Here is a 102,998-nt window from a genome sequence, read left to right as displayed (position 1 = left end):
GATACTATCATTCTTCCAGGAAAACGGGTTTCTTTATGCATTCATTTTTGGATATTTATGAGTTTTGCAACACCCTCCAATAGGTATAAACAATACATAAACTACTAATTTTCTAACTAGTTCTATTACTTTATTAGAACTCGAATTCATCCATATTAACAAAAATAAAGAGAGACTAATCAAGGCATTCATCTTAAGAGATATACCCCAAAAAATCATTTTCGTACAATAAGTCACGACAAAAAAGCTAATTAAAATTACTAACCAATAGCTAAACCGACTCTTGATAACCCTCGCTTTTTCTTCTGCTTTATTTAAATGATAAATGCGAATTGCACCACTTAAATACATAAAAAAATTAACATATTTTAAACTTCCTACACTTATATATCGTGTCATCCAAAAAAGAATTACTAGCCCAATTATTAATGCAAAAATCATATTTTCTTCAAGCATTATCAAATATACAAAAGACAACACACTTTGTACAATCAATCGAACTTTTATAGATTTAAATACCACTCTTATCACTTGACTAATTAACATAAAAATAAACACGCTAATTGTCCATTTTATGTACAGACTAAAATCGCTTATATATTCATTCGTAAATTTCATTAACTTATCTGTCATCATGATTAATTTGTTTTGCGTTTCGTAGCTAATATCCCCACGTAAAACCCCTTTAAGTATATCAAACAATTCAACAAAGTAATTTGATAATTCTATTATACCGACTTTTTTTAACAACATAGGAACCAACATTAATATACTAATAAAATATATTATATATAAAATCGCTATCAAATCTGATGTTTTTTTATTTTCTTCAGCTTTTTCTAATAAATGAATTCGAAATTTATCCATAAAAAATGCTATATCCCTCAAAACATTTGCTCCTTTCTAATACTGCCTTTCTATATTACAGCAATAAATTCACTAAAGAATAGCCTCTCTATATGAAATGTTTTATATATAGCGATATATGAATTTAAAAATTCTATACGCAATTCATATTAATTTAATATCAACCGGATATAAATAATTCTCCGGTTGATATTAAATAACTTTATCTCCTACTATAATGCGCAGTATCAATACCACGCTGCATTAACCAATGATATGTTTCACCTTTTACAACAAGAGGTACAGACTGCAACTCTTCTATCGTCTTCGCACCAAGAGCTGTCATAATAAATTTCAAATCTGTATGTAGAAGTTCAATTTCATCCACTAATTTCTCGATACCATCTTGCATTAAAATACGTAAAAAGTAACCAGCAAACGCAGTTGTATTCGCCCCTAATGCGATTGCTTTCGCTACGTCAAGCGCTGTCTGTATACCCCCTGATGCAATAAAAGAGAGGTTATTATTTGTAGAGGTTGCTTCAATAATCGAGGTTGCTGTTTGTATGCCCCAGTTATTAAAATAAGAAAGCATTCGCTGTCTTCTTTCATTTTCAACAGCAGCAAAATTCGTACCACCTTGCCCACCAATATCAATTGCCGTTACACCTACGTTCGCTAACTGTTGCATTGTTTCCTTGCTCATCCCAAATCCAACTTCTTTTACAATGACAGGAACTTTACTATTTAAAACAATTTTCTCTATGCGCTGAAGTACACCAGTAAAGTCACGGTCTCCTTCTGGCATCGTTAACTCTTGTATGACATTTAAATGAATTTGCAATGCATTCGCTTCAATCATATCAACGGCACGCTCTGCCTGCTCGATAGTTGCCTCACTACCTAAATTAGCAAAGAAAATACCATTCGGGTTTACCTTTCTAATCACCTTATAAGAAGCAGCCTCACTTTCATCTTTTAACGCCGCCATTTGCGACCCTACAGCCATAGCAAGGTTATGCTGTTTCGCTACATATGCTAATTGCTCATTAATATGTAACGTTTTCTCTCCTCCACCACCAGTCATCGCATTGATAAAAATCGGCGAACTTAGTGAAAGTTCGCCGATTTTTGTTTCACATGTTATTGTGTCATAATTTGAATTTGGCAAGCTTTGATGCACAAAATCAATATCATGAAAGCCATGCGTACGAGACTGACCAGTAGAAAGAGCGTATTCAATATGATCTAATTTACGTTTTGCCCTTACCACTTGTACCCCTCATTATTTCTTTAATTTTTTCAGTTGTTCACCAATAATATCACTTAATTGGAAAGTAGCAGAATCAGCATTTGGCTCATACTGACTATAATCTTCAATTACATTATTTTCCTCAAGCGCTTCTTTTATACTTAAAGAAATACGTTTCTCTGCTACGTGAACTTCAAGTACTTTCACTTTTACTTCTTGTCCCATTTCCAATACTTCATTCGGGTTTTTCACGTGACGATTTGCAATTTGAGATACGTGTACTAGTCCTTCAACGCCAGGTAAAATCTCAACGAATGCACCAAATGTAACAAGGCGTTTTACTACTCCCTCACGAATATCTCCAGCTTTTATTTCGCCAGCAACGTTTTCCCAAGGTCCTGGTTGAGCCGCTTTAATTGATAAAGAAATACGTTGTGTATCAGCATCAACAGATAACACCTTCACCTTAACCTTTTGACCTTGCTCTAATACTTCAGAAGGTTGCTCTACACGTTCGTGTGAAATTTGTGAAATGTGAACTAAACCGTCCACGCCACCAACGTTAACGAAAGCACCAAAGTCAGTTAATCGTTGCACTGTTCCTTCAACAACGTCACCTTCTTTTAATGAAGAAATTGCTTCTTTTTTCTTAGAATCTAGTTCTAATTCTACTACCGCTTTATGCGAAAGGATTACACGATTTTTTTCACGGTCTAATTCAACAATTTTCACCGCTAATGTTTTACCTTTATAGTCAGTAAAGTCTTCTACATAATGTACTTCTACAAGTGAAGCTGGAATAAAACCGCGAACACCAAGGTCCACAACTAATCCGCCATTCACAATATCTTTTACAGTAACATCAAATACATGACCAGAAGTAAATTTCTCTTGTAATTCTACCCATGCTTTTTCTGCATCAACAGCACGTTTAGATAAGACAAGATCATCTTCTTCTAATTTAATAATTTTCAACTCTAGTGTTTGATCTAATTCTACAACATCGCTTGCTTTTTCAATATGAACGTTAGCTAATTCACTAATTGGAATTACGCCATCTGTTTTGTATCCAACATTTACAAGCACTTGTTTCTCTTCAACTTTCGTTACAGAACCTGTAACAACGTCACCAACTTGTAATTCTTTTGAATCCATAACTTCTTCATTCATTTTCTCTACCATGGAAATACCTCCCTACAGAATTGACAAAGCATTTTTTTATGTATATACGAAATGAAAACAAAGTTTTCATTTGCATGTTTAAGAATCTCTCATCACATACTCTTTTTCAATACCATTCACAAGAAAATATATTAAACCTATATAAATAGTATACAGCAAAACCAGCTTGAAAAAAGTATGTTTTGAAATATAATAGCGAATATATTCTGACAGTTTTATTCCTCTTTAACTAACTTCTTACAAATTACCTCATTTGTCAAGGAAAGAGACTCACAATTCACGTATCCTTTACATTTCTATTTCAACAAAAAAAGAAAGAGGATTATCCCCTTTCTTTATTTCGCAAACACTCCTGAAACAATACTCATAATTTTTTGGACAACTTCTTCAATTGATAAAGAAGTCGTATCTAATTCCAATGCATCATCAGCCTTTTTTAGTGGAGAAACTTCGCGTTCTGAATCTAATTTATCACGCTGAGCAATTTCTTCTTTTAGCTGCTCTAAATTAGAATCGAAACCTTTATTTAAATTTTCTAAATGCCTTCTTTCCGCTCTTTCTTCAACAGAAGCAAGCATAAAGATTTTCACTTCAGCATCCGGTAATACATGTGTACCAATATCACGGCCGTCCATTACAACGCCGCCTTTTTTCGCTAACTCTTGCTGACGACGTACCATTTCTTCACGAACAAGGCGATGCTTCGCTACAATAGATACTCGATTCGTCACATCAGGTGTACGGATTACTTCAGAAACATCTTGTCCATTCAAAAATACAAGCTGCGTATTTTCTCCTTGTTGAAATTCAATATTTACATTCTTTACAACTTCCATTAACTGTTCTTCATTTTCAATATCTACTTTTTGTTCAAGGGCTGCATATGTAAGCGTACGGTACATCGCGCCTGTATCAATATAAACGTAAGAAAGTTCCTTCGCAACAACTTTTGCCACTGTACTTTTCCCAGCAGCTGCTGGACCATCTATAGCAATTGAAATTCGTTTATCCATTGTAACACCTCATTTTTTCACTTATAAAACAAAACGAAAAGCAGGTGTTCACCCTGCTTCTTTTCATTTGCTTCACGTCATTAAATCCTCAATTATTGTAGCATAATCCTTCATAGAAGAAAATGAAAACTACCTATTCACCTGCAAGATTTCTGCTTTATTTTTTACCATGACACCTTCGTAATAAACAATTTTAGATAAATATTTCACTGATGACTTATGTATAAATAACAATTGTACAACAGAAAGACAAATGAATTGTATTATTAATATACGAATAAAAATTCTCTCCATCTTTTTCAACATAATTGCCCCCTCCTATACTATATTTGCACATTTCGTTTCGTGATTTTATACATCGTACATATAGCAGTTAATTTTATTGTCATTTTCGAGGCATACTTTTATACATTTCCATTGTCGAATTTACTCAAAACATGTTATGTTCTAAATGTATTTTTTTACTTGAAAGGGGTATAAGCATTGAAAAGAATCCTAGTTTTACACACAGGTGGAACAATTGCAATGGAGGAAGATAAAGAAACTGGGGTCGTACAACCAGGTGAAAAAAATCCTCTTTTAAAATTCATTCCTGATTTAGAAGGCGATGTTGATTTAATCGTTGAAGATGTGTTCCATCTACCATCTCCTCATATGACACCGAGCGAAATGTTACAATTACAAGTCATCATTGATGAAAGAGTAAAACAAGACAACATTCATGGCGTAGTCATTACGCATGGTACGGATACATTAGAAGAAACAGCTTATTTCTTAGATTTAACAGTACAAGCAACCATTCCGATTGTTGTGACAGGTGCAATGCGCTCTAGCAATGAGTTAGGTGCTGATGGTCTATATAACTTCTTATCAGCTGTAAAAGTTGCTAGTTGTGATGAAGCTGCAGAAAAAGGTGTTTTAGTCGTATTAAACGACGAAATTCATTGTGCTACAAATGTAACGAAAACACATACAAGTAATGTCGCAACATTCCAAAGCCCACAATATGGACCAATTGGAATGGTAACAAAACGCGGTGTTGTCTTCCATCACGCTTTAGTACATCACGAAACATATACGATAAACAAAGTATCTAAAAATGTAGTTGTTCTAAAAGCATATGCCGGCATGGATGATACATTATTAGCAGCAATCGAAAATCTTCCTGTAGACGGTATTGTTATCGAAGCGCTTGGACAAGGTAATCTACCTCCAAGAACACTTCCTAGTCTAGAACGATTATTAAATAAAGGTATTCCTGTCGTATTAGTTTCTCGCTGTTTCAACGGTATCGTTCAAGACGTATATTCGTATGAAGGTGGCGGTAAACACTTAAAAGATATGGGCATTGTATTCACATACGGCTTAAATGCACAAAAAGCACGCATTAAATTACTTGTCGCATTAGAGAATACAAATTCTCATGAATCCATTCAAAATATGTTTATGCACGAATAAAAAGGAGCTGTCGAGGTTTTCCCGACAGCTCCTTTTTATTTTTCTCTTGATGCAATAGTTTGTGCAATCGCATCTCCATGAAATCTACCGTTCTCGATAAATATTTCATTTGCATTATTTCCAGCAGCTATGACACCTGCAATGAAAATATTTTCAGCATTCGTTTCCATTCTATCCTCTGTATAAATTGGACGTCCTGTTTCTTCATCAATCTTAACACCCATCTTTGTTAAGAAGCTATGATCAGGATGATAACCAGTCATCGCAAATACAAAATCATTTTGGATTGTAAAATCTTCACCATCAACTGTAAACGTTAATGTATGCTCAGTAATTTCTTTCACATGAGCCCCGAAATGCATTTGAATTGTGTCGTTTCGTACTAACGCCTCAAATTCCGGCAAAATCCAAGGCTTTATGCTTGGTGAATACTCACTTCCACGATACAGTACCGTTACACGCGCACCAGCTTTAACAAGTTCTAACGCGGCATCTACACTCGAGTTTTTCCCACCTATAACTACTACATCTCGATCAAAATAAGGATGCCCCTCTTTAAAATAGTGAGCTACTTTCTTCAATTCCTCACCTGGAACATTCATATAATTTGGATTATCATAATATCCAGTTGCTACAACAATATATTTCGCTATATATATTTCTTTACTTCCGTCACGCTTTGTCGTCTCAACCTGAAAAACTTCTCCATCGTTTTGAACTTTCTCCACTCGCTCAAAAGCATTTACACGTACAGATTTACGTTTTACTACTTCACGATAATACGCAAGCGCTTGATTTCGAACTGGCTTACGATTTTCTGTAATAAAAGCTACATCACCAATTTCTAATTTTTCACTAGAAGAGAAAAATGTTTGATGAGTTGGATAATTATAAATGGCATTTACAATGTTTCCTTTTTCAATTACTAACGGATTTATCCCTACCTTTTGCAACGAAATCGCTGCCGCTAATCCGCACGGACCGCCTCCGATTATAATAACTGTTTCTTTCTGCATACTCGTCCACTCCTAGTCTTCTACCAATACACTATTTATAAAAACAAGAAAAAACCTACTTACAGCAGTAGGCACCTATCTTTATTGTATTCATTTTTCATATATTTGTCATCTAAACGAAACGTACATCCGATAGACATCTGCTAAAAACTGCTGAAATTTAATACCTTGTTTCCCTAATACATTCTCAGGATCAATCTTTCTAGCTGGATCAAGCGTTTTATGTGACACGATATCTTTTTTCGGATTTAAGCCAAAATTTTGGCATAAATACGCATGATACCATGTAAAACGATTATATGCTTCCCAAAAGTTAACATCATCGCCATAACAAAGTTCCACTCCAATGGCCGCCTTATTCGCGTCATAGCCGTATAAGTCATTATCCGTCGGCACACCATATCGAACATGATATGCAACTTCATTTATAGGAATAATCTCCAATATTGTTTTATCATCTATAAATGTATGCGCAGAAGCTTTCGGTTGTAATTCATTAAAGTAATCTCGATTTCCTATCGCATTGCTTCCAGGATTCCCCGTATCATGGCTTACAATAAATCTCACTTTAGTTAGAGGAATCCCCGGTCGTGAACTTCCATATCCTATATAGTTGCGCTCTATAGGAAACATCGCCATTGCTACCAACTCCCGCTCTAGAAGATTACCTTACTTCCTTATATATGTATTCGGTAGCAATGTCCTTATCGCATATTTCTTACGCAAAGAGAAAATCGAAAATATTTGAAGTGAACACCATAAACAACAAGATACTTACAGCCACTCCATAAAAACCGTAAAACCAAACACAATCTTCTTTCGTATCTAAACCGAAAAATTTGTTTACCGATTGTAATAATGTGCCACGCTTGCTTTGTTTGTTTCGTAATACTTCCACTCGCTCTACAACATCTGCTGGCATCATAAATCTTTGGTCTACTGTCATTTTCATCATTTATCTCTCCTTAAAATCATTTCCGTTTTGTTTATCTAAGGAGAGTATAGCACGTTTGTTCGTACAGAACAAGCGTTCTTTTTATTTTTATTTTATTTTTATTTTATTTTTCAGCAAGCCAAGTAAAAATTGAGATTACAACGGCAATAATCGGCCCTACTACAACCATACCAAATATCAAAAACAGTAGCCCTTCCCCGAATATCCGAACAGTACTTATTTTTCGAGCTTTCACCGTTCTTGCAAGTTCTCCCTCTAACCTCTTAACCTTTTCTTCTAATTGTTCTACTCGTTCCAGCATTTCATTCTCCATATACAACACCTCATTTAATACTTCAACAAAAAAACGTGATTCCCTCGAAAGGAAATCACGTTTTCTCAAGATATAATATTTTATACCCAACCTCTGAAGCGGCTTGCTTCAGCCATTTTACGAACACCAATCATGTACGCCGCTAAGCGCATGTTCACTTTACGAACTTGTGCTGTTTCATAAATAGAATCAAATGATTTTACCATTACTTTTTCTAAACGTTGTTCTACTTCTTCTTCAGTCCAGTAGTAACCTTGGTTATTTTGTACCCACTCAAAGTAAGATACCGTTACACCACCAGCACTTGCTAATACGTCTGGAACAAGTAAAATTCCGCGATCTGTTAAAATTTTAGTCGCTTCTAATGTTGTTGGACCATTTGCAGCTTCAACAACGATTTTCGCTTTAATATCATTAGCATTTTCTTCTGTAATTTGGTTCTCAATTGCAGCTGGAACTAAAATATCGCAATCAAGCTCTAACAATTCTTTGTTTGAAATTGTATTGTTAAATAGCTTTGTTACTGTACCGAAGCTATCACGACGGTCTAATAAATAATCAATATCTAATCCGTTTGGATCATGTAAAGCGCCGTAAGCATCTGAGATTGCAATAACTTTCGCACCTGCATCATGCATAAATTTAGCTAAGAAGCTACCAGCATTACCGAACCCTTGAACAACAACGCGTGCACCCTTAATATCAATGCCACGTTTTTTCGCAGCTTCGCGAATACAAATTGTTACACCTTTCGCAGTTGCTGTTTCACGTCCATGTGATCCACCTAATACAAGCGGTTTACCTGTAATAAATCCTGGTGAATTAAATTCATCAATACGGCTATACTCATCCATCATCCATGCCATAATTTGAGAGTTTGTGAATACATCTGGAGCTGGAATATCTTTCGTCGGACCTACGATTTGGCTAATTGCTCGTACATAACCGCGGCTTAATCTTTCTAACTCACGGAATGACATTTCACGTGGATCACAGATAATTCCACCCTTACCTCCACCATATGGTAAATCAACAATACCACATTTTAAACTCATCCAGATTGAAAGTGCTTTCACTTCATTTTCTGTTACATTCGGATGGAAGCGAATTCCACCTTTCGTTGGACCAACAGCATCATTATGTTGTGCACGATATCCTGTAAATATTTTAACAGTCCCGTCATCCATACGAACTGGTATTTTCACTGTCATCATACGAATTGGTTCTTTTAATAATTCATATACTTCGTTTGGATAACCCAATTTTTCTAACGCTTCACTAATAACAATTTGTGTTGAATTCAATAGTTCAAAATGTTGTTCCCTTTGTTGTTGTGTTTTTGTTTGAGTTCCCTTTTCGGCTACCATAGTAAGTAAACCCCCTGTAATTTCACTTGTTTAGTAAACCTTCATTGCCTAGTATACACCCTTAAATTTGGAATGCAATAGAAAACGCTAACAAATATATATAAACTATTTTCTGTTGCAAGCGTTTTCACTATTATTATAGTCCTTTTATTACTTTTAGAAAAGTAAAATACTTAAATATTTAAATATTTTTTATTTTCCTCAGCGACGCTCCCATAAAACTGCATATTTTATTTTCAAAAAGTATGTTCGCGTATTTACTATCATCCCTTCCCTTATCCAAATAAAAACAAAACCTCAGCTATGTTGTATTAGCTGAGGTTTTGTTTTTTCACAAAGTAATTGTGTATTTGTTCTATCGCGTTAAAATCCATTAATTCTTTACCGTACTCCATGATGCGATAAATAGTTGCTGTAGACGGATTGCCGTATTCCGCTAAAATAGCTATAAAATCCGCTTTTAACAATTGAATTTGTTCCTCTTCTTCCACCCAAAGATAGAAGCGCTCATCCCACGTATATAGCTTTCCGCCAGTTACACCAAGGTTATATAAGCGATTCGACAGGTTAATTATGTCATCTAGCGTAGCAAACTCATATAATATATGTTCACTTTCATCTAGAGTCACTTGCATTTCAATAAACTCGTCACGGAACTCATCATCCGTATCCATTTCTTGATTTTCTTTCGTTACAATTACAACCATCCCTTGTGCTTGTAGAGAAAACACTTCAACTGCAATCGGACCATCTGCTTCAAATCCTAATTCCTTATTTGCTTCTTGCATCATATCACGAAATAATTGCTGTACTTTCGGCGCATTTCTCCATAAATCTTCTTTCGTTAATCCTCGTTCAGATAAATCATCAAATGTTAGAAAAATTTTTATCTTATTGTAATTTAATCGTTCCAGCCTCATCTCATACCCTCCCTACGTAACCAATGCATCTAATTTTTATTATATGAAATAGAAAATAGATGGTTCTTTTCGAACAACTATTCCGACATTTTTAACCATTCATCCCATTCTTCTTTCGTATCACCAATTAAGATTGTTTCAATGTCCAACTGGTTTAGAACGCCTAGCTTTCCGATAAATCCAACAGAAAGAGATTCCCTTTTTTCTTGTAATACATTTATAAAGTTCATCGTCTTTTTCATTTCTAGTTCGTCAGCAAAAGATACAAACACATATTTCGGCTGTATTTCCTCTACCGCTGACAACATACCATCTTCAGCTAAGCTTGTCCTAATATATATCGCCTCATATCCTTTTAAGCGTAAATAAGTTGAAAAAATAAATCCTTTCAATGCATTCTTCTCTAACACAATAACTTTGTGTAAAGAAGAAAACATTGAGGCATTGTGATACACCATCCCTAGACGCGTTTGTAAAAATGATAGTGCATATTGAAATTGCACCATTGAAATCTCATTATTATTTTTTGACGTTAATAATTTGTCTGTCACTCGAAGAACGATACTGGCAACAACCTTTTCTGTTGAATATATACTAAAAGCTTCGTTTAATAATGCAGCAATTGTAATTTCATCAAATTTTAACAAAGCTTGTAGCAAATCGTCCACTAAAACAACTTCTTTATCGCAATGTATCTCTTTTTGAACTGTACTCTGCAAACGATTCTCTTCTAATAACTGAACTGCTTGTCCAATCATCATACCGGAAGAAATTTTTTCCATTAACCATTTTAAAATTTGAATATGCTCTTCTGTATATAAACGATGTCCAGCTTGATTCCGCCTTGGGGCAATAATTTGATATCGTCTTTCCCATGCGCGAAGCGTACTCGGCTGAACTCCAATTATATTTGAAACAGCTTTTATATTATATTTCCCACTAAGAGTTGGCATCATTTCCCTCCGCACAATGTAATAATATGTGTTTGAGCAGGCGCTCGGAAACGAAGTGGTATCAATGTTGTTCCGTACCCATTACTAACAAAGAGAATCGTATTCAAATGGTTATATACGCCACCTTTTAAATATTTTTTAGATGGGAATAATCGGATTTGTCCTCCATGCGTATGTCCACTTAATACAAGTGAGATCTGTTCATTTCCAGACATCTTTTTTATTATATCAGGGTTGTGACTAACTAAGATACGAAAACCATCTTCTTTACAATCCGCCAATGCCAAATCTAAACGATCACGGTGCAATCCAACATCATCTATACCGAGCAAACAAATTTTCTCGCCTAATTCAGACTCAAATACCACTCTTGTATTATCTAAAACTTTTACGTTATTTTCTAATAATAAAGCATCTAATTCATGATATTCTATCTCATAATCATTGTTTCCCCACACAAAATATACAGGAGCTATCTCTCTTAACTTTTGAATATTGGCAGAGATTTTTGATAAAGAGACTCCTTTCTCTGCTAAATCTCCTCCGATAATTACGAGATCTACTTTTCCTTTTACTTGTTCAATTAACAAATTCGAAATGACTCTTCTATGAATATCAGAAATAAAAAACACATTTACTTTTTGAAAACTTTTCGGAAATTCTTTAAATACTAAAGTATGTTCCAACACTGTATTACGCATCGCTTCTTTATACATCACAAGAAGTAATAAAATCCCCATTCCTATGAGAGTACTGAATAATATAATCCATATCATATTTTTTACTCCCCTCATCATAAAGATAACCCTAGGCTTTTATAACAAACTGCGTTTGCCTAATTCACTAGCTCTCTTGCTTTGTGGACTTATCTTTTATCGGAATTTTTAATTCTTGACCTGCACTCACTTCATCTTCTTGCAAGTTATTATACTTTTTAATTACTTCAACCCCATTTTCATCTGAAAAATATTGCTTCGCTATACTTTCTAAAGTTTCTCCCTCTTTCACAGTATGCGTTATCGCTTTTTCAGACTGTTTCTGCGACTCAGATTTAGCTGAATCAAAGAAGATTACTTCAAACGCACTTTTCCCGGCATTATTACTATCGCCCTTCACCTGAATATATTTATCCGTATACCACAAAATACTAATCGGCAGCAGAATGAATAGAAATGTTAAAACCCGGACGAAAATATGATTTATTTTAAACTTTTGTTTTTTCTCTTTATTTCTATGAATTTCACTACGCGGCGGTAAACTTTCTTTTTCTTCTACTCGCTCAACTTCTAATTCCTCTTCAAAATCAGGAATTCGTTTCCTCATGTTGTTCACCACCACCTTCCATTTATTTTCTTAATTGGAGTCCCATTATAAAATCAACAAGAAAGTGTGCAAAGATTGTTATAAACAAATTCCCTGTCCATTCAAATACATAACCAAAGACAAAACTAATGAAACAGACGAAACAAAACAAAAATGGCTTTGTTATATAACGAATATGTAACACTGCAAATACGAAACTCGCAATTACAATTCCAAAATGAGTCTGCACTACACCTCTAAATAAAAATTCTTCTGCAAAACCGATTACGAACGTAATAATGAGTAAATGCAGAACCGACATTCCTCGAAACATCTTATCGTTAATACCACCATCATCAAACCAAGACTCTGGAAACACTCGCATTGCAACATAATCTAATAACACAATACCAATCGCTAACAAACCACCTATAATAAGTATAGATACTGGTTCCCATCTCCATAAATTAAACACTTCTTTTACATCTTGAAATAATATATATGCTAGTAAACAGCCAATACCGATAATAATTAACTGTGTTATATATAGATTCAGCCTTATTTCCTGCGGACTCATATCTTCAACATTATGCCTTTGAATGTTCATCATTCCCCCATCTTTTCTAGGCCGAAAAGCTTTTGTAACTCTGTTTCCCAATTATAGTCGAAATCCGATTGTTGCGCTCGTCTTTTTTTATAATCTTCTTTTGTAATACCACAATAATCACAGCAATTATTTAACTCTTTCTCTTTCCTATAACCGAACTGTTGCAGCACATATTCACGTCTACATCCTTTAACTCGTATCCATGACTTCATATTTTCTAGCTCACTATATTTATTACGCAACCTTATTTCTACTTCAGCTATTAATCGATTCATAATTTCATCTGACAAACCCTCTAATAATAATCTTCGTTGTTGTATAATTCCAACCTGTTCGAGATGATAACGAACGAAACGCCAATATTGCTCATTAAATCTTGCTGCATTATAACAAATTTCTTCTACATCTTCTATTGGTAATTCTTTCGTTTGAAACATTCTTTCTTGTAGTAAAGAAAATAAAAATTGTATTTGCGACTTACTTGGCAATTCATCCTCAATGATTGAAATTGGTAAATCATGATCCAACGGACTACACAATAAAATAGCTATACTCGGTTCGCCATCTCTTCCAGCTCTTCCGATTTCTTGTAAGTAAGAAGCTATATTAGTTGGATAATGAAAATGAATAATATATTGCGTATTCGCCTTATTTACCCCCATACCAAATGCACTTGTACATATTACAAGCTGCAATTGATCGTTCATAAACTGTTGTTGAATTAACATACGCTCTTCATGTTCCATACCACCATGATAAAAAGCTACACCAGTAACACCTTTTCCTCTCAAGTATTCCGTTAACCTTTCTGTCCACGCTCTACTTGAACAATATACAATTCCCGGCCCTTGTAAATACATCACCTGCTCCAAAAGCGCCTCTTTCTTTTCTTCTATCGTCTCTACAAATTGCACCTCCATTGCAATATTAGGACGGTCAATAGAGTATACATGTTCCGCGGCACCCTTTAAATTTAAACTGTCTGCGATATCTTGTAGTACCCCTTTTGTCGCTGTGGCTGTCAATGCTAATACTGTAGGAGAACCAATATTTTCAATAACTACATTTAGTTTCTTATAGTCCGGTCTAAAATCATAACCCCATTGAGAAATACAATGAGCCTCATCAACAACAAATAATGAAATATGAATTTTCTTCAATTCCCTAATTAATAACTCCGACTGTAACATCTCTGGTGAAACAAAAATAAATTTATATGAAGATAATTTTTTCATCGCTTCTCTTTTTTCATTTAATGTCCGAAAACTATTAAATGCTATCACTCGGTTTTTCACAACATACTTTAATTGTGTCACTTGATCTTCCATTAAAGATAATAACGGTGATACAACAAGCACTGTTCCTTCTCGCATAAGCCCCGGAAACTGATAGCACATAGATTTCCCTCTTCCAGTCGGAAGCATTGCTATCACATCTTTTCCTTCTAATAAATCTGTAATAACTCCTTTTTGACCTGGACGAAATTCAGAATATCCAAACCACTTATATAAATATTCTTCAAGTTTCATTTACACCCTCCATCCGCGCTAATACAAGACGAACTTCAAAATAAGAGATATCTTCTCCAACAGCTTGTTTCAAAACACGTAACTTCCGCGTTTGTAATGCTTCAATTACTTTTATTACTTTGTCTATCTTTTCTTTTTCCATAAACATTTCAATAGAAAAATCTTTTTCTCGCAAAGCAATTTCAACAAAATGATCTTCTATCGTTGCAACCTTTAAATTCCGAATCGTCGCTATTTCTTCTAAAGAACGCCCTTGTCTCCAAAAATTATATGTTTTTTTCGTGGATAAACTAAATAATTCAGCTCTCTCATTTGGATAAGATATAATTTCAGCTAATAGTGGAAATTCATTTTCTTTATCACGAACTTCTTGTATAAAGAAATGCATTGTACCCCAAAATAAAAAATACACCCTGAATATATCTTGTTTCGTAATTTCTGCTAATTGTTGCAATGTACAACCAATACGTTCATAGCCCGTTAGTCGATATGTTACAATCGTCGCTTCTATCGCATTACTCTTTTCCAAAAGATTATGTACTTCCGTCCATAGTTTCCTCGCCAACTCACTTCTTTTATATGGCCTTCCTGTTAGAAAACGTTTTACCCACATCATTATTTCTGTATCTTGTTGAATTGGGATAAACTTCGTATTATTCTGTTGTAAATTTGATATGGTTTGAATAATCAATGATAATCTTTTCCAAAATGTTTCACCTAATTCACCATAATGTAAACCATGCAAATGTGCTGGAAAAGCATAAACTTCCTCCCATTTATGTAACTGCATTTTACCCGTAGGTGTTAACACATATGTATTTTCATGTATTTCTTGAATAAAATCCGCTTGCAACAACTTTACAACTTCACCATCATAGTCATTTCTATTTAATGATTTATATATTCCGAATAAAAAAGAAATCCGGAACATATTTCCATCTTGTAAAGTTTGCGAAGAACGTTTGCCCTTTAGTAAATAATAAATAGAAGAAACGGTTCTTTCACCATTCAATTGTTTTAAACAATGCAACAAAGTATATTGTATTTGCATGACCGCTTCCACCTTCCAATCTTAACTTCATTCTTTTCAGTACAATTACACTATCTACTGTCGCTCATTAAACTTATCATATAAGAACTATATACTTGTATATATTCTATTGTATCAAACGAAATCACATTTACGTATTTTGAAAATCTTATGACATAATTCAAAAATAAGTTGACACTCTAATTGATAAGCATTATCATTATAATTTTATGTTGAAAAGTTTCACAAACCGTTTTACAATAAGGTTATAATTTTTATGGCGAGCTTTTCACATACATATTATCAGGAGGGAAAAAAGATGGCAAAATATACAATCGTTGATAAAGATACTTGTATTGCATGTGGTGCTTGTGGCGCTGCTGCACCAGACATTTATGACTATGATGATGAAGGTATTGCATTTGTAACATTAGACGATAACCAAGGTATCGTTGAAATTCCAGATGTATTAATTGAAGATATGATGGATGCATTCGAAGGCTGTCCAACTGACTCAATTAAAGTTGCTGACGAATCATTCGACGGAGACGCTTTAAAATTCGAATAGTCTTTTATTAACTTCAAAAAACGCCCCTCATATTGATGAGGGGCGTTTTTTGTATCTCAATTTTATTTTCCTTAATAAAAAACCATTAGTAGTTCCACACTACTAATGGTTTTAATATATATTATGCATTTTTCATTTTTGCAAACACCCATACTTTCAGGCGTGAGAATAATGCCACAAATACAATTGTTACAACAATTCCTTTAATTAAATTAAATGGTAAGATTGCCGTTACAACCGTTGTTCTGATAGCTTCGCTAGACATAGCCGGTGAATTTAAAAACCAAGTGTAAGCCGGGAATATGATGATGTAGTTTAATACACTCATAATAAGTGCCATTGTAATTGTCCCTAGCATTAATCCTGTCGTTAAACTCTTCACAGTACGATACTTTCTAAATAAGAAAGCTGCTGGTCCAATAAATAAACATCCTGCAATAAAGTTTGCAATTTCTCCAACTGGTACTCCTGTTAAACTTCCTTGAATCCCGTAATGTAAAATGTTCTTTATCGCCTCTACAATCACTCCTGCTACTGGTCCAAAGATAATTGCTGCAATTAGAGCTGGTACATCACTAAAATCAATTTTCAAAAATGGCGGAAGCCCTGGGAACGGGAAATCCAACATCATTAGTAAATATGCAATACTACTTAGCATCGCTACACTCACCATCTGCACTACACTGTTTTTTTGTTTCATCTTTCTCTCTCCTTTTCCATCGATCATCTCATGGAAAGTGGAAAGGTTCTGCTATGCCTATTTTTTCATAGAACGAAAAAACCCTTTGTGTTTTACACAAAGGGAGAATTTAAGGCACATCAAACAGACGTTCAAATCCATATCTTTTTTGAACGCTTGAACCTCCATCTTCTCCCATCCAGACTATACTGTCGGCTTTGGAATCACACCAAATCCTGCCTTAACGGCTCGCGGGCTTAGAACAAAATCATAAATAGTTCATCACCGCCGGTCGGGATTTTCACCCTGCCCCGAAGATAGACCGATATTCTATTTTCCCCTTCATTATACAACAACCTCATAACATTGTGAACTAAAAAATTGTAACTTATTTAAAATTAGTTATTTATTTTTCGTAACAACAAATGAATTGCGAAATATTTTACAATACAATCCATATTTTTTATTATTCGGCATTTCTCTTTTGAATTACCTAGTCATATATAATTAAAAGTGATAAGATATTGAATTGTTAAGATAAGAACATTTTCTGAGTTATGGAGGAAATGTCATGAAAAAAGAAAAGAGACATTCTATTCGAGAAGCAATGAAAAAAAACTTAAGAAAAGAATACTTTTACTTAAAAAAAGAATTACTTTTCTACTGCCCAATTGATTTAGGCACATTCTCAAACGAGACATACTATGCTACTTTCGATGAAGATGGCATCAGTATTTATCAGTATGATAAGAAAACAGAAAGTAAATTAAAATTGTGTGAGCGTCATCCGTGGAAGAGTTGGAGTAAAGTGAAGATTGATCACTATTTGACAACTTCTCAATTTATTTTTCAGGGTGAGCGAAATTGGATCTTATCTCTTTTTCAAAAAGGAAAAGAAGCTCAAAAAATTATTGAAGAGCATACATCTTTACAAACAGAAGTTGTTTCCCGCTCTTTCTTAAAAAAACTTCCTGGCTTTCGTTCTAATACACCACTGAATAAATACATCGGTAGCATTTGTTACACTGCACTTATTGCATTTTTATTAAAATGGATGATTCCATTTCAAGCACCACAAATCGCCCTGTATTCTATTTCGATTGGTTGTATGCTTCTTGGCCTACTTTGTTTGACAATCGGTTTAATTGAACCGACTATCGTACTGTTTCGAACAAAAGAGAAAACAAGAACAAAAGTTTTTTACTTATATAGCTATTTAGCTATTTCTGGATTTATATGTGTCTTTATTTTTTGGTAAAAGAAACCGTCCCAAAATAAATTTTGGGACGGTTTTCTTTTAAATATAGATACTCTAATTCACTCAATACTTCTAGGAGAAGCGCCCATATAATTTCATCTACATTGAACCTTATTTAAAAATATTCAAAGTTTAATTTTTGAGACGTTGCCTTTACTTAACGTATAATTGTTGATTAGGATAAATTAGCTCTTGCTGCAATCCATTTTTTTCTTTAATTTCCTTAAGTGTCATACTAAATTTCCGTGCAATACTAACTAAAGTATCCCCTTTTTGTACGACATATAATGATGAAGAAACAACTTCATTTCTTTGTTCACTTAAAACAAGCAATGGGTTCATCGCATTCTTTTTCGCCATCGTCCATCTTCCTTGATGAAGTTCTAGATGTAAGTGTGCACCTCGCGATTCTCCCGTGTTCCCTACTTCTCCAATTTTTTCTCCTTTTGAAATATAATCCCCTTGAACTACATATCTCTTATTTAAATGTGCATACACAGCCTCATATTCTCCATGTTTAATAAATATAACGTTTCCATAACTACTTGAATAATAAGACTTTGTTACCTTCCCTTCTTGAATAGCTGACACAGGTGTGCCGATCGGTGCCGCTATATCTATACCGTAGTGTTTTCCGTGTCTTGTCCCAAAATAATCACTTATCTGTCCTTCAACAGGCCATGCCCATTGATTTCCCTCTGCGTACACATGTAATTGAGATAAAAACAGTACTGTCAATAACATAACGCCGTATTTTAAAACTTTCATATACATCCTCCGTTTTCTAATTACCACCATACCTTCTCTATTTTGGTATATTACAGAAAAAAGTATACAAAAAAGAAAGTGAATCACTCCACTTCCTTCTCTTTCTTATCACGAAAAACGATTGCACTGCGATTATACTCTACATCTTTTACTTGTAATCGAGCGTTTATTACTCTAGCTACTGCAAATAAATAGTCAGATAATCTATTTACATACTTTAGAACAACTTCATTTATTTTTCCTTCTTTTTGTAAGGACACGATACATCGTTCTGCTCGCCTTACAACTGTACGTGCAATATGAATAGCAGCTGCCGACTCGCTTCCACCTGGTAAAATAAAGCGCTCTAGCGGCGGTGCTTCTTCTATATACGAATCAATCCTACTTTCTAAGTTTTCGACCATTTCAATTTTTACTTTATAAGGTATCTTCTCGCCTACTATCGCCAAGTCTCCCCCGCAATCAAATAGTTCATGTTGAATCGTTTCAAGTTCATTGTAAATATCTCCGAAAGGCCCGCCTTGTAGTTTAGTCATTGCATATCCGATATGAGAATTCGCCTCGTCTATTGTTCCATACGCTTCCACACGGATATCATCTTTATCAACCCTACCACCTATTACACTTGTCGTTCCTTTATCTCCTGTTTTTGTATATAATTTCATTTCTTCACAGCACCTCTCTTGTTATTCTTTATTCGAGCAACATAGAAAAAAGTTCTACCATTCTTTATTTAATTGAGTTTACAAAAAAATAAAAAACAGCAGAACTTTATTCATTATCAACTTTAAAAACGTATATCTAAATTATACGATTCGGTAAATAGACAGAGAATGTAGTTCCTTCTCCAACAACACTTGATACAGAAATTTTACCATCATGGCCTTGAACAATATTTTTCGCAATCGCAAGCCCGAGTCCTGTTCCACCTTTTTTCCCACGTGTTCTTGCTTTATCAGCTTTATAGAAACGATCAAATAAAAATGGAATATCTTCTTCTGGAATACCAACGCCCGAATCTTGTACTTCAAAAATGAGACCATTATTTTTCGTATCAATTACAAGTGTTACATGTCCGCCTGCGTTCGTATGACGTATTGCGTTATCAATTAAATTCGTCAATACTTGTTCCATACGATCTGCATCAAACGGGTATTGTTCAATTGGATTTTTGAAATCAACTGTTAGTTCAACTTCTTTATCCTTTGCGATCCCTTGGAATTTACGACCAATTTTTTCAACAAACGGATGTATGTCCACTTCACCTATATGTAACTCTACATTACCACTTTCCATGCGTGCTAAATCTAATAATTCATTTACAAGTTTACCTAAACGAACGGATTCATCATAAATGATTTGAACAAACTCATTAATTTCTTCTTTCGTTTGCACAATATCATCTAAAATTGCTTCACTATATCCTTGCAGCATGACCATCGGTGTACGAAGTTCATGCGATACATTCGCAATAAAGTCTTGACGCATCTTTTCAAGACGACGTTCTTCCGTCATATCTCGCAGTACTGCTACAGCCCCGCGAATTTTCGTTTGATTGTAGAGCGGCGTCATAAGAACTACATAGTTCCCTTTTTGTAAATTAATTTCAACAACTTGTTGTTGTTCGCTTTCTACAACGAGATGGAATAGTTCAACAAGTTCAGAAGGCAGTTTTTTACTGAGCTCTATCTCTTTTTCTTCTTGCCAAACTTGTAAGAAATGTTCAGCTGGCGGATTGATTACTACAACTTCACCTTCTTGATTTAATGTAATAACCCCATCTGCCATACTACTCAAAATACTTGCTAACTGTTCTTTCTCTTGCTGCAGGGCATTCATATTAAACTTCAACTGTTTCCCCATTTGATTTAAGGCCGTTGCAAGCTCACCAATCTCGTCCTGAGATACCATAGGAGCTTTCGCATCAAACTTCCCACGCGACACTTCAAAAGCAACCTCACGCATTTTACGAAGTGGTGCTGTAATTCGAGTAGATAAGAAGAATGCAAAGAAAGTTGTTAATATAATCGCAATCCCTGCTGATAAGAATATAAAATCAGTCGTTCTTTCCATACCTTGTATCGGCACTTGTAAAGATTCGTACACAAACACTGCACTTTGATTTTTTGATTGCACTGGTTTTCCGACAATCATAATATCATTTTCAGTATTTTTATTCTTTCTACTATTAGAGGCTTTTCTAATGTTATTCTTAATTTCTTTTTTGTCTGTAAACACAGCCGCTAATTCTTTATCTTCTTTTAAGTCATCCATTGTAAGAGTGACTAAGCCTTCTTGTTTCGGTGAAGAAGAGATTTCTTTACCATCTTCTACAATAATAATCCTTGAAAGTGGATCAGAGAATTTGTAAGCGATATTCTCAATCGTTTTTACATCGGCACCTTCTTCAATTAACTCTGAAACACTTGTTGCGACTTTTTGAAGCCTAGCTTCACTCATATCAACATAATACGTTCTAAAAAACTGTGAAAGTAAAATCGCAACAAATCCAAGAACAAACGAAACGAGAAGTAATATGGTCATCCATAACTTCCCTACTACACTTCTCCAAAGCATCAGTCGTTCACAACCTCAAATTTGTAACCTACACCCCAAACAGTAACAATCATTTTCGCTGCATCTGGTGATTTTTTGCTTAACTTCTCACGTAAACGCTTTACATGTGTATCAACTGTACGTAAATCTCCGAAGAATTCATATTGCCATACTTCTTTTAACAGTTGCTCACGATCGAATACTTTATCAGGAGCTTTCGCTAAAAATAATAGTAACTCATATTCTTTCGGCGTTAAGTTTACTTCATTGCCATCTGCAGTAACACGGTGTGCATCGTTGTCAATTGTTAAGTGCGGGAATACAGTAACATCTTTTGTCGTTGTATCTTGTGTAAAGAATGTTGTTGGTACAGCACGACGTAATACCGCTTTCACACGTAGCACGACCTCACGTGGACTAAATGGCTTTACAATATAATCATCTGTTCCAACTTCAAATCCTTGTACTCTATTTACTTCTTCACCTTTTGCTGTCAGCATAATAATTGGTGTCGCTTTCTTCTCACGAACCCCTTTACATACTTCAATGCCATCTTTACCAGGCATCATAAGATCTAATAAGATTAAATCGTAATCATTTTGTAACGCCATTTCTAAAGCTGTATCACCATTATCTGCTTCTTCAATTGTGTATTGTTCTCTTTCTAAGTACATTTTCAATAAACGACGAATACGATCCTCATCATCTACAATTAAAATTCTTGATTCATTTTCCATCTCTACCCGCTGCGTACTCTCACTTCAGCGGTTCACACCTACCCTTCTTTACTATTATGTTGCGCTATTCTCGTTTATTTAAGCAATCTTCTAAATGTTTCACTTCCCATATTATGCTTCACAAGAATAATAAATTTTGTTCAATTTTTTTCCAAAACTATGTATTTTTTTTGAACAGTATATAATGTCCTCGACATCATTTTACAAAATCAACCGCTACTTTGTCATGTTTTTCTCAAAAAAGAAGAAAAGTTGACAAAAATAAAATAGGAAAGTGACATGCACTCTCCTATTTTATTTCTCTATGCATATGAATGTAAACCGGCAATAATTAAGTTTACTACAATAAAGTTAAACATAATAATTGCAAAACCAATTACTGCAAGCCAAGCTGATTTCTCTCCATGCCACCCTTTAGATAATCGTAAATGTAGTACTGCAGCATAAAAAAGCCACGTTATAAGTGCCCAAACCTCTTTCGGATCCCAGCCCCAAAAACGCGTCCACGCTATTTGAGCCCAAATCATTGCAAAAATTAACGCTCCTAATGTGAAAACTGGGAATCCAATTGCAATAGATCGATATCCGATTTCATCTAGTAAATCACTATTCGTATTCTTTACTAACGGCTGAAGTGCTGCCGATACTCGCTTCCGTAAAACAAGTCTTAATACAATATAAAGTAATGTTCCAACTAATACTGACCAAATAACAGTATTTAATTTCTTCGCATTTACAATCGCTGGAACTTCAACTGCCGGTTCTAATTTATTTTCTGTCAGTAACTTCCCTTCATGCGGTCCAACTAAAGCCGGAAGATTGTACTTCATTTCCAGTTGCTGTTCATTTTTATCAACCCATTGAAACTTCGCTTCATATTTCATACTAGAAAATACCGTTGTTACTCCAATAAATCCAACTGTACAAACAAGTGTAAATACTACCGTCTCTAGCCAAAATGTCCGTTTACTTCTCGTTGATTGATCTACATTTTTTAATAAATACATAACGCCCGTAATAAAACTAATCGCTAAAATTGCTTGTCCTGCTGCTGCAGTCGTCACGTGAATATGTAACCAATTACTTTTTAAAGATGGAATAAGCGGAGATATTTCCCTCGGAAACATACTTGCATAGGCAATTAATAAAAGCGCAACTGGTAATGCAAATAGTCCAATTATACTTACACGGTACATAAAATACATTACAATAAATGCTCCTACAAGCATCATGCCGAAAAATGTACCGAATTCAAAAAAGTTACTAACTGGTGCATGCCCTGATGCGATCCACCTTGTAACAAAATATACTGTTTGTGCTATAAACCCTAAAATTGTAATTGTTATTCCTACATTTGCCCATTTATGACCCTTTTCTTTAATGGCTCCACCAAAAAATAGAGTCGCAATTAAATATAAAATAAATGCGGTAAAGAGAAAGTTACTACTTATTTGCACCATATCGTTTCCCCACCTTAACTAATTTTTTTATCGATTACTTTATCATTTGGCTGTGGAATTGCTGTACCTTCTATTACTCTTTCAATATCTTTCTTTAAACCGAACCAATTTTTATTCGTATGCCCTGCAATCCACCATTCATCATTAACACGTTGTATCCAAATACGGCGATGATTCCAATACATACCTTGAATGACACCAACCATAAATATAAACCCTCCAATACCGAGAATCCAAAGCGTTAAATCTTTTCTTACAGTAAGTGCTGTTGCATTTTGCATTTCAACACCTGCAAACGACATTTTATATTTGTTGTTTCCATCAGGTTCTATATTTTGCTGAATACCAACAAAACTCACTTCACCATCCGGTGTTCCAGGTGTAAACATTTTAAATACAAATGCAGGATTGTTCGGTAATTTCGTTTTTGTATTTGGTTTTCCATTCTCATCAAAATAAAAATCAGGAAAATAGCTTAATAGTTCTAGAGAATAACCATTTCCTAAATCATATTTTTCCTTAGGATTCGTTAAATCTACTTTAATCGGTCCCCATTTTTGATTATTTTCTTTATTTTGCAAGTTGAAGGACATACTTTTAAATTCACTTTCTTTATAATCCACTTGATACACTGCAAATTGATCAAATTTCAGTGGTTCATTTACTCGAATTTCCGCTTCTTTTACTTTTTCCAACTTTGGTTTTTGCCCTGCTATATTTTCGCCCACAGCTTTATATAATACAGCATTCGTTTGGAAGTTTTTCGCAATCATTTTATCGCCTACACGATCAATCGCTTCCTCAAAAACTTCCTTGTCCTTACTTTTATCATAAACTTCTTTTATAAATTTCTCGTTTTTTAAGTAGTATTGTCCATCCGTCCCTGGTATTTCTTTCGTTTCACCATCACGTAACCAAAGTGCTTCGTCTACGTACATACTCGGTAAAAAACGAAGCATCGCACCGAATAAAAAGATAATAAGACCGATATGATTTACATATGGACCCCAACGCGAGAAGCGTCCCTTTTCTGCTAAAACGTTTCCGTCTTCCACTTTCACGTTATAGTTTCTTTTCTTTAAATTCTTTTGCACTCTTTCCAGGTCACCATCTTTCGGTGTACCAGTCCCATATAATCTCTGTCTCTTTAAAAAGCTAGGATGTCTTTTTACGCCTTGCTTTTTTAAAGCTTTATAAAGTGGAATAACGCGGTCTAAACTACATATCACAAGTGAAATACCGATAGAAGCAATCAAAATCATATACCACCATGAACCGTATAAATTATTAAATCCTAATTGATAGTATAATTGCCCTAAAAATCCGTATTCTTGTTTATAATATTCAGCTGGTGCAATCCCTGGAGTTATGTACATTTCTTGCGGAAAAATAGTTCCTATCGCTGATGCAGCTAAAGTTATTACGATTAGCCATACACCCACTTTTACAGAAGAGAAAAAGCTCCAAATTTTATCGACTATCGTTTTTGTTTGCGTGAGAGATCTCCGTGCACTCCCCTCATAGCGCATATCCAATAGTTTTGCATTTTCATTGCTTTCAAATGGTTTCCCGCAAGCTTCACAAAAAACGGTTCCTATCGGATTAACATGTCCACATTCACATTTAATTTCTTTCAACACTCTCACCGCCCCTGTCTCTATATGTACTATTGTATATTCTAACCTTGAGTTACCGCAATACTCAGAATTTTTAAACCAGAGGCACTATAGACACGCACCTCTTATGTAAAGGCTTTCTTTATTACGGAGTAATTTTCTTTAAATACCCTTCTAACTGTTCTTTCGTTTGTTCACCTATAATTTGCTCCACTACTTTTCCATCTTTATCAATCAAAAAGCTTGTCGGTAATGGACCTACTCCATATGTTCCTATAATCTTTTGTCCTTTATCAATAGCAACTGGGAATTTCAAACCATATTGGTTCACAAAGTTCTTTACTGCAATATCCGTTTCATCCGCATCTAACGCTATGATTTCAACGCCTTTTTCTTTATACTTTGGATATAATTCATTCATATAAGGCATTTCTTTTTCACAAGGTTTACACCACGTACCCCAAAAGTTTAAAAATACACCTTTTCCCTTTAAATCTTTTAGTTCAATTTTCTTCCCTTCTAAATCCGTCACAACAAAGTTAGGTGCTTCTTTTCCGATTTGCATTTTCTCTTTATTAGCAAAGAATCCTTGATAAAGGGTAAATCCTACAGCACCACATAAAATGAGTAGAATAATAACGCGAAATAATAAGCGATTTTTCTTCATATTACCTCTCCTCTCCTCGGTAAATGTTATGTATTATCTTCTGTAAATGTTGTATTGAATAAATCACCAGCAGAGCACTCCACTGGTGAATTTTTAACTCTATAGCTTATCTTGGCTTTGTAGAAGCAAGCGCGCGTAATTGTTTCACCTCATGTGGTGTCAATTCTCTCGCATCACCAGGTCGCAGGCTTCCTACTTCTAAGAAAGCATAACGTTCACGTTTTAATTTCACTACTTTACAGTCTAACGCTTCAAACATACGACGTACTTGACGGTTACGTCCTTCATGAATTGTTAATTGTACAATAGCCATTTCTTTACGCTTGTCCCAAGAAATAATTTTCACATGTGCTCGTGCTGTTTTACCGTCTTCTAGTGCAACACCGCGTTCTAACATGCGAATTTTCTCACCTGTTAATGGGCCTTTTATTTTTGCAACATACGTTTTTTCAACTTTATATTTAGGATGCATTAATATATTTGCGAAGTCCCCGTCGTTTGTCATTAATAATACTCCTGACGTATCATAATCTAGACGTCCGATTGGGAATAAACGTTGTGTAATTTCAGGGAAAAAGTCTGTTACAACACTTCTACCTTTATCATCTGATACACTTGAAATTACACCAGTTGGTTTATATAGTAAAAAATAAACAGGTTCTTCTTTTTCAAGAGGGATGTTATTTACTTCTACTTTATCTTGAGGAGTTACTTTTGTTCCTAACTCTTTCACTATTTTTCCGTTAACTTTCACTTTTCCTTGCTGAATTAATTCCTCAGCCTTTCTTCTCGATGCAATACCTGCTTGCGCAATCACTTTTTGTAATCGTTCCATTTCTTTTTTTCACCTCGAATTTATCTTACCTTACATTAGAAAGACTTGGCAACCGCATACGCTTTACGGTTATTCGCTCCATCTCACTTAAACAACATAGCGATGATATTAAACATATAAAGGTCAAATCATGTTTTTATCCTTTATTATTGTCCATATTTTTCATATTTCTCACAATAAAAGTTCATCATTTTGTCAAAAATACCACATAAAAAAACCACTATTAAGCTACACCTTAATAGTGGTCGTATACGTATTATACGCGAAATAGCATAAAAAATGAATAGCTTTACTGAAACAATAGGGAAACAAAGACAATCGAGCAAATAATTCCGATTAAATCTGCAAAAAGACCTACTTTTAATGCATCTCCCATTTTTCTAATACCAACAGCTCCGAAGTATACTGTTAAAATATAAAAAGTCGTATCTGTACTCCCTTGCATCGTAGAAGCTAATCTCCCAATGAATGAGTCTGGCCCATATGTGGCAATTAAATCAGTCGTAATACTTAGACCAGCAGAACCTGAAATAGGGCGTATTAGTGCTAATGGAACGATTTCTGCTGGAACATGAATTAAATCTAGCATTGGCTTCATTACTGATATCATTGCATCTAGCGCACCTGAAGATCGGAATATAGAAATAGAAACAAGCATTCCAACCATAAACGGTAAAATGGAAATTGCAATTTGAATCCCTTCTTTTCCTCCCTCAACGAACGATTCATACGTCGGCACTTTCTTTATCGTGCCATATAAAAGGATAAAACCAATTACACAAGGGATTACCCATAAAGAAATTGTATTTACAATACTCATTTTTTCCGCCCCTTTCTACTCCTTCTTAGGTAAAAATAGCGGTCAATCCAAATCGCTCCAATCATAGAAAGTACTTGTGCAATAAATGTTACCCCAACAATTTCAGTAGGATTGGCTGATTCATACGTCATTCGAATTGAAATGACTGTCGTAGGAATTAATGTAATAGCTGATGTATTTAATGCTAGAAACGTCACCATAGAACGGCTCGCCGAATCCTTTCCTCCATTTAACTCTTTTAGTTGTTCCATCGCTTTAATACCAAGAGGGGTTGCTGCATTACCTAGACCAAAAAAGTTTGCCATCATATTTGATAGAATAAATCCCATGGACGGATGGTCCTTTGGTATTTCTGGAAACAACCTTTTTACTATCGGCATAAAAAGTGAAACTAATTTTTTTAACAATCCGGCTTCCTCTGCAATTTTCATTAAACCAAGCCAAAATACTAAAACACTAATAAGTCCTATACAAATCGTTACTGCATCTTTTGCTCCGTCAAATACAGCCTTATTCACTTCTTCCATCGTTCCATTTATCATGGCGTATACAATCCCAATGACAGCCATCGCTACCCATACGAGATTAACCATCGTTCCCAACACCTATCATGTAAGAAAAAATTTCTTTCACATTATTCCAGTAAAGTCCCGTTGTAGCTACTAACTTCCGTTTACTATAAAATAAATTCCGTTCTCCAACTTTCTCATTGCCAACATAAACATCTGTCTTTCCAACCTTTACTCCATCCTCAAGCGTTATACTTTTATCCAGTTCAACTTTTAATAACACGTTCTTTCTTTCCTCTTCAGTTAACGGCACGGAAAAACTATTTTTCGTATAAACATGGTTGGCATACTTCTTTTCATTTATTTCAGCAATTGCTCCTTGTCCTAAAACTTTCGTTTGCTTGAAACGTTCGAATCCTTTGTCAAATAGATTCATATGATCATCCCAATCACTAGAAGCACTCAAAGTTACGACAATTAAATCTAGTCCATCTTTTGATGCCGTTGTAACAAGCGTTCTTCCTGCTTTCTTCGTAAAGCCTGTTTTTCCTCCTGTTGCAAATTCATAATAAGACGTTACCAACTTATGTTTATTTTTCCACGGGTAATCCCAAGAATCGGATTTATACGTTTTTGTTCCAAAGATTTTTTTAAATGACTCGTTTCCCATTGCATACTTCGTTAATAACGCCATATCGTAAGCCGACGAATAATGTGATCCATCTCCATCTAAACCATGAGGGTTTGAAAAGTGAGTATCTTTCATTCCAATTTCTTTCGCCTTTTCATTCATTAAATATACGAATCCATCTATACTCCCACCCACACTTTCAGCAATTACTTGCGCTGCGTCATTACCAGATCTAAGCATGAGTCCGTATACTAAATCTTCTAACTTCACTTTTTGTCCAGGCTTTAAATAGATTGCTGATCCTTCCACCCTCACCGCTTCATTGCTAACTGACACCATTTCTTTCATCTTCCCTGATTCAGCAGCTAACAAGGCAGTCATAATTTTTGTTATACTAGCAATTTTTTGAGGTTCATGTTCTGCTTTTCCGTATAATACACGACCAGACTGTTGCTCCATTAATACAGCATTTCGAGCACTGACATTGCTGTTCATCTTTGCATATGTAGGAATTGGCATAACGCTTGCGTACATAATAAGAAGCGTAATGATTACACAAATTCGTCTCATATTTCCCCCCACGTCCTTTTGGCACTTTTTGTACAAGTGTATGCTTGGCCTTTTAAAATATGAACGAAATCTTCCTTCTGCTTCCATTAAAAAAGACGCAGAGAATTTGCGTCTAATATGGTGTCCATTCAATTTGTTTCGCAGTTTCAAACCTTTTTTCTACATCAGGCCAATTTACAACATTCCACCAGTTTTTAATATATTCATCTTTTCGATTTTGGTATTGTAAATAATACGCATGTTCCCAGACATCTAGTACAAGGAGTGGTATCGTATCCCATTGTGTAAATAATTGATGAAGTGTACTTTGCAAAATTTCTAACCTTCCAGACCGGGGCACCCAAACGAGAATTGCCCAGCCTGAACCTTCTACTTTAGAGGCCGCTTCTGTAAAATGTTTTTGGAAACGTAAAAAGCTCCCAAAATCTTGTTCGATTTGTTGTGAAAAAGCACCTCTTGGACTTCCACCACCGTCTTTTTTCATGTTATTCCAAAATATCGTGTGTAAGTAATGACCTGACCCATGAAAAGCCGCTTCTCTTTCCCAATGCTTAATTAAATCAAATTGATTTGTTTTTCTCGCTTCTTCCATCATCTTCTCTGCTTTATTTAACCCTTCCACGTAACTCCGATGATGTTTATCATGGTGTAACATCATAATTTCTTTAGAAATATACGGTTCTAACGCATTATACGGATAAGGTAATGGCGGGAGTGTATGTCCTCCAATTGGAACAGCTCGTTCGCTATCCCCTCTTTCATATAATTCATATTCCTCTTCTTCTTGCATAAATACTTCCTGCAAGTGATGCTGAATATGTTCTACATCATCACTTATTTCATACATAAACTCTGCATCTGTTTCATACTCATGCTCTTTCATACGCTCTAACAACGTCTGAATTTTATAAGCAAGCATATGGACATCATACACTTCCATTGCACGGCTATCTAATACGTGAAGAACACTTTCACACCAATTTTCTACTTCATGAAAGTAATCTGTAAATACACCTTGCTGATTCATGTTGCACCTCCCTAATGCTATCCACTTAACTATATTCAATGAAAATCCCTTATATAACTGTACAAAAGGAAAAGAAGCTAAGTCACCTTAGCTTCTTTTCCGCAATCAATATTTGTGTAACATCTTTGTCTGATAATCCGTCTCATAATATTCTAGTTCTTCACGCATCAATTGAAATTTACCTTCTAAACTCTTCATCACTTGCCCCAAAGATGCAGGTGGTGTTTGTTGAAAAACGATAGAATTTTTTCCTGTATATGCAGACCGACTATTTTCATACCAATAATCACTCTTCGGTGAAAAAAACTCTGCAATTACTTGATGGTAAATCTTATATAAAATTTTTTCAGCTGCTGTTTTTCGAAATGGCTGACTATTCAACAAAACAAAACATGCATCATGTCCTTCTTCGCAAAAAACGAGAAGTCGTCTCATTGATGCTAATAACCCTTTATAATATTGCTCGTTCCCTGCCGGTGTCTCCTCTAATAAAGAAGGCAACGTATGATAATTTACATAATTGGTTATTAAATGAATAGCATCTTCTAAAAATATAGAAACTTGCTCTGTTTGATTTTCAACCATCAAATTAGACATTTTTCTCTCTCCTTTGCCATTTTACGCTATTTCTACTCTTTTATTTTTATGTAATTCAGCCAATATTTCTTGTACTTTCAACACCGTTCCCTCATCAAAATATTGTTGAAATTCTTCCATATTATTTAAATACAAACGTTTTTGCGCACGAAGCTCCCTATCTTTCACTAAACAACATATCGCTACAATATCGCGCAAATATATGTGTTGTTCTTCTACTTTATACACTGGATTTCCTTCAAAAGGAGTAATTTCTTGTAAAACTTCTTCAAAATATCGAACGTATAAAACCGAAAAAGTTTTCTCTTTATCATTTAATATATATGTCACTTCAGATCTGTTAAAAAAATCCTCTGATGTATTAGGTTTCGCTTTTTCTAACTCATATCCTACATAACCTTTTATAATCATATACTCCCCCCTCCTCCTTCTTTTATCTTATTCTAACTTAATTTTCTGATAAACAAAATATTCTTTTAAATATACCTATATAAAAAATAGCTCCCCTATACAGGAATTTACCTTTTTATTTTTCTTGAAGTTTGTCATAATAATATTATTGTCTCAGTTTTCTTACACAAGGAGAGTTGTATTTATGTCGTTTTCATGGAAACGTTTCTTACAAATCGGGAAAATTATCTTCCCATTTGTTGTATTAACAATTGTATTCTTTCAAGCAAAAAAAGAATTAGCGGGCATTTCTTTTTTAGAAGCGATTGATACAATTAAAAACATTCCAACTGGAGGAGTCTTTTTAGCAATTACACTTGGTGCATTCGCTGTATCAACAATGTTCTTTTATGACTATGTTATGCTTCGTTACTTAAAAGCTGATATTCCTGTCCAAAAGATTTTCCGTATCTCGTGGATTGCTAATACTTTAAATGGATTTATCGGGTTTGGTGGTCTCGTTGGAGCCGGCGTACGCACAATGCTTTATCGTCCATACATAAAAGAAAATGGAAAACTTATTAAAAGTATCGCTTGGATGACAACTGCCTTTATTAATGGATTAGCCATTCTTTCATTTCTTGGTCTTATCGGAATATTAGACACGAGATTTATTTTGCATGAAAAACCATGGCTATGGCCTGTTCTTATCTTCTTTGCTCTTTTCGTTCCTATATATATCGGGTTTTCTAAATTAAAAAATAGAAAAGCGACGCAAACAGAGGGACAAGAAGAAGAGGAGAAAAACCCAACCGTTTTATACTCATTAGTTTCATTAGTCGAATGGGTATCTGCTGGTATTGTTATGTACGTCATATTATTATTATTTGGCATTGAAATCGAATTCCAAAAGTTTTTAGGCGTATATGTCATTGCTGCTTTAGCTGGTGTCGTTAGTCTTGTTCCTGGTGGCCTTGGATCATTTGATCTTGTCTTCTTAACTGGGCTTGGGCAATACGGCATCGATACAGGTGTTTTACTCCCTGCTATGTTATTATATCGTCTCGTCTATTACATCTTACCATTCTGCCTTGGTCTCATTTTTGCAGCTTTTGAAATGACAGGAGTAGCCATTAAAAAGTTTGAAGATAAACCTTTTATTGCGCCTGCATTAGAGACAACTGGTGTTATATGGACTTTGCAGCGTGACTTTCTAGGAAAGTTAGGTTCTTGGGCATCTGCTGCTTTAACAGTATTTGCTGGCTTAATGGTTATTTTATCAACCATTCTACCGACAAGTATAAATCGGGCACACGCCTTACATATTCTAGCTCCAAAACACCTTATTCAATTTTCTTTTAGCTTATCGCTAACATTCGGTATTCTCCTACTCATTCTTTCACGGGGGATATATTACGGAACAAAACGTTCTTATTATATGACGATTGTTTCTTTAATTGGAGCGGCTATTTTTAATACACTAAAAGGAATTGATGTTGAAGAAACGTTTATTTTATTAATCGTACTCGCTGTATTGTATATGCTTCGTAAAAGGTTTGTACGTGAGAAAATGGAAGTCTCACTTTCCGATATCGTAAAAGTTTTTATATTCCTACTTGTAACGTTATATTTATATAAAAACTTAGGTATTTTATTTGCAGGTGCAAAGGAAGCTTTCAAACCTGATTTTGTCGTTCGTAATATTACACAAGTGAAACGAAGTGCATTAGCAGCTGCCTTTTTTGTTCCTACTTTTTTACTAATTGGTTCACTCATTGCAAATCGTTATCGAAATGAATTTCCCGGGCAACCAGCTAATGATAAAAGATTACAAAACTTCTTAGATGAACATGGTGGAAACGTACTTAGTCATTTAGGTTTTTTAGGAGATAAGCAGTTCTTTTTCAGTAGTGATGGAAAAGCACTCATTCTCTTCTCAATAACTGGAAAACGACTTATTGTACTAGGTGATCCAATTGGGGACCCTTCCTCCTATCGTACTGTACTGCAAGAGTTTTTAGCTGAGGCTGATCGATTTGGATACATTTGTGTATTCTACCAAATTGAAAGTAAATGGATGAGTTTATATCACGATTTTGGTTATAACTTCTTTAAGCTCGGTGAAGAAGCTGTTGTTGATTTAAATACATTTACAATAACAGGAAAGAAACGCGCTGGCATGCGAGCTACTTTCAACCGTTTTGAAAGAGAAGGCTATACATTCTCTATTCACGAGCCACCTTTCTCAGACGAATTATATGAAGAGTTAAGAAAAGTTTCAGATGCATGGCTTGGTGGAAAAAAAGAGAAAGGTTTTTCACTCGGATACTTCGATCGTGAATATATTAGTCGTGCTCCTATTGCAACATTATCTGATGCAGATGGAAAAATTATTGCATTCACAACATTCATGCCCGTATATCAAAACGGATCATTATCTGTCGATTTAATGCGATATTATCCCGATGCGCCTAGCGGCATTATGGACGCAATTTTCATCCACTTATTCCAATGGGCAAAAGAAAATGAATACCACTCCTTTAATATTGGTATGGCACCACTTTCAAATGTTGGTTTATCCACACAGTCTTTCTGGTCTGAACGAGTGGCTGCTGCAATCTTTAATAACGTTCGTTATACGTATAGTTTCAGCGGATTACGACATTTTAAAGAAAAATATAAACCAGCATGGAGCGGTAAATATTTAGCATTTAGGAAGAATCATTCTTTACCAATTACAATGCTCTCTGTAACAAAATTAATAGGAAAAAGAAAAAACAGCTAAATTCTTAGCTGTTTTTTCTTTTTTGAACTTGTACAATAAATTCTTTTTCATACTTCTTACCATTTATATAGAAATTCCCCCACATTTTATACGTGCCCTCGGCAGGAAATGTAATCCGGTATTGTAATTGCTCATCCGTATCTACAGGCATAGCGTATAAAAAGTTCTCCTTCGTTTCATCCACGATATAGAGTGACTCTACTTCTCCTCTCTCTGAATGTAATTTCAATTTTTCACCCTTTTTCGCTTGAAACTGAAATGTTAACGTAACTGGTTCATTCGGATGTAATGCGCCAAATAAAAGAGAAACTTCATACTCTCCTATTTTTTTTGTAAGTACACTGTCGATTGGAAATTTCACTTTTTTCTTATTGTTCTCCTCTTTCGTTCTACCAAAATCTTTCCTAGCGAATGACTCTACGGACTTATTTTTATCTTCGTATAAAAATATTGTATATTCTTCGTCTTTCGCTATTTTGGAAGATAACTTATATGACCCGTTCCCTGCAAATGTAGGTTTAATTTGTTGTATGTGTTTTAACTGTCCATCTACAATCACTGCCCGAATTTGATCATTTAAACCACGAATTTCATTATTCTTTTTGTTTAACAACTGAAATACAATATCTACTTTCTCATTTCCCTTTCCATTTGACACATCCCACTTTACTTCCTGAACATCTCCTACAGTCTCTTCGTTTTCTTGATATTTTTTTATGTAAAATCCTCCTGCCACAATAAGTACTAACGCAATAAGCCCAATGACAAGATTTTTCAAAACATCACCTACCATTTTTATTGTCTCTGTTCATACAAAACTTCTTAAGGTATATATTCTAGATTATGATTTATGAAATCCTCCTATTTTGCACATATTACAAATAATAAAAAGATTTTAATTGAAAGGATTCGTAGTGTATAATGCAAATGATATTGATTTCTATCAATACATTATAAGGAGGACTTTTCATGAGTGTACATATCGAAGCAAAACAAGGCGAAATCGCTGAATCTATTCTATTACCTGGTGATCCATTACGTGCAAAATATATCGCTGAAACATTTCTAGAGGATGTTACTTGCTATAATAACGTACGTGGTATGTTAGGTTTCACTGGAACTTATAAAGGAAAACGTGTATCTGTTCAAGGTACAGGTATGGGTGTTCCTTCTATTTCTATTTATGCAAACGAATTAATCCAAAGCTACGGAGTTAAAAATTTAATTCGCGTTGGAACTTGCGGTGCAATTCAAAAAGATGTAAAAGTTCGTGATGTTATTATCGCAATGACGGCTTGTACTGATTCTAATATGAACCGTTTAACATTCCCAGGATTTGATTTTGCACCAGCTGCAAACTTTGATCTTTTAAAGAAAGCTTACGATGCTGGAACTGAAAAAGGATTACACGTTCGTGTCGGTAACGTTTTAACAGCAGATGTGTTTTATCGTGAAAGCATGGACATGGTTAAAAAACTTGGAGATTACGGTGTATTAGCAGTAGAAATGGAAACAACTGCTCTTTACACATTAGCAGCGAAATACGGTGTAAATGCATTATCTGTATTAACAGTTAGCGATCACATCTTCACTGGCGAAGAAACAACATCTGAAGAGCGTCAAACTACATTTAACGAAATGATTGAAATCGCTTTAGATGCAGCAATTCAACAATAATACACTAAAGAACTTGTCATACGTCTGGCGAGTTCTTTTTATGTGACTTTTTATAAATAACTATTTCATAAAGAGACAGATTTCTCCCCTCTACTTTCTTGTAACGTTTGTTATAATAAAGTGAAACTTTAATCAGTGGGGATTTTTCCCATTCCCCACTGATTATTAGTTGAACCAATCAGGATTTTACGGGCAGTTGATCTCCCGCCTAACTCCCTTGTATTTGCCGAATTTTGAAGTAGGAGTCTTATTACCCGTTAAAGCGGGATAAAGAAATCATTTACAGTATTTCTCATAAGAGGTGACGCAGTGAAAAACAGAAGTATCGTCTTTAAACTATTTTTATTAACATCAACTTTATTTACAATCATATTCCTACTTTTTTTCCTAGGACAATCTCTATTTTTAGAGAAATTTTATATTAATAAAAAAGTAAAAACAGTTCAAACTGCTTTTGAAAAATTCGTAGATAATTATGACAAAAGTGATAAAAGTTATGAGAAAATTAGAAAACTAAAACAAGAATTTCATGATAAAACAAATGCCGATATGCAGTTTTTGGATTCTAACGGTATTATTAAAAGTGATAACAATTACTATATCGATGTATTTAATCCCAACAATAATAAACAGTATTCCATTCCACTCAATAATCTTTTAACACCAGAAGAATATAATAAATTCGAAAATTTAGGTTTAAAAAAAGATGTAATAATTAATGTTGATGGAGTCGTACAAGAGAATAATATAATCACACCACAAAAATTAGGAACGAATTATAATCAATGGCAAAACGAACATTTCTATTCGGATTTTCAGTCGATTAATGGTAATCCTTCCAAGAATAGACTTGCAAGCCGATACAAATCTACAACTCGCATCGTCTTTACAGGTGTTATAACTAAGTTACAGCTCCCATCAAAAGCTGAGGTTCGTCTTGCAAATGATATTGAAACATTACAAGCCGTTCAATATTTTGCAGATATTATTAGAGATGGCACTTCTAACTCGAACCAATTAAACACGTTCATATTAGATGGTGGCGAAAATATAAAAAATAGTATCTTTGTAAAACCGATTATAGAAAACGGAAAGATTACAGAATATGCTTTTGCGATAGCATCTTTGCAGCCCGTTAATGAAGCGATGCTCGTTTTAAAAGACTATTATGTTTATGCCTTAATCATCGTGTTTCTCGTTATTATTTTGTTATCCTTCTACTACTCAAAAATCATTGTTAAGCCATTAATTAAAATAAATCGTGTTACAAAAAAAATGGCTAATTTTGATTTCAGCGAGAAATTACCTGTTACAGCTGACGATGAAATTGGCGGGCTTTCTGGCAGTATCAATACATTATCTGTAAATTTAAAAGATCGAATCGATCGATTAAATGTCGCTAATACAAAGTTACAACAAGATATTGAACGTGAACGTCAATTAGAAAAAACAAGAAAAGAATTCATTTCTGGCGTGTCACACGAATTAAAAACACCACTGAGTGTAATTAGAAGTTTTGCAGAAGGAATTAAAGATGGTGTTAGTAAGGATACTTCGTATTATACTGATGTTATTTTAGAAGAAACAGAAAATATGAACAGGCTGATTGTTGAAATGTTAGAATTAGCAAAGCTGGAATCTGGTACTTACAAACTAGATATGACGACGTTCTCAATTGGTGAATTAACGCAACAAGTCTACACAAAATTATTATTTAGCATGGAAGAAAAACATTTACAAGTGAATGTCGATGCAGACCCTTCTATACTTGTTAAAGCAAATCGCAGTCGCATTGAGCAAGTAGTTGTGAACTTACTAAGTAATGCAATCCGTTATACGCCAGATGGAGAAAAAATACAAGTCTCTATTATAGAAGCAGAAGATACCGTAAAAGTCGAAATCGAAAATACAGGAAACCCTATCCCTGAAGAAAGTCTTGAAAAAATTTGGGATCGCTTCTATCGTCTAGATGCATCACGTAGCCGTCACACTGGAGGTACCGGTCTTGGATTATCTATTGTAAAAAACATTTTAGACCTCCATCATGCCGAATACGGTGTGTATAATACGACTAACAGTGTTGTATTCTATTTCAATTTACAAAAAGTAAAAGAAGTCAAATAATTTGTCTTAATTTCACTAGGAGTTCACATGAAATTCACACTCTCCCTTTATAGTAAGAAACAAGTTAATCCTTTCCTTTACACATATAAAAGAGGAGAGTGCGTGAAATGAAACAAGCAGGACAACCTATTCAAAATGAAAAACAATTAGAAACTATCAAAAATATACTTTTACAATCTTCGAAACGTGATGGCTTATTATTCGTATTAGCTGTAAATTCTGGCTTAAAAGTAAGTGAAATCTTACAATTAAAAGTTAGTGATGTAATCGATGAAAATGAAAATGTTCGCCATTCCATTTTATTTTACAATGAAAAAGTGAAGAAACATAAATGGTTTGCTGTAAATGAAGACTTACAGCACGCAATCGAAGACTACATGAAAGAACGTAAAACTTGGAAACGTAATGAACCATTGTTAAAATCTCAAAAAGGAACAAAATCTATTACGAGACAACATGCATGGTACATTTTAAACAAAGCTGCAAAAGAAGTTGGATTAGAAGGGATTAGCTCACATACACTTCGAAAAACTTGGGGTTATTGTGCATACAAATCAGGTGTTGATATTGCATTTTTACAACACTTCTTTGATCACAGTACTCCATCAAAAACTTTAAAGTATATCGGTATTGCTTAATAACTCTTATACATAAAAAAGGTTACCATTTGAAAATTTGGTAACCTTTTTTATATTTCATATTCTCTTTTCTTGTCTCTCCTATACTGTAGTGGTACTCTAATAATAAGGGGGAGAAATTATGAACACACTTACAATTGAATTACCAAAAGAAACGGCTGAAAAACTTGATTTATTAAAACAAGCTTATGAAAAGAAAACAGGTGCTTCTATCTCTGAGAGCACTCTCGTTCAAACACTTATCTCAAAAGAATTTATCCAGGCGATAACTCCTTTTGATTTACAACAATTCGTCAACGGAAAAGAACAGCATTAATGCTGTTCTTTTTTTATCTCTATTTAAAATATACAAAGTTTTTTATATATTTTTAGAAAAACCATTGACAATGATAATGATAACCATTATCATTTATTATGAAGCCAACAATTGATGAATCAACCAAACGCTCAGTAACATTGTTACCCCTCTTTTTCATATAGAAAGGCACTGTACATTCCCCCTGTTTGTACAGTGCCTTTCTTGTTTATTATCATTCAAAAAAATTTAATTGCTCCGGCTTTGGCTCACCATATGTAATGTTCATCATTTTCATAAGCTGTTTCGCATTATCTGCTGCATCCCCACCTGAATTGTTGTTAAACAGTACGTATATATCCTTTGTTTTCTTTTTTAATTGCTCTAGTCGTTCAACCCATTCTTCCAGTTCTTTATTGTTGTAGCGATATAAACAGCGAACCGCTCTCCAATTCTCCCCTTTATCAAGCCAACCATGAACATTTCGACCGTGAAAACGTATTAATGCCATGTCTGAATTCGTAACCTCTAACACGAGTGGCACAGAACCTATCCCAGCCTGTGGTTCATCACAAATTGTATGAACCCATTTCTCCTGTTCTAGAAACTGTAACGTCTTATCTCTCATTTCTGGATAAAACCATGTTTGATTTCGAAATTCTATTGCACATGGTAAACCTTCCATTTTTTCTTTCGTATATCGAAGAAAATCTACATTTTTCTTTTTGCAATCAAACCATGGTGGATATTGAAATAAAATTGTTTTTAATTTATCAGCTTCTAATAAAGGAAGAATAGACTGTTTATACACATCAAACATCTCATCGAACGTAGAAAAAGGAATTTCACCTTTCATATGTCCTGTCATTCCTTGATACGCTTTTACGACAAAAGAAAAATCTTTCGGCGTTTCCATTGCCCATTTTATATAATTTCGTGCAGGTTGCATCGCGTAAAATGAACTATCCACTTCCACAATAGGAAAATACTCGCTATATGTTCGTAATTTATTTCTATTTTCATAGGAATCTATGTATAAAGAATTATGATCTCCCCATCCTGTCACTCCAATGAACAGCACATATATCCCTCCCTTTTTAACTTCATCTTCTATTCACTTTCCAAACACTTTGCATCATGTAGCCTTTTCTTTAAGAGTATCCTTATAAAAATATGATATACTATATGGAAGAATTTTTAAAATGAGGGGTTATTTATTTATGCTTCCAAACGATGTTACTGTATCTCATGAAAAACGAATTGAAGAACTAGAAAATAAAGTACGTTTTTATGAAGAACTTGTGAATCAATTACCACATCATTTCACATACAAAAATCCACATATTGGTTTACGAATAAAGAAAACCAGAACAACTCATTCCATTCAAGAAATACCAAAAGAAAATAAAGAAGCTAATTTTCAACTTACTTGTGATTCATTATTTTTATTTGAACAACTTGAAAAACACTTTGTTCATATTTTTGATGCCTTTTCACATCATGTAACCTTTGTCGATAGTAAAGGGAATATTACTTTATGTAATCAAGTTGCCGCGGATGATTTCGGTGTAATACGCAATGATATTATTGGAAAACCAATTCAACAATTACTAAACTTGCCGGAAGAAAAAATTAAAGCAATTGAAACATTAAGAACGGGAACAGAAATATATAATGAAGAAGTTTTAGACAAAAATTACGGTATTATAAATAACCGAATTATTCGTGATTATAACGGTGAGATTTTTAGAGTTATTAGTGTCTTTCATTATTTAAATACAGAACGTGATGCAGAGAAGTTTTCGTTAGCAGGGCGAATCGCAGCTGGAATTGCACACGAAGTACGAAATCCTCTTACAACAGTACGAGGATACTTACAATTTTTACAAGAAAGCGTTTCTACATCAAATCAAGAGTTATTTAAAAACTTGCTTATCCCTGAATTAGATCGTGCAAATAATATTATTACAAAATTTTTAGCTGTTTCAAAAACACGGGAATTTACAAGAGAACCGTTTCCGATCAATACATTTTTACGTGACTATATTCAACAGTTACTAGCTAGTGAAGTCTCCTTGCATAACATTTCAATTGATTATAACTTCTCTAATGAATTAGATGATATTTTAGTCAATATTGATCGACATGAACTTGTTCAAGTGTTTTTAAATCTATTTCAAAATGCCGTCGATGCTCAAGGCGACAAACCTCTTTCTATTCAAATTACTAGTTATCGCCTTGATAACTTCGTTCGGATTACTTTCACAGATAATGGAATTGGTATTCCTCCAGCTATTCAAGAATATATCTTTGATCCATTCTTCTCAACGAAGGATTCGGGAACAGGACTAGGCTTGTCAGTAACAAAAAAAATCATCCAAAATCATAACGGCACATTAAAAATGACTAGTAATGAAGATGGTACAACTTTCACTATTTCAATTCCAATCTTACCTAAAACAACCCTTGAAAAATTAAATCAATGTAAATAAAGGACTAATCCACGAACTACATGCCAATTGTTAAACACTCCCAACAATTAGCATGTAGTTTTTTATGTTGCACTTTTCTTCTTTACATTATATAAACCTTTCTCTATATCTTACTTATTTCTTTCTAGGTGGGCCAATTTCTTATTTTTTTAGAAATGGTAGTTTGTCCATCACGAATTTAGTATAAATTTCATTTTAATATATAGTAATGACTAATGATTCTATGAAAGAAAAGAATGAAAAGATGAACAATAAAAATAAAGGAAAAGTATTTTATGGTAATGATTGTTGCGAAGTAAGAGCATGTAGCCATATTAACATCCCTAAGTCAAAACTTACAGAATTTGTTAGACTTCTTCAAGCTCTTGGTCAAGCTATTCTAGTTCAATATGGATCTGGTTGCCTAGGTGGAGGAACTACGGGGACTACTGGTGCTCAAGGCGCTCAAGGGCCTCAAGGCGCTCAAGGACCTGCGGGCGATACAACTGCGACACTATCTGTCTTCCGAATTTACTAACCACAATTTCCGATAATATTTTGGGAGGACTAAGCACATTTATAAGTAATAGGTTTGCTTTTGATTGTCTATTAAATCTCTCTTTTAATAAAAAGGAGCACTTATTTGGGAGGATAAGTGCTCCTTCTTTACGTTTCTTTACCTCAAATTTACTCTATCTTAATCCTCATTTTGTATGATAAATAATGAAGTCAAAGATATGAAAGAGGGATGAAAAATGAGAGTTATGTCACTGATACGCATTTGGATTGCTCTTATGGTATGCATTATTTTATGTGTAGGATTTTTTTTAACTCTAAAATACTCCACTATTTCAAAAGCAGAGAGAAAAACAGTTCCATACAAACTTTTGTATACGAAACAAAACGACATCCCTTATTCCAATTCCACAAATAATGAAAAAAAAGTTATAAAAGGAATGCTTATTACGAAAGCTTCTAATTACGAAACTCTACTTCAAATTGCTGAAACGATTAAAGATCAGTATACAAATAAAAGAATTGATGAAATCACGCTGTCTATCCATAATGAAAATAATGGTAGTTATGAAGAAGAATTACCTTACGAACCGATTAGTAAAGGAACAATAATCGTCACATACGATTCTCAATCCTTTGGCAGTACGAACATTACTCTTAATGAATAGTAGCATTTATCTCACTCATTATGAGCTCACTTTATTTTTCACACGAGAAAGAGGCGAATAATGAAATTCGCCTCTTTTTTTACCATAATGATGGAATCCACTCTTTCACTTTATCAAACCACTCTTGCTGTTCTTTTTTCCTTTGTTGCTCTTCTTCTTGCCTTTTCTTTTCTTCTTCTTTTCTTCGCTTTTCTTCTTCAATTGTTTGCAATTGTTTTTTATAGTCCGCCTCAGATATTAACGACAATTGGAACGCTTTTTGGGCTGGGTTTGCATTTGCTTTTTTCATGATATCCCGGAACATCGTCGTTGTAATTTGGCTACCACCCGGAACATAATGCTCGCTATCTGTTTTGTCATATCCTACCCAAATCGCACCTACTAAATCTGGTGTGTATCCTACAAACCACGAGTCCTTTGCCCCTACGCTCGGGCCATTTACAAGTTGAGTCGTCCCTGTCTTTCCTGCTGTATCAACATTATTAACTTTCGCTTTTTCACCTGTTCCCTTTTCGACTACACCTTTTAATAAATACGTCATCTTTTGAGCAATTTTTTCACTCGTCACTCGTGTCTCTTTTTTATACCATTTTCCTATTATTTCCCCTTCAGCATTTTGAACTTCTCTAATTGCATGAGCCTCTACTTGAACCCCATCATTAGCGAATGTACTATATGCTTGGGCCATTACAAATGGAGATGTCCCTACATGCATCCCACCTAAAGCAATTGGATACGTACGGTCTTCTGGTACTAATGGAATACCAAATCGCTCTAAAGATTTCAATCCTTTATCTAATCCTATTTGCTCTAATAACCACACAGCAGAAACATTATACGACTTTGCTACCGCTTCATACATTGTCACATTACCATGAAAAGCCTGATCACTATTTTTCGGTTCATATTCTTTAATATGAAATGGTTCATCCTTTAATATATCGTATACCTCATACCCTTGTTCTAAAGCGGGTACATATACAGCTAGAGGCTTTAATGTTGAACCTGGCTGTCTTTTTAATTGCGTAGCATGATTAAATTGTAAAAACTGATATGGTCCTCTCCCCCCAACTAAAGCTGGAACACCGCCTGTTTTGGGATTTATAAGGACTACACCCGTTTGCATAAGTTGATCTGAGCCACTATCTTTAAAATAACTATCATTATTCACAACATCTTCTACAGCTTGTTGTTTTTTCGGATCCAACTCTGTATAAATACGATAACCACCTGCTAAAATTTCATTTTGTGTTAATTCATACTTATCCATCGCTTCCCTAACTATATAGTCTACATATTGGGAGTATTTACCTTTATATTTATCATCAACCCCACGTTTTAATACAAGTCCTGACTCTTTTTCTTTATTGTATTGCTCTTCAGAAATATATCCTTGTTCCTTCATTAAACTTAATACGACATTACGTCGTTCAATTGATTTATTAAAGTTTTTATAAGGCGAATACGCAGACGGCGCTTTAATTAAGCCCGCGATCGTTGCAGCTTCTGAAATTGATAAATCTTTTACCTCTTTATCAAAATAAGATTTAGCTGCCCTCTTTATCCCCCAAGCACCTTCCCCAAAATAAATTTGATTCATATACATTTCAATAATTTCATCTTTTGTATAAGTACGTTCTATTTTTTTCGTTAAAAAGTATTCCTTTATTTTACGAGAAAATGTACGATCTTGTGTCAGAAATACATTCTTCGCAAGCTGCTGTGTAATTGTACTTCCCCCTGCTACAACTTCTCCTGCTGTAATATTTTTAAAAACTGCACTTATAATTCCACTATAATAAATACCATGATGGTTAAAAAATTCCTTATCTTCTACTGCAACAATTGCCTGAACCATAATATCAGGAATATCTTTTCTTTTAACGCCTTCTGTTTTCGAAGAAGCTAATTTAGTTGCGACCTCATTATTTGCATCATAAATTAAAGTCGGTTGTGGAACAGCTTGTTTTAATTCAGATATGTCTTGAATGGAAATTATTATATTTACAGCAATAAATATAGTAACGAGTACACTTCCCAATACAATTAATGAATTACGAAGTTTCTTCCTCTTATTGAACCACTCAAGCATTTTTTTAAAATGAGTGTTCTTCAATTTCATTCGTTCACTTCCTTCATTTATTTACACTCTTCTTTTTAAAAGGAAGAATATACCGCCTTTTAAATTTATTATAATAACGTAGTCATTCCTATAGTGTAAAGCTTTTCTTTTACATTCATACTTTTTGCAAGAAAAGGACATTCTACAAGTAAGATATTCACTATTGGATATTAATATTATTAATAGAACAACGAGAGTTATGTTAAGTTTTTGTAAACTTTTCGATAAAATGTTTTAAAAAACGACAGTTTTTTGTTAGAATTGATTAGCCAATATATTTTACATATATTACTTTTGTGGGGGTAACAATAATGGTCTTTAAATCAAAAAAAGATAAATTTTCTGAAATGTTAATGAATGTTTCCGAAAATTTAAAAGAAGGCGCGCAATTTTTCGTGGAGTATAAAATTAAAAATGCTAGCGATTTAAAAGAGTTTTCTATGCGCATGAAAGAGTATGAGTCAAAAGGTGACTCATTTATTCACGAAATCATTATGGAGCTAAACAAAGCGTTTATTACTCCGATTGAACGTGAGGACATCCTACAACTTGCAATGAGTATGGATGATGTATTAGACGGATTAGATCACAGTGCTGGTCTGTTCGAAATGTATTCTATTACAGAACCTGATGAATACATGATTAAATTCGTAGAAGCAATTAATCAATGTGCAATTGAAATTGCAAATTCTGTTGAACTGCTGTCTAAAAAGAAGTTAGTCGACATTCGTACGAACGCAATCAAGATTAAGGATTACGAATCACAATGCGATGATATTCGTCGTCATGCGATTAAGCACTTATTCTCTCGTGAGAAAGATCCGATTAAGATTATTCAATTTAAAGAGATTTACGAAGAGCTTGAAGAAGTAGCTGATAGCTGTCAAAGCGTTGCAAACGTATTAGAAACAATTATTATGAAGAACGCGTAAGGAGTTTGATCATGGATACACTCTTGATACTGACCGTTTTAGTAGTCATTTGCGCTTTAGCTTTTGACTTTATCAATGGATTTCACGATACAGCAAACGCTATTGCAACGGCTGTTTCAACGAAAGCTCTAAAGCCTAGACATGCAATTATTATGGCAGCTATTATGAACTTTTTAGGTGCAATGACATTTACAGGTGTAGCAAAAACGATTACAAAAGATATCGTTGACCCATTTGCTTTACAAAATGGTTCTCTTGTAATTTTAGCTGCTTTACTTGCGGCGATAGCATGGAACTTAATTACTTGGTACTACGGTATCCCAAGTAGTTCTTCGCATGCAATTATTGGCTCAATCGCAGGTGCAGCCATTGCTGCTGCTGGTATTAGCTCATTAAACCTTAAAGGATTCATTAAAATTCTTGAAGCTTTAATCATTTCACCAATTATCGCTTTCGTTATTGGTTATATCGTATACAGTATTTTTAAAGTGGTCTTTAAAAACTTTAACTTAACGAAAACGAACAAAAACTTCCGTATATTCCAGATTTTCACTGCAGCATTACAAGCCTATACACACGGTACGAATGATGCACAAAAAGCAATGGGAATCATCACGATGGCTCTTATGGCTAATAACTATCATACTTCTAGCGATATTCCGTCCTGGGTACAATTATCTTGTGCTATCGCAATGGGGCTTGGTACTTCTGTCGGTGGATGGAAAATTATTAAAACTGTCGGTGGACAAATTATGAAAATTCGTCCTGTAAATGGTGTAGCTGCCGATTTATCATCATCACTTGTTATTTTCGGTGCAACATTCATTCACTTACCGGTTAGTACGACGCACGTTATCTCTTCTTCTATTTTAGGGGTTGGTGCTTCTCACCGTGTGAAAGGGGTAAAATGGGGAACTGCAAAACGTATGTTAATTACATGGGTTATTACACTTCCTATTTCAGCTTCTTTAGCTGCTCTGTTTTACTATCTATTACATTTTGTTTTCTAATCAAAAGTCGTCTTCCTTATTTTTCTAGGAAGACGACTTTTTTGTGAACAAGCCTATTTCTCATTAAAAAGCGTGTATAATAATTGGTGGATAAGTTATTTAGAGGAGTTGGCAATTTTGGAATACATCATGTTACTTTTCATCGGACTAATCGCCGGGACAGTCGGCAGCCTAGTTGGGCTTGGAGGCGGAATTATTATTGTTCCGTTATTAATTGGATTACACAGTTTATCACCACAACTTGCAGTAGGGACTTCTATGGTAACAGTCGTTTTTACAGGGCTATCTTCCACCCTTACTTACATGAAGCATAAACGAGTAGATTATAAAAGTGGACTTATTTTATTTATCGGAAGCGGCCCTGGTGGTATTATCGGATCATGGGCAAATAAATTTTTAAACCAAGACACATTTTCTTTATACTTTGGGATTTTCCTTATATTCGTCTCAATTCTACTTATGCTTCGAGACAAGTTAAAACCTCTTTCCCTCTCAAATACGTCTGTAATTAAGCGTTCTTTTACAGATAATGATGGAAATACTGTACACTATCAATTCCCACCGTTTCTTGCTATCTTTATTGCCTTTATAGTTGGGTTTATATCTGGGTTATTTGGAATTGGTGGCGGTGCCTTACTTGTTCCAGCAATGATGCTTCTTTTTGCATTCCCAGCACATATTGCAGTAGCAACTTCAATGTTCATCGTATTTCTATCAGCAATTGTAAGTTCTGCAACTCACATCTCACTTGGAAATGTCAGCTGGATTTATGCATTAATCCTTATTCCTGGTGCATGGATCGGCGGAAAAATCGGGGCTTATATTAATACAAAACTAAGTGGTAACGCCGTAATTAATTTATTACGTATTACGTTAATTATTCTTGGAACTAGATTAATCATTATTTCCCTTTTATAACGTATTCTTTTTAGAATGCGTTTTTCTTATACACATGAATATAAAAATCCTCCGAGGAGAACAAATAAAATTAAACAAACACATAATAACATATAATTTGAAATATGTACTTTCTTCAAGTTGACCACTCCTATAACTGCGACTATTATCTTTATGATAGCGAAAAAATAGTTCACTTGCAGTTACAGAGTGCTAACAATGCAAAATCAATTATTACAAATTTTATCCTTATATTTCATTTCTTTGTATATTCTATCGATTTAATAAAAAAAGATGTCATATTGACATCTTTTTTAGTGAAGAAGTGACCATCCCATAAAGTCTTCATGTACTTGGCACGCCCTCTTATCATTTCGATCATATAATTCAGCATAACTATCTGTTTCTTCATCATAAGCCATCGTATAAATAATTTGGCCGTCTACTTCAACGGATAAAACGACTCCACCTTTCATCTCTTCTACATGAATGATAGCATTCGCCGGAATTCTCATATCCGTCATTCTCATCGCATCTAACAATATACTAAACCCCCTACAGCGTATTCATTGCTAGTACTATTACACACTAAATAGTATACTACTGTAATAGCATACATTTCGTCAATGAAATTGCTGTTGAAATAGCATATTGTCTATATACATATACGCTAAAATAGAAGAAATAGAAACATATTAATGGGGGGCTAACATTGATTCTACACAAAGGAGATGTACTATTCCGTCAAGGTGAGGACGGTCCTTTATACTTTATAAAAACAGGCTTATTAAAAGTAGTTCGGTTAGAAGAAGACGGAACACCATTTTTATTCAACATTATCGTTCCAGGTGAAACGATACCTCATCATTCTTTAATTTCACCGAAAGAATATCACGGTACAGCTATCGCTTTAATAAAAACAGAAGTGGAACCAATTACTAGTAGTGAATGGTATGAGAGACTTCAAGCAAATCCTGAATCATATGCCAACATCGCTATGCAATTGCAATCGAAATTAAGAATGATGCAACAACGAATTGATCAATTGACAACCGTCTCACCAAAAGAACGTCTTCATCGTTTACAAGAATGGTTCACATTATATTTAGGTGACATTCCTATATATGAAATATTAACACAAACTGAAATTGGTCAACTGATAGGCATACGCCGTGAAACAGTTAACCGTTTATTACGAGAACAAATAAAAAACGAGGTAAAATAAATACCTCGTTTTTTTATTTATTCTCATCCGTCTTATTGTAAGCTTGTTGCTGGGCCGAAAAATTCATAATGAATATGCTCTTGTTTCACACCTAAATCAGTTAGTGCAGCATTTATATGCTTCATAAATGCTACTGGACCACAGAAATAAAATTCTGCTTCAGTTGTCGGAATAATAGTTTTTAACCATTCGCTTTCAACGAAACCTTCTTTATCAAAGTTCTTCATTTCTAAATCTTTTTCAGTCGGTGCAGAATAACAAGTATATGCTTTAACTTGTTCATATTCATTTTCTACTGCCTTAACGTGTTCTTTCATTGCATGTGTATTACTATTTATTGCTGCATGAACAAAATATACATTACGTTTTGAATCTTGTTCAATTAACGTATTTAACATACTCATCATCGGTGTAATCCCTACTCCACCACTAATTAGTACAACTGGTATTGTTGAATCCATATTTAACACGAAATCTCCCGCTGGTGCACTTACTGGTAAAACATCTCCTTCTTTTACATGTTCATGTAAGTAATTAGACACTTTACCGTCTGGTGTATCTACACCTTTTTCTTTCTTTACACTAATACGATAATATTCTTTCCCAGGTGCATCAGATAAACTGTATTGACGATTATGTGTATATGTCTCACCTTCAATATTGATTTGAACCGTTACATATTGACCTGGGATGAATGAAGAAACTTTCCCTCCATCTTCAGGTTTCAAATAAAATGACGTAATAACATCGCTTTCCTTCACTTTTTTAACAATCACAAAGTTGCGGAAGTCTTTCCATCCACCTTCTTTATGTACAGCTTCTTCATACATCTCTGCTTCAATGCTAATAAATGCATCAGCAATGACACCATATGCTTCTCCCCATGCATTTAAAACTTCATCAGGTGCACCTGCGACTTCTTTAATGGCACGTAGTAAACATGTACCTACAATCGGATAATGCTCAGCTTTAATACCTAAACTTCTATGCTTATGACCAATTTGTTTTACAACTGGAATAATTGCTTCTAAATTATCAATGTACGTTGCAGCTGCATAAACAGCATTCGCTAACGCTTGTTGTTGTCTTCCCTTTTTCTGATTCGTATGGTTAAAAATATTCAATAACTCCGGATGTTCTGAAAATAAAATTTGATAAAATCTCGTTGTAATTTCAACGCCTTTTTCTTGTAATAATGGTACTGTTGACTTTACGATTTCAATTGTTTTTGCACTTAACATTGTATCCCACTCCTCTATTTCCTTAACTGTTTTTAGTTTAACTGAATCTTATAATGCAGATTGTGATTTTAATCACTATTAACACGTTGTTTTTGTGAATAATATATGAACATTGCATTTACAAAAGAAAATAAGCTAACTAGAATTCTAGCTAGCTTATTATTTTGTTTGTATAGCTTGTTCAATTACCTTTCTATCTTTCCCATCACCAAACTCCGTATACCCCCAGATATTCGTTTCACCTCTATATTTATTTACGATAATATCCAAGTCATGATATACACGGTGGGCATACACTACATACTCAATATTTTGAAGTTCCACACCTTTTTTTACAATTTCATAGCTTCTATTTACATCGCGTTTTATTTTTTCATTCTTTATTTCCGTATGTATATTTTTTAAAGATGGTTCTTGTTGTTGAAACCATTGCTTAAATTGCTTCCAATCCCCGTCTGTATAATTCTCTGCTTTACCGTAATTTAAGAAATTATTATAGCTTTCATGTGTCATTCGAATAAAATCTAGCACTTTTGTCTCTTCTTGCACATCTTCTACTCGAGCTATTGTATTTACCTCAGCAGGCTTATTCGCATAATGTAACAGCACTTTCATAAGACTATAACTCGCAATGATCATTACGATAATAATCCCGAATACACTTAACAATTTCTTCATATACAGAACTCCTTCTCTACTAAAGATATTACAATGTATGACTATACTTGTAACATTCTCTCGTAGAAATATAATTCCTGTATAAATTCTTCCTATCATTTCGACAATATTTTTCTACACATTTCGTCTTGGCAAATGCTCCTGTAAAACAATATAACCTTCATAAGCTGTATAACCAAGTATAGCTATTAATCCGATATAACAAGCAAATACTGTCCATTTCGTTTTCGTATCCACTTTATAATAGTTTTCTTGTTGTTCCTTTTCTGTTTTCCATTCATTTAATTTTCTTTCTGACGCTTCAAATGCTTCTCTTATGTGAATAGTATACTCATCTTTTTCATCTTCATATGGAACATAATCTAACGGTTCAAACTTCGGTAAAAGATACTCTAACACTTCCATTTTTTGAAGTTCACCTATTTGTAACTCTTTTTCCCTTTCTCTTTGTCTTAATGCATTCATTTCATGATGCATCATGTATATAGTCCGATGTACAGCTCCAGTTTCTTTTAATTCCTCTTCAAGCCTAGCAACATATTCTTTCATTCCATCAATTTTATGCCCTAATTCCTTAATCGGCTCATCTCTCTTTATCACTCTGTATAATTCCATACAACCGATAATAACAATAAATCCTCCCAAAATACTTTTAAAGTAAATTGAATAGCCAAGTAATAAAATAAGGCCTGCTCCCCAAATTTTAGTACTGACAACTGAAATAATTCGCCCACCATCTAGCGGCGAAACAGGAATTAAATTAAAGAAATTAATCATACTTCCAAGCAAAATAACAAGCGCCCAAAACGGCTCTTGCGTCATTATATAAAGTGGAATCGCTGGTAAAAATGAAAGAAGTCCGAAAAGCGGCCCCATATAAGCGATGTAAGCTTCATCTTTCGCATTTTTCGGCATCTCTTTCATTCCAATAAGGGCCCCCATAAACGGAATAAAGATTGCTGGCGATGTTGGGATCCCCTTTCTTTTCGCAGCCCATAAATGGCCCATTTCATGAACAAACAACAAATAAATGAGCGCCACTCCAAATTTCCAACCATATAGAACTGCGTATGCGCCAAGCGATAGAAACATACTAAATACCGTTGAAAACTTTGCTAATTTAAAAATTGCAAATACCCACTTTAACTTAGACAGTAAAAATAGACCTATCGCAACAATAATTCCCCATAATCCTTTTTTATTATTTTTCATATTCCTCTCCTTTATCTCTCATTAATGAATCATATTCATTCATCAAAGCTTGTTCTTTTCTCTATTATGCCATATTTTTTTCTATTGTTAGAAATAATGTTTATTTAATCCATTTTTAGCCAAAAATATAAATAAAGGAGGTATATACGAATGAATTTACAATCTCTCATAATAAGTGTTTTATCATTTTTAGCTTCAACTCTTATTTTTTATACAGTGAGCTATGTATTATTATTAGATTGGTTGCCAAATCACTTACTTATCACTCTTATCATTCTTTCCGCTCTTATGATTTCATTTCTTATTACACGAAAATCAATGAATGAGCCATCTGCAAAAGCAAAATAATAGAGAGGGTGTTCTTCTCCCCTCTCTATTATCATTTCCTAGGAAAGGCTACATAGAATTTCAATTCAGTTACAGCCAATAAGGATCTTATCTCAAAATTCAGTTGGAACAAAGAAGTTAAGCGGGAATCAATGCCGAATTGGCAAAGACTATTAATCAATGAAAAATGAGCATCCTCTGCCGATTAAAGTCTCACTTTATCTTTGAAAATTCATTTTTTCACCATACTCTTTAACGATTTGAATTATATTTTGAAACACGCCTATTTTTTCTTTTTCACTGTTTAATATTTTCAAATCATACTTTTCGTAATATGTTTCTAATGATTTTAATTGCGATTCTGAAGCACCTTTTATCGGAACAGTAGCATGCAATTCATATTGCTTATACCCTTCCTTTACTTTTTCACCTAAAATCATTTCACTCTCTTTTGCTCCAATTAATTTTTGAACTTTTTCTGGGAAAGTGAGTTGCAAATAATACTCTCGTTCCTTCACTAACTTGTTGTATAGTGATTGTGAAATCGTATACCGTACCATATAATTCACGTTTTGATCGCCCGCTTTAATATGAAACGCAGTAATCTGCAAATCTTTTTTTGTTACTTCCGTTAAAGGACCTACCTGCATCTCATCTTCTTTTTGTTCTGAAACATTTGGAAATATAGCCAAAAGCTTTTCCGTATCTTTTTCATTCAACATATACATAGCTTTCTTATATTGCACCCATCCTCGTCTATCTTCTCCCCTTAACCATGCATAATAAGTTTCTTTTTTCCCATCTCTACTAATTTGTATTTCATATTCAGGTTCACCGAAGCTTCCGGTTATTTCTTGTTTCTCAGCTTTATCCAAAATGTCTATTACTAACTTCGCTTCTGATTCCTGCAACTTTTTCTCTTTATGTTTTTTTTGTATAACGGTTACCCCTATTGTTTCTTTCACTTCATTCACCGTCTCTTCTACTTTTTTTGTTTCTTTTTTTTGCTCAGCTTGACCACAAGCTGCTAGTAACATAACAAATAACAACAATACATATTTCCCTTTCAAATTAATCCTCCTTTTACGATAAGAAATTCTTATAATCTTCATACATAAAACAAAAACGTGACATCCTATTAAATAAGTTATACTAATCATTGAAAGGAGGTCTTTATCATGTCCATTAATTTTCATGATCCAAATAATAAATACACATACGCAACAAGAAACGCTCATATTTCTTGGGCTGAAATGGTAAAAAACATTACAGACATACAAAACAAGCAAATAATTGATATTGGCTGCGGTGGCGGGATTTATACGAAAGAACTTGCTCTTATGGGAGCCAAAAATGTTGTGGGACTTGATTTTTCAAAAGAAATATTACAAGCTGCAAAAGAAAATTGCAGCAACTTTCCAAATATTCCCTTCACCCACGGTGATGCACATAATATCCCATACCCTAATGAAACATTCGACATAGTTATTTCTCGTGCAGTTATTCATCATTTACAAGACATTCCTACATTTTTATGTGAAGCTTCTCGTATATTAAATAAAAACGGTGTACTTATTTTACAAGATCGAACGATTGAAGATTGTACAGTTCCAGGAAGTCCCGAACACATTCGTGGATATTTTTTCTCTATATTTCCAAAACTCATTGAAATAGAGTCAAAAAGACGTCCAAAAACCAACACGATACAGAAAGAATTACAAAAACATTCTCTTCACGTGCTTCCCACACAAACACAATGGGAAGTACGAAAAATACATGATTCTGTAGAAGCATTGCTACAAGATTTATCTCCTCGAACAGGTCGATCCATTCTATATGAGTTAACAGATGATGAACTTTCTCAACTTCTACAACATATACAGACCGCATTACAAAACGTCTCTCCTATTATTGAAAGAGATCGATGGACAATTTGGAGCGCCATGAAGTTGTAAGGAAGGAAGCCTCACAAAGTAATGTGAGGCTTCCTTTCTTTCATAATCTAATTTTGCAACACTCTTGATATCCTCCACTTATGACCTGTGCACTTCCACACTTCGGACATACTAAATATCTAGACTGATTTGTCAACAAACTACCTTTTTGAAAGAGTAAAACTTCTGCTTGTTTAAACGAACGCGAATAATATAACCACATAAAACCAATTATAGCAATAATGCCAAATAATACTCCCATCGCAAGCATTTCAGTCACCTCTTTTGGTTTGTTCTTTCCAGCAAGTGGATTGTTGTAATATTCTCTGTAAATTCAAATAATCCCTTCTTTACTCCTATAAATATCAACTTTCTCTATAAATTTTACAATTCTCCACAAATTTTTACTTCCATTTTACAATTCATTATTCCTTTTGCAACAACGAATATTACTTTCGATATTTCCGTATATAAATATATCTTTCAAAAAACATATTGACTTTCTAAAAAAAACATGCAACAATACTGTCAGAATACTTGAATAAAAATTCATTGACGAGAACGAGTACGTTATAGAACTGTTCCCCAGAGAGTTGGCGATTTGCTGAAAGCCAACGTTCAGTGCGTAACCGAAAATCATCTCCGAGAAGTAGAACCGAATGTTACAGTAAGTTCTTACCGGCCGTCCCCCGTTACAAGGAACACGTATCATGTTGTACGTTGCAAAGCCGTATACATATAGATTTATTTCTACATGTGTAAATTAGGGTGGTATCGCGGGTAAATATAACTCGTCCCTTTCTTTAGGTACGAGTTTTTTGTGTTCTTACAAATGAATTTAAAAAAGGAGGAAAAACAATGAACACTGTATCAAAAAAACATATTTTTTTCACGGGTCTTATGCTATTTTCTTTATTTTTTGGGGCAGGTAATTTAATTTTCCCTCCCATGCTTGGACAAAACGCAGGTGAAAACTTTTGGCCAGCAATGATTGGATTTTTACTAACAGGCGTTGGCTTACCACTACTAACTGTTATCGCAATTTCTCTATCAGGAAATGGGATGCAGCAACTTGCAAGTCATGTTCACCCATTATTCGGAATTTTCTTTACAGTAGTTGTATACATTGCCATCGGTCCATCCATGGGCATCCCACGTGTTGCAAATGTTGCTTATGAAATGGGTGTTAGTTCTTTCTTACCAGAAACAATCCGCTCTAGCAGCCTAGTGCTATTTGTATATACAATCATATTCTTTACTATCGTATTTTGGCTGAGTTTAAATCCATCTAAACTTGTCGATCGTATTGGAAATATATTAACACCTATTTTATTACTCTCAATTTTCTTATTGTTTGTTAAAAGTGTCTTTACACCACTTGGGCAATCAGGACCAGCTATGCAAGAGTATCAAACTTCTCCAATCTTCAAAGGCTTTATGGAAGGGTACTTAACAATGGACACCATTTCAGCACTTGCATTTGGAATTATCGTTGTAAATGCAATTCGCTCTAAAGGTGTGAATGATCGTAAGTCCATTGCCATCGCCACAGCAAAAGCAGGGCTTATTGCCGCTACAGGACTCGTACTTGTATATGGTGCACTCGGCTGGCTTGGGGCAACTAGTGTCTCTCTCGGATATGCAAAAAATGGCGGACAGCTACTTACTGTTATCGTACAACAATTATTCGGTCCGTACGGTTTGCTCCTATTATCTCTTATCGTTACACTCGCTTGTTTAACGACATGCGTTGGACTCGTATCTGCGTGCAGCCAATATTTTTCAACATTATTGACTACATTTTCATACAAAACATTCGCGAGTATCATTTGCGCATTAGGATTATTAGTTGCCAACTTAGGTTTAACAAAAATTATCGCAATCTCTGTTCCAATTCTACTTGTTGTGTATCCAATTGCGATTGTACTCGTACTACTATCATTACTTCATAAATACTTCGGTGGATATCGCTCTGTTTATGTAGGTGCTTTAATCGGAGCAGCTGTAGTGAGCGTATTTGATGGATTAAAACAAGGTGGTATTTCAGTTTCATTCATCACACCATATTTTGAATTTATCCCTTTATATAATGAAGGAATCGGTTGGCTAATACCAGCATTAGCAGGAGCTCTTCTTGGCCTTACAATCGCTAAGTTAAGCGGTACGAAAAAAGTTCCATTACTAATCGAATCTAACGAAGTAAAAGCCTCCTAAAAAAACTCCCAAAAGGGAGTTTTTTTACATTTGATAAGCAGTATGATTAAAACTGCTTATTTTATAAGCTTTCGTATAATATTCAATATTTGTATCAACTGTTTCTACCTTGACAACATCATAGCGCTCTTCTTGCTTTACTAAAAATAAATAGTATTCCTCTGTTGCCTCAATAATCGCAATTTTATCTGTTTCAACATTATATTGTTCACAAAGTGCTTGTAATGCGTTCACATACTCCCCTAATTTTTTAGACTTATCCATTCCGAATATAGTTTGAACTAACATATACATTCTCCCCTTTATATGTACTGTTAACACCTTAATGATAACGCTTACATTATTTATCGTCAATAAAAACATTCGATGGTTTTAACGCTAAATCTATATTGTAGCGAGCCAATAATCAGCGAGGAATTCCCCGCCAATTAAAGCTTCACTTTATCACTTCGTTAATTGATGCCTAAATGCATAAATAACTGCCTGAGTACGATCACTTACATTCAATTTATTTAATATGTTACTCACATGTGTCTTTACCGTTTTCAGTGCAATAAATAACTCGTCCGCAATCTCTTGATTACTTTTTCCCTCTGCAATTAATAACAAAATCTCAAACTCTCTTTCCGTTAAGTCATCATGCAAAGGTTGCTCTTTCTTTTGACGCATACGGGACATCATTTTCCCGGTAACTTTCGGCTCTAATACTGTTTCTCCATCATAAGTAGCTCGTACAGCATCAGCAATATCACTTGCTCTTGATGTTTTTAATAAGTAACTGGTCGCACCAGCCTCAATAACAGGGTACAATTTTTCGTCATCTAAAAAGCTCGTTACAACTACAATTTTTGCTTCTGGCCATTCTTGAATAATAGCACGTGTTGCTTCGACACCATCCATCTCATCCATAACAAGGTCCATTAAAATAATATCCGGTCTTAATTGCAATGCTAATTCTGATCCTTTTCGTCCATTCTCAGCTTCCCCTACTACTTCAATATCTGGCTGTGTAGATAAATATGCCGATACACCCATACGAACCATTTCATGATCATCGACAAGCAATACTTTTATCATACTTCTCCCCCTCTCTCAATCATAATCGGTACTTTTACTTCTATTTGTGTACCTTTGGCCGGGAAACTAAGCACCTTGAGTGTCCCACCAATTTCATGAACACGCTCTTGCATCGATCTTAGGCCATATGAACCTGCCTTATTAACGCCTACTTCAAACCCAACGCCGTCATCAATAATTTTTAAAATCGCATATTGATCAATTTTTCGAAGGCGCACTTCTGTTTTCTTTGCCTTTGCGTGTCGCAACGTATTTGATAGCGCTTCTTGCACAATACGGAATAAATGATCTTCTACACCTTTTTTTAATTCTATTGGCTCAATAAGCCATTCAATTTTCATATGTTGTTTTCGCGATAATTCCGTTAATAATTCCTCTATACCTTCTGTCAGTTTCTTACCTTCCAATTGTACAGGACGTAAATGAAGGAGCAATGCTCTCATTTCTGATTGAGCATTTACAACCATATTTTCAACAAGTTGTAATTGTTTTTTTGTCACATCTGGAAATTCAGTTATTTGTTCATTAATCGCTGACATCATCATCGACATTGCGAAAAGCTGCTGACTTACTGAATCATGCAACTCCCTTGCTAAACGATGCCTTTCTTGAGAAATCGCTTCTTGTCTCATCTCTTCATTCCAATGAGCTCGTTCATTCGTTACTTTTTGAAAGAGTCCAGCTTGCTCCTCTAATCGACGAGCCAAAACGATTACTTTTCGTTCCACTTCATGAAATTCATCATCTGCAGTAAACGAAACATCGCTCGGAAAATTCCCTCGCTCTACTTCAAATAGAAACGTATTTAATCCTTGTATACGCTGCTCTATATAGTAACCGATTGCATATCCTACAATTCCCCCGATAAGTAAACTTGTAGTCATAATAAACAAGCCAATTGGAACAGAAGCGATGGATTCCTTCCATAATAAATCATACACTTGTTGCTCGCTTTTCCATACATATACAATTGTACAAATGAGTGCGATACTAACTGAGGACAACATAGAATAACGAATATACATCCACGAAATATTTTTTTGTTTCTTCATTATACTTTCCTCACTTCCGTGTCGCCTACGACAAGCGAAGAAATAATTTTAATACGACGAGGAGCCTCTTTATACTGCTCTGTTCTAAATGTAACATTGCGGTTAAACCCTGTCTCTTCATGACCTGGCAAGAGCACACGTCCGACGATAACAGAATGATTTAAAGAAAGTTCAATATCATATGGCACATATAAACGAATATTACCAACGACACCCCGAATAACAATTACCGTTTCTCCTTCTGGAATCATAGCAGTAGTTAAATCTATTTCCACATCACAAGCACCGTATTGAACATTAATATCCTCAAGTTCATAAATATGATCCATCATTCGTACATTGCCTACAAACATATTTTTCAAATATGGTTCTGTACGATATATTTGCTTCTCTTCGTCTATAATCCCTTTTTCTTTAATTTCAACCTTCATTGCTTTTTGCTGATGCCCTTGTTGAATCAATTGATAACCAATTAAAGCTAAACAAGCAAATACGACAAGAACAAATGCTGCTGATGAAAATAAGAAGAATAAAAATACGATACCACCAACAAATAAAAATACATTTCCCCGTACATAACGATTCTTTTTACGATAATGCCTTCCAAACATAAGCATAATAAATGCAAAAATGAGACCACCTGGTTCAAAATGTCCAAGTATCATATCAAGAAAAAGACCGAATCCAAATATGATGAGGAGCATCCCCATTAATTGTGTCTTTGAAAAATGTTTCTTCATTTCAGCTCCCCCCTTCTTGTCACATATACATAGAAGAAAAGGCATTGCTTTCCAACACCTTTTCTCCTATCACTATATCATAAGCCTGTTTTATAATATACTACTATTATTTTGTTAACTCTTTCGTTAACGATACATCATTCTTTTCTTTCATTTCACGCTCAAGTTTTGCAATTTTCATATCAAATGTGTCACGCTCATGTTCTTCATTCATACGAGTTTCTAAGTCACGAATGTGATCTTCAATTTCTTCAAATCGTAAGAACGGATTATTTTCATCCATTTTATGCATCGCAGTATTCATACGACGATTTGCATGTGCCATATTTTCACGTGCCATTAGTTCCATACGCTTTGCGTGCATTTCTTTTAATTTATTTTTCATTTCAGAAAGACGACGCTCTAACTCATCAATTTGCTCTACAACACCTGCATACATTTCTTCTAATCGAGTTACTTGCCCTTCATAATAAGCTACCTCTTCTAACGCACGTTCGTGCAATTGTAATTCGCCTGCTTCTTGAGCAATGATAGCTTGCTTTGATCTTTTGTTAACGAAATAACGTGCTTGCTCAAGCTCACGAGCAAAGTTAGATTTTAATGTTTTATGACGTTCAATTAACTTCTCAATTTTTGTTATTTCACGCTCACTATCACGTAAATATTGGTTTAACATCGCAATTGGATTTTTTCTTTCCTTCTCATCTAACACGTTATGAAAATCAGCTAAAATTGCATCGCGTACACGTCCGAATAAAGATTGTTTCATTATAAATCTTCCTCTCTTCTACTTTATTTATAATTTGATTTATTGTTTTAGTTTTTCATTAATTTGTTCCACTCATCTTCAAAGTTGCTATATGGTTTAGAACTTTCTGGAGCAGATTCAACAACTACATCTTTTTCTTTTTTCCACTCACGGTATCCGTAGTATAAAACCACTAAAGCAGCGATACCGATTAATGCTGGTGAATGAGAAAGCGCAATGGATAAACCGATTAAACCAACAATACCCCAAGCTAACTTTCCAAAAAATGACTTAGCTTGCACAAATGATTTATAGCTCCAATATACAACTCCTGCTCCGATTGCGAATCCTACAATACCAGCAAGACTACCAAGAGCAATTAAAGCCAAAATACCGGCTGCGATAAACGCTAGAAATTGTTTCATCTTGTGCTTGCCTCCCTTCGATTTGATACTCTTATCTTAACTATTTTTTCATCTTTCCATAACGAGCTTAAGAACCGTTTTTAACTCAGACTTAAGACCGAGTCATATTCAGCCCTTTACGCAAAAAAACGTGCAGAGTTTATTCTCTGCACGTTTTTTTAATTACTAACATTCATATTAAATTAAGCTGTTTTATGATACTCTTTTTTCTCAGCTACTTTCGAAAATCTTGGAAATCCAATTAAAATAGAAAGAATCCCACATACTCCAACTAAGATTGGATAAAATGCATATGGCAACAATTCAACCGGAGATAACGCTGCAAATCCTGCTGCCGTTAACATTTGGGCACCGTACGGAATTAATCCTTGTACACAACATGAGAAAAGATCTAATACACTCGCTGATTTACGAGGGTCTATTTCATATTGATCTGCAATATTTTTTGCAAGCGGGCCTGTAAAGATAATCGAAATCGTATTATTCGCTGTACACATATTAGTCATACTTACTAAACCAGCAATACCAAATTCTGCACCTTTTTTCGAACGAATATTACGTGTTAATACATTCATTAAATATTGAATACCACCATTATATTGGATTAATTCAACCATACCGCCAATTAATATAGCAAGTAATACTAACTCCATCATACCGCCCATTCCAGTCGTTACACTTTTAAAGAAACTTTCTAACGTGTAACTTCCATCTATAAGACCGATAACACCAGATAATACAGTTCCACCAGTTAATACAATAAGTACATTCCAGCCAAGTAGCGCTGTAATAAGTACTCCTGCGTACGGTAAAATCTTTATCCAATCAAAGCTATGTGCTTTAATTTGCGTGTCACTTCCTGAAGTAACTATTACTAATAGTACAATTGTAATAATAGCCGCTGGTAACACAATTAAAAAATTCGTTTTAAACTTATCTTTCATTTCTGTTCCTTGTGAACGAACAGCTGCGATTGTTGTATCTGAAATAAATGATAAATTATCACCAAACATCGCTCCCCCAACAACAGTAGCCATTGCAAGCGCAATTGAGATATCAGTTTGACCACTAATACCCACAGCAATCGGCGCTAATGCTGCAATTGTTCCCATTGAAGTTCCCATTGCTAATGAAATAAATGCACCAATAACAAAGATTCCAGCTACGATAAATCCTGGCGGTAAAATAGTTAACGCTAAATTAACAGTTGAGTCTACTCCACCCATTCCTTTAGCAGTTTCAGAAAATGCACCTGCAAGCACAAAAATTAATACCATAATCATAATATCCGGATTTCCTGCACCTTTAGCGAACCGCTCTACTTTCACATTAAAACTTTCTTTACGATTCATCACTAAAGCGACTCCTACAGCAATTGAAATCGCTACAAGTATTGGCAATTTATAGAAATCACCTGTAATAATTCCAGAACCAATAAATAGCGCCAAAAATATCCCAAGTGGTAATAAAGCTAAACCATTTCCTCTCGTTTCTTTCAAAGTACCATCTCTCCCTAGTTTCAACCTTTTTCTAATGAATAACAAAAGACCTCTTCCGGTGAGAAGAGGTCTTATACATCTATAAGAAACGCTCTTCTCATCTTTCAAGCACATGCTTGCTGGATTTGGCACAGCACTCTGAAATCGAGTCCGCTGCCGAGGCATCGTAGGGCCAGTCCCTCCGCCTCTCTTTATAAGAAGGTTTCATATTTATTTTTTAATAATAATTTCTTCCCTAACTTTACTCGCTTACAAAACAAAAGTCAATTATTTTTTGTATAGATTTTTTTGGTAATTATACAAAAACTTGAATACAATAATCATTTTAACTTTTCGATTTCTTCTTCCAATATTGAAATCCAATAAAATTCACTATTTTTTATTGCTGCTAATATCCATTTCGTAGTGTACCAAGCTAACTCATACTCTTCCTTCGTGACATCGCCACTTTTATAAGCATCCTCTAGCTCCTCTTCATCTAATACATACACCTTACCGCTAGGTAATAATACTACATCTAAATATAAATCATCAAAATACGGTAAACCACGATCGTCTATTTCATATTCTTTCGTCACATCAATATAATATTGCACTAAATTGTGCCTATCATCTAACATAGCTGTAATCGCAAAGTTCTTTCCATTAATGAAATATTGAACCCACGTATACCCATCACTTGCAATACAAATTTCTTTACCATCATATTCTTTACAACTAGGCTCTCTCACCTTTTTTATATCCAGTATTCCGAGCATTCCCTCTTCCACTTGCTTAAGCCTATAACTCTTTTCTATTAGTCTTTTCCACGAAGAACCGTCACCATATTTACGTTTCATTATGTATACTCCTCTTCTATATACAGAAAAGCTCCCACATATTATGTGAGAGCTTGTTCATATTATAATTAAGCAGCTTGACCCTTTTCAGAAATCTCTTTTAAATAAGCTTGTCCTTTTTCAGCGTCATATTGACCTTCCCACTTAGACATAACTACAGCTGCTAAAGAGTTTCCTACAACGTTAACTGCTGTACGAGCCATATCTAAAATACGGTCAATACCAGCAATGAACGCTAAACCTTCAGGTGGAATACCTACTGTACCAAGTGTCGCTAATAATACAACGAATGATACGCCCGGTACACCTGCGATACCTTTTGATGTAACCATTAATACAAGTAATAATGTAATTTGTTGTGTAATAGATAAATCAATACCGTACATTTGCGCCAAGAAAATAGCCGCAATTGCTTGATATAAAGTTGATCCATCTAAGTTAAATGAATAACCTGTCGGAATAACGAAAGATGTAATTGCTTTCGGACAACCGAATTTCTCCATTTTCTCCATGATTTTTGGTAAAACTGTTTCTGAGCTTGCTGTAGAATACGCTAAGATCAGCTCGTCTTTTAAAATCTTAAAGAATTGGAAAATGTTAATTCCAAATATTTTCGCTGTAAGTCCTAAGACAACTACAACGAAGAAGATCATTGCCCCATATACGACAATTAGCAATTTCCCTAATGGAATTAATGAAGCAAGACCAAATGTAGAAACTGTAACACCAATTAGCGCAAACACACCAAATGGTGCAAATTTCATAACTTGGTTTGTTACATAAAACATTGCGTCAGCTACACCTTGGAAAAATTGAAGAACTGGTCTTCCTCTTTCACCAATTGCTGCTACACCTAAACCAAATAGTACAGAGAAGAAGATAATAGCAAGCATATCTCCGTCAGCCAATGACTTCATAATGTTTGTTGGAACAATATTTACAAACGTATCTGCAAATGAATGACTTTGTACTTGCTCTGTCGTATGTGTATATTTCGAAATATCTGTCTTTGTTAACTGCTCCATATTTACGCCTTTTCCTGGTTGGAAAATATTCGCTATTAATAGACCAACAATAATTGCAATTGTTGTAATAATTTCAAAGTAAAGAATTGTTTTTCCGCCTAGTCGACCTAGTTTTTTAACATCGCCAACACCAGCAACCCCAACAACAATACTTGCTACAACAATCGGTACAACGATCATTTTAATTAATCGGATGAAAATATCACCAATTGGTTGTAAGTACTTCACAACAGCTGGATTATCAAAGAAAATCGCCCCAACCGCAATACCAAGCGCAAGCCCTATTAATATTTGCCATGCAAGTCCTATTCTTTTCATATTTGTTGTAACCCCCTCTTCGATGTGTCACTCTATCTCTCATTCTATCTCTATAAAACTAAGAAATTAAGAGTATTACATATTATTCGACAATTCACTACATTTTGTCCCTGTTAAAAATCATAAATCAAAATTTAAAATCTGACAACAAAATAACTTTGCCCGAATGCAAATAATTTTCTTGACAAAAAATAAACCCATGTTAGAAAACCTCACATGAGAACGATTCCTCACTAGTGTTTTATTAGCTTTCTAAGTACTATTTCACCCTATAAAAACTATTACTTTCCTCCTGTATTTTACAGATAAATCCCAAAATATACCTTTATTACAGCCATAAATAAAATGTAAGTACTATGACAATTAAAGTTGAAAAATGATAAATTCCGACAAAACTTAGCAATTTTATAAAGTTTTCTTTACATTATGATTACAACGATAGACACTCTTCTTCTTATGATATATAACATTCATAGGGAAAGGAGTCAGACAACTATGAAAAAGAAATTTGCAGCGTTTAGTGTTTTAGCAGCAGGAACGATTTTTGCTTCCCCGTTACTTTCACCCGTATACGCTGAAACAAATCAAGATAAATTATCTAACATTCAATCTGAATTAGAAGGCAAACAAAGTGACTTACAAAATAAATCAGTCGAGAAAGAACAAATAGAAAAAGAAATTCAAGAATTACAGAAGAAAATCGATGAATTAACTACTTCTATTAATAAAAACGAGGCTGAATTAAACGATACAAAAAAAGAAATTAGCAAAACACAACAAGTAATTACTGACAAAAAGAAACATATAGAACAATTACAAACAAACATAGATACACGTCAGGAAGTTATTAAACAACGATTACAATCTATGCAAGAAAAACCGCGTACAAATATCATTACAGAAGTATTAACAAACTCTACAAACATTGCTGATCTTGTTGATAATATGTACTCCGTAAGTTTAATATTAAACAACGATACAGATATTGTAAAAAAACAAACATCTGATCAAAATGCTGTAACTACAGAAAAAGAAGCTGTTGAGAAAAAAGAACAACAACTGAAAGAATCTGAGCAAAAACTAGAACAAAAACAACAAGAATTACAAAATAACCAACAGCAGCAACAGACTCTTATTAACGATCTACATACGAAAGTAGCAAAAGTAGATTCAGAGATTGAAGGATTAGAAGAATCCAAAGGCATTTTAGAAAATCAACGTCAAGCTGTGCAAAAAGCAATTGAAGAAGAAAAACGGGCCGAAGAAGCTCGTAAAGCGGAAGAAGCTCGCCAGGCAGAAGAGGCTCGCAAACAACAAGCTACTAAATCTGCTCAAGCAACTCAAGCAGCTCCAACACCACATGATACAAACATCGGTGGCTTTATCAAACCAGCAGCTGGATCAAAAACTTCCGGATTTGGTGTACGTTCTTTAGATAACCATAAAGGAATTGACATCGCCGCTTCGGGAACGGTTCCAATTATCGCTGCTGCAGATGGCGTTGTTATTCGCTCAGAATTATCATCTAGTTACGGAAACGTAGTGTATTTATCTCACCGTATAAACGGAAAAACATATACGACAGTATATGCTCATATGAATAGCCGTTCTGTATCGAATGGACAAACTGTAAAACAAGGCGATCAGCTTGGATTTATGGGGAACACTGGCCAATCATACGGACAACATTTACACTTCGAACTTCATCTTGGAGAATGGAATGTCGGCAAGACAAACGCAGTCGACCCATCTCCTTATATCGGATTATAAAAAACCTCGGTACCTACCGAGGTTTTTTATTTACACTTCACACAATATAGGCATTCTACATAGACTATAACTAAATGCCTATAGTTTACGAGGTGATCAATATGAATACGCAATTACAACAAAAAATAGAAGAAGCTAGAGCGACATTTATCGGCCGGATATTTACATTTGGCGGATCAGTTTTATTTTTAATCGGTTCATTCCTCGCAGTCACCACAACCTATAAAGCGTATAATCGTCTATTACATTCAACAACATAAAAAAAGACGGGAGATCCCCGCCTTTTTTTATGCAAACATTTTAAATACACCTATCACATTTAAAAATACAATTATTACAGTTACCGGAATGACATAACGAAGTAAGAAGAACCAAATGTTAAATAACGTTTTCCCCTTCGTTTCCGTCACTTCTAATTCTTTCATCAACAACTCTTTACTCATTTTATTTGGTACAAATAATGAAATAGCTAGTACTCCTAACGGCAGCAATACGTTACTTACCGAAAAGTCGACTAAATCAAAGAATGTTTTCCCAAATATTTTCACGTCACTCATAATCCCAAAGGATAACGCTGATGGAATACCGACTGCAAAAATAAGAATACCAATTAATAATGATGCTGACGGACGCTTCTTCTCATTACCTTTCGCAACAGATGCTACTACAATTTCAAGCATTGAAATTGCTGATGTTAAAGTCGCAAAGAAGAATAAAATTAAAAACATAATAAAGAAAAATTGACCAAATGGTATTTTTGCAAATACTGCTGGAAGGACGATAAACAGTAATCCCGGTCCTTCAGTCGGTTTAACTCCTAATGCGAAAATCGCTGGGAAAATTGCTAATCCTGCAAGTACTGTAACAAAAACAGTTAAACTTACAATAGATGTTGCCGATTTCGCTAAATGTTCCTCTTTCTTTAAATACGAACTATACGTTACCATTACCGAGGCACCTACAGTTAGCGAGAAGAAAGATTGTCCCATCGCATATAAAATTGTATCTGCTGTCAGCTTTGAAAAATCTGGTTTTAAGAAGAACTCTACTCCAGCAAAAGCACCATCGAGTGTTAACGCACGAACAATAATCGCAATAAATAAAATAAATAATAGCGGCATCATGTACTTACTTGCCTTTTCTATACCTTTCTCTACACCTTTACTTACAACAAAAATCGTACAAAGCATAAAGATAAATTGCGCTCCAATCGCACTTAACGGATTTGAAATCGTTTCACCGAACAATTGTCCATAATCAGCTACTCCATTCCAGAAACTTCCTGTCACACTATAATATAAATAAAGTAAAATCCATCCACCTACAACACTATAAAAAGATAGTACACTAAAACAAGTAGCAACTCCCATACGACCAATCCAAGGATATAATTTGCTATTTGGCACTAGTACTTTATAAGCTGTAACCGCCTCTTTTTGCGTGCTACGTCCAATAACAAACTCCGCTATTAGAAGAGGCATACCTATAAATAAAGTTAATAGTAAAAATACAAGGAAGAATGCGCCTCCCCCGCCATTACCTGCAACATATGGAAATTTCCATATCGCACCAAGACCTACTGCGGCTCCGGCTGCTGCGAGTACAAAGCCTATTTTCGACGTCCATTGCTGTGTTTCTTTCATCATAAATTCCCCTTTTCTGAATATTTAAAATTTTGTTAATTATACACTTTCATTTCATACTCGCACACCTCCTTTAGAAAATAAAAAAGTCCCCTACACGCAAATATGCATGTAGAGGACGATATATGTAATGTAAATACCGTGGTACCACCTCAATTGGATTGATAAATCCCACTTGTTCAAGTACAGGAATAATTCCGATACTCTATCCTTTTAACGGCGGAACCCGGGTTGCCTACTACAATGTTCAACATACCTCTCGCAAGCCCATTCTGTATAATTTATCGTACCGGGCTCCCACCTAACCCCAGCTCTCTGAACGCATCAAATATACGTACTCTTCTTGCTCATCGATTTCATCTATTGAAGTTACTTGTGATTATAAATTATATTTTTATATTTGTAAAGCGCACTTTATCTTTTATTATTTTAAAACCTTTCCCTCTAATTCTCGCAAAAAACTTTCTCTTTCTCTCTCGTTTTGCACATATACTGATTTCAACACTTCTTGGAGTAATATATTTCGTTCTCTCTTTTCTAACTGTAAATCTTTTAACTTCACCCTTACTTCATATAAAAAATCTAAATACGATTCATATGTCTCATCATATTTATTTGCAATCTCATCTCGAATTTTTTTTGCGAGCTTTGGGCTCGCTCCCCCAGTAGAAACTGCTATATTAAGCAAACCACGATGAATCGCTGCTGGAAAGTGAACATTACCACTTTCCGGATTTGTAATAACATTTACTAATTGATTCTCTGCGGCATCTTCAGCAACTTGTTCATTTAATATTGAATCACTACTCGCTGCAACAACTAAAAAAGCATTTTTAATATCACTTTTTTCATATTCTCTTTGATACCAACGAATTTTCTTTTCTTCCACAAGTTTTACTAAATTCGCATCTAATTCTGGACTGATCACAACTATATCCGCACCTTGTTTGAGTAAAGGAATAATTTTAAATCCTGCAACTTTTCCCCCACCAATAACAACAACGCGTTTCTCATTAACTCGCACTGTAAGTGGATACATACTGATCTCCTTTCAATAACTCCGTCGTTTTCTGAATTAACATATCTTGTAACGCTTCATTCTTCCCTAAATATGGACTGATTTTTATCTCTTCCAATGCATATTGGCGCACTTCTTTCTCAATATGTTTCATAAGTAAACCTGTAAATAACAAATAAGGTAGCACAACGATGTTCTCCACTTCCCGTTCTACAACTTCCTTCAATTTCCTCTCAAATTTCGGCTCCGCAGCCGCTAAATAACAAACCTCAACTTTTTTAATTTTCTCCTCAGCTTGAAATAAAGAGGCGATCCATTTTATATCTTGTAATACTTCAGGATCACTACTTCCTCTTGCAACGAGCAGAAGGGTCACTTCAGCCTTCCCTTCCTTTTCAATACCACTTCCGTTATATACTGATTTGATAAGTGTTTCTGATACACCAAACGGATTACCATAAGTCACTTTAACATTCGGATATTGATTCTTGAGCTTTACCAATTCAAATGGAATATCTTTCTTCACATGACCTGCCGCTAATAAAAAAACAGGGATGGCAATAATCTCCGTGGCCCCACGCTTCACACATGTACGAAAACCATCTTCAATAGAAGGATTCGCTAACTCTAAAAAACAAACTTCTTGAATATTCGCTTCTATACGACTCATACACGATGTAATAAATTGAATCGCCTCTTCTTTCGCTGTCTTCAAACGACTTCCATGACATATATATAAGACGGCTTTCATTTTACAACACTCCACTTACTTGATAAGCATTTTCCGTTTGCTTCTCAAACCAATGGATTTTTTCTCTAAAACGGACAACTTCTCCAATTACAATCATGCTCGGATTTTGAATTTGCTCTTTTTTCGCAACATCTACAATTGTTCCTAATGTCCCAACAACTGTACGTTGCATAGACGTCGTCCCCTGCTCAATAATAGCAGCTGGCGTACTTTTATCTTTTCCATGCTTCATAAGTTGCTCACATATGTAGGGCAAATTAATAACCCCCATATATATGGCTAAAGTCTCTACACCTTTCGCTAAACTTTCCCATTTCACTTCTTCTTCAGCACCTTCTTTCCTATGCCCAGTCACAATAGCAAAACTTGCACTTGCATCACGGTGCGTCACTGGAATACCAGCATAAGCAGGTGCAGCTATTCCAGACGAAATACCTGGGACGATTTCAAATGGTACACCTTGCTTTGCTAATGCTTCCGCTTCTTCTCCCCCTCTACCAAATACAAATGGATCGCCGCCCTTAAGCCTCGTTACAACTTTCCCTTTTTTCGCATACTTAATAAGAAATGTATTAATTGTTTCTTGCTTCATCGTGTGATAATTCGGGAGTTTCCCGCAATAAATTAAATCCGCGTCAGGCTTTGCGTGTGAAAGCAGCTCTTTATTCACAAGGCGATCGTATAAAATAACATCTGCCTTCTCAATACATTTCAACCCTTTAACAGTAATTAAATCTGGATCGCCAGGACCCGCTCCAACAATATAAACCTTCCCCATCATCTCTCCTCATTTCTACTATTAAAATGAAACTTCCATTCGTATATAAGAATGGAAGTTTTTATTTTTTCGTATTACTAATCTCTACTCATGAATAACAAATGCTGCACCTTTTCGAATCTTCTTTTTTTCAAACAAAGAAATCTCTTTTACCTCTGGCAACGGTAAGAAATGTTTTTCAAGCTCAATCTCCGCAAGCTTAAATGCCTGTTCTTCACTTTGAGCAACAACAACAATCGGAACAATATCACTCACTAATACAGCTTCAAATCGATATAAATCCATATTGTCCCCCCTAAGACGCTATGACTTCTTCTAACACGTTATTTAACGCTATTTGTAATGTGTCTACACCAACACGCCCTACAAAATCATAAAATGTTTCGGCTGGTAATTTATTCTCTTTGAAATAACTTATAAATGATGCGAGTACATCAGGTAAATCCTCGCCATCTATTTTTCCTTTTAACTTTTGATTGTAGGCACCGCCATCTAACAACGTTCCACCTACATATATCTCAAATGCTTCAACAATTCCCTTTTCCTTCGTTTTCATTTTCACCCCTTGTAACCCAATGTCAGCAATTTGACGTTGACCACATGAATTCGGGCAGCCTACCATATGAATTCGAACTGGAACATCGAGTGCAATTTGTGTATCTAAGTATTCTGCAATTTTTCGTAATCTTTCTTTCGTTTCTACTAGTGCAAGATTACAATATTCAATACCGGTACATGAAACCGCATGACCAATAAATGATTTTGGGCTTGCAGATATCGCTTCAAACAACGGTTCACTAAGTAATCCTTTTACATTTTCCGGAGGAACGTTCGGAATAATGAAATTTTGTGAATTACATGTACGAATTTGTCCATTTCCATATTGCTTTGCGATTCTTGCAATCTCAAACATTTCTTCTGCATGTAAACGACCTACCGGTACATTAAAACCTACATATTTTAATCCCTCTTGTTTTTGGTCTTGAACACCATAAAAATAGCCTGCATTCCATCCTTTGAGTGCACTTTCCCCTTTACTTTGTAAAGGCCCTGTATACTCTATTAGTTTCTCTTTAAATTTCTCTGCTCCCCAGTCCGCAACAAGAAATTTCAAACGGGCTAAATGACGTTTCTCACGATATCCAAAATCACGGAATATAGTAGCAATCGCAATTGCCACGGCCTTCACTTCTTCTGGTAAAACGAACACATCTAATTCATCAGCTAAATATGGACGGGCTGATAATCCTCCGCCTACTTTTATATGAAAACCAACTTTTTTCTCACCATCTATTTCTTTCGTAGCAGGTGTAAATGCAACACAGTTAATCTCTGCGTTTGCTGAGTTATAAATATTAGAACTAATAGACATTTTAAATTTACGTGGCAAATTAGAAAACTCTTCATTATGTTGGAAATAGTCATATACCTCTTTCACAATATGTGTCGTATCAAATAGTTCATTTGCATCAATTCCAGCAAGCGGATTACCTGTAATATTCCGCGTTATATCACCACAAGCCCCCGCTGAAGATAATCCAACTCTTGCTAATCTTTTAAAAATATCTGGAATTTGCTGAATTTCTAACCAGTGAAACTGAATCGCCTGTCTCGTAGTAATATCTATTACATCACGTCCATAATCCTCAGCGATAGAAGCAAGTACTTCTGCCTGCGCATTTGTAATAATCCCTGACGGAATATTTACCCGCATCATAAAATAACCAGCTTCTTTTGGACGTTGTAAATACAATCCTGCCCATTTAAAGGCATCCCACTCTTCTTTCGGAATAGATTCAAATCCATTTTCCGCATAGTAAGGAATATCATTAAAAATTTCTAATCCATCTTTTTCTAATTTATTTTTCTCCGTTTGATTTAGTTTTTCATTGTTAGCCCATACTTTTTCATAACTCATTTTTAAATCCCCCTATATAAAGTGAAACTTTAATCAGTAGAGTTTTGTTCATCCCACGCTGATTATTAGCCTTAACCAATCGGGTATTTACGGGCAGCCCGATCCCAACCGAACTTTGAGGTAGGAATTTTACTTCCCGGCAAATAGCGGGATAAAACTACGCTCTTGTAAGTACTGCACGATTTGTTCTGCACATTCTTCAATAGAATATTTGTGCGTTTCTACAATTAATTCTGCTTGCTCTGGCTCTTCATAAGGCGAATCAATACCTGTGAAATCCTTAATATCACCTTTTCTTGCCTTTTTATAAAGCCCTTTCGGATCACGTTTCTCACACTCTTCAATCGGACACTTCACAAAAATTTCAATAAATTCATCTGCCGCTAATAAATCTCTTACTTGTTTGCGGTCTACTCGAAATGGTGAAATAAATGCTGTAAGGACAACTGTTCCTTGATCTACAAATAACTTTGCCACTTCGCCAATACGTCTTATATTTTCCATGCGATCACTTTCAGAAAATCCTAAGTCTTTATTTAAACCGTGGCGAATGTTATCCCCATCCAGCACATAATTTCCAATATTCTTTTCAAACAATTTACGAGCGACCGCATTCGCTACTGTAGATTTACCCGAAGCTGATAAACCAGTAAACCAAATTACAAAACTGTGATGTCCATTCTTCACTCTTCTCTCATCTTTTGAAACCGAAGCTGTATGCCAAGTAATATTCGTATCCATCTCGTTCTCTCCCTATTCTGTTACTACTTCTTTTTTTAAACCTTTAATTAGCACTTCTACTACTTCTTTACGACTAAATGTACTTGGCGGAATCTCACCGTTTCTTAATAATTCTCTTACTTTCGTACCTGATAAAATAACATGATTTTCTTTTCCGTGCGGGCATGTTTTCGTTGAAGCCATCGCTTCACATTTCGTGCAGTAAAAACTATGTTCAAAGAATAGTGGTGTAATGCCTAACTCTTCTATCGTAAAATTCGTGAAGATTTCTTGCGCTTCGTATGTTCCGTAATAATCTCCTACTCCGGCATGATCACGTCCTACAATAAAGTGGGTACATCCAAAATTCTTTCTTACTAACGCATGAAATATCGCTTCCCTTGGTCCTGCGTAACGCATTGCAGCAGGAAATACACTTAAAAAGACACGATTTTTCGGATAATAGTTTTGAAGGAGTACTTCATAGCTTTCCATTCTTACATCAGCAGGAATATCGTCCGATTTCGTTTCTCCAACGAGTGGATTTAAAAAGAGACCATCTACAATTTCAAGAGCAGATTTTTGAATATACTCATGGGCACGATGTACCGGGTTTCTCGTTTGAAATCCGACTACTGTTTTCCACCCACGTTTTTTAAATTCTTCTCTCGTTTCAATTGGGTCTAAATGATAAGAAGGAAATTGATTATTTTCAAAGCGTTTTGTTAGAATAATAGTTCCTCCAACGTAAACGTTTGGTCGTTCATATAATTTTTTCACTCCTGGATGAGCCTCATCCGTTGTTTTATATACAAGTAACGCTTCTTTTTCTTTATCTGGTACGAAAATATCTTCTATTTGAATAGCACCATATATATTTCCATTGTTGACAAGCTTTACTTCCTCTCCGGTCTTCAGGCTTTCTGCGACTTCTTCTGTTACCGGTAATGTAATTGGTATACTCCACACACTACCATTTGCTAAACGAAGCGTTTCTACGACTGAATCATAATCTTCCTTCCCCAAAAAACCAGTAAGCGGGCTATATCCACCTGTCGCCAATAGTTCTAAATCACTTAAAGCAATGTTGTCTAATTTAATTTCTTTTTCAATTTGTGATATATTATATGTCTCATCTATACGGTTTACTAATTCGTTTACTGTGCTCATTTTCTATATCCCCTCTTAGCTTTATTTCAAGATTCATCTTATTGATAATGAAGACCACATTCGGTTTTCACTTTCCCAGCCCATCTACCATCTCTTGAATCGCCACCATCCCCTACAGGTAAAGTACATTTCTCACACCCAATACTTGGATAGCCAACATCATGCAACGGGTTATACGGCAAGCTATGTTTGTATACATATCGCCAAACTTCTTTCCACGTCCAATGAATGAGTGGACAAACTTTAATAGATTGAAAACGATGATCTTGATTTATAAACTTTGTATGCTTACGTGTTTCTGATTGTTCCCTTCTTAAGCCCGATATCCATGCTTTTTCCACGACTAATGATTTTTCTAAAGGTAAAATTTTTCTAATCTTACAACAAAGATTCGGATTGCTCTCCCACAGTTTTTCACCATGCAACTTCGCCTGTTCATCAAGTGTAAGTTCTGGCTGCTTTTCTATAATATTCAATGAAGGAAATCGTTCCCTCACTCTTTGAATTAATTCATATGTTTCTTGAAAATGAACATTTGTATCCAAAAATACAACTTTAGCAGATGGATTTACTTGGTTTATAAGGTGCAGTAATACCATACCTTCCACCCCAAAGCTACATGCGTAGACGATTTCATCTTTATACTCTTCATAAGCCCAATTTAATACTGATAACGCGCCTTTTGTTTCATCTTCTTCCGAAAACGAAACAACATTTTCTTCCCACGTTTCATACGTCAACATGTTTTTTCCCCCTGTAAAAGCAAAAAGACGGTTTTAACCTAATGAAAATAGGTTAAAACCGCCTCTAGTTTTTCTAGTCAGCGCTTTTCACTTTAAGCGTACTTTTTCACTTTTCTCTAACTGAATTACTTTTCCATCTTGCACAACAATTGTAATTGAGCCATATTTCATATCAGCAAGCATCGCTTCAATCTTCTCGGATACTTCATCAAAATGTTCCCGTACACCCACGCGAACAGCCCCCCTTTTTATTCATAAAAAAAATCTTTCCCATTTCGAAAAGACTGTTCGGTAATATATTTTACCTTATCTTTCAAAATGGATTCCATTTTGCTGGATTTAGCACCTTGCTTTCTATAAGCAGGTTGCCGAGCTTCTTCGGGCCAGTTCCCTCCGCTTCTCTTGATAAGCTTTGTATTTGTATTTTATCACAATTCTGATTTTTTTCAATCCTAGTTTTCCGATATATTTTAATTATTTTATTTTACAAAAAAGGAATTGCCCATCCGAACAACTCCTTTTTCTATTTAAACAAGCTCTTTAATACGTATGCGATCGTTCCCAATAATATTTTCATATGTTTCGCGTTCCACAACTACTTGCGATGTTCCGCCTTTTGCAAAGACAACGGCTGGTCTTCGAATCCGATTGTAATTATTCGCCATCGAGTACCCGTAGGCTCCTGTACAGGAAACTGCTAGTAAATCAGCAGAAGCGACTTTCGGTAAATGAATATCCCAAATCAACATATCTCCGCTCTCACAACATTTCCCCGCAATCGAAACGAGTTCCTCATTCTCATCATTCCCTCGATTCGCTAACATTGCTTCATAACGCGCACTATATAAAGCAGGTCTTAAATTATCTGTCATTCCACCATCGACTGATACATATTTCCGAATACCAGGAATATCTTTCACAGATCCAACTGTATAAATTGTTGTCCCAGCATCACCTACAATGCTACGGCCTGGTTCAATCCATATTTCTGGCAATGGATATTCACATACAGTAAATTGTTCTCTCACTGCACTTGTTACAGCTCGCACATATGTCTCAAGAGTTAACGGTGTATCCGACTCTGTGTAGCGTATTCCAAATCCCCCGCCTACATTTAACACTTTTACTACATAGTTTGTTTGCTCTCTCACTTCTTCTAAAAATTGGCGAAGAACTTCAATCGCTCGAACAAAGCCAGCTGTTTCAAATATTTGCGATCCGATATGTGAATGAATCCCTAGCACATTATAATTGGATTTTTGTAAAGCAAATCCAATTGCCTGCATCGCTTGACCGTTTGAAACGCCAAATCCAAATTTCGAATCATCTTGGCCTGTTGTAATATATTCATGTGTGTGCGCCTCTACTCCAGGCGTTACACGAATTAATATGTTCACAAACTTTCCATGTTGCATCGCTAAATCGTGTAAAACTTCTAATTCAAAGAAATTATCTACGACAAAACAACCGATATTCGCCTGAAGAGCCATCACTATCTCTTCTTCTGTTTTATTATTTCCATGAAAATGAATACGTGATGCTGGAAATCCTGCTTGGAGCGCAGTATATAATTCTCCTCCAGAAACAACGTCTAATGACATATTCTCTTCACGAGCTACTCGGCACATCTCCATGCACAAGAACGCCTTGCTTGCATATGCTACTTGATAAGAGAAACCACTTTCTTTAAAAGCACGATGAAATGCTCGGCATTTTCCTCGAATAGACTCTTCATCGTATACATAAAGTGGTGTTCCGTATTGCTTTGCTAGCTGCGTCGTATCGCACCCTCCAATTTCTAAGTGTCCTTGCCCATTAATTCGGCTTGTGCCGTGTAAATACATTTAAATTCCTCCCTTATTTCCTCTAAAACTCATAACCCCAATCTTCTATTCATTGCAGCACGCTTTTAGATAGACAAAAAACGCGCGGAACAATGTTCACACGCGTTTCTTATTAGGAAAAATATATATTGAAAAAATAAACGAGTTGTTATCTCCTCAAAATAAGAAACCGCATCAACATCTCCAAATAGCTCTCCATAAAATAAATCTTATGACAGTACTACATTTATTCAATGTAGTCCCAATATATGAATAAGATGGTTATTCTTATATTTCGGCAATAGTCCCTTTCAGCCTATGATCACAGATTCCATGAAATCTCCCATAGCTTACTCTTTCCTATCGCGGCCTCTACCTTTGAGAGTAGATGAGGTAAGTCTATTTAATTTTCAAACATCTAATTGTTGCTATTAACAATACCAAAGGACCATTTTATTTGTCAAACAATTTTTTATATTGTTTTTTTACAGTTTAATTTTGTATCATTTGGTAAGCGCTTTACTGAAATCTTTGTCACTTCCCATTCGCCTTCTTCGTTATTAAATGTAATCGTTACCTTCTCAAATGGGGGAGCAATTTTCCCAGCAACACGTTCATACTTTGTCACTTCAATACTTGCTTGAAATAAATATGTACCGCTATACACTTTTTTTAAACTAATAATTTTAGGACATTGATACGGTTTCAAACTTCCATATTGTTTTTCAATTGCTTTATTTATTTTTGGAAATAAAACAGAATAAAGTGCATCTTCCATAAGAGGTGCATCATATTGAGCTATTGACACACTCGGTGAGGTAAAAAGTATAACACTACTGCATGCTATAAAATATAATAATTTTCGCATTATAACCTCCGTATTATCACGCGATTCTTTCTGCGTACGATAATTATCATACATAGAAATTCTGTTTTATTGTCTCCCACCACTCTTTTTCTACTCGATTATTATAAAAAAGCCCACAACTCTCTTTTATTTTCGTATAATGATACTCATAGTATAATAATCATAATAACAAAGGACTGTTCGTATATATAAAATGAGTCGTTAAGCAAACTGACTCACAAGAACTGTCATGCTTTTTAGGAGAGGAGTATATTATGCTACAACATCTGTTTCCAAAACTGCGATTTGCACTCGTTGCAGTCGTTTTACTATGGATTAAAACATATATTGTGTACAAGCTAGCATTTGATATTAAAATTGATAATTTCTTTGAAGAATTCATGCTTTTTATTAATCCACTAGCTGCGTTACTTTTATTTTTCGGCTTAGCTTTACTTGCATCTAAGCACCGAAACCGAATTATAATTGGAATCAGTTTTATACTGTCATTTATTTTATTTGGAAACGCAATGTTTTATGGGTTCTATAACGATTTCGTTACTTTCCCGGTTTTATTCCAAACAAACAATATGGCTGATTTAGGGACAAGTATAAAAGAACTCTTTACGTACAAAACATTACTTTTATTTGCAGATGCAATTATTTTAATGTTTATTTCGCGTAAATTCCCATCATTTGGCGACAAAACACCACTTTCCCGCTCAGAGAAGCGAACTTTCTTTAGCGGTGTAACAGCTTTATTAGCACTACAAATTGTTGTATCAGTTATTTATAAACCACAAATGTTCTCGCGCTCATTTGACCGTCAAACTGTCGTAAAGAATTTAGGTTTATACACATATCATCTATTTGATATTACACTTCAATCCAAGTCTTCAGCTGAGCGTGTATTTGCAAGTGGGGATGGATTTTCTGAAATCAAAAACTATACAGACTCAAAAGACAAACAAGTTGATAAAAACTTATTTGGAGCTGCAAAAGGTAAAAATGTAATTTTAATTTCAATGGAATCTACACAAAGCTTTGTTATTAATAAAAAAATAAATGGAAAAGAAATTACCCCATTTTTAAATGAATTTATTAAGGATAGTTTCTATTTCGATAACTTCTATCATCAAACTGGACAAGGCAAAACTTCTGATGCTGAATTTATCGTTGAAAACTCACTTTATCCGCTAGATCGTGGTTCTGTATTCTTTACTCATGCAACAAACGAATACACAGCGACACCAGAACAATTAAAGAAATACGGATATTCTTCTGCCGTCTTCCATTCAAATGATAAAACGTTTTGGAATCGGGATGTAATGTATCCTGCGCTTGGATATGATCGTTACTTTAATTTAAATGATTACGCAGGAACGGAACAAATGTCTGTCGGTTGGGGATTAAAAGATAAACAGTTCTTTGAACAATCTATTCCAAAGTTAAAATCTTTACCGCAACCGTTCTATACAAAATTTATTACATTAACAAATCATTTTCCGTTTCTTCTAAATCCGGAAGACCAATATGTTGATGAATTCAACTCAGAAAGTGGTGTTGTAAACCGCTACTTCCCAACTGTTCGTTACACAGATGAAGCTCTTAAATTATTTATTAAACAATTAAAAGAAGAAGGACTGTATGATAATTCCGTTATTGTCATTTATGGTGATCATTATGGTATTTCCGAAAACCATAACGCAGCTATGGCACAGTTCCTAGGAAAAGATACTATTACACCATTCGATTCTATGCAATTACAACGAGTTCCTCTTATTATTCATGTGCCTGGTCAAGAAGGAAAAGTTGTTTCTAAAGTATCTGGTCAAATTGATATTAAACCAACGCTCCTTCATTTACTTGGTATTAAAACAAATAAATCCGTTGAATTTGGAACTGACTTATTTATTAAAGAAAAAGACCCGCTTATGGTAATGCGTGATGGTAGCTTTGTTTCTGAAGAGTATGTTTATACAAAAAATATGTGCTACAAAAGAAGTACGGGTGAAGAAGCTGATATGACGCTATGTCAGCCGTATATTGAAAAAGCAAAAACAGAATTAAAACTCTCCGATAAATTAATTTATGGAGATTTATTACGTTTCGATCCTAATAATCAATATAAAACTGGAACGATGACAACGAAATTTGAATAGTAAAGGAAGCAACTTTATACAAGTTGCTTCCTCTTTTTATTTTCACTTAATTTTTAAATCATCCTTCTATGAAATCTTTCACAAATTGGTAATTTCTTTCGTATGAGGAATAAATTTATGGTATGATAAAATAAGTAAACTTTCATACACTAATTAAGAATTTATTACAGAAAGCAAGGGATCAGATTTTGTATAGAGCAGCTATTCCAAACTTATTTACGCTCGGAAATTTATATAGCGGATTTTTATCAATCGGCTATGCATCTTTAGGATATTATAAATCAGCTGCTATTTTAGTACTTATCGGGATGATGTTAGATAGTCTTGATGGTCGTGTTGCTCGTTTATTACGTGTTGATTCACAAATGGGAAAAGAGCTCGACTCGCTTGCAGATGTCGTAACATTTGGTGCAGCACCTGCTGTTTTAATGTATTACACATCTTTCTCAAACTACGGAATCATCGGATTATACATAGCGGGATTATTCCCTCTTTTCGGAGCATATCGTTTAGCACGATTTAATGTAACACCATCTTCTACTTCAATGAAATATTTCACTGGAGTACCGATTACAGCAGCGGGAGGGCTTGTTGCTTTCTTAACATTATTTTCACATACCATTCCAAAAATCGTTCTTATTACCGTATTTGTAACGTTCGCATTTTTAATGGTGAGCCGCATTCGTATCCCGAGTTTAAAAGATGTACCAATTCCACGATATAGCATCATTATTACACTATTTTTAGTTGGAATCATTATTACAATGTATCAAACAGGATTTGGCAATTTTTCTGTTTTCTTATTCATTGCCATTCCACTATATATTTTGTACATGTTATCTCAATTCATTAGACAAAGACCGTCTAAAAAAGCGAATAAAGAAAAATAAGAAAACCTTCCGAGTCCGGAAGGTTTCTTTTTATTTTGTGACTAATACCTTTTGATTTACAGGTGTTACTGGCTCTTCGCCGTTTAATACAGCTAAAATATTTCTGACAGCCATTTCAGCCATCGCATCACGAGTTTCAAACGTTGCATTCCCTACGTGTGGAGCAAGTACTACATTCTTTAACTCTTTTAGCTCTTCTGTAATTTTCGGTTCAAATTCAAACACATCAAGAGCTGCCCCTTCAATTTCATTCGTTTTTAATGCATGAGCAAGTGCTGCTTCATTCATAATTGGTCCACGTGAAGCATTTACAATATACGCTGTTTTCTTCATCATTTTAAACTGCTCTTCATCAATCATATGATGTAATTTCGGATTATAAGCACAGTTAATTGTAATAAAATCTGCTGTTTGTAATAATTTTTCCAACGTCACATACGTTGCTCCCAGTTCACTTTCAGCTTCAAACTTACGATTTGGCCCTGTATATAAAACATCCCTTCCAAATGCTTTCGCACGTTTTGCAACAGCCTTCCCGATTTCTCCAAGACCAATAATTCCGATTGTCTTACCGTGGACTTCTCGTCCTAAGAAAAATAACGGTGCCCATCCGTTAAATCCAGTCGTACGACATAACGTATCCCCTTCAGGAATTCTACGCGCCGCTGCTAAAAGAAGTGCAAATGTTAATTCTGCAGTCGCTTCCGTTGATACTTTCGGTGTATTCGTTACTGCAATTCCTTTTTCACCCGCATACGTGTAATCAATATTGTCGTAACCAGCACCATAGTTTGCAACAATCTTTAAATGAGGCGCTGCATCAATAACTTCTTTTGGCACCTTTGTCGAAAGTAAACTTAACAATGCATCTTTATCTTTTACACGCTCTGTTAATTCATCTATAGAAATTAATTCCTCTTTATCGTACATTTCTACATCATGATCTTTTAATAGTTCTAATCCAATTTCCGGAATTTTTCCCGCTACTAATATTTTTGCCACTACTAACACCTCTTCTATAGAAAATAAGATATCTCTTATATTTCATTGTAAGAAATCCACATATAAAAACCAAGGAATTTGATTATAGTTTTGAAAATCGACACTTTTCCATGAAAAAAGAGGAGATGCAACTCTCCCCTCTTCTTACGCTTTTTCCTGCGATTCTTTTCCGAGCTTCACATCAATAGTTCCTTCTGCAACCGTATCGCTAATTTGCTCCTCAATAACCGATTGAGATGCAGCATTCGTTTCAGAAGTATAAGCTTGTTGCTGTGCAACTTGTACATTTTGTTTATTTTGTTGTTTCGCCATTTCTTACCCTCCTTTTCATTCTTTCTTATTTTGAACAAAAAGGGTGGTTTTCATCAAAAAATTGCGTTTCATTTTGAATTTGTTACTTCTTCTTCAAGCGACCTCATTACTCTTGCTCGCTTCGTAAATGTTGCAACCTGAGTAACACCGTGCGCTCGTAATGTTTGTACATTCTCTTGTACATAGTTTCCTAAATCATTTGGATAATGGGCATCCGAAGAAATCGTAATTGGAACACCATACTTAGCTAATACTTGTAAATATAGTGGACTTGGGCACATTTCACGAACAGGATAACGATAGTACAATCCTGCATTTATTTCTGTTGCCGTATTCGTTTCTACTAACGCACAGGCAATTTCCTTATAATAAGAAAGCTGTTCATTCTCATCCAATCGATAATTAAATACCTTGATATTATCTAGATGAGCGATAATATCAAATAACTCGGTACGAATCGCACTCTCAACTGTTTTAAAAAACGTATCGTATAATGCGCGTAGGTCATGCACCTCAAAATATTCTTTCGTATCTGGATTATCAAATCCCCAGCCATTTAGAAAATGAACGGAACCAATTACATAATCAAAGTCTCCTAGCGCTAATAATTCTTTTAACTCTCCTTCACAACCAATAAAATAATCCGCTTCAATTCCAAGTTTAAGTTTGACACCTCTTTTACTCCATCGTTCTTTCGCCTCTTCAATTGCCTTTGTAAAATCATACAGTGAAACTACCCTTACTTGATCTAACCATTCTTTTTGTATACGACCGAGCTTAGAATCACTAATATCTACATATTTTTCATAATATCCTTTTGCTTCATGAAAACGATATAGATGATCAACAATTCCCACTTCTTTTATTCCTTTTCGCACAGCTTCTTCTAAATATAGATCTATCCATTCTGTTGTAAATGGCCCTTCCTTCACACGTTTTTGCAAACGCTCTTGTGTTTTCATAAGCCAATCCATAGAATGCCTTTCTTGAAGCGGTTCATAACATTCCAACGCTTCATTTATTTTAGCAAGCCACCCTATTGAATACGGTCCTTCTTCTAAGTGAAGATGATAATCTACTTTCATATACATTCCCCCTTATAATGTATCTATTTCCCTTCTATCCCCAATTCTCGAAAGCTTTCCATTTCGTTCTTTCACCTCTCGCATGACATCTTCCAATGCGATATTTTTTTCAGCTAATAAAACGAAACAGTGATAAAATACATCAACCATTTCTTTCACTACTTCTTCTTTATCATTGTTTTTACATGCGATAATTACTTCAGCACACTCTTCACCAATTTTCTTTAAAATTTTATCTTCTCCTTTTGAAAATAAATAATTTGTATACGATTCAGGAAGTGGGCTTTCCTTTCGTTCTTCAATTGTTTTATACAGCAACTTAAAGGCATTTTCCATATGTATCCCCCTATATAATTTGATAGTGAAAACATGTCTTCTCCCCCGTATGACAAGCAGGTCCTACTTGTTTCACATTCACAACAATTGAATCTTGATCACAATCTAAGTATAGAGATTGCACATATTGAACATTCCCTGATGTTTCTCCCTTATTCCATAACGACTGCCTCGAACGAGAGTAAAACCATGTTCTTTTCGTCTCTAACGTTTTTTCATATGCTTCTTCATTCATATAAGCTAGCATTAAAACTTCTTTCGTACCTTCTTCGATGACAATTGCCGGTATTAATCCTTTTGAAAAATTAGGTTTCATAACCGCACCTCAACATTTGCATCTCTTAATTTTCGCTTTACACTCTGCACTGTCGCCTCACCATAATGAAAGATGGATGCCGCTAATGCTGCATCAACTGTTGTCTTTTGAAAAACTTCTATAATGTGATCCGTATGACCACAGCCTCCTGATGCGATGACTGGAATGGAAACACTTTTTGAAATTTCTTCTGTTAAACGAAGATCATATCCACTTTTCGTTCCATCTGCATCCATACTCGTTAACAAAATTTCACCCGCCCCGAGCTTAACAACACGCTTCGCCCATTCTATGGCATCTATTCCTGTGTCAACTCTTCCGCCGTTGACGTATACGTTCCATTTATCTTCTGCTACTTTTCTAGCGTCAATTGCCACGACAATACATTGTGATCCAAAGTGTTCTGCGCCCTCTTCGATTAGCTTCGGATTTCGCACTGCCGCTGAGTTTATTGAAACTTTGTCTGCTCCAGCTCTTAGTAAATTGTACATATCTTTCACACTTGAAATCCCCCCGCCAACCGTAAGAGGAATAAATACTTTAGCTGCTGTTTTTTCTACAACATCTATAATCGTTTTTCTTCCTTCATGAGTCGCTGTAATATCTAAAAATACGATTTCATCTGCCCCTGCCACGTTATATGCTTCAGCTATTTCAACCGGATCACCGACATCTTGTAATCCTATAAAATTTACCCCCTTTACGACTCGCCCTTCTTTCACATCTAGACATGGAATAATTCGTTTCGCTAACATAACTTCGTTACCTGTAACACTTCTTCTAAATCAATCGTTTTCTCGTAAAGCGCCTTTCCAATTATGACACCATATATATTCATATCATTTAACTTTTTCACATCTTGAATAGATGCCACTCCTCCAGAGGCAATGAGACGAATGCCCACACTTTTTTGAAGTAACGCCAATTGTTCAAAATTTGGCCCTGCAAGCGTCCCGTCTTTCGAAATGTCTGTAAACACAATCGTTTGAACATCTAAACTTTCCATTTGTTTCGCTAAACTAATATAAGAAATTTCAGACAGATCAAGCCAACCTCTCGTTGCTACGAAACCATTTTTCGCATCAATTCCAACAATGATTTTCTCTTTATATAGACGAACTGCTTCCTCTAAAAATGACTTATCATAAAGAGCTGCTGTTCCTAAAATCACTTTTTCTACACCTACTGACAATAACTTCTCCACCGCTACAAGTGAACGAATTCCTCCTCCCACTTGCACAGGAATACGTACCGCCTTACAGATTTTTTCAATGACGGGCAAATTTAACGACTCGCCAGCAATTGCACCGTCTAAATCAACAATGTGTAGTATTTCCGCTCCAAGCTTTTCAAATATGATTGCCTGCGCTACCGGATCTTCATTCATCACCGTTTCTTTACTAAACTCTCCTTGATAAAGTCTAACGCATCGTCCTTCTTTTAAATCGATAGCTGGGAAGATTTCCATGCTTCTACCACCCCTTGAAAATTTTTTAATATTTGCATGCCAATTTCACCACTTTTTTCTGGATGAAACTGTGCACCAAATACATTTCCTTTCGCTACAAACCCTGGTACTTGCATTCCATAATCACTTACTCCGCATACAATTTCATCTGGACAATCCGCGTAATATGAGTGAACATAATAAACGAAAGAACCATCCACTAATCCATTCCAAAGCGGAAATTCTCTTTCCTTCCTTAGTTCATTCCATCCCATATGAGGAATTTTATACGAAACTTTTAACTTACGAATTTCCCCTGGTAGTAAACCTAACCCGCTACAATCTTTTAGTTCCTCACTTCGTTCAAATAAAAGCTGCATGCCCAAACATATACCGAGGAGAGGTTTTCCTATATCACAAACCTCTTTTAGTACACACACTAAATCTCTTTCTTCTAATACGTCCATCGCTTTCGGAAATACACCTACTCCCGGTAAAATCACGCCATCGCTTCTCAATATCTCTTCTTTATCACTCGTTACAATGTACTCTACCCCAATATATTTTAATGCTTGCTCTACACTGCGAATATTCCCCATTCCATAATCTATAATGGCAATCAATTACAACATCCCTTTCGTTGAATTTACACCAGTAATGTTGGCATTTTTTTCGACCGCTTCTCTAAGCGCTCTACCAAAAGCTTTAAATAATGCTTCAATTTTGTGATGCGTATTACTTCCGTATAGAACGCGCGCATGTAATGTAATATTGGCAGCATGTGCAACTGCTCTAAAAAATTCTTCCGTCAATTCTGTATCAAAATCCCCAAGCTTCGGATTTGTTAATTCCCCTTGAAATACACAATATGAGCGTCCACTTATATCAATTGCGACAAATCCTAAAGATTCATCCATCGGTACATACGCAGAACCGTAACGATTAATTCCCTCTTTGTTTTGCAATGCTTCTTTCAAGCAATTTCCGAGTACAATTCCAACATCTTCAACGGTGTGATGTGCATCGACAAATGCATCCCCTTCTGCTTCAACTTGCAATCCAAATCTTCCATGTCTAGCAAATAAAGTAAGCATATGATCGAAAAAACCAACCCCTGTTTGAATAGATACATTTGTACTTTCATCAAGCTGCAAATTTAATTTAATTTTTGTTTCTGTCGTCTCACGTACTTGACTGGACTGACGCATTATTTTTCCTCCTCAAACCTTATTTGGATTGCTCTCGCATGTGCATGTAACCCTTCTTTATTTGCAAGCTCTACAATGTGATGCTGTACATTTTTTAATGCTTCCTCCGTATAAGAAATAAAACTTGATTTTTTCACGAAATCATCGACTGATAACGGAGAAAAAAATCTTGCCGTTCCGCTCGTTGGTAATACATGATTCGGTCCCGCTAAATAATCCCCGAGCGGTTCAGGTGCATATGACCCAAGGAAAATAGAACCTGCATGTTTCACATAATCTAGAGCATTCATCGGTTCTTTTATATGTAACTCTAAATGTTCTGGAGCAATTTCATTTGATAACTTTAGTGCCTCCTCTAAAGAAGGAACGATAAAGATGGCTCCATTTCTATTTATTGATTCACGTGCAATTTCACTTCTTGGTAACATTTCTAACTGTCTTTCTATCTCTTTTTCTACTTCTTTAGCTAGTTCCATATTCGTTGTAATACAAATCGCCGTTGCTCTCTCATCATGCTCTGCTTGCGATAATAAATCCGCTGCGATATATTTTGCATTACCTGTTTCATCCGCGACAACTACAATTTCTGATGGACCAGCAATCATATCGATATTTACTATTCCGTATACTTCTCGCTTCGCTAGAGCGACATACAAATTTCCCGGTCCAACTATTTTATCCACTTTCGGAATCGATTCCGTCCCGTATGCTAAAGCAGCAATTGCTTGCGCGCCACCTATCGTATAAATTTCATCTACTCCCGCAAGATTTGCAGCAGCTAATATATGCGGATCAATTCCTCCTTTCCTCGGCGGTGTTACCATTACAATCTTTTTCACACCTGCGAGTTTCGCCGGCAATACATTCATTAATACTGAAGAAGGATATGAGGCTGTCCCACCCGGTACATATACACCTACATTTTCTAACGGCCGAATGAGTTGCCCTCTAATTACGCCTTTACTTTCACAATCGAATATTGAGTGCTTCTTTTGCTTTTCGTGATACGAAACAATGTTTTTCTTCGCCTCTTTTAAAGCTTCTAAAAATGAATTCGTTACAAACATACTCGCTTGCTGTATTTCTTCTTCACTTACACGAAAATCTTTCATCTCTACACCATCAAACTTTTTTGTATAGAAAGATAAAGCTTCACCTTTCCCTTCCCTTACATTTCTAATGATTTCTCTTACACTTCTTTGAACAGTTTCTTCTATTATATTAGCGTTTTCTCTTAGCACTTTTACTTTAGATAATGCCTCCTTAAAGTCTTCATAAATGATTTTCATTTTAAGTCCTCCTATTTCCCTGATAAGATTTCTTGCTCCATCATATTTACGATACTGAATATTTCGTCTTTTTTAGTTTTTAAGGCTGCCTTATTTACAATCATCCGAGCCGATATAGAGTGCATTTCCTCAAATACAATAAGTCCATTCTCTTGTAATGTTTTTCCTGTTTCAACAATATCTACAATCGCATCTGCCAATCCAAGAAGAGGAGCGATTTCTACAGAACCTTCTATTTTAATAATTTCTACATCCTCTCCCTTATCATGAAAATAAGTAGAAGTAATATGCGGGTATTTCGTAGCAATTCTTTTCTTCCGGTAACTCTTCGGATTATACGTAGGAATAGAAGCAACACAAAACTTACAAATCCCCACTCCTAAATCCAGCATTTCATAAATATCTTTCTCGTTTTCCATTAAAATATCTTTTCCAACGATCCCAATATCAGCTACCCCATGTTCTACATAAGTAGCAACATCAACCGCTTTTACTAAAATAAATGAAACATTTGTATTTTTACTTTGAAATACAAGCTTCCGACCTTTATTTTTGAGATCGGAACAATCAATTCCAATCTGCTCAAAAAGTGGAATGACATGTTTTTCTAACCTTCCTTTCGTTAACGCAATTTGAATGTTACGCATGAAGCCTCTCCTTCTTTCTGGACTACCCATTTCTCATTCCATACATATTCCACTAAATATTCATTCTTTGCCTCAACGACCGTTCCTATTTTATTTTTTCTTGCAAATTGAAAGGTATCGCTTAAATTAGAGAATAGAGATAACCAAGCATTTTTCCCATCCTTTCGAAGTAAATTTCGTAACCTTTCTGCTTCCGCTAATCTATTTAACTCATAATAAATCACAATATCAATTTGATTTCGTTCATATGGTTCTTGCTGCTCTTGCAGCGCCTTCACAATTTGATTTACTTGTACCGCGAGTCCAACAGCTGGCAGCATTTCTCCAAAATTCCCAATTAGCTCATCGTATCTTCCGCCACTAACGATTTCTTCTCCAATTTCATATATATATCCTTTGAAAATAACACCCGTATAGTAATCTAAGTGTTGAATCATGCCCAAATCAATTGATATGTAAGAACCATATCCTAACGTTTCAATTGTTTCATACATTTCTTTTACTCTTGCAATTGCCATTTTCATTTCATTACTTGAAGCAAGCTTTTCTGCCTCCTCAATAACTTCTAAATTTCCAAATAGCCTTGGTAATTTCTCAAGTAATCTTACTGTCTCATCGCATCGATCTAATTTCTTTTCTCCGATAAAATTTGAGAGGGCAGCATAATTTTTACTTTCTATATACGTTCTAAGTACCCTTTCTTCTTCATCATGGATGGAGAGCTTTTTTACAATACATTTATATAACTGTACTTGCCCAATCTCAATTGTAAAAGATTGCACCTTCAACTTTTGAAGTGCTTGAATGACACTTATTACACATTCAATTTCAGCTCTTACATTATCAATCCCGATAACTTCAATACCACTTTGTACGATTTCATTATATTTTCCAGAATGGGATTCATTGGCTCGAAATACATTCCCGCTATACGTCACTTTAAGTGGCGTATCCCATCTCTGTGTTCCAATCACTCTTGCTAAAGGAATTGTCATATCTGGACGTAAAACGATAATCCTTCCCTTTTCATCAAAAAATTTATACATTTTCTCTTCATCTATCGGTCTATTTTGAAATGCAAAAACATCATAAAATTCAATTGTAGGTGTTCTTATTTCCTCATAACCTCTCTCTAAAAAAGTAAGCCTTAATTTTTGCTCCACTTCTTCAATTAACGTACATTCTTCGAATAAATAATCTCTCGTTCCATTCGGGTTCGCCCGTTTCCATTTTGTCATCTAAATTTTCACACCTTTCCCCTTCTAATGTATGCCTATTCCATTCACCTAAGCCGAAAATAAAAAGAGCCTTGTAGACAAAATACCTACAAGGCTCTTCAGTAGAGTGTAGGTACAACGGGAATAACCCTTGTACCTACACGTTTTCACGCTAGGTTCAAGGGTTTCATGTATGATGATGTAGTTGTGTAAGCATTGTAATAGATTTTATTGTATTCATAATACTTACTCCCTTTCTCCTCTGATTTTCACATAGTATATAACAGTTAATTTTGAATGTAAATACATTTTTAATATTCCGTCACTTTTTTAATGTAAAGCCACTTTTCTTTCATACTCTTTTATTTCTTGTTCATATTGCATTGTAATACTAATTTCATCTAAACCATTCAATAACTTCTCTTTCCACATTTTCTCGATTGTAAAATGGAATCTGTGCATATTCGTTATAATTATTTCATTTTCTAAATCAACTGTGATTTGTTCCCTCGCATCTGTTTTTGCAAGTTGTTCACGCATATCTTTGTCCATTACAATCGGTAACATGCCATTCTTCATACAATTCATATAAAAGATATCGGCAAATCCTCCAGCGATAATAACGCGGAAACCATAATCAGCAAGCGCCCATGGAGCATGTTCTCTAGACGAGCCACATCCAAAATTATCACCTGTAATTAATATGCTGGCTCCTTTTCTTTCTTGCGCATTAAGCGGGAAATTAGGGTTTTCTTGGCGATTATTATCATATCGCCACTCATCAAATAAAAACTTCCCAAACCCAGTTCTTTCAATTCTCTTTAAATATTGCTTCGGAATAATTTGATCTGTATCAATGTTATCATTCATCAGTACTGCGGCAGTACCTTTATGAATACGAAATGGCTCCATCATAACTCTCCTTTCTAATATCAACAAAATGACCATGTAACGCAGCCGCTGCCGCCATTGCCGGGCTAACTAAATGCGTTCGTGCTCCCTTTCCTTGTCTTCCTTCAAAATTGCGATTTGACGTAGAGGCACAATGTTCTCCTTCAGGCACTTGATCTGGATTCATACCTAGACACATTGAGCATCCGGGCTCTCTCCATTCAAATCCAGCTTCTTCAAATATGCGATGTAATCCTTTATGCATCGCTGCTTCTCTTACCCTTTGGGATCCAGGTACAACAAGTGCTCGCACACCTTCTTTTACTTTTTTACCTTTCACGACAGATGCAGCAATTTCTAAATCAGAAAGCCTAGAATTTGTACAAGATCCAATGAAAACATGTTGAACTGGAATGTCATACGTACTTTGTCCGGGACTCAATCCCATATAAGAAAACGCTCTTTCGTCATTTGCATCATGCTTTTCTGGCAATTTCTCATCAATCCGAACACCCATACTAGGATTTGTTCCCCACGTAACGTACGGCGCTAAATCCGTAACATCTACTATAATATGTAAATCATAAACTGCATCTAAATCTGTATAAAGTTCCGACCATTTTTCCTTAATAGATTCATAGTCTTTCGGTGCATATTTACGTCCTTTTACGTAAGCAACCGTTTTTTCATCTGGTGCAATAATGCCAGCCTTCGCTCCCCCTTCAATTGCCATATTGCAAAGCGTCATCCTCTCTTCCATATCCATAGCATGAATGGCCTCTCCGTAAAACTCCATTACGTAACCTGTTCCAACTGCTACTCCGTACTTTGAAAGGAGATGTAAAATAATATCTTTCGCATAAACACCTTGCGGTAACTTTCCTTTTAACTCAATGCCCATCGCTTTCGGCTTTCGTTGCCATAACGTTTGCGTTGCCAATACATGTTCCACTTCACTCGTACCAATACCAAACGCTAGTGCGCCAAAAGCACCGTGTGTTGCTGTATGACTATCACCACAAACAATCGTTTTCCCTGGCTGTGTGAGTCCAAGTTCTGGTCCTATAACATGAACGATCCCTTGCTCTTCATCTCCGATATCCGCTAATGGCACCTGAAATTGTTTACAGTTTTCCCGAAGTGTATCTAGTTGCTGCTTCGCAATGCGATCGGTAATATTCCAAACATCTTTCGTTGGAATATTATGATCCATCGTTGCAAATGTTAAATCTGGTCTGCGGACTGTTCGATTTGTAAGCCGCAAGCCTTCAAAGGCTTGCGGTGACGTTACTTCATGAACAAGATGTAGATCGATATATAATAAATCCAATCCATTTTCATTTGTCGCAACTACATGTCTTTCCCAAAGCTTATCTAGTAACCTTTTCCCCATTATCTTCCTCTCCCTACTAACGCTTGCTCTTCCATTTCTTGAATAACTGCCTTTGTAAACGAAGTTGTCGTTTCAGCCCCCCCGATATCTGCTGTACATTTTCCAGATTTAAGGACTGCAGAAACTGCTTCTTCAATTGCATATCCTTCTCTCGTTAATCCGAACGATTGCCCAAGCATCATTGCAACAGAACGCATCATCGCAATTGGATTCGCCTTATTTTTCCCCGCAATATCCGGTGCTGATCCGTGAATAGGCTCGTATAATGAAGGCCCCTTTTCAGCGTGACTTGCTGATGGAAGCATTCCTAATGATCCAGCTAATACTGAAGCCTCATCACTTAAAATATCACCAAATAAATTTTCCGTTACAATAACGTCAAATCTTCCTGGATTCCGAATTAATTCCATAGCCGCTGCATCTACTAAAATGTGTTCTACTTCCACATTTGGGTAGCGAAGTGCTACTTCTTCTGTCACATTTCTCCATAGTTTACTAGACTCTAAAACATTCGCTTTATCAATAGATGTTACTTTTTTCTTCCGCTTATTTGCTAATTGAAAGGCATACGAAACGATACGTTCAATTTCATGTCGATGATACGTAAGTGTATCTGTCGCCACTTCTTCCGTTCGCTCTTTCGGATAAGAAAAATAAATTCCGCCTGTTAATTCACGAACGACAACGAAATCAATTTCATCAGCATTTTTTAATGGTGATAAATGTGCAGTTGCACTTTCTACCGTTACAGGGCGAACATTCGCAAATACACCGAGTCCTTTTCTTAATGCTAATAATCCTTTCTCAGGCCTTTCTTTCGCACTATCCCACCTTGGTCCACCTACTGCTCCAAGTAAAACCGCATCACTCGCTAAACAGGCGGCAAGTGTTCGCTGTGGTAATGGTTGCCCAGTTAAATCGATAGCAACACCACCAAAGTACTCATCTTGCAAATGAAAATGATGTCCATATAGCCTTTCTACCATATGCAATACTTCCTTCGCACTTTCCATAACTTCTGGACCAACACCATCACCAGCTAAACAAACGATACGTTTTTCCATTTTTAACACTCCTTTTAACTGAATTTTCAGAACTTTGATTTGATAGATGAGGAAAGCTTCTCTCACCTATCAAATATTTATTTCACAAGCGCTATAAGAGATTTTAATTTCCCTGCTGCATGGACATAAGCTCTCGCCGACGCTTCCAATACGTCTTGCGCAACTCCAAAACCTGATATTTGGTGACTACCTTCTTTTAATTCAACATGAACGTGAGCAAGTGCATCTTGACCTTGTGTAATAGATTGTATGCGATAATCTGCCAATTCACATTCTAATCCTAAAATTCTTTGAATCGCATTGTATATCGCTTCAATACTACCAGAACCAGTGGCTGCATCTTCATATACATTTCCTTCCTCATCCTTCAGCACAACTGTTGCGCATTGTGTACTATTTGATACGAAATGCACTTGTAATTGCGTAATGTTATATTGCTGGGCTGCAAATGCTGCTTCACCAAGCATAATTGCGCGTAAATCTTCCTCAGTAATTTCCTTTTTACGATCCGCCAATTTTTTAAATGCTTCGAATGCCGCATCTCGCTCTTCATTTGTAAATTCATAACCAAGCTCTTTCATTTTTTCCGTAAACGCATGACGGCCAGAATGTTTCCCAAGTACAAAGAGATTTTGAGATTCTCCTATAAGCGCTGGTTCGATAATTTCATAAGTTGTTACTTCTTTTAGAACCCCATCTTGGTGGATGCCTGATTCATGAGCAAATGCATTCGCTCCAACGATTGCTTTATTTTTCGGTACAACCATACCCGTTAACCTGCTTACTAATGTACTCGTTGCCTTAATCTCTTTTAAAGTCATCGAAGGTTCTGCTTTATAAAAATCTTTTCTAATATGAAGAGCAACCGCAACTTCTTCTAACGCTGCATTCCCTGCTCTTTCTCCAATGCCATTAATCGTTCCTTCTACTTGCACTGCTCCGCCTTCAACCGCAGCTAACGAATTTGCTACTGCCATACCAAGATCGTCGTGACAATGACAAGAAAAAATCGCTTTTTCATATGATGGAACGGATTCTTGTAAGTATCTAAAAAGAGAATAATATTCTTCCGGATTCGTATATCCAACTGTATCCGGAATATTAATTACATTCGCTCCTGCGCGAATCGCAGTTTCTACTGCTTCAGCTAAAAATGCTCTCGATGTTCTTGTCGCATCTTCTGCAGAAAATTGTACTGTCGGAAATAATGATTTTCCAAGCGTAACCGAACGATGAATACTATTTAACACATCTTCTTTTGACATACAAAGTTTATATTTCATATGAATATCACTCGTAGCTAGAAATACGTGTAGACGAGGAGATACAGCACCTTTCACAGCTTCATATGCTCTTCGAATGTCACTTTCTTTCGCTCTAGCTAAACTCATAACCGTAGCATTTTGAATTGTATTCGCGATGCGTTTTACCGATTGGAAGTCACCTTCGGAAGCTGCCGCGAATCCAGCTTCCATTACATGAATACCAAGCCTCTCTAATTGCCTAGCAATTTGTAACTTCTCTTGTTCATTTAAATTTACTCCTGGTGATTGTTCGCCATCACGAAGCGTTGTATCCATGAACAAAATCTGCTTCATATTATTTAATCCCTACCTTTACTCGTGGCTGTACGAAAGGCATCATTTCACGTAATTTACGTCCTACCACTTCGATTTCATGTTCATTCTCTTTCTCATTTGTCGCGTGGAAATTTGGTCTTCCTGCTTTATGCTCTGCAATCCAGCCTCTTGCAAATGTCCCATCTTGAATTTCTGCTAATACTGCCCCCATCGCTTTCTTCGTATCTTCAGTAACAACGCGTGGTCCTGATACGAAGTCTCCCCACTGCGCTGTATCTGAAACTGAATATCTCATATTTTCAAGTCCACCTTCATACATAAGGTCAACGATTAGCTTCAGTTCATGTAAACATTCAAAATATGCAAGTTCAGGCTGGTATCCCGCATCAACTAACGTTTCAAATCCTGCTTTTACAAGTGCAGTCACTCCGCCGCAGAGTACAGCTTGCTCTCCAAATAAATCTGTTTCTGTTTCTTCTTTAAATGTCGTTTCTAATACACCAGCTCTCGTTGCTCCAATTCCGTCAGCATAAGAAAGTGCTTTTTCAGTCGCAACTCCTGTTGCATCTTGATATACTGCAAATAATGCAGGAACAGCCCCTCCCTCGGCGAACGTACGGCGTACGAGATGCCCCGGTCCTTTGGGCGCTACTAGAAATACATCTACATTAGCTGGTGGTTTTACTTGATCAAAGTGAACATTAAATCCATGTGCGAACACGAGAGAGTTTCCAGCCTGTAAATTTGGTGCAATTTCAGCTTCATATACTTCTGGTTGTAATTCATCAGGTAATAGAATCATTACTACATCAGCTTTTTCCGCTGCTTCTGCTACTGTATATACAGAAAACCCATCTTCATTCGCTTTATCCCAAGACTTACCTTTTCTTAAACCTACTACTACATCAAATCCGTTATCACGTAAATTTTGCGCATGCGCATGACCTTGCGAGCCATATCCGATGATTGCTACTTTCTTTTCCTTTAATACATTTACTGTTACATCTTTCTCATAATAAACTTTTGCCATTTTCATTTCCCCCTATATTTAAATGATTATTGAATTAACATAACTTGCTTATCTTGTTTTTTCATACTACGTGTAAATGCTGTTACACCTGTTCTAGCAATTTCTTTTAAACCGTATGGACGAAGTAATTCAATTAACGCTTCTACTTTATCTTGCGTACCTGTTACTTGCACAACTATGGAATCCTTCCCAACATCTATTACAGCGGCCCGAAATGGTTCAATTAAACTATATAATTCTGCCCTCGCTACAGAAGTTGCTACTTTAATAAGAGCAAGCTCTCTAGCAATCATTGCTTCTTCTGTAATATCTGATACTTTCAGAACATCGATTTGCTTATGAAGTTGTTTAATTAACTGCTCAACTTGCTGTTCACTTTCAACGTGTACAACAATCGTCATTCGCGATATATCTGATGATTCTGTATGACCTACTGAAATACTTTCAATATTAAAATGTCTTCGTGTCATAACCCCTGTAATTCTGTTTAACACACCACTTTGATTTCGAACTGTCGCTGTAACAATTCTCTTCACCCTTTTTCCACTCCCTCCATTTGGTGAACACCTTTTCCTGGTGCAACCATCGGCATAACCTTCTCTGATTGAAGTACACGACAATCGATTACGACTGGCTCTTGTAATTCGATCGCATGCTTCAATTGCTTCTTTGCAAGAAGTGGATCGTCAATACGAACACCTTTTATACCATACGCATTCGCAAGAGCGACGAAATCTGGTTGGCATGGCAATAAAGAATGTGAATATCTTTGATTATAAAATTCATCTTGCCATTGTCTTACCATTCCTAAAGCTTCATTATTTAAAATAAATACTTTAACGGGTAAAGCGTGTTCTTTTAATACACTTAATTCTTGCAGAGTCATTTGAAACCCAGCATCACCAACAATTGCAATAACTAATTCTTCAGGCTTTGCAATTTGCGCACCGATTGCTGCTGGAAATCCGAACCCCATCGTTCCTAATCCGCCAGAAGTTACCCATTTATCTGGATTTTTCAGCGGATAATATTGCGCTGCCCACATTTGGTGTTGCCCAACGTCTGTTGTTACAATCGCTTCTCCCTTCGTAATTTCATATAGCATATCAATCGCATATTGAGGTTTAATACTTTCAGAATTTCGTTTATAAGAGAATGGATATTTTTCTTTTCTACTCTTTAATAAAGAGAGCCATTCATGATGATTTTCTTTCTTTCCTTCTGATTGAAGCAATACTTCTAACGCCTGCTTAGCACTTGCAACAATAGGAATCTCTGTTGGCACATTTTTCCCGATTTCTGCTGGATCAATATCGATATGTGCAACAGTCGCCCCTTTAGCAAAAAAAGCTAAATTCCCAGTAAGACGATCGTCAAATCTCGCACCTATATTAATGAGTAAGTCGCATTCATATAACGCCATATTGGCTGTGTAAGAACCGTGCATTCCCCCCATCCCTAGAAATAGTTCATCATCTGGTGGAAAACCACCAAGTCCAAGTAATGTATGCACAACAGGGATTTCATATTTACGAGCAAAACTTGTCAATTCTTTCGAAGCTTTCGCATGCAGTATACCCGCTCCAGCTAAAATTAACGGTTTTTTTGCGGTTTCAATTGCTTGTAGTAATTTGTTTATTTGAAGTAGATTCGGTTCATAATTAGGGTTATATCCTGGTAAATCCATTTGTACATTGCTACATCGCTCACCTTTCTCGACTACCATATCTTTCGGAAGGTCAATAACGACTGGTCCTGGTCTTCCTGTTTTAGCAATATGAAATGCTTCTTTAATAATTCGAGGTAAATCTGAGGCCTTTCGCACTTGATAGTTATGTTTTGTCACTGGCATCGTAAGTCCCATAATATCCGCCTCTTGAAAAGCATCGCTCCCAATTAACGTTGTTGCTACTTGGCCTGTAAATACTACAAGTGGCAATGAATCAATCATCGCATCAGCTAGACCCGTAATTACATTTGTAGCACCTGGTCCACTCGTTGCAATTACAACCCCTGGGTTCCCTGTAATTCTGGCATACCCTTCAGCAGCGTGAATTGCCCCTTGCTCATGCCTTGTTAAAATATGCGGAATTTCACAATCATACAATGCATCATATAGAGGTAAAACAGCACCACCCGGATAACCGAAAATCACTTCTACGCCTTCCTTTTCTAGCGCTTCTAACAATAGCTGTGCACCAGTTGCAAGTTTCTCTTCCGTTTTTGAAGACATTGTTCTTATAAGCCCCCTTTTTCAACCTTTTATACAATAAAAAAATCCTACGTCCACACTCCAGCTATGTGCTGAAGGGACGAAAGATTTCGCGGTACCACCCTTCTTTGCAAGAATACTCTTGCCTCAGTGATCCATAAATGGATCTAGCTAATAACGGAGCTACCGTCTAAGCCTAGACAAATGCTTTAGCTTAGCACTCAAGGGCGATGTTCGTCGACATGAACCATCGGTTTTCAGCAACCACCGACTCTCTGTGAGGCTTCACAATCAACTACTCCTCCCTATCAACGCTTTCTTATGTTAAAAAAGTTGTTATCCAACTTTATTTTCTTCGTAAATTTTCTCTCCATCTTCTACAACTAACTTACGAAACTCTTCTAATAAACGGTTCGTATGTGGACCTGTTTGCCCTAAGCCAATCGTTCTACCATCTACTGTCGTAACAGCAATAACTTCAGCAGCTGTTCCTGTTAAAAACACTTCATCAGCTACATATACATCATGTCTTGTAAATAACTCTTCTCTTACGTCATATCCAAGTTTTTCGCCGATTTCTAAAATGGCGTTTCGTGTAATACCTTCTAACGCTCCAGCAGAACTTGGTGGTGTAATTAATTTATTTCCTTTAACAATAAACACGTTATCTCCTGAGCCTTCAGCTACATATCCTTGATCATTTAACATAAGTGCTTCTTGTACTCCAGCTAATTTCGCTTCAATACGAACTAAAATATTGTTTAAGTAATTTAAAGATTTTACTTGAGGGGATAAAACATCGGGACGATTTCGGCGCGTTGCAACTGTTACAACTGGAATCCCTTTCTCATAATATTCTTGTGGGAATAAAGATAATTGTTCTGCAATTACTACTACATTCGGCTTCTTACATGAATCGGGATCCAATCCAAGATTTCCTGCTCCTCTTGATACAACAAGGCGAATGTATCCATTAGATAATTTATTTTGTCGAATCGTCTCAACAACAATATTTGTTACTTCATCTAATGAATATGGAATTTCTAAAAGGATTGATTTTGCTGATTCATACAACCGGACAAGATGCTCTCTCAAACGGAAAACATTACCGCTATAAACTCTAATTCCTTCAAACACTCCATCGCCATATAAATAGCCATGATCATATACTGAAACTTTTGCCTCATCTTTTGGAACAAATTCTCCATTTAAGAAAATCCATTGCTCATTCACTAGAAGCGCCTCCTATGTTCTATGAATTTTTTATTGTTTCCTAGTTTACTCTCCTTTCTAAATAAATCAAGTTAATTTTTAGAAAATTTATAATTTTTAATCGTACGTACTTCTTTACTTATATTGATTTAACAACATTGTTAACGTTTACAAAAAGTCAAAAAATTTTTTTCGCCAATTTCCACTAAAAAAATATTTGTTTAAAAGAAGGATTTTCATCAATTGATACGAATCTATTGTATTCAATAAACGGACGTCCGATTTTATAAATCCGGGAATATATAACGACTTTTGCTGAAAAAGGGGGAAAATAACAAAAATAGCGCTGTCTAAAAATAACATTCATATTTTTCATTTCGTAATCATAATCCTATTTTTAAAAAACAATTTGTCAAAATGAAGGAGGAAATAAATATGGCGTGTGTACAAATTAAAGGAACGAGACAAGAGGTAGTAGAAATGCTGCAATTATTTGATCTAATGGATACGAAAGGTTTTTGTAAATTCGATAATTACGTAGAGGTAGAACCAAATACGCAAGAACATAATCATTTTATTGCTTCAATCGACATCCATTCAAATACTTCTTCTGCCCAAGATACATTAAACGATCAATTCGTTAGTCAAATGCTTACTGGCGTATATAACGACTAAACAAAGATTTACTTCCTACCGTCTTTTCATAAATGCAGTGAACTTGAGCATACTAGCAATTAGATGGTAGGAGGTGAGAATTATGGCTAGAATTGGCGTTGAAAACTCATTAACAGACGTTCAACAAGCTCTTCAGCAACAAGGTCATGAAGTTGTTACACTTAACTCAGAACAGGATGCACAAGGGTGTGATTGTTGCGTTGTAACTGGGCAAGATTCTAATGTGATGGGCATTGCAGATACATCAATTAAAGGATCAGTCATTACAGCTCATGGTTTAACAACGGATGAAATTTGTCAACAAGTTGAAAGTCGCACTTAAAAAATGAAAGAGGACTCCTTTTAAAAGGAGTCCTCTTTTTTATATTCACCTAACGGGAAAGTAACATATACTGGATGAAAGCCCTACCTCTCTCTCATCATTACGGTTCCACTGACCGCTCCTTGATTCACTAGTATACATATATAGCTTACAAATACAATTTATAGGGTTTGTTCACAAAAGTTGTTGATAAAATTACCCGATCTTTCGCAAACTTTTCGTATTGCATTCATAAGAGATATTTACTTTATACTAGCTGTAACCGAGACACGAATTAAAATTCTAACACCAATACAATAACTTGTCAACTTTTTTCCGCAAATTAAAAACAGACATTAACGGTTTGTCTGTTTTAGAATGGAGCTTTTTCTTTTATTACATATACAACAAAGCCGCTTACTAACATAAATAAGCCAACTACTAAGTTTTTGATATTAATCATAAATTCCTCTCCCTTATTCCACACATCATATATATTTACATTTCAATTATTCCGATCATCCTAAAGCGCACTTTTTCTAATATATCATAATTCCTAAAAAATGCAAGTTCACTTTTGACGACCATTCACAAATTTATCTACAGTGCTTGGTACAGTATTTAAAGCCTTTTCAATTAAATGTGTACTGCTGTTGAGATGTAATACTTGCACCCCATTAGAACCAACTACTAAAAAGGCTACTGGACTAATAGAAACCCCAGCCCCGCTTCCTCCTCCAAATGGATGCCCTTGCTTGTTCTCTTTATGCTGATTTTGTCCACCTTTATGTTTTTCAGTAATAAAATCCCCTTTAAAATCACTTCCACCAGCTCCAAAACCAAAAGCCACTTGAGATACTGTTAATACTACATTTCCGTCAGCTGTTGAAACCGGGCTCCCAACAATTGTATTTACATCTACCATCTCTTTTAAATTTGTCATTGCCGTTTTCATTAAATTTTCAATTGGATGTTCCATTATGTATTGCACCCTTTCCTCATTATTCCTTTTTATACTTTCCAAAATAGAGGAAGTCATACTAACTTTTCCTATTTCAAGAAAACATTTTTCTCCTTTTAAAAGATACTACTCCCTGTACATGCTCTGGTATAGTGAAACTTTAATCAATGGGATGTGTACGTAGCTCGACTCCCACAAATAGCAGGATAAAAAAGAAAAAGAGATACATACTACTATTGAACCTTGTTATGAAAGGAGTCATGACTTTGACTGAGAAATTTGATGATTATAAAAGAAGAGATAGAATAGATAGTGATTATAGTGACTATAAAGAAGAGTACGCCGCTGAGGTTGCACCACAACGCATTGATTATGATTACGATGATAAAGACGATAAAGATGTTGTAAAATCGTCCGCTGCTGGATCAACTGCTGGTTTTATCGCTCTTGCGCTATCTATCTTATCGCTATTTACATTTCCAACACTATTTGGTCTTGTTTCTGTTTTACTCGGTATTTACGCTTATAATCGCGGAGCTACTGTAACTGGCGGTATCGCTGCAGTTGTCGGTGGAATTGCTGCACTTATCGCAATTTTATTCCGAGTAGCACTTATTGGTCTATTGTTCTCCCTGTTCTAAAAAAGAAAAAGGTATCTCGCTTAACGCGGGATACCTTATCCTGTAAACACATCTTCCGATGGATATTTTATTTTTTGTTTTGCTGGTCGCGCTAAAGAGAACACAAGTGTTAATGGTCCAATTAATCCGCAGAACATAACAAACATAATAATACATTTTCCGAATGCCGATAGCTTTGCAGTAACTCCCATCGTTAATCCGACTGTGCCAAACGCTGATATTGTCTCAAATAATAATTGAATAAAGCTGAAGTTTTCTGTAAGCATTAATATGAATACCGCCGCTAAAATAAGTATTTGACTGGCAACAGCAATCGCTAAGGCCCTCGTTACTGTCGACATTTTAATTGTACGCTGAAATAAAACAATTTCCTCCTTTTTTCTAAAGAAAGAAAGGACAGATGTAATTAAGATAACAAACGTTGTTAATTTAATTCCTCCACCTGTTGATACACTTCCTGCACCAATAAACATTAAAATCATCGTAAATAATATAGATGATTCTTCCATACCTCCATAGTCAACCGTATTAAATCCAGCTGTCCGCGGGGTAATACCTTGAAAGAAGGAAGCCCATAATTTTTCATTTAAAGATAAATTCCCTAACGTCTTCACATTATTATATTCCAATACAAAAATCACAATCATTGCTATAACATTTAGCACTACTGTTCCAATAATCATTATTTTTGAGTGAAGTGATAATTTTCGAAAACTGCGACTATACCATATATCAATTAATACGGTAAAACCGAGTCCACCTATTACAATTAAAGAGCAAATCCCAATATTAATAATGGGATCTCCTACATATCTTGTTAAATTATCTGGCCATAAAGCAAAGCCTGCATTATTATAAGATGCAATTACATGAAAAATACTATAGTATAAACCTTTTCCAAAACCAAACTCTGGAATAAAGCGAAACGATAAAAAGATGACCCCAATAAGTTCAATACAAATCGAAAATATAAAGACACGCTTTACTAATTTTACAAGACCACCTATATTTGTTTGATTAAATGCTTCTCCAATTAATAAACGATGGCGTAATCCGATTTTTTTGCCTAATACCCAAACAATTAAAATGGCAATTGTCATAAGACCTAGACCACCTGTTTGAATTAAAAACATAATAACAATTTCGCCAAACATCGTAAATGTACTTGCTGTATCCACTACTCCCAAACCAGTTACGGTCGCTGCTGACGTTGCTGTAAAGAAAGCATCTACCCAACTAATATGTGCTTTCGTTGCGAATGGTAACTTTAATAACAAACCGCCAACCACAATTAAGCAGAAAAAACCTAAAGCTAATATTTGTGGTGGGTTTAATCGTATAAGACGATTATACAGCCCTTGTTTTTTTGTTACTTCCATATCACTAACTCCCTTATTAAAGTGAAGCTTTCCCCTCATAAATAAAAAGCTTTTTAAAAGCCCTTAAACAATTGGGACAAACCTTATATTCTTATAATATAGTTGAGCATAATCCTTTTTTTCATAGATTACAACTTTTATTTATATTCAGATTCCTTTTCGTTTTATGCTGGAAAACTCTATATCCTAACTCAATATTGCTAGCAATAACAATTTCATATGTACTATTTTTCAAATCCCCATATCTTTCACTCTATGTTCACATAGAGGTCACATCCACCTTTTATAGTATACGTATCGAAGCTGTTCCTCCCTAATTTATAAGACATTCCCCAGTGTCTTTGAACAGCTTCCATCCCTAATTAAATTGACATAAATTGTCCCCTTCCTTGACCATCTTATATATGATGGTCTTATTTTTTTGTCTTTCTATCTTTTATTTAAAAC

General features: G+C 35.3%; 110 protein-coding genes, 4 riboswitches and 3 other annotated features. Of the genes, 25 read left to right on the top strand and 85 right to left on the bottom strand.

The features are described 5' to 3' along the window. Positions 1 to 33 precede the first annotated feature (33 nt). The 5 genes from ACQRBL_RS07260 to ACQRBL_RS07240 form a co-directional block, all read right to left on the bottom strand. Complete coding sequence (locus ACQRBL_RS07260; protein WP_411995782.1) at positions 34 to 888, bottom strand: hypothetical protein; 855 nt, start codon at positions 886 to 888, stop codon at positions 34 to 36. A 181-nt stretch (positions 889 to 1,069) separates the two neighbouring features. After that, positions 1,070 to 2,119, bottom strand: coding sequence for a type 2 isopentenyl-diphosphate Delta-isomerase (locus tag ACQRBL_RS07255; RefSeq protein ID WP_000251041.1), 1,050 nt, complete (start codon positions 2,117 to 2,119; stop codon positions 1,070 to 1,072). A gap of 12 nt (positions 2,120 to 2,131) precedes the next feature. Further along, positions 2,132 to 3,280 (bottom strand): 30S ribosomal protein S1, encoded by a 1,149-nt coding sequence (gene rpsA, locus ACQRBL_RS07250; RefSeq protein WP_000229558.1) that lies wholly within the window; start codon positions 3,278 to 3,280, stop codon positions 2,132 to 2,134. Positions 3,281 to 3,615: 335 nt separating this feature from the next. Next, positions 3,616 to 4,293 (bottom strand): (d)CMP kinase, encoded by a 678-nt coding sequence (cmk, locus tag ACQRBL_RS07245; RefSeq protein ID WP_000361252.1) that lies wholly within the window; start codon positions 4,291 to 4,293, stop codon positions 3,616 to 3,618. Positions 4,294 to 4,422: 129 nt separating this feature from the next. Beyond that, entirely contained in the window at positions 4,423 to 4,596 is a 174-nt protein-coding gene (locus ACQRBL_RS07240; protein ID WP_023521499.1) for a YpfB family protein, read from the bottom strand. 180 nt (positions 4,597 to 4,776) lie between these two features. Here ACQRBL_RS07240 and ansA point away from each other — a divergent pair, with 180 nt between their 5' ends. After that, entirely contained in the window at positions 4,777 to 5,751 is a 975-nt protein-coding gene (gene ansA / locus ACQRBL_RS07235; RefSeq protein WP_000822009.1) for an asparaginase, read from the top strand. Between the two features lie 35 nt (positions 5,752 to 5,786). Here the strand turns inward: ansA and ACQRBL_RS07230 are convergent, their stop codons facing one another. The 12 genes from ACQRBL_RS07230 to ACQRBL_RS07175 form a co-directional block, all read right to left on the bottom strand. Continuing rightward, on the bottom strand, positions 5,787 to 6,767 hold the full coding sequence (locus ACQRBL_RS07230) for a YpdA family putative bacillithiol disulfide reductase (RefSeq protein WP_001168518.1): 981 nt from the start codon (positions 6,765 to 6,767) through the stop codon (positions 5,787 to 5,789). A gap of 108 nt (positions 6,768 to 6,875) precedes the next feature. After that, the gene (locus tag ACQRBL_RS07225) at positions 6,876 to 7,406 is read right to left on the bottom strand and encodes a peptidoglycan recognition protein family protein (protein WP_097987169.1); all 531 of its coding nucleotides are present in this window, start codon (positions 7,404 to 7,406) and stop codon (positions 6,876 to 6,878) included. 79 nt (positions 7,407 to 7,485) lie between these two features. Beyond that, a complete protein-coding gene (locus ACQRBL_RS07220; RefSeq protein WP_001983018.1) occupies positions 7,486 to 7,722 on the bottom strand; it encodes a DUF3961 domain-containing protein in 237 nt (78 codons plus the stop codon). A 103-nt stretch (positions 7,723 to 7,825) separates the two neighbouring features. Further along, entirely contained in the window at positions 7,826 to 8,035 is a 210-nt protein-coding gene (locus ACQRBL_RS07215; RefSeq protein WP_000426766.1) for a hypothetical protein, read from the bottom strand. Between the two features lie 80 nt (positions 8,036 to 8,115). Next, the gene (gudB, locus tag ACQRBL_RS07210; RefSeq protein WP_000225172.1) at positions 8,116 to 9,402 is read right to left on the bottom strand and encodes an NAD-specific glutamate dehydrogenase; all 1,287 of its coding nucleotides are present in this window, start codon (positions 9,400 to 9,402) and stop codon (positions 8,116 to 8,118) included. A 311-nt stretch (positions 9,403 to 9,713) separates the two neighbouring features. Further along, positions 9,714 to 10,322 (bottom strand): genetic competence negative regulator, encoded by a 609-nt coding sequence (locus ACQRBL_RS07205; protein ID WP_001235398.1) that lies wholly within the window; start codon positions 10,320 to 10,322, stop codon positions 9,714 to 9,716. 77 nt (positions 10,323 to 10,399) lie between these two features. Continuing rightward, complete coding sequence (locus ACQRBL_RS07200) at positions 10,400 to 11,275, bottom strand: MerR family transcriptional regulator (protein ID WP_411995783.1); 876 nt, start codon at positions 11,273 to 11,275, stop codon at positions 10,400 to 10,402. After that, on the bottom strand, positions 11,275 to 12,051 hold the full coding sequence (locus ACQRBL_RS07195) for a metallophosphoesterase (protein ID WP_000637796.1): 777 nt from the start codon (positions 12,049 to 12,051) through the stop codon (positions 11,275 to 11,277). The genes ACQRBL_RS07200 and ACQRBL_RS07195 overlap by 1 nt, the downstream gene beginning before the upstream one ends. A 67-nt stretch (positions 12,052 to 12,118) precedes the next feature. Next, positions 12,119 to 12,598: a LysM peptidoglycan-binding domain-containing protein gene (locus tag ACQRBL_RS07190; protein ID WP_001231555.1), complete on the bottom strand. Its 480-nt coding sequence runs from the start codon at positions 12,596 to 12,598 to the stop codon at positions 12,119 to 12,121. Between the two features lie 22 nt (positions 12,599 to 12,620). Further along, on the bottom strand, positions 12,621 to 13,184 hold the full coding sequence (locus tag ACQRBL_RS07185; protein ID WP_001025783.1) for a CPBP family intramembrane glutamic endopeptidase: 564 nt from the start codon (positions 13,182 to 13,184) through the stop codon (positions 12,621 to 12,623). Next, a complete protein-coding gene (gene recQ / locus ACQRBL_RS07180) occupies positions 13,184 to 14,713 on the bottom strand; it encodes an ATP-dependent DNA helicase RecQ (protein WP_016082279.1) in 1,530 nt (509 codons plus the stop codon). The genes ACQRBL_RS07185 and recQ overlap by 1 nt, the downstream gene beginning before the upstream one ends. Beyond that, a complete protein-coding gene (locus ACQRBL_RS07175; protein WP_001167017.1) occupies positions 14,703 to 15,764 on the bottom strand; it encodes a helix-turn-helix domain-containing protein in 1,062 nt (353 codons plus the stop codon). The genes recQ and ACQRBL_RS07175 overlap by 11 nt, the downstream gene beginning before the upstream one ends. 298 nt (positions 15,765 to 16,062) lie before the next feature. Here ACQRBL_RS07175 and ACQRBL_RS07170 point away from each other — a divergent pair, with 298 nt between their 5' ends. Then, positions 16,063 to 16,311, top strand: a complete 249-nt coding sequence (locus tag ACQRBL_RS07170; protein ID WP_001151993.1) for a ferredoxin — start codon at positions 16,063 to 16,065, stop codon at positions 16,309 to 16,311. A gap of 121 nt (positions 16,312 to 16,432) precedes the next feature. Here the strand turns inward: ACQRBL_RS07170 and ACQRBL_RS07165 are convergent, their stop codons facing one another. Further along, positions 16,433 to 17,011: an ECF transporter S component gene (locus tag ACQRBL_RS07165; RefSeq protein WP_000810856.1), complete on the bottom strand. Its 579-nt coding sequence runs from the start codon at positions 17,009 to 17,011 to the stop codon at positions 16,433 to 16,435. Positions 17,012 to 17,173: 162 nt separating this feature from the next. Continuing rightward, positions 17,174 to 17,313, bottom strand: a riboswitch (FMN riboswitch). 248 nt (positions 17,314 to 17,561) lie between these two features. On the opposite strand from ACQRBL_RS07165, the gene ACQRBL_RS07160 reads away from it, so the two are divergent. Next, entirely contained in the window at positions 17,562 to 18,248 is a 687-nt protein-coding gene (locus ACQRBL_RS07160) for a hypothetical protein (RefSeq protein ID WP_000711798.1), read from the top strand. Between the two features lie 153 nt (positions 18,249 to 18,401). Here ACQRBL_RS07160 and ACQRBL_RS07155 read toward each other — a convergent pair whose 3' ends face one another. The 14 genes from ACQRBL_RS07155 to ACQRBL_RS07090 all read right to left on the bottom strand — a co-directional run bounded on the left by ACQRBL_RS07155 (position 18,402) and on the right by ACQRBL_RS07090 (position 31,452). Then, positions 18,402 to 19,016 (bottom strand): peptidoglycan DD-metalloendopeptidase family protein, encoded by a 615-nt coding sequence (locus ACQRBL_RS07155; RefSeq protein ID WP_000866228.1) that lies wholly within the window; start codon positions 19,014 to 19,016, stop codon positions 18,402 to 18,404. Between the two features lie 83 nt (positions 19,017 to 19,099). Continuing rightward, on the bottom strand, positions 19,100 to 19,681 hold the full coding sequence (locus ACQRBL_RS07150) for a cob(I)yrinic acid a,c-diamide adenosyltransferase (RefSeq protein ID WP_000781271.1): 582 nt from the start codon (positions 19,679 to 19,681) through the stop codon (positions 19,100 to 19,102). A 136-nt stretch (positions 19,682 to 19,817) separates the two neighbouring features. Then, complete coding sequence (resE, locus tag ACQRBL_RS07145; RefSeq protein ID WP_000964683.1) at positions 19,818 to 21,593, bottom strand: sensor histidine kinase ResE; 1,776 nt, start codon at positions 21,591 to 21,593, stop codon at positions 19,818 to 19,820. Further along, entirely contained in the window at positions 21,593 to 22,309 is a 717-nt protein-coding gene (gene resD / locus ACQRBL_RS07140; RefSeq protein WP_000426861.1) for a DNA-binding response regulator ResD, read from the bottom strand. Before resD ends, resE begins: the two co-directional genes overlap by 1 nt. A gap of 302 nt (positions 22,310 to 22,611) precedes the next feature. Then, complete coding sequence (gene resC / locus ACQRBL_RS07135; protein WP_000250087.1) at positions 22,612 to 23,769, bottom strand: cytochrome c biogenesis protein ResC; 1,158 nt, start codon at positions 23,767 to 23,769, stop codon at positions 22,612 to 22,614. Between the two features lie 14 nt (positions 23,770 to 23,783). Next, entirely contained in the window at positions 23,784 to 25,409 is a 1,626-nt protein-coding gene (resB, locus tag ACQRBL_RS07130; RefSeq protein ID WP_411995784.1) for a cytochrome c biogenesis protein ResB, read from the bottom strand. A gap of 121 nt (positions 25,410 to 25,530) precedes the next feature. Beyond that, complete coding sequence (resA, locus tag ACQRBL_RS07125; RefSeq protein WP_000742194.1) at positions 25,531 to 26,052, bottom strand: thiol-disulfide oxidoreductase ResA; 522 nt, start codon at positions 26,050 to 26,052, stop codon at positions 25,531 to 25,533. 106 nt (positions 26,053 to 26,158) lie between these two features. Beyond that, positions 26,159 to 26,887, bottom strand: a complete 729-nt coding sequence (rluB, locus tag ACQRBL_RS07120; RefSeq protein ID WP_411995785.1) for a 23S rRNA pseudouridine(2605) synthase RluB — start codon at positions 26,885 to 26,887, stop codon at positions 26,159 to 26,161. 289 nt (positions 26,888 to 27,176) lie between these two features. Next, entirely contained in the window at positions 27,177 to 27,707 is a 531-nt protein-coding gene (gene spmB / locus ACQRBL_RS07115) for a spore maturation protein SpmB (protein WP_000029514.1), read from the bottom strand. After that, entirely contained in the window at positions 27,704 to 28,300 is a 597-nt protein-coding gene (gene spmA, locus ACQRBL_RS07110; protein WP_065482895.1) for a spore maturation protein SpmA, read from the bottom strand. Before spmA ends, spmB begins: the two co-directional genes overlap by 4 nt. Beyond that, positions 28,293 to 29,417 (bottom strand): D-alanyl-D-alanine carboxypeptidase family protein, encoded by a 1,125-nt coding sequence (locus tag ACQRBL_RS07105; RefSeq protein ID WP_001252626.1) that lies wholly within the window; start codon positions 29,415 to 29,417, stop codon positions 28,293 to 28,295. Before ACQRBL_RS07105 ends, spmA begins: the two co-directional genes overlap by 8 nt. Before the next feature lie 112 nt (positions 29,418 to 29,529). Beyond that, complete coding sequence (locus ACQRBL_RS07100) at positions 29,530 to 30,444, bottom strand: superoxide dismutase (RefSeq protein WP_001075742.1); 915 nt, start codon at positions 30,442 to 30,444, stop codon at positions 29,530 to 29,532. Between the two features lie 105 nt (positions 30,445 to 30,549). Beyond that, the gene (locus ACQRBL_RS07095) at positions 30,550 to 31,041 is read right to left on the bottom strand and encodes a YpuI family protein (protein WP_000067551.1); all 492 of its coding nucleotides are present in this window, start codon (positions 31,039 to 31,041) and stop codon (positions 30,550 to 30,552) included. A gap of 21 nt (positions 31,042 to 31,062) precedes the next feature. Continuing rightward, entirely contained in the window at positions 31,063 to 31,452 is a 390-nt protein-coding gene (locus tag ACQRBL_RS07090) for a hypothetical protein (protein WP_000584358.1), read from the bottom strand. A gap of 184 nt (positions 31,453 to 31,636) precedes the next feature. On the opposite strand from ACQRBL_RS07090, the gene mprF reads away from it, so the two are divergent. Then, positions 31,637 to 34,216, top strand: coding sequence for a bifunctional lysylphosphatidylglycerol flippase/synthetase MprF (gene mprF, locus ACQRBL_RS07085; protein ID WP_000010853.1), 2,580 nt, complete (start codon positions 31,637 to 31,639; stop codon positions 34,214 to 34,216). A 4-nt stretch (positions 34,217 to 34,220) separates the two neighbouring features. On the opposite strand, the gene ACQRBL_RS07080 is transcribed toward mprF, so the two are convergent. Further along, positions 34,221 to 35,009, bottom strand: a complete 789-nt coding sequence (locus tag ACQRBL_RS07080; RefSeq protein ID WP_000232601.1) for a hypothetical protein — start codon at positions 35,007 to 35,009, stop codon at positions 34,221 to 34,223. 176 nt (positions 35,010 to 35,185) lie between these two features. Here ACQRBL_RS07080 and deoD point away from each other — a divergent pair, with 176 nt between their 5' ends. From deoD to ACQRBL_RS07060, 4 genes are all read left to right on the top strand, one after another. Beyond that, positions 35,186 to 35,893 (top strand): purine-nucleoside phosphorylase, encoded by a 708-nt coding sequence (gene deoD, locus ACQRBL_RS07075; protein WP_000110700.1) that lies wholly within the window; start codon positions 35,186 to 35,188, stop codon positions 35,891 to 35,893. A gap of 309 nt (positions 35,894 to 36,202) precedes the next feature. Beyond that, entirely contained in the window at positions 36,203 to 38,017 is a 1,815-nt protein-coding gene (locus ACQRBL_RS07070) for a sensor histidine kinase (RefSeq protein ID WP_023521492.1), read from the top strand. Between the two features lie 107 nt (positions 38,018 to 38,124). Then, on the top strand, positions 38,125 to 38,655 hold the full coding sequence (locus ACQRBL_RS07065) for a tyrosine-type recombinase/integrase (protein ID WP_000806236.1): 531 nt from the start codon (positions 38,125 to 38,127) through the stop codon (positions 38,653 to 38,655). A gap of 121 nt (positions 38,656 to 38,776) precedes the next feature. Then, positions 38,777 to 38,971: a DUF3924 domain-containing protein gene (locus tag ACQRBL_RS07060; protein ID WP_001094860.1), complete on the top strand. Its 195-nt coding sequence runs from the start codon at positions 38,777 to 38,779 to the stop codon at positions 38,969 to 38,971. A gap of 214 nt (positions 38,972 to 39,185) precedes the next feature. On the opposite strand, the gene ACQRBL_RS07055 is transcribed toward ACQRBL_RS07060, so the two are convergent. Continuing rightward, positions 39,186 to 40,031, bottom strand: a complete 846-nt coding sequence (locus ACQRBL_RS07055; protein WP_000897364.1) for a DUF72 domain-containing protein — start codon at positions 40,029 to 40,031, stop codon at positions 39,186 to 39,188. A gap of 139 nt (positions 40,032 to 40,170) precedes the next feature. Between ACQRBL_RS07055 and ACQRBL_RS07050 the strand changes: the two genes are divergently transcribed. The 3 genes from ACQRBL_RS07050 to ACQRBL_RS07040 all read left to right on the top strand — a co-directional run bounded on the left by ACQRBL_RS07050 (position 40,171) and on the right by ACQRBL_RS07040 (position 42,605). Beyond that, the gene (locus tag ACQRBL_RS07050; RefSeq protein WP_000937268.1) at positions 40,171 to 41,442 is read left to right on the top strand and encodes an ATP-binding protein; all 1,272 of its coding nucleotides are present in this window, start codon (positions 40,171 to 40,173) and stop codon (positions 41,440 to 41,442) included. A gap of 223 nt (positions 41,443 to 41,665) precedes the next feature. After that, positions 41,666 to 41,959: a hypothetical protein gene (locus tag ACQRBL_RS07045; protein WP_411995826.1), complete on the top strand. Its 294-nt coding sequence runs from the start codon at positions 41,666 to 41,668 to the stop codon at positions 41,957 to 41,959. A 217-nt stretch (positions 41,960 to 42,176) separates the two neighbouring features. Beyond that, positions 42,177 to 42,605, top strand: a complete 429-nt coding sequence (locus ACQRBL_RS07040; RefSeq protein ID WP_065482885.1) for a hypothetical protein — start codon at positions 42,177 to 42,179, stop codon at positions 42,603 to 42,605. A 79-nt stretch (positions 42,606 to 42,684) separates the two neighbouring features. Here ACQRBL_RS07040 and ACQRBL_RS07035 read toward each other — a convergent pair whose 3' ends face one another. Continuing rightward, a complete protein-coding gene (locus tag ACQRBL_RS07035) occupies positions 42,685 to 44,727 on the bottom strand; it encodes a transglycosylase domain-containing protein (protein ID WP_053564901.1) in 2,043 nt (680 codons plus the stop codon). Positions 44,728 to 45,038: 311 nt separating this feature from the next. On the opposite strand from ACQRBL_RS07035, the gene ACQRBL_RS07030 reads away from it, so the two are divergent. The 3 genes from ACQRBL_RS07030 (at position 45,039) to ACQRBL_RS07020 (ending at position 47,587) form a co-directional block, all read left to right on the top strand. Further along, positions 45,039 to 45,659: a DUF47 domain-containing protein gene (locus ACQRBL_RS07030; protein ID WP_411995786.1), complete on the top strand. Its 621-nt coding sequence runs from the start codon at positions 45,039 to 45,041 to the stop codon at positions 45,657 to 45,659. Positions 45,660 to 45,670: 11 nt separating this feature from the next. After that, a complete protein-coding gene (locus tag ACQRBL_RS07025; RefSeq protein WP_411995787.1) occupies positions 45,671 to 46,669 on the top strand; it encodes an inorganic phosphate transporter in 999 nt (332 codons plus the stop codon). Between the two features lie 117 nt (positions 46,670 to 46,786). Beyond that, positions 46,787 to 47,587 (top strand): sulfite exporter TauE/SafE family protein, encoded by an 801-nt coding sequence (locus ACQRBL_RS07020; RefSeq protein WP_000455762.1) that lies wholly within the window; start codon positions 46,787 to 46,789, stop codon positions 47,585 to 47,587. 293 nt (positions 47,588 to 47,880) lie between these two features. On the opposite strand, the gene ACQRBL_RS07015 is transcribed toward ACQRBL_RS07020, so the two are convergent. Then, on the bottom strand, positions 47,881 to 48,108 hold the full coding sequence (locus tag ACQRBL_RS07015; RefSeq protein WP_000883009.1) for a hypothetical protein: 228 nt from the start codon (positions 48,106 to 48,108) through the stop codon (positions 47,881 to 47,883). A gap of 170 nt (positions 48,109 to 48,278) precedes the next feature. On the opposite strand from ACQRBL_RS07015, the gene ACQRBL_RS07010 reads away from it, so the two are divergent. Further along, positions 48,279 to 48,791, top strand: a complete 513-nt coding sequence (locus ACQRBL_RS07010; protein WP_000600585.1) for a Crp/Fnr family transcriptional regulator — start codon at positions 48,279 to 48,281, stop codon at positions 48,789 to 48,791. 32 nt (positions 48,792 to 48,823) lie between these two features. Here ACQRBL_RS07010 and hmpA read toward each other — a convergent pair whose 3' ends face one another. The 3 genes from hmpA to ACQRBL_RS06995 form a co-directional block, all read right to left on the bottom strand. Next, positions 48,824 to 50,032 (bottom strand): NO-inducible flavohemoprotein, encoded by a 1,209-nt coding sequence (hmpA, locus tag ACQRBL_RS07005; protein WP_411995788.1) that lies wholly within the window; start codon positions 50,030 to 50,032, stop codon positions 48,824 to 48,826. Positions 50,033 to 50,191: 159 nt separating this feature from the next. Beyond that, positions 50,192 to 50,710, bottom strand: coding sequence for a hypothetical protein (locus tag ACQRBL_RS07000; RefSeq protein ID WP_000735529.1), 519 nt, complete (start codon positions 50,708 to 50,710; stop codon positions 50,192 to 50,194). A gap of 114 nt (positions 50,711 to 50,824) precedes the next feature. Then, positions 50,825 to 51,922 (bottom strand): site-2 protease family protein, encoded by a 1,098-nt coding sequence (locus ACQRBL_RS06995; RefSeq protein WP_023521488.1) that lies wholly within the window; start codon positions 51,920 to 51,922, stop codon positions 50,825 to 50,827. Positions 51,923 to 52,072: 150 nt separating this feature from the next. On the opposite strand from ACQRBL_RS06995, the gene ACQRBL_RS06990 reads away from it, so the two are divergent. Beyond that, positions 52,073 to 52,270 carry a hypothetical protein gene (locus ACQRBL_RS06990; RefSeq protein ID WP_001053359.1) on the top strand — a complete coding sequence of 66 codons (198 nt, stop codon included), beginning with the start codon at positions 52,073 to 52,075 and terminating at the stop codon, positions 52,268 to 52,270. Positions 52,271 to 52,467: 197 nt separating this feature from the next. On the opposite strand, the gene ACQRBL_RS06985 is transcribed toward ACQRBL_RS06990, so the two are convergent. Continuing rightward, complete coding sequence (locus ACQRBL_RS06985) at positions 52,468 to 53,319, bottom strand: hypothetical protein (RefSeq protein WP_053564905.1); 852 nt, start codon at positions 53,317 to 53,319, stop codon at positions 52,468 to 52,470. A gap of 108 nt (positions 53,320 to 53,427) precedes the next feature. Between ACQRBL_RS06985 and ACQRBL_RS06980 the strand changes: the two genes are divergently transcribed. Next, entirely contained in the window at positions 53,428 to 54,204 is a 777-nt protein-coding gene (locus ACQRBL_RS06980) for a class I SAM-dependent methyltransferase (protein ID WP_411995789.1), read from the top strand. A 40-nt stretch (positions 54,205 to 54,244) separates the two neighbouring features. On the opposite strand, the gene ACQRBL_RS06975 is transcribed toward ACQRBL_RS06980, so the two are convergent. Then, the gene (locus tag ACQRBL_RS06975; protein WP_097987165.1) at positions 54,245 to 54,454 is read right to left on the bottom strand and encodes a hypothetical protein; all 210 of its coding nucleotides are present in this window, start codon (positions 54,452 to 54,454) and stop codon (positions 54,245 to 54,247) included. 272 nt (positions 54,455 to 54,726) lie between these two features. Further along, positions 54,727 to 54,985, top strand: a binding site (T-box leader). Between the two features lie 56 nt (positions 54,986 to 55,041). On the opposite strand from ACQRBL_RS06975, the gene brnQ3 reads away from it, so the two are divergent. Next, positions 55,042 to 56,397, top strand: coding sequence for a branched-chain amino acid transport system II carrier protein BrnQ3 (gene brnQ3, locus ACQRBL_RS06970; protein ID WP_001099168.1), 1,356 nt, complete (start codon positions 55,042 to 55,044; stop codon positions 56,395 to 56,397). 24 nt (positions 56,398 to 56,421) lie between these two features. Here the strand turns inward: brnQ3 and ACQRBL_RS06965 are convergent, their stop codons facing one another. The 9 genes from ACQRBL_RS06965 to gltP form a co-directional block, all read right to left on the bottom strand. Beyond that, entirely contained in the window at positions 56,422 to 56,760 is a 339-nt protein-coding gene (locus tag ACQRBL_RS06965) for a DUF3922 domain-containing protein (protein WP_072939635.1), read from the bottom strand. Between the two features lie 81 nt (positions 56,761 to 56,841). Continuing rightward, a complete protein-coding gene (locus ACQRBL_RS06960; RefSeq protein ID WP_000598707.1) occupies positions 56,842 to 57,474 on the bottom strand; it encodes a response regulator in 633 nt (210 codons plus the stop codon). Beyond that, the gene (locus ACQRBL_RS06955) at positions 57,471 to 58,526 is read right to left on the bottom strand and encodes a sensor histidine kinase (protein ID WP_000744326.1); all 1,056 of its coding nucleotides are present in this window, start codon (positions 58,524 to 58,526) and stop codon (positions 57,471 to 57,473) included. The genes ACQRBL_RS06960 and ACQRBL_RS06955 overlap by 4 nt, the downstream gene beginning before the upstream one ends. After that, positions 58,526 to 59,266: a cell wall-active antibiotics response protein LiaF gene (liaF, locus tag ACQRBL_RS06950; RefSeq protein ID WP_000716094.1), complete on the bottom strand. Its 741-nt coding sequence runs from the start codon at positions 59,264 to 59,266 to the stop codon at positions 58,526 to 58,528. Before liaF ends, ACQRBL_RS06955 begins: the two co-directional genes overlap by 1 nt. A 106-nt stretch (positions 59,267 to 59,372) precedes the next feature. Further along, positions 59,373 to 60,035, bottom strand: coding sequence for a PspA/IM30 family protein (locus tag ACQRBL_RS06945; RefSeq protein WP_000814127.1), 663 nt, complete (start codon positions 60,033 to 60,035; stop codon positions 59,373 to 59,375). Positions 60,036 to 60,082: 47 nt separating this feature from the next. After that, positions 60,083 to 60,439 carry a protein LiaI gene (locus ACQRBL_RS06940; protein WP_023521485.1) on the bottom strand — a complete coding sequence of 119 codons (357 nt, stop codon included), beginning with the start codon at positions 60,437 to 60,439 and terminating at the stop codon, positions 60,083 to 60,085. 182 nt (positions 60,440 to 60,621) lie between these two features. Further along, on the bottom strand, positions 60,622 to 61,938 hold the full coding sequence (locus ACQRBL_RS06935; protein ID WP_000665495.1) for a Na+/H+ antiporter NhaC family protein: 1,317 nt from the start codon (positions 61,936 to 61,938) through the stop codon (positions 60,622 to 60,624). Positions 61,939 to 62,032: 94 nt separating this feature from the next. Continuing rightward, positions 62,033 to 62,138: riboswitch (SAM riboswitch) on the bottom strand. 120 nt (positions 62,139 to 62,258) lie between these two features. Further along, on the bottom strand, positions 62,259 to 62,777 hold the full coding sequence (locus ACQRBL_RS06930; protein WP_000824654.1) for a DUF402 domain-containing protein: 519 nt from the start codon (positions 62,775 to 62,777) through the stop codon (positions 62,259 to 62,261). 68 nt (positions 62,778 to 62,845) lie between these two features. After that, positions 62,846 to 64,120, bottom strand: a complete 1,275-nt coding sequence (gltP, locus tag ACQRBL_RS06925) for a glutamate/aspartate:proton symporter GltP (RefSeq protein WP_000821130.1) — start codon at positions 64,118 to 64,120, stop codon at positions 62,846 to 62,848. 495 nt (positions 64,121 to 64,615) lie between these two features. Here gltP and ACQRBL_RS06920 point away from each other — a divergent pair, with 495 nt between their 5' ends. Next, a complete protein-coding gene (locus ACQRBL_RS06920) occupies positions 64,616 to 65,890 on the top strand; it encodes a murein hydrolase activator EnvC family protein (RefSeq protein WP_000726083.1) in 1,275 nt (424 codons plus the stop codon). Positions 65,891 to 65,991: 101 nt separating this feature from the next. Further along, a complete protein-coding gene (locus ACQRBL_RS06915; RefSeq protein ID WP_411995790.1) occupies positions 65,992 to 66,150 on the top strand; it encodes a hypothetical protein in 159 nt (52 codons plus the stop codon). Between the two features lie 27 nt (positions 66,151 to 66,177). Here ACQRBL_RS06915 and ACQRBL_RS06910 read toward each other — a convergent pair whose 3' ends face one another. The 12 genes from ACQRBL_RS06910 to ACQRBL_RS06855 form a co-directional block, all read right to left on the bottom strand. Further along, positions 66,178 to 67,533, bottom strand: a complete 1,356-nt coding sequence (locus tag ACQRBL_RS06910; protein WP_043924636.1) for a sodium-dependent transporter — start codon at positions 67,531 to 67,533, stop codon at positions 66,178 to 66,180. Between the two features lie 111 nt (positions 67,534 to 67,644). Next, positions 67,645 to 67,893: a binding site (T-box leader), on the bottom strand. Between the two features lie 64 nt (positions 67,894 to 67,957). Next, positions 67,958 to 68,572 (bottom strand): NAD(P)-binding protein, encoded by a 615-nt coding sequence (locus ACQRBL_RS06905; protein ID WP_000283352.1) that lies wholly within the window; start codon positions 68,570 to 68,572, stop codon positions 67,958 to 67,960. After that, on the bottom strand, positions 68,547 to 69,302 hold the full coding sequence (locus tag ACQRBL_RS06900; RefSeq protein ID WP_000648881.1) for a sirohydrochlorin chelatase: 756 nt from the start codon (positions 69,300 to 69,302) through the stop codon (positions 68,547 to 68,549). The genes ACQRBL_RS06905 and ACQRBL_RS06900 overlap by 26 nt, the downstream gene beginning before the upstream one ends. A gap of 1 nt (position 69,303) precedes the next feature. Continuing rightward, the gene (gene cobA, locus ACQRBL_RS06895) at positions 69,304 to 70,080 is read right to left on the bottom strand and encodes a uroporphyrinogen-III C-methyltransferase (protein ID WP_098256721.1); all 777 of its coding nucleotides are present in this window, start codon (positions 70,078 to 70,080) and stop codon (positions 69,304 to 69,306) included. 84 nt (positions 70,081 to 70,164) lie between these two features. After that, positions 70,165 to 70,365, bottom strand: coding sequence for a DUF3906 family protein (locus ACQRBL_RS06890; protein ID WP_000366918.1), 201 nt, complete (start codon positions 70,363 to 70,365; stop codon positions 70,165 to 70,167). Between the two features lie 10 nt (positions 70,366 to 70,375). Further along, positions 70,376 to 71,998, bottom strand: a complete 1,623-nt coding sequence (locus ACQRBL_RS06885) for a nitrite/sulfite reductase (RefSeq protein ID WP_000119611.1) — start codon at positions 71,996 to 71,998, stop codon at positions 70,376 to 70,378. 129 nt (positions 71,999 to 72,127) lie between these two features. Then, positions 72,128 to 72,739, bottom strand: a complete 612-nt coding sequence (gene cysC / locus ACQRBL_RS06880) for an adenylyl-sulfate kinase (RefSeq protein ID WP_000380507.1) — start codon at positions 72,737 to 72,739, stop codon at positions 72,128 to 72,130. 12 nt (positions 72,740 to 72,751) lie between these two features. Further along, positions 72,752 to 73,888 (bottom strand): sulfate adenylyltransferase, encoded by a 1,137-nt coding sequence (sat, locus tag ACQRBL_RS06875; RefSeq protein WP_411995791.1) that lies wholly within the window; start codon positions 73,886 to 73,888, stop codon positions 72,752 to 72,754. A gap of 38 nt (positions 73,889 to 73,926) precedes the next feature. Next, positions 73,927 to 74,631 (bottom strand): phosphoadenylyl-sulfate reductase, encoded by a 705-nt coding sequence (locus tag ACQRBL_RS06870; RefSeq protein WP_000959018.1) that lies wholly within the window; start codon positions 74,629 to 74,631, stop codon positions 73,927 to 73,929. An 87-nt stretch (positions 74,632 to 74,718) separates the two neighbouring features. Continuing rightward, entirely contained in the window at positions 74,719 to 74,862 is a 144-nt protein-coding gene (locus ACQRBL_RS06865; RefSeq protein WP_000538896.1) for a YezD family protein, read from the bottom strand. Between the two features lie 72 nt (positions 74,863 to 74,934). Beyond that, positions 74,935 to 75,043, bottom strand: a riboswitch (SAM riboswitch). A gap of 115 nt (positions 75,044 to 75,158) precedes the next feature. Further along, entirely contained in the window at positions 75,159 to 76,475 is a 1,317-nt protein-coding gene (gene lysA, locus ACQRBL_RS06860) for a diaminopimelate decarboxylase (protein ID WP_000280643.1), read from the bottom strand. A 180-nt stretch (positions 76,476 to 76,655) separates the two neighbouring features. After that, positions 76,656 to 76,837: riboswitch (Lysine riboswitch) on the bottom strand. Between the two features lie 89 nt (positions 76,838 to 76,926). Beyond that, positions 76,927 to 77,322: a DUF3888 domain-containing protein gene (locus tag ACQRBL_RS06855; protein WP_001228820.1), complete on the bottom strand. Its 396-nt coding sequence runs from the start codon at positions 77,320 to 77,322 to the stop codon at positions 76,927 to 76,929. 254 nt (positions 77,323 to 77,576) lie between these two features. Between ACQRBL_RS06855 and ACQRBL_RS06850 the strand changes: the two genes are divergently transcribed. Both ACQRBL_RS06850 and pssA read left to right on the top strand, forming a co-directional pair. Then, positions 77,577 to 79,463, top strand: coding sequence for an LTA synthase family protein (locus ACQRBL_RS06850; protein ID WP_000939084.1), 1,887 nt, complete (start codon positions 77,577 to 77,579; stop codon positions 79,461 to 79,463). 188 nt (positions 79,464 to 79,651) lie between these two features. Further along, positions 79,652 to 80,353, top strand: coding sequence for a CDP-diacylglycerol--serine O-phosphatidyltransferase (gene pssA / locus ACQRBL_RS06845; protein WP_000285417.1), 702 nt, complete (start codon positions 79,652 to 79,654; stop codon positions 80,351 to 80,353). A 30-nt stretch (positions 80,354 to 80,383) separates the two neighbouring features. On the opposite strand, the gene ACQRBL_RS06840 is transcribed toward pssA, so the two are convergent. The 20 genes from ACQRBL_RS06840 to ilvE all read right to left on the bottom strand — a co-directional run bounded on the left by ACQRBL_RS06840 (position 80,384) and on the right by ilvE (position 98,615). Then, a complete protein-coding gene (locus ACQRBL_RS06840) occupies positions 80,384 to 81,355 on the bottom strand; it encodes an NAD(P)-dependent oxidoreductase (protein WP_411995792.1) in 972 nt (323 codons plus the stop codon). Between the two features lie 144 nt (positions 81,356 to 81,499). Next, on the bottom strand, positions 81,500 to 81,667 hold the full coding sequence (locus ACQRBL_RS06835) for a DUF4025 domain-containing protein (RefSeq protein ID WP_001118893.1): 168 nt from the start codon (positions 81,665 to 81,667) through the stop codon (positions 81,500 to 81,502). 68 nt (positions 81,668 to 81,735) lie between these two features. Then, positions 81,736 to 82,752, bottom strand: coding sequence for a histidinol phosphate phosphatase domain-containing protein (locus ACQRBL_RS06830; RefSeq protein WP_153591921.1), 1,017 nt, complete (start codon positions 82,750 to 82,752; stop codon positions 81,736 to 81,738). A 12-nt stretch (positions 82,753 to 82,764) separates the two neighbouring features. Beyond that, a complete protein-coding gene (gene hisE, locus ACQRBL_RS06825; RefSeq protein ID WP_000426354.1) occupies positions 82,765 to 83,088 on the bottom strand; it encodes a phosphoribosyl-ATP diphosphatase in 324 nt (107 codons plus the stop codon). 10 nt (positions 83,089 to 83,098) lie between these two features. Next, a complete protein-coding gene (gene hisI, locus ACQRBL_RS06820; RefSeq protein ID WP_000803964.1) occupies positions 83,099 to 83,404 on the bottom strand; it encodes a phosphoribosyl-AMP cyclohydrolase in 306 nt (101 codons plus the stop codon). After that, positions 83,401 to 84,159, bottom strand: coding sequence for an imidazoleglycerol phosphate synthase cyclase subunit (gene hisF / locus ACQRBL_RS06815; RefSeq protein ID WP_097961297.1), 759 nt, complete (start codon positions 84,157 to 84,159; stop codon positions 83,401 to 83,403). Before hisF ends, hisI begins: the two co-directional genes overlap by 4 nt. Then, positions 84,153 to 84,872: a 1-(5-phosphoribosyl)-5-[(5-phosphoribosylamino)methylideneamino]imidazole-4-carboxamide isomerase gene (hisA, locus tag ACQRBL_RS06810; protein WP_000402295.1), complete on the bottom strand. Its 720-nt coding sequence runs from the start codon at positions 84,870 to 84,872 to the stop codon at positions 84,153 to 84,155. The genes hisF and hisA overlap by 7 nt, the downstream gene beginning before the upstream one ends. After that, positions 84,845 to 85,474, bottom strand: a complete 630-nt coding sequence (gene hisH / locus ACQRBL_RS06805) for an imidazole glycerol phosphate synthase subunit HisH (protein WP_411995793.1) — start codon at positions 85,472 to 85,474, stop codon at positions 84,845 to 84,847. The genes hisA and hisH overlap by 28 nt, the downstream gene beginning before the upstream one ends. Beyond that, a complete protein-coding gene (hisB, locus tag ACQRBL_RS06800; protein ID WP_001249954.1) occupies positions 85,475 to 86,059 on the bottom strand; it encodes an imidazoleglycerol-phosphate dehydratase HisB in 585 nt (194 codons plus the stop codon). Then, positions 86,059 to 87,348, bottom strand: coding sequence for a histidinol dehydrogenase (hisD, locus tag ACQRBL_RS06795; RefSeq protein WP_000692519.1), 1,290 nt, complete (start codon positions 87,346 to 87,348; stop codon positions 86,059 to 86,061). Before hisD ends, hisB begins: the two co-directional genes overlap by 1 nt. An 11-nt stretch (positions 87,349 to 87,359) precedes the next feature. After that, positions 87,360 to 87,995, bottom strand: a complete 636-nt coding sequence (gene hisG / locus ACQRBL_RS06790; protein ID WP_001244467.1) for an ATP phosphoribosyltransferase — start codon at positions 87,993 to 87,995, stop codon at positions 87,360 to 87,362. After that, positions 87,971 to 89,233 (bottom strand): ATP phosphoribosyltransferase regulatory subunit, encoded by a 1,263-nt coding sequence (locus ACQRBL_RS06785; protein WP_411995794.1) that lies wholly within the window; start codon positions 89,231 to 89,233, stop codon positions 87,971 to 87,973. Before ACQRBL_RS06785 ends, hisG begins: the two co-directional genes overlap by 25 nt. 309 nt (positions 89,234 to 89,542) lie before the next feature. Next, on the bottom strand, positions 89,543 to 90,124 hold the full coding sequence (gene leuD, locus ACQRBL_RS06780) for a 3-isopropylmalate dehydratase small subunit (RefSeq protein ID WP_000433187.1): 582 nt from the start codon (positions 90,122 to 90,124) through the stop codon (positions 89,543 to 89,545). Further along, positions 90,102 to 91,496, bottom strand: coding sequence for a 3-isopropylmalate dehydratase large subunit (gene leuC / locus ACQRBL_RS06775; RefSeq protein WP_000518098.1), 1,395 nt, complete (start codon positions 91,494 to 91,496; stop codon positions 90,102 to 90,104). Before leuC ends, leuD begins: the two co-directional genes overlap by 23 nt. Continuing rightward, the gene (gene leuB, locus ACQRBL_RS06770) at positions 91,496 to 92,560 is read right to left on the bottom strand and encodes a 3-isopropylmalate dehydrogenase (protein ID WP_411995795.1); all 1,065 of its coding nucleotides are present in this window, start codon (positions 92,558 to 92,560) and stop codon (positions 91,496 to 91,498) included. Before leuB ends, leuC begins: the two co-directional genes overlap by 1 nt. A gap of 77 nt (positions 92,561 to 92,637) precedes the next feature. Continuing rightward, the gene (leuA, locus tag ACQRBL_RS06765) at positions 92,638 to 94,158 is read right to left on the bottom strand and encodes a 2-isopropylmalate synthase (protein WP_000809597.1); all 1,521 of its coding nucleotides are present in this window, start codon (positions 94,156 to 94,158) and stop codon (positions 92,638 to 92,640) included. A gap of 1 nt (position 94,159) precedes the next feature. Continuing rightward, positions 94,160 to 95,170 (bottom strand): ketol-acid reductoisomerase, encoded by a 1,011-nt coding sequence (gene ilvC, locus ACQRBL_RS06760; RefSeq protein ID WP_001151740.1) that lies wholly within the window; start codon positions 95,168 to 95,170, stop codon positions 94,160 to 94,162. A gap of 26 nt (positions 95,171 to 95,196) precedes the next feature. Then, positions 95,197 to 95,706, bottom strand: a complete 510-nt coding sequence (gene ilvN, locus ACQRBL_RS06755) for an acetolactate synthase small subunit (protein WP_000822952.1) — start codon at positions 95,704 to 95,706, stop codon at positions 95,197 to 95,199. Then, complete coding sequence (gene ilvB, locus ACQRBL_RS06750; RefSeq protein ID WP_411995796.1) at positions 95,703 to 97,403, bottom strand: acetolactate synthase large subunit; 1,701 nt, start codon at positions 97,401 to 97,403, stop codon at positions 95,703 to 95,705. The genes ilvN and ilvB overlap by 4 nt, the downstream gene beginning before the upstream one ends. A 72-nt stretch (positions 97,404 to 97,475) precedes the next feature. Then, positions 97,476 to 97,703, bottom strand: a binding site (T-box leader). 15 nt (positions 97,704 to 97,718) lie between these two features. Then, positions 97,719 to 98,615 carry a branched-chain-amino-acid transaminase gene (ilvE, locus tag ACQRBL_RS06745; protein ID WP_001005486.1) on the bottom strand — a complete coding sequence of 299 codons (897 nt, stop codon included), beginning with the start codon at positions 98,613 to 98,615 and terminating at the stop codon, positions 97,719 to 97,721. Between the two features lie 414 nt (positions 98,616 to 99,029). Here ilvE and ACQRBL_RS06740 point away from each other — a divergent pair, with 414 nt between their 5' ends. Both ACQRBL_RS06740 and ACQRBL_RS06735 read left to right on the top strand, forming a co-directional pair. After that, positions 99,030 to 99,269, top strand: a complete 240-nt coding sequence (locus ACQRBL_RS06740; protein ID WP_000752514.1) for a DUF3911 family protein — start codon at positions 99,030 to 99,032, stop codon at positions 99,267 to 99,269. Between the two features lie 82 nt (positions 99,270 to 99,351). Then, positions 99,352 to 99,591: a YkuS family protein gene (locus tag ACQRBL_RS06735; RefSeq protein ID WP_000101022.1), complete on the top strand. Its 240-nt coding sequence runs from the start codon at positions 99,352 to 99,354 to the stop codon at positions 99,589 to 99,591. 352 nt (positions 99,592 to 99,943) lie between these two features. Here ACQRBL_RS06735 and ACQRBL_RS06730 read toward each other — a convergent pair whose 3' ends face one another. Then, positions 99,944 to 100,033, bottom strand: coding sequence for a hypothetical protein (locus tag ACQRBL_RS06730; RefSeq protein WP_000608227.1), 90 nt, complete (start codon positions 100,031 to 100,033; stop codon positions 99,944 to 99,946). A 108-nt stretch (positions 100,034 to 100,141) separates the two neighbouring features. Next, positions 100,142 to 100,609: a GerW family sporulation protein gene (ytfJ, locus tag ACQRBL_RS06725; protein ID WP_120459938.1), complete on the bottom strand. Its 468-nt coding sequence runs from the start codon at positions 100,607 to 100,609 to the stop codon at positions 100,142 to 100,144. 188 nt (positions 100,610 to 100,797) lie between these two features. Between ytfJ and ACQRBL_RS06720 the strand changes: the two genes are divergently transcribed. Beyond that, positions 100,798 to 101,172 (top strand): hypothetical protein, encoded by a 375-nt coding sequence (locus ACQRBL_RS06720; protein ID WP_000136546.1) that lies wholly within the window; start codon positions 100,798 to 100,800, stop codon positions 101,170 to 101,172. Positions 101,173 to 101,207: 35 nt separating this feature from the next. On the opposite strand, the gene ACQRBL_RS06715 is transcribed toward ACQRBL_RS06720, so the two are convergent. Beyond that, entirely contained in the window at positions 101,208 to 102,551 is a 1,344-nt protein-coding gene (locus ACQRBL_RS06715) for a TrkH family potassium uptake protein (protein ID WP_411995797.1), read from the bottom strand. Positions 102,552 to 102,998: the final 447 nt, after the last annotated feature.

Origin of the sequence: Bacillus sp. AF62, assembly GCF_050312695.1 — a bacterium.
GTDB lineage: Bacteria > Bacillota > Bacilli > Bacillales > Bacillaceae_G > Bacillus_A > Bacillus_A cereus.
This window is presented reverse-complemented; position numbering and strand designations above follow the sequence as displayed.

Bases quoted from the DNA above. Each gene is read 5' to 3' on its own strand.
- rpsA (WP_000229558.1), bottom strand. From the start codon at position 3,280: ATGGTAGAGAAAATGAATGAAGAAGTTATGGATTCAAAAGAATTACAA.
- cmk (WP_000361252.1), bottom strand. From the start codon at position 4,293: ATGGATAAACGAATTTCAATTGCTATAGATGGTCCAGCAGCTGCTGGG.
- ACQRBL_RS07230 (WP_001168518.1), bottom strand. From the start codon at position 6,767: ATGCAGAAAGAAACAGTTATTATAATCGGAGGCGGTCCGTGCGGATTA.
- ACQRBL_RS07225 (WP_097987169.1), bottom strand. From the start codon at position 7,406: ATGGCGATGTTTCCTATAGAGCGCAACTATATAGGATATGGAAGTTCA.
- ACQRBL_RS07220 (WP_001983018.1), bottom strand. From the start codon at position 7,722: ATGATGAAAATGACAGTAGACCAAAGATTTATGATGCCAGCAGATGTT.
- ACQRBL_RS07215 (WP_000426766.1), bottom strand. From the start codon at position 8,035: ATGGAGAATGAAATGCTGGAACGAGTAGAACAATTAGAAGAAAAGGTT.
- gudB (WP_000225172.1), bottom strand. From the start codon at position 9,402: ATGGTAGCCGAAAAGGGAACTCAAACAAAAACACAACAACAAAGGGAA.
- ACQRBL_RS07205 (WP_001235398.1), bottom strand. From the start codon at position 10,322: ATGAGGCTGGAACGATTAAATTACAATAAGATAAAAATTTTTCTAACA.
- ACQRBL_RS07200 (WP_411995783.1), bottom strand. From the start codon at position 11,275: ATGCCAACTCTTAGTGGGAAATATAATATAAAAGCTGTTTCAAATATA.
- ACQRBL_RS07195 (WP_000637796.1), bottom strand. From the start codon at position 12,051: ATGATATGGATTATATTATTCAGTACTCTCATAGGAATGGGGATTTTA.
- ACQRBL_RS07190 (WP_001231555.1), bottom strand. From the start codon at position 12,598: ATGAGGAAACGAATTCCTGATTTTGAAGAGGAATTAGAAGTTGAGCGA.
- ACQRBL_RS07185 (WP_001025783.1), bottom strand. From the start codon at position 13,184: ATGAACATTCAAAGGCATAATGTTGAAGATATGAGTCCGCAGGAAATA.
- recQ (WP_016082279.1), bottom strand. From the start codon at position 14,713: ATGAAACTTGAAGAATATTTATATAAGTGGTTTGGATATTCTGAATTT.
- ACQRBL_RS07175 (WP_001167017.1), bottom strand. From the start codon at position 15,764: ATGCAAATACAATATACTTTGTTGCATTGTTTAAAACAATTGAATGGT.
- ACQRBL_RS07170 (WP_001151993.1), top strand. From the start codon at position 16,063: ATGGCAAAATATACAATCGTTGATAAAGATACTTGTATTGCATGTGGT.
- ACQRBL_RS07165 (WP_000810856.1), bottom strand. From the start codon at position 17,011: ATGAAACAAAAAAACAGTGTAGTGCAGATGGTGAGTGTAGCGATGCTA.
- ACQRBL_RS07160 (WP_000711798.1), top strand. From the start codon at position 17,562: ATGAAAAAAGAAAAGAGACATTCTATTCGAGAAGCAATGAAAAAAAAC.
- ACQRBL_RS07155 (WP_000866228.1), bottom strand. From the start codon at position 19,016: ATGAAAGTTTTAAAATACGGCGTTATGTTATTGACAGTACTGTTTTTA.
- ACQRBL_RS07150 (WP_000781271.1), bottom strand. From the start codon at position 19,681: ATGAAATTATATACAAAAACAGGAGATAAAGGAACGACAAGTGTAATA.
- resE (WP_000964683.1), bottom strand. From the start codon at position 21,593: ATGCTTTGGAGAAGTGTAGTAGGGAAGTTATGGATGACCATATTACTT.
- resD (WP_000426861.1), bottom strand. From the start codon at position 22,309: ATGGAAAATGAATCAAGAATTTTAATTGTAGATGATGAGGATCGTATT.
- resC (WP_000250087.1), bottom strand. From the start codon at position 23,769: ATGGTGCAAATAAGTAGTAACTTTCTCTTTACCGCATTTATTTTATAT.
- resA (WP_000742194.1), bottom strand. From the start codon at position 26,052: ATGAAGAAAAATCGCTTATTATTTCGCGTTATTATTCTACTCATTTTA.
- rluB (WP_411995785.1), bottom strand. From the start codon at position 26,887: ATGGAACGATTACAAAAAGTGATTGCGCAAGCAGGTATTGCATCGAGA.
- spmB (WP_000029514.1), bottom strand. From the start codon at position 27,707: ATGAGTATTGTAAATACAATTTCTTTATGGGTAATCCCTTGTGTAATT.
- spmA (WP_065482895.1), bottom strand. From the start codon at position 28,300: ATGGTTAATCTCGTATGGGTAGCGATGGCTGTCATTGGGATTGTATAC.
- ACQRBL_RS07105 (WP_001252626.1), bottom strand. From the start codon at position 29,417: ATGAGACGAATTTGTGTAATCATTACGCTTCTTATTATGTACGCAAGC.
- ACQRBL_RS07100 (WP_001075742.1), bottom strand. From the start codon at position 30,444: ATGAATCAGCAAGGTGTATTTACAGATTACTTTCATGAAGTAGAAAAT.
- ACQRBL_RS07095 (WP_000067551.1), bottom strand. From the start codon at position 31,041: ATGTCTAATTTGATGGTTGAAAATCAAACAGAGCAAGTTTCTATATTT.
- ACQRBL_RS07090 (WP_000584358.1), bottom strand. From the start codon at position 31,452: ATGATTATAAAAGGTTATGTAGGATATGAGTTAGAAAAAGCGAAACCT.
- mprF (WP_000010853.1), top strand. From the start codon at position 31,637: ATGTCGTTTTCATGGAAACGTTTCTTACAAATCGGGAAAATTATCTTC.
- ACQRBL_RS07080 (WP_000232601.1), bottom strand. From the start codon at position 35,009: ATGGTAGGTGATGTTTTGAAAAATCTTGTCATTGGGCTTATTGCGTTA.
- deoD (WP_000110700.1), top strand. From the start codon at position 35,186: ATGAGTGTACATATCGAAGCAAAACAAGGCGAAATCGCTGAATCTATT.
- ACQRBL_RS07065 (WP_000806236.1), top strand. From the start codon at position 38,125: ATGAAACAAGCAGGACAACCTATTCAAAATGAAAAACAATTAGAAACT.
- ACQRBL_RS07060 (WP_001094860.1), top strand. From the start codon at position 38,777: ATGAACACACTTACAATTGAATTACCAAAAGAAACGGCTGAAAAACTT.
- ACQRBL_RS07050 (WP_000937268.1), top strand. From the start codon at position 40,171: ATGCTTCCAAACGATGTTACTGTATCTCATGAAAAACGAATTGAAGAA.
- ACQRBL_RS07045 (WP_411995826.1), top strand. From the start codon at position 41,666: ATGAAAGAAAAGAATGAAAAGATGAACAATAAAAATAAAGGAAAAGTA.
- ACQRBL_RS07040 (WP_065482885.1), top strand. From the start codon at position 42,177: ATGAGAGTTATGTCACTGATACGCATTTGGATTGCTCTTATGGTATGC.
- ACQRBL_RS07035 (WP_053564901.1), bottom strand. From the start codon at position 44,727: ATGAAATTGAAGAACACTCATTTTAAAAAAATGCTTGAGTGGTTCAAT.
- ACQRBL_RS07030 (WP_411995786.1), top strand. From the start codon at position 45,039: ATGGTCTTTAAATCAAAAAAAGATAAATTTTCTGAAATGTTAATGAAT.
- ACQRBL_RS07025 (WP_411995787.1), top strand. From the start codon at position 45,671: ATGGATACACTCTTGATACTGACCGTTTTAGTAGTCATTTGCGCTTTA.
- hmpA (WP_411995788.1), bottom strand. From the start codon at position 50,032: ATGTTAAGTGCAAAAACAATTGAAATCGTAAAGTCAACAGTACCATTA.
- ACQRBL_RS07000 (WP_000735529.1), bottom strand. From the start codon at position 50,710: ATGAAGAAATTGTTAAGTGTATTCGGGATTATTATCGTAATGATCATT.
- ACQRBL_RS06995 (WP_023521488.1), bottom strand. From the start codon at position 51,922: ATGAAAAATAATAAAAAAGGATTATGGGGAATTATTGTTGCGATAGGT.
- ACQRBL_RS06990 (WP_001053359.1), top strand. From the start codon at position 52,073: ATGAATTTACAATCTCTCATAATAAGTGTTTTATCATTTTTAGCTTCA.
- ACQRBL_RS06980 (WP_411995789.1), top strand. From the start codon at position 53,428: ATGTCCATTAATTTTCATGATCCAAATAATAAATACACATACGCAACA.
- ACQRBL_RS06975 (WP_097987165.1), bottom strand. From the start codon at position 54,454: ATGCTTGCGATGGGAGTATTATTTGGCATTATTGCTATAATTGGTTTT.
- brnQ3 (WP_001099168.1), top strand. From the start codon at position 55,042: ATGAACACTGTATCAAAAAAACATATTTTTTTCACGGGTCTTATGCTA.
- ACQRBL_RS06965 (WP_072939635.1), bottom strand. From the start codon at position 56,760: ATGTTTTTATTGACGATAAATAATGTAAGCGTTATCATTAAGGTGTTA.
- ACQRBL_RS06960 (WP_000598707.1), bottom strand. From the start codon at position 57,474: ATGATAAAAGTATTGCTTGTCGATGATCATGAAATGGTTCGTATGGGT.
- ACQRBL_RS06955 (WP_000744326.1), bottom strand. From the start codon at position 58,526: ATGAAGAAACAAAAAAATATTTCGTGGATGTATATTCGTTATTCTATG.
- liaF (WP_000716094.1), bottom strand. From the start codon at position 59,266: ATGAAGAAACATTTTTCAAAGACACAATTAATGGGGATGCTCCTCATC.
- ACQRBL_RS06945 (WP_000814127.1), bottom strand. From the start codon at position 60,035: ATGAAACAATCTTTATTCGGACGTGTACGCGATGCAATTTTAGCTGAT.
- ACQRBL_RS06940 (WP_023521485.1), bottom strand. From the start codon at position 60,439: ATGAAACAATTTCTAGCGTTTATCGCAGCCGGTATTTTGGCTTTAATT.
- ACQRBL_RS06930 (WP_000824654.1), bottom strand. From the start codon at position 62,777: ATGAAACGTAAATATGGTGACGGTTCTTCGTGGAAAAGACTAATAGAA.
- gltP (WP_000821130.1), bottom strand. From the start codon at position 64,120: ATGAAAAGAATAGGACTTGCATGGCAAATATTAATAGGGCTTGCGCTT.
- ACQRBL_RS06920 (WP_000726083.1), top strand. From the start codon at position 64,616: ATGAAAAAGAAATTTGCAGCGTTTAGTGTTTTAGCAGCAGGAACGATT.
- ACQRBL_RS06915 (WP_411995790.1), top strand. From the start codon at position 65,992: ATGAATACGCAATTACAACAAAAAATAGAAGAAGCTAGAGCGACATTT.
- ACQRBL_RS06910 (WP_043924636.1), bottom strand. From the start codon at position 67,533: ATGAAAGAAACACAGCAATGGACGTCGAAAATAGGCTTTGTACTCGCA.
- ACQRBL_RS06905 (WP_000283352.1), bottom strand. From the start codon at position 68,572: ATGTATCCACTTACAGTGCGAGTTAATGAGAAACGCGTTGTTGTTATT.
- ACQRBL_RS06900 (WP_000648881.1), bottom strand. From the start codon at position 69,302: ATGAAAGCCGTCTTATATATATGTCATGGAAGTCGTTTGAAGACAGCG.
- cobA (WP_098256721.1), bottom strand. From the start codon at position 70,080: ATGGGGAAGGTTTATATTGTTGGAGCGGGTCCTGGCGATCCAGATTTA.
- ACQRBL_RS06890 (WP_000366918.1), bottom strand. From the start codon at position 70,365: ATGGATTTATATCGATTTGAAGCTGTATTAGTGAGTGATATTGTTCCG.
- ACQRBL_RS06885 (WP_000119611.1), bottom strand. From the start codon at position 71,998: ATGAGTTATGAAAAAGTATGGGCTAACAATGAAAAACTAAATCAAACG.
- cysC (WP_000380507.1), bottom strand. From the start codon at position 72,739: ATGGATACGAATATTACTTGGCATACAGCTTCGGTTTCAAAAGATGAG.
- sat (WP_411995791.1), bottom strand. From the start codon at position 73,888: ATGAGCACAGTAAACGAATTAGTAAACCGTATAGATGAGACATATAAT.
- ACQRBL_RS06870 (WP_000959018.1), bottom strand. From the start codon at position 74,631: ATGTTGACGTATGAAACGTGGGAAGAAAATGTTGTTTCGTTTTCGGAA.
- lysA (WP_000280643.1), bottom strand. From the start codon at position 76,475: ATGTATTTACACGGCACAAGCCGAATTAATGGGCAAGGACACTTAGAA.
- ACQRBL_RS06855 (WP_001228820.1), bottom strand. From the start codon at position 77,322: ATGCGAAAATTATTATATTTTATAGCATGCAGTAGTGTTATACTTTTT.
- ACQRBL_RS06850 (WP_000939084.1), top strand. From the start codon at position 77,577: ATGCTACAACATCTGTTTCCAAAACTGCGATTTGCACTCGTTGCAGTC.
- ACQRBL_RS06835 (WP_001118893.1), bottom strand. From the start codon at position 81,667: ATGGCGAAACAACAAAATAAACAAAATGTACAAGTTGCACAGCAACAA.
- ACQRBL_RS06830 (WP_153591921.1), bottom strand. From the start codon at position 82,752: ATGAAAGTAGATTATCATCTTCACTTAGAAGAAGGACCGTATTCAATA.
- hisE (WP_000426354.1), bottom strand. From the start codon at position 83,088: ATGGAAAATGCCTTTAAGTTGCTGTATAAAACAATTGAAGAACGAAAG.
- hisI (WP_000803964.1), bottom strand. From the start codon at position 83,404: ATGAAACCTAATTTTTCAAAAGGATTAATACCGGCAATTGTCATCGAA.
- hisF (WP_097961297.1), bottom strand. From the start codon at position 84,159: ATGTTAGCGAAACGAATTATTCCATGTCTAGATGTGAAAGAAGGGCGA.
- hisA (WP_000402295.1), bottom strand. From the start codon at position 84,872: ATGGAAATCTTCCCAGCTATCGATTTAAAAGAAGGACGATGCGTTAGA.
- hisB (WP_001249954.1), bottom strand. From the start codon at position 86,059: ATGCGTCAGTCCAGTCAAGTACGTGAGACGACAGAAACAAAAATTAAA.
- hisD (WP_000692519.1), bottom strand. From the start codon at position 87,348: ATGAAAATCATTTATGAAGACTTTAAGGAGGCATTATCTAAAGTAAAA.
- hisG (WP_001244467.1), bottom strand. From the start codon at position 87,995: ATGCGTAACATTCAAATTGCGTTAACGAAAGGAAGGTTAGAAAAACAT.
- ACQRBL_RS06785 (WP_411995794.1), bottom strand. From the start codon at position 89,233: ATGACAAAATGGAAACGGGCGAACCCGAATGGAACGAGAGATTATTTA.
- leuD (WP_000433187.1), bottom strand. From the start codon at position 90,124: ATGGAGCCATTTCGTATTCATAAAGGTACTGCCGCAGTACTGATGAAT.
- leuC (WP_000518098.1), bottom strand. From the start codon at position 91,496: ATGGGGAAAAGGTTACTAGATAAGCTTTGGGAAAGACATGTAGTTGCG.
- leuB (WP_411995795.1), bottom strand. From the start codon at position 92,560: ATGGAAAAACGTATCGTTTGTTTAGCTGGTGATGGTGTTGGTCCAGAA.
- leuA (WP_000809597.1), bottom strand. From the start codon at position 94,158: ATGAAGCAGATTTTGTTCATGGATACAACGCTTCGTGATGGCGAACAA.
- ilvC (WP_001151740.1), bottom strand. From the start codon at position 95,170: ATGGCAAAAGTTTATTATGAGAAAGATGTAACAGTAAATGTATTAAAG.
- ilvB (WP_411995796.1), bottom strand. From the start codon at position 97,403: ATGTCTTCAAAAACGGAAGAGAAACTTGCAACTGGTGCACAGCTATTG.
- ACQRBL_RS06740 (WP_000752514.1), top strand. From the start codon at position 99,030: ATGGCGTGTGTACAAATTAAAGGAACGAGACAAGAGGTAGTAGAAATG.
- ACQRBL_RS06735 (WP_000101022.1), top strand. From the start codon at position 99,352: ATGGCTAGAATTGGCGTTGAAAACTCATTAACAGACGTTCAACAAGCT.
- ACQRBL_RS06730 (WP_000608227.1), bottom strand. From the start codon at position 100,033: ATGATTAATATCAAAAACTTAGTAGTTGGCTTATTTATGTTAGTAAGC.
- ytfJ (WP_120459938.1), bottom strand. From the start codon at position 100,609: ATGACTTCCTCTATTTTGGAAAGTATAAAAAGGAATAATGAGGAAAGG.
- ACQRBL_RS06715 (WP_411995797.1), bottom strand. From the start codon at position 102,551: ATGGAAGTAACAAAAAAACAAGGGCTGTATAATCGTCTTATACGATTA.